The sequence below is a fragment of the Paraflavitalea sp. genome, from assembly GCF_059502485.1.
The window spans coordinates 2,018,504-2,133,846 of sequence record NZ_JCACET010000010.1 but is presented as its reverse complement, the minus strand read 5'-3'; the positions used below and the strand labels follow the sequence as shown (position 1 = coordinate 2,133,846).

The window sequence follows — 115,343 nt, the reverse complement described above, 5'->3', positions numbered from 1 at the left end:
ACGGAAGTCTAATTAAATGAAGAGAGGAAGAAAGAAAAGATGAATAGTATTTCTGCCGTACAAGCGTGCGACGCAACAGAAGGGGAGGAGTGGGGTGATGCTTGCTACCGCATGACTTCTTCCGGTAAGAGATTCGGAAATATGCAATACCTTTTAGAGATAAAAACTTTTGTGTGCATACTGAATTATTGAATAGAATAGCTTCTTATTTAGCTAAGCACCCGCAATTAAAAGGTAAGCCGGCTACGCCCGAAGAAATTGCCTATGGTGAAAAAGTGTTGAAGGTTTCTTTTCACCATGATTACAAAACATTCATTCAGCAATTTGGAGGGGTATTCGTCGGTATTTCGATCCATGCTTTTATTAATGGTAGTTCCGTAGGAAAAGAAACTGTCATTGATCTAACATTATCCGGACGAAAGATTGCGGCGCATAATAATCTATTTCCTGAGTTACTACAGTGTTATGTTATCAGCGATGATGGTTCGGGTAATCCCATAGCTATTAATACACAGGGTCATGTTTTACTTTTTGATTTTGATACACGAGAAATAACTTTCCTTGCCGAAAATTTAGAAACCTGTATTGCATTGAATTTTACTGATTAAATAGTAATAGATGATAGTAGTTGCATTGATTGTCTCAATAGATATTTGTTTAATTTTCATTTTGAAATATTCGCTACTTAAAAGACGGTATAAAGTCGACATTGTAATATTGGCATGTGTATGTCGTAATTATGCCATTGCCAATTCGTTATTTAAAATTCCTTGCGGTGGGAATAAATTTTTCTGGCAATGAAGGTGTATCGTTGGGATGGCTGGCCGGCAATAGGGTGCTTTCATCTATCTCCGGAAGTTCAGCATACAGCGTTTTGATTTCCTGGCTAAAATCCTTGCAACGGGTCACAATCACATGTATAACATCGCCTTCTTTTTGCAGTCGGCCTTCTGCCATCAGCAACGAAGATTCAAGGATTTCTCTTCGATCGCGGTCGAAAACATTGGGAAAGATGACTAGCCGTACCTGTGCCGTTTCATCTTCAAGAGAGATAAAACATACTCCTTTAGCGGTTCCCGGACGTTGCCTTATCAAAACCAGCCCTGCCACCTTCACATGTCGGCCATCGGGAATATTGGTAATATCAGCCGCCGTTACGACCCCCATCTTTTGTAGTGCAGGACGCATAAAAGAAACAGGGTGACCTTTCAGTGATAAAGCCGTTATCCCGTAATCGTGTACTACGTGTTCAGCGTCGGACATTACAGGTAAATCCACCATTTCCGCAGGCATCTCGGAAGGCTGCCCCTCAAAAATCCCCTTTAACGTGTCCGTTTTTACAACCTCCCATAATGCTTGGCGCCTGTCCAGCCCCATCGAGCGGAACACATCAGCATCCGCCAGCCTTTGCAGCGTTGCCTCTGATATACCCGTATTACGCACTTCGTCGATAGTCCTGAACGGCCTATGTCGTTTGGATAAGAGCAGTCTTATTTGATCTTCACGAATACCTTTGATCTGCAGGAAGCCCAGGCGAAGGGCGCGATACTGTCCGACTTTTTCCTCCAACGTATTTTCCCAATACGAATGGTTGATGTCAATGGGTCTACCGATTACGCCGTGCTTAAGCGCACAGATGAGAATTTGTGCCACCTGCCAGAAGCCCATCGGCATACTGTTAAGCAAGGCACATGCGAACACATCGGGGTACTTACATTTAATCCACGCGGAGACGTAGACCAATAAGGCAAAGCTGGCCGCATGCGATTCTGGAAAGCCATAAGAGCCAAACCCGCGCAATTGGTCGAATAAATGGTGTGCGTATTCAATCGAATAGCCATTTTCCAGCATCCCCTTGATGAGCTTCTCTTCAAACTGGTTCACCACGCCCAGTTTCATTTTGAAGGTGGCCATGCTTTTACGCAGTTTATCGGCATCCGACCCTGAAAAATTACCCAACTTGATCGCCAGCTCCATAGCCTGTTCCTGGAATAATGGCACACCTAATGTCCTGCCTAAAATTTCTTCAACTGCTTTGGAAGGATAATGCACAGGTTCCTGTCCGTTGCGACGCCGCAGGAACGGATGCACCATATTGCCGATAATCGGGCCGGGACGAACAATGGCAACCTGTATCACCAGGTCATAAAAGCATACAGGTCGCAACCGGGGAAGCATGGATTGTTGCGCAGAGCTTTCTACCTGGAACACCCCGATGGAATCCCCACGGCAAAGCATGGCATAGACTTCTGGATCATCAAGCGGGACATCAGCTAAGGACAGGTCGAGGCCGTAATGCAGCTTAATCAGGTCAAATGCCTTGTGGAGGCAGGTCATCATACCCAGTGCCAAACCATCCACCTTCATAAAGCCCATCGCATCAATATCGTCCTTATCCCATTCAATGCACGTCCGGTTGGCCATCGATGCATTCATGATAGGTACCAGGTTCGATAACTGGTCGTTAGTAATGACAAAACCACCTGTATGCTGGCCGAGCTGCCGCGGCGTACCGATATACTGCGTTGTGAGTTCCAGTACTTTTTGCAAATGTTTGTCTTCTGGGTTCAATCCCTGTTCCGCAATACGGTGGGGAGAAAAGCCCTCTTCGGAAAAATAGGAGACAACACCCGACAGCCGATCAATGGTATCGACAGAAAGCCCCATCACCCGTCCAACGTCACGGACGGCGCCTTTTTCCTGCATCCGTATTACTGTGGCGACAATGGCGGCTCGTTTGCGCCCATACTTGTTATAGATATACTGGAAAACCCTTTCACGGTGTTTGTTCTCCATATCCAGATCAATATCCGGTGGCTCGTTCCTGTCCTCTGATAGGAAGCGTTCAAACAGGAGTTTAAACTTAGTAGGGTCAACCGAAGTAATACCGAGGCAATAGCAAACAGCAGAGTTAGCGGCAGAACCGCGCCCCTGGCACAGAATCTTTTCCTGTTGGCAATACCTGACCATATCATACACGGTCAGGAAATATTTGGCGTAGTTCTTCTTTTCTATGAAAGCCAGTTCATATTCGACCTGTTTTCGGACTTCTTCAGGTATACTGTTTTTATATCGCCGATTGGCGCCTTCCCAGGTGAGTATAGTCAGGTCTTCCTGTCCTGTTCTACCTGGTGTCACGACTTCATCAGGATATTGATATTTTAATTCTTCCAGCGAAAAAGTACAGGCATCAACGATTTCCTGCGTGCGGTCAACAACACCGGGATACCTGGCAAACAACCGTCTTATCTCCCGTTCCGGCTTCAAATAACGTTCAGTGTTTTTCTGCAGCCTGTATCCTGCATTAGCAATCGTACATTTTTCCCGGATGCAGGTAACGATATCTTGTAATTCGCTGCGGGATGGATGATGATATAATACATCATTGACGGCCACCAGTGGTGTTTCGTATGCTGCCGCCATCCGCGAAAGGCGATACAGAATTTTACCATCATGACCATTATAAGAAAACTGCGCCGCCAGGTACAGGTGATTACCTAAATGGTGCTTGTATTCTTTAAGAGATTCTTTAAAGCTGCGGTCAAAATCAAAGGACCGGTTTAGTACGGCTGGAGGAATAGCAACAAACTTTAGGTCGCTGGCATGTTGGTAAACGTCAGCCTTTTTCAATGCACAGGAACCCTTTTCAGCGCGCAGGTTCCCAGTGGTGAGTAAGTTGGTAAGATTGGCGTAGCCTTTGGCATTTATGGGATAGGCTAAAAGGCTGGGGCCATCTGTTATATCCAATCGGCACCCCACAATTAACCTTATGCCTTTTTCCTTTGCAGCCACATGCGCCCGGACAATCCCGGCAACAGAATTACGATCCGTAACCGCTATGGCCGTATAGCCGAGTTTGGCGGCATATTCTACGAGTTCGTGCGGGTGTGATGCACCACGCAGGAAACTGAAGTTGGTCGTCACCTGTAATTCCGTGTAACTCATACCTGGTCCCTCCGTTACGCATACAGGCCGTGTAAGAACCATTCAGGACTTCGCTCTGCAGAGTAATGTCCGGCCCTGAAAATCCAACAACGAAATCCGGCCTCAGTCAACTGATCGTTTGATAGTGTACTGGTAGCAGTTGCCTCTACATAAAAGTAATCCCGGTGTAACCCTTGTTGTATCCACCATTCCTGTTTAATGCGCTCCGGTCCATCAGCATGCTTTACTTCATACAGTTTTCCTTTATACCGGAAATTCATAGGCGGGTAATCAGGAATGGGCGCAGTGACTTTTATTTTTTCTGGTGGCACCAAGAAATACAGCGGACGGGGAATAGCCATGTTCCATTCAAACGCCGGTTCATCTTCCAATGAGGAGGCTTTTCGAAAGGCTCTTTCCGGCCAATAAAATTCAGCAGGCAGGTAACGGTTAATGGCCGTTACCCCCAACTCACTCGAAAAGGTATCGATTAATTCCGCGACCCGTTGTGACGTTAACCCTAATGGTGCTTCCCACATCTTGATTTGAAAAGGAGTAACGTCCTCGACACCGCCAGCTTCCAGTACGAAAAGTTCAATGCCGAGTGCTGGTTCAATCGTTGACACCTTCAGGTTGAACAGCTTTGTCAAATGCCCCGGGCTGTTGGAAGGGCGAGATGTAGCAATACTTATTTCCTCAATTTTACCATCAACGCGGAAAGCCTTCAGGATAGCAGAACGTAATCCTTTTTCCCCGGCGGTTAATCGTATGCATAATGCGTCGAGCAAACGCTGTAGGGCTATTTCAATACCAACGGCGTTCACTATGGGTTCAAGGCACGGCAAACGTTCATGGTAAGGCTCACTCATTTTGATGGGTTCAATGATTTCCTCAATTGTCCCTAAAGCCTGGTGCAGACGTATCAATAACTGCTTACCAAAGCGTCTTTGCAAGGAAGAGGGCGGCATATGCATAAAAAGTCCTGCCTGGTGCAGGCCCAGTTTATGCAATCGTGTCACCGTTTTTTCTTCAAGCCGTAGCGCTTCCGGTGGCAAAGTCATGATGGCTTTTTGGTGCCCGTTTCTTTCAACGATAGGATAACCCTTGCCAAAATGCGTGATGGCCCATGCCGCACCTATGGTATCGGCAATACCCGCTTTCACTGTATATCCAAATCCCAATAAACGTCGATGAATTTCTTTAAGATAAGGTTCCTCACCTCCCCAAAGATGCGCACACCCGGAAATATCGAGGATAAGACCATCATCGCCATCGATGGCTACCGTGGGGGTAAAGCGGATCATCCATTTGCCTAAATGCTCCAGCGCCCCCTCTGCCAGTCCCATAAATACTTCGACTACTTCCAATCCCGGGTAAATAGCCCTGGCATCGGCAACTACTGTACCGACTTCAATTTCCTGGGCATCGGCAAGATGGTTCACGGCGGTAATGACCATTCGACCGTGCTGGGGTGCTGCAATAACAAAGGGAACGGTTTTAAGTGACGGCTTCCTGCGACATAGCCAGTCCGCATGGAGGTGTTTGAACCATATCGTTAAAAATCGTTTGGCCGTCATCACCCAACATTTTTATGCATGAATTCCTCAGCAGCAATACCAGCAGTAATGACCTGCAACCGCTCACCTGTCCATTCCATCTGCCAGGAAACATTTTCCTTGCCATTGGTCGCCCTCTTTAATTCAACGTGCCAGCGCGGATAACCAATGCCCGGCATTTCGTCGGGCAAGACGCTCAATATGGGATTGATCTGCCAACGTGAGGCACAAGCGGTCTTCACTATCCTAACAGGATTGGGGCGTAGGATAAAACCGCTTACACGGCTTTGTTTAGCTGCCAATTGCAAACGGCGCGATAGTATAAAATCCAAATCTGGTATTTCTGACACTACAGCCGCCAAACCATTGCATTTTAACGCTTCCTCTGTAGCCCAAAGGAGCTGTTTTGGCCGTTTTGGGCTAACAAACAACACGTGCTCAGGCACGATATTAAACTGCTTTAATGCTGGTGGATAGATTCTTTCGGGTCGGCTGTTGATCCATACGATGGCACCGCCCTGTTTCATCAATGCCGACACCAGCGTAGCTATAAATCCGGCTGTTGCTGCAAGGCTATCAGGACCATGACTGATAAATTCATGGAGGGCGGCAGGTGGAAACGATTCATTAGGAAATGCCTGTTCGATCGGCAGGCATTGAATGTCTATTTTTTCACCGGGCAAAGGGTTGTATCCTTCCAGGGAAAGAATATCCCGGCGCAATTGCGCAATAGTGTCTATTTGTTTGGTTGGCATGGTTCACGAATTCAAAGTCCTCAAAAAAAAGCAGGATAAGGTTTAGATAACCAAACAAGGGGAGTTGTTTGCGAGGACAAACGTACTAAAAAATTTAGTAATTGAAATTTTATGTTTATATCTTTGTATTGAAATAGTATAAACACTCCCCTTTTTCGTTCACTATCGCAGTTAACTGCGCTAATAAACAAGCAAATATCAATAGCGGACAATTTATCCGCAAAACGGACTGTTGATCCGTAAAAAGGATGATTGATCCTTTTAAGGAACTAATTACTAATTATTTTGCCTGCGGAAGATGATTAAAGACGAGCGATACCTTACTGTGAAAAAATTTCTGCTTTCAGGCGACATTACGGAGTTTGAAGATATATTCCGGCATTGTCCGAAATCGGTATTTCGCGATGATTTGAAGACCAACAGTAAAACGATGGATAAACTCATCGAAAAACCGTACAAATTCAAATTGTACCAATTACATTTTCTCAGTGAATTAATAGGTGTTGACCGGAAGATCATTGTTGACCTGGCTTGGAAAAATTATGACAAAGAGTTAAAAGATAATCACGTCAATGATTTGCGAGAATATATTTATGAAAATTTGCGCCGTTGAACCTTTCCTTTGCGTAATTCGTCCATGAAAAACCAATGAGTTAAAAGAGTGAAAGAGCCATCCTACAACAGGATGGTTTTTTCATTACGGGCTGTAACTAAAATAGTACGATCTGTAACGAAGAAAGGATAAAGCCTCATTGTAAAACCAACGATCTATAACGGCCTTTCTGTTTCCCCGCTTAGTGCAAAAAAGCCAGCTTGCAAAAGCTGGCTTTACCTTATTTATTTCTTCTTCGCTGTTTTCTTTTTGGCAGCCTTTCGTTTTTGATAGGCCTGCTCGTGCGGTTGCTGGCTAACACGTTTGGCATCCGCCTTCTTTTTATTGGGATTATCTGCCATAAAAAAGTGTTTTGGTTAGCTCCATAAATTTGATGCCAGGGCAGCCTAATAGGAGGCATACCAATTGAGGATGAATGGAATAATACTAACTAGCGGATGGCCAAACAATCGCTTATCCAATTAATGAAGCAGTGTACAAAAGCGCCCATGCCTGGCAGGGTACAACCCATGCTTTGTACCGCGGTGCGAGAAATTCCCGCAAATGACGATTACTTGTACGAAATAAAATGGGACGGTTACAGATTAACGGCTTTTATCGATAATAAAAAAGTGCGATTGGATACCCGCAAACATAAAGATTATACAAAACGCTATCCATTAATTGAAGAATCACTTAAAAAATTAAAACATAAGATGGTACTGGATGGTGAAGCTGTTGTATTTGATGAAAATGGAAGACCGCATTTTAACGCCGTTCAATTGTATAATGGTAAACGCACACCTATCACTTATTACGTCTTTGATATTGTTTGGCTGGACGGCTACGATTTGTCCGGGTTGCCGCTTACACAACGAAAAAAAATACTGCGCGCCATTATCACAGATACTGAGTCTGTCAAATATTCGCAATCTTTCGAAGATGGAAAGGCACTCTATGCCGCGATGCAGGAGCACCACTGGGAAGGCATTGTAGCCAAACGAAAAGAGAGTGAATACCTGCAAAATGACCGCAGCTTTCAGTGGCTAAAGATCCAGGTGAAAAGAGTAGATGAATTTGTCATCGTTGGCTGGGCAGAATCCGACAAAAACCGTTCTTTCCGTTCTCTTTTAATTGGCGCCCATAATGAGGAAGATGAGCTCGTATGGCTGGGTCGAAGCGGCGGCGGATATAAGGACGAGGAAATGCCGGGCATTCTAAAAAAGTTGTCCGCTATTGAAATCAAAAAGTCTCCATGTATTAACGAAGTGTTGGATACCGATGGGGCCGTTATTCACTGGGTGAAGCCAATCTATGTGGGACGTTTTGAATATGCCGAAATGACCGAAAGCGGTAGAATCCGTAAACCGGCGATCTGGAAAGGATGGGACGAGCACAAAGCCGCCAAAGATGTACAAATACCCCTTATTAAAAAACTGCCAGCACCGCCAAAAAAGAAAAAGAAGGTCTGAGATTCTTTACCAATGGAAGAATTTATTTACAGGAATGCTTTGCAAGAAAATTACTTCATCCAATAATAAAATCCTGGGGACTATATTTGCGACATGAATATTAAGCCTGAGGATATTGCAGCGTTAGAAAAATTCTTTAGTAATATTACACTCCCGGACGAATTACAATTAAATCCAGCCATTCGGTATACTCGTCTTCCCCATTTTGTTTACACAAATCTGGATTTACTGCGAGCTGGTAAAATAACCGGAAGCACAGCTAAATTAAGATTTGATGACCTGGTGGATATAAAGAATTTACTGGAAACCAATCTGAAAAATAAATTGACGTTTTTTTCCTAAATTTTGATGATCACTAATGATTTTGTTGCTTATATGCCTTTTAGCTATTCTTGCATAAGCATATTTATAATCCTGGGCACTTAAGGTTGCCAGTAAGCTCCTGACTGAATAGTCGGGAGTTTTTTTGTGGTCTTAACCAGCATCGGGAGGTAGGTCAACATTGATCATCAATTTTGATCATCATAAACGATTTTGTTACATTCCAAGAGCTTCATTATTGTTGTACAATTATTTCAAACAAAATTTGAGTATGACTATTTCTGCCAAATTTGCTAAAGAATTAAAAAGCAATAACAGACTAAAAGCTCTAATTGCGATTGAACATGATTGCACAGTCTATACTATCGATAGATGGTTTAGGACAAATGATATAAAAAAACTAACGGCGATTGCAACGCTTTATATGGATCTTATTAAAAAAGAGACAGGCTTAAGTGCAGAAGATATTCTCCAGGAGTCAACTGTTAAAGCTGCTAAAAAAAGTAAAAGGACCGTATAATCAAATTATCAGACGCTAGCGGCAGTTCAATGATTAAGAGGGTTTATAATGTCTTTGGCTTTAATACAGGCTACAGCATAAGCCAGGCAGGCTAATATATCCTCTTTTTGCAGATCGGGGAATTCTTTTAAAATATCTTCGGGAGTGTCACCACCGGCCATATACTCCAGGATGAAGGCAACGGCATAACGGGTATTTCGAATAGTTGGTTTCCCGAAATTGATTTCCGGGTTTGTCGTGATCCTGTCAATTAAATTTTCGTTTTTCGACATAACACTTTGCATTCTTAGTAAAAACTTTCAAACAGACTGCACATTTTTGCCATTTAATAATTCTTTTCCATCGAAATGTAAATTTCATACTGGTTAATTTGTTTTTCTTCACCTTTTTTTGGAAGAGAACTCACCAGTTCAACTGATAGATAGAACTTCGCAGCAGTTTTTCTGAAGCAACTATACAAGTTACCTTCGTACACGAAGGTGCTTAGTTTTTTATAGCCGTGAATAGAGAGCTCCTTAAAATATTTCAAATACTCGCTATGTAAGATATTCATGGACACCCTCCAAATTGTATCTGAATTCAAATCTTTATAGCAATAAAGCCAAGCCTTAGCCTTCTCAGTATTTGCATCTAGTTTGTAAGACCATCTAACTTGTGTTTCAACAGAGTCAGTGAATTGACCTCTGAATTCCCAGCCAAATTCAATAATCTTTTCTGCAACGTTTGCGAAAATGTCTCCAGAAAAGGATAGCAATTTGTTTAGTGGGATATTCTGTGAATAACCGCTACCATAAAGAAGAAGACAAAGGAAAACTATCATTAAACGCTTCATAAAATAGGCTACTTATCAAACAATATAGTAATTATAAAATATATCTCAACAGTAATAACACTTTGATCATTAATTAAATGCTATTTTATCTAAAACTTCTATTACCTTGGTAAAATAATCTTCTAAGTTTTTTGGTATTTTGGCATGATCATTGGGTACGTTGATAAATTTTAGATCTTTTTTACAAAACTTATCTTTGCCAATCAAGTGCATTTCCATCTATTGGCAACCTGGTTTTTAATTTCACGATTAACTCTTTGCAGATTTCGGTCATTTCACCAGGAGTGAATTTCTATTTACATACAAGTAAGGTAAGATGCGCATATAAACGCCTTTCAAAGTATTAATAAGGTAATCATGGTCGTCCTTGCAAAATTGTTTATTATGTATCAAACTGACAGTTTCAAGCATTCTATCCAATAAGCTTTCAATTTGCATTAAATGCCCTTTCAGATTCGACTTTTCAAATTCATTTATATTTTTATGATGATGTTCTAGTATATATCCAATAGCTTCAACTCCTTGAAATGTGGAGATTTCATACCTTCCGATTTCTCGCATTATCTCGTACTTACCAACAACCGTCCATTGATTAATATCTCCCCTTATAAATTTAATTTGTTCCATAGCATTAGCCAGTGCCTTTTCGTAATTGGCATCCTGTTGTTGTTTACGAAACTGCTTCTGAATTATCTTATTCGCTTTAATCTGTGCGTTTAATGCTAAATATACCAGGAATGCGCCCAGTAAAGAAGATATCGGAGATGTAATGCCCCCAATAGTATCTCCAATGCTTCCAGTTTTATCATCAAAAATAATCCATCCCAAGTTGCGAGTTAGAAGGAAAGGAGAAATAATTATTAATATTACTCCAATAATAAGCGCAAAAATAGCCAATTTCCCTTTTTTCATACTTATTCAAATCTGCTTAGGCGTGCGATAAAAAATTGTTTTACAAAATTGTATACCCTGTTCCAATCTATTCCTTGAAGCGATAAACTCAGCTCTTCTTTTTTTTCATCATCCAACCCAATGCTTAAGTAAACACTATCTTTTGAAAATTCTGCTTTAAAAGCCGGCATTATTACCTTCGATTGGTTTAGCAATGAAGCAACCCCATATCTACAGGAATAAATAGCATGATCATAGTCTCGTGTAAAACCGGAGTTAATATCTCCAAAATGGATTCCTAAAGTTTCGATAACATCTTTTACAGCTTGCATATTGGCTTTTTCGGCATTATCAAAATAATCGACCAAGCTATAATAATTTCCTGCTTCAATTTTATTTTTAATGACTTCAGCTTGCTTTCTAAGTTTTACTTCTCCTGCTGGCTCTCCTTCATAAACTACACTTTCGTTTTTTTTCGGAATATTATCAGGTAAAAGTTTACGATTAAATTGTTCAAGTTGTTGGTTAATCTCTTGTAGTCTCCTGGTAGCTTCTTTCGTTTTGTTACCAGACTTAATTATGACTTCTTTTTCTTGCTTAAGATTGACCATACTATCACGTTCTTTCTTTAAATGCTTATGATAATCTTCCCATCGTTCTCTTAATCGATCTGTAGGAGTAACTATAGAATAAAATTCAGATAAGCGCCATCTTTCCTCCCAATTGTCGATATGAAATACTGGCTCAACATATTTATCGAACGCTTGCATCTCTTGGATTCCGGTATATCGTTCCTTAAAGCCCTGTTCGATAAATAAACCAGCGGAAGAAATAGCGACGCTAACAACAAACCATTTAACAATTCCCCATGTATGCTTACGTCGTTCGAAGTTAAATTTTTCTCTTTCGGATGGGGCGGCGTTAAAAATTGACATATATAATTACGTAGGGATTACTCAATGAGTTTATCGCAATATAGAAAATACAACAGACTGGTATTGCGTAGAACTACCTTTAAGTAGTAGGTGTTTAAGGGGTCTTGGATTGATTAAAATCAATAAATGCAGGATTTACAGCGGTTTTAAGCACTAGCCTCGAAAAGTCTATTTTATTTAAAGGGGGTAAGCAATTCAACGATTAATCCCTCAGAAACATTTAGATTACATTTCTTAAAATCAGAAGCAAGTAATTTATCTACTCTGGGCTGAACATCCCTTAAGCGTTTTATCGCAGTTAAATCAATTTGTAGAAGTCGATCCATTAATAAGTAAGCATTATAATAATTAGGGGAGTGATGACGAAGACTGTAGAGTGCTAAATCCTTTCCTTCTGTAAAATACTTTTGCGAGGATAAAATTGAAAAAAATGTAGATATCCCCTCATTTATTACCAATGTCTTGTTACAAACAAGGCTGGGGTATTCTATACTTGGATGTAATACATGGCAGATTTCATGGGATAATTGTAAAATCAATTGAAAATTATCACCGTATACTTTTTCTGAAAGACAAATGGAGATTTCTCCAGCATGAGGATAGTATTTTGTATACGGACCTTGCTCTTTAAATTCGATCCTGGTTAATTTCCAATCATTGATAGGTTCGCCGAACCATAAAATTGCATCATCGATAAGATCATCTGTCAGTTTTTCAATATGCACAACTAGTTTTTTTATTACTTAAAAGGTATAGTTGGTATGATTGTCTATAAGAGACAGCTTATTTACCATATTTACTATTACCTAAACAATGCTTCATCACACATGCAAATAGCTTTTCTAAAGAACGTTTTCGGCATCGTGTCCATGTGACGAACTTCTTTATAAAAAAGGCCAAGGATTTTTAAGTAATATTCTGGGTTAGCACGAAAGTCCTGGTAGGCTAAATGAGTGAATGCCTCAAGAACTTCCTTGATATGTTTTTTAAACAAATTCCTTGGGATAGGCGAATGATTCTTTAAAAATAGATAAGATGCACTTCTGGCAACAGACACCACCCTGGCAGTAAGCCTGTTAATTATCTTGTTTTTAGTAGTACTTTTTATATCGTGCTCGACTTGAGTATTAATATATTCAATAGCCTTGTCGATGGTCAGGTTAGCACTCTTAATAAAGTAGAACAAAGGATAATAGGGACTATCCTTGTATAGTAGCTCTTTAATATACTCTAAAGGTTCTTCGCATTTTTGTGAAAAAAAAGAGGTGAAAATATCACTGGAATGAAGAATTACCTTTTTTTCAACGATTTTTTCATTGGCGACTTCAACTATTCCTTTTATTACATAAGCTGGTGCTCCTTCAGTCTGAACGATCCTGCCTTCGTCGATGAAATTTATTTCATTTAAAATTTCCTTGCTTAAGATGAATCTTGCCGATTCTGCCTCTGTATTAAGTTCCCCGGTTTGGGTGTTCAACAATGCAATGTTTTCAGTTCCCTGCGCCGCTATATATTCTACCCTATTAAGTATTTTATTAATTTTAATTCTCACTTCGTTTGAGATCAGAGTTCTCAGGTCGGCAAAGGATATTCTTGAAGTTCTGCCTGGATATCGAAAGTAAATATCGCCAGCCGTACCTTTCTCGCCTGAATTGTCAAAGTTAGACTTTAAGATAACCGGTTTGGATTTCGCTTCCTTAATAACAAGAAAACCAATTAATAAACCTTCAATTCTGGAAGTAAAAAAGCTATGGTCGAAAGAACCATCCACATTGTCCGCCAAAGTCGAGCTAAAAAACCTGTTGTCAAGGTTCTCATATTTATCCTGAATACCTACTAATTCTAACTTTTCAGGTGCTACTCCAAAAACCATTACTCCTCCTCGATTATTTGCAAAGCCGCAAATCGTTTTTAAATAGGATTTATTTACGGATTCACCTACAACTTGCAGGCTTTGCTTATATTCAATTTTCTCAGATTCGCCTAACTCAAAATACACTTTACCAGTTTTGGCGACCAAGCTATTTACGAAATGACTTAAAATGCTATCCATCCTGATTATTATTAACTACTATCATGCTCTTTCCTTTCTTCGTTGAGTGCCGGCTGTATCCAGGTGATCTCCGCAATGACCAATAATTAATAGGTTTTTGGTTCGATCTACGAAATAATGTACCCTTAAATGTTTTTGACTTTTATCTAATTTAACGTGGGGAAGTATTGAAATTGAATTGCCTTCATAAAGTCGAGTTCTTAAAGCCATCAGTTTAGCATCATTTTTAGTTTGGCCACCTTCTTTTAAACTTACTTCGTAGCCTGTTTCATTTTTAAAATCCAACTCGATGTTCTTTGAATCTTTTTCAAAATATAAAGCGTAAAGGGTAGTAGCAGTTTTAACTAATACTTCCCAGGCTTCAGAAAGAATATTGAATGAGGCATCTTCCGCTGACTGCCGGGCTTCATCCAAAAAATGAACTTTATCAGGATATAATGTTTCCAACAAATTGACTAGCTCGAGAATTGAAGAGGGAAAAGTTTGAAAACAACTCCTCAACGAATTAACATTCTCCATGTGCTCCTGTAGGTGTTTCTGCGTTTGGGTAACTTGCCCGAATTGCTCTCGCGTTACTTTAAGCTGGTCTGTCAGTTCTTCAATTTGAATTTCCAGAGTTATGTTTCTTTCTCTTTCACTGTTAAGAGCATTTTCATTTGTCTTTAATGCAGAGGTAGTTCTTACATTTTCATCCTCTAACGCCGTAAGGTATTCTTCTTCCTCCTTACTCCGCTGACTATTGGCCGCAGCCGCGCGAAGTTGTTGAACTCTTTGTCGTTGTTGAAGAATGTATAATGTTTCAAAGTTGGTGATATGATCAAAAGGAACGTTACGAAAACTCACCCTAAAAACACTTTGACTTATGACTCTCAATAAATCTTCAGGATTATTCAAATAATCGTTTAGCGAAAAATAGCGATGGCGTTTCCAATCATTATAGCTCGCAACATTTAACTCCGGAAGATATACTCGTATGCTATCGGGACGACATTGATAATGATCCACAGCCTGTCCCCAGTCGTAGGCCAACTCCTGGTGGACATATTGATCATCGTAATAGTAAACAATTCCGCTTCCCAATACCAATTTCTGCAGACCATCAGGGACCACTATATTTTTTGCGTGTTGGATATTAATAACTATTACAGGAACGATCCTACCAGGATGCGTAATAAACTGGTAAAGCGGCCGACCTTCGCCGGCTTTTAAAACCTGAGCATTAGATTCGATTTTCTTAGCCCCAACACTACATTTTAAAAAATCGTCATTCAGGATTTTACTTACAAATCGAGGTACAGAGGAAGGTGGCACTGGTGGTTCTTCCCCCATATAATCATCGCGCAAGAAACGCGTAACTGTAACGGAGAGCTCGCAGTACTCTGGCCTAATATTACTCATGGCTACATCAATTCGCCATTTTCTTTGCCGGTAGTTATTATCAAAATGCTCCATCCGCATAACCCATGCAGATGGTATCCGTAGTTCTTCGTTATAATTGTTTGTTTTTACTTCAAAACAGGCATTCTTATTCCCAAAGACCTTTTTACCTCCTACGTATAATTCACGTTTAAAAATATGTGCGCCTAATTCTCGGAAGAATTCATGTGTTTTCAGCCATCCTCCCATATGGCTTACTAAACGCTTAAAAATATCGTGCTCGTCTAATTGATTTTTCTTTTCTACAGAGAATAAGGCGCGATAGTGCGTCTGGGGATTGTACATACAGGCTTGCTAGTTTTGATGGTTGTGTAGTAGTGTAAAAATGGAAGATTAGATTAAAGACAGCGAATCAATCGTGTACCTGCGAGGATAAGGTGGGAAAAGGAACGGGTCAAAAGTAAATAAAATTTCTATGTATTTCCAAATGTTAGTGACTGTTATCAGCGAGAGCACGCAATAAATCTTGTGAGCAAATTTAAGAGATGGTTAAATAATAAAGCATAGGTTCGCTATACTAGATAATGTACAACGTTGAATTTCATCGACTAATAACTTTCTCAAAAAAAAAATTGCAAATTGAGTAAATGATTGAATTGCTAATTACGTTCTATTATGCTTTTTTACACTAAGGGTTATTAAAATCAAAGGGATACTTCTTTCCTGGCGGAACACTTGCTAATCCTAAAAATCTATCAAACTCTAGTTGGGCACTTCCAAGATCAGGAGAATTAAAAAAGATTTTAGTTACTCCAACTTTCGAATAGATCGCGCCGTCCCATAACCCCTCTGCATTTTGGTAAATGCATCCGAATTTTCCTATGGCAATCAGATTCTTAAAAGCGCCCAATGGACGCCAAACATGTTCATGATACCATTCTAGTTCCTCTGAATCCTGTATATTGGTGTTAAATCCCTTGGGTAGGTTTTCAATAATAAATCTAGCCGTTTCAAAGCTATCTTTGGCTATCGCCAATAGGTTTCCTTGTAAAAGTGGATTGTCTCGATCAAAGTTTACTCCTATTTTATATAGCTCTAATGCGGTCGAGATATCCTTTTTTTTAAAATGACTATTACCCATAATTAGATAGCAAGCTGCAATAAATTTGGGGTTATTTATCTGTCGATTCTCCACAATAGGCTTCAGTAAGCTGATAGTTAAATCAAAACTATTTTGTTGATAATTGATTAAAGCAAGCACCACTTTGGAAACTACTTCATATTGTTTGTCAAATTTTATATCAAAGTAAGGGGGATCTTGAATCGTAATGATCCGGTTTGATGGCCCAATCGTATCCGTAATTTCATCCCTAATATTTTTAATACAGATTTTGCAATAAAAACTGCCCTCTTCTTTTGTGCGATTACCAAATACTATCAATCCTTTTCCAAAACAACCAAGCAGTGGAATAGCGTCAGAAGGTTGTCGGATCTTATTCAGATTAATGAATTGGTTGACAGTATCAATTACCAAGGAATGACTAGTTGTGTTATCCTGTAAATAATTGTATACACTTGCAGAAAAAGGATCTTTTTCAGTATCGGTAAATTTGTATAATTTGACCCCTGTGATCATTTGTTGTTTTTCACATTTTCCTTTTTCTGTCCAAAAAATTGAGACAAGCCAAATCATAAGGAGTACAGGTAACCAATAAAGTATTTGCTGGCATATTTTGGCGCGATTTCTCATTTTGCTGGAGAAAATAAATCTCGGTTGGGACTGACCAGGCTGATGAAGCCCGGCCGGAATAGGTGCCGTCCCCTCCCGAATAGTTTTGCACACCATTAATATTAGTGCAGCTACACAAGCATAAATCAGTGCAATTTTAGTGGCTGTTATATAGATAGGTGGAATTATAGTATTTAGCCATCCCATAAACAAGCTTACGATACTACACAACGTTCCTATGAAAATGGTGATATGCCCGATTCGGTTTTTCCAGGCCTCAAAACTTAGTTTAATAGCGTTCGTTATTGCCATAGTGCTTTGACAATTTGGGATTATTATATTAATGATAATTATTAGCCAACAGTGAAAACACTGTATTCGTGGTCAGTTTATTTCTAATTCTAACTCCCATTTGCTTCCTTTTTGACAGAAGTCAAAATCCCGATAACTTTTATTTGTGTGATTGGTTCTATTGGCATTTTTCCAATCATCATATGTACCTTTGTTATCAAATCCCGCAATGATAGTCGCCGGCTGGAATTAACAGCCATCCTACCTTTTATTACGCCCACTGGCGTGCATTAATTGCTATTATTATTCACCATTAAACCCACAATTATGAGACAAAATCTCAAAGCTATCGTTGCAGTCGGTCTTGTATTAATGACTATTGGAAATGCATTTCCTGCAAAACAGAGTGTTAAATCTGTGAGTAAACAATGCAATTTTGCCAATTACACCTGGTACCGCGATGAAGAAATGTCAGACCCAGTTGGAACCGTGTCTGACATAAATGTTGAAATTTACCGGCTTTCGGTTCTGTATCCGGGTTATACCTTTTCATCGTCTTTTAGTATGGGTCTTTACCCCTTTCACTATGGCCAGCATTACTTTTATCCTACAGTCATTATCTATTCAGATAGAGATGCGGAATAAGGTAGCTGAACTAGTATCCGACGTTTTGCGTCAAGGAATCAGACCTTAAAAGTTCATCAGCCGGTATGGGCAGGTTAATTTTATAACCTGCCCAATATTGTTTTTTGCTTTGTCCTAAGATATCGTCTGCCCTGGTTTGCCAATTTGATTGTACAGATTCCCATCTGCGAAGATCAAACCATCTGTGACCAAACTCTGCAAAGAATTCCCGTTGGTTTTCGAGCTCAAGAGCAATCCTGATTTTTTGTGGATCTGTTGACGATAGGATGGTTGCATTCGCTCTCTTTCTTATTGCATTAATGTCATCTACTGCTTGCTGGAGATTGCCTAATTTCAGATTGGCCTCTGCTCTTATCAGGTACATTTCAGCCAATCGGAGTATTGTATTATATTCAGTAACTTTTCCATCGGTAGCTTGGGAAACCTTGTATTTACAGGGCACTTTAAATGTAGAAGTTCCACCCGCATAACTGTTCATCCACTGCGCCACTCGATAATCAGTAGGTTCAAATGCAGCGAGTAACCCAGGAGAAATTTCGAAAGATGCTTTATTTGTTGTCGGGTTAATACTGAAAATTCGGCCTTCTACTGTATTGTACTCGTCCATCGTGGGATACAGTGCGAAAATGGTTTCTTTACTTCCAGATAAAAAAGCAGCCGCAAGATTATTTTCCAGGGTATACTTTCCCCACCTAATAACTTTCGAACTTAATTCATCAGCACTGTTGTATTTTTTAGTATAAAGGAAGACTTTGGCTAATAGGGCCGTTGCCGCTGCCTTAGTCGCTCGGATATTCTGTGAAATACTGTTTACTGGATAACTCTCTGGAAGCAACTGTTGTGCTTCGGCGAGGTCAGTAATAATTTGCTGGTAAATAAGTGAGGGCGCGGTTCTTTTTAGCTTGATGGTAGTTTCAGTATCAATATCGAGAACCAGAGGAATACTGTCAAACAGATTGACGAGGTAAAAGTAAACAAATGCTCTGAGAAACTTTGCTTCACCCTCCAATTGATCTCTGAGATTGGCCGATAATGATTTACTTTTTTGCAGGTTAATAATGGCCGAATTGCAATGATAAATGTAGCTATAGCTTTTATTCCAAAAATTAGCGATGATCACATCGGTTGATTTCCATGAAAGATTAAGAAACCTGGTATCATCGGCAATTGAGTTGAATCTTATTACCTCATCAGTGGACAGCATGAATCCACGAGTAAGCTGGCCATTATATGGCCCAATTTCAGTCATCATACTTTTATATATTCCGGTTATAGCCGATGTAGCAAGGTGGTCATTAGCATATATTGAACGGACATCCAGCTCATTTTCGGGTTTGACATCGATAAGTTTATTGCAAGCTGACAACAATACGATACCCAATATCCCAAATAATATTTTTACTTTTTTCATATTGCTTATTTTACATTAAACTGAAAGCCTATTGTGAATCGTTTCAACGGTGCGAGTCCTCGGAAGTTTTGTGAACCGGGATCTGCACCTTTATATTTGGTGATGACTAATGCATTTTCCGCTGAGGCAATTATTTTCGTTTCAAATTTTGGTCTTCGGTGCTTAAGTTTTTCCAGTGTATATGAAAGTGCGATATTTTTTAATCGTATGAAGTTGGCATTCACCAGTAAGGCATCACTGTTTTTCTGAAGGTTCCAGGTCGATGCGGCTTTTGATCCTGAATTAGCTGTTGGCCTTTGATAAGGACCACTATCTCCTGGTTTCTGCCAGTAATTTTTAAACTGAACTGGGACGTTTGAGTATCCTTCTGAATACAACATGGGAGAATATAACAGCTCCTGGTTGATTCCTTTTTGCACTACAAATTCCAACGAAAAGTCTACGGTAAATTTGCCCAGTCCGATGATGTTTTGAAAACCACCGTAGCATTTCGGATCAAGATTGCCAAGAATGGAGTAGTCTTTTGAATTTAATACCGAATCGTCGTTGCGGTGTACAAAATCGTAATACCCGGTTTGCGTATTAAGACCTAACGAGCTATAGCCTAATTGCATGCTCAATGATTCATTTAATCTTATGAGGTTGGCGTAATTAGAGCTTTGCAGGTCGGGAAATTTGACCACTTTTGTTTTGGGTATAGTTAAAGAAAAGGCGAATTGCCAATTTAGTGGATTCGACTCTTTGCCTCTTTTATGAATCGAAAATTCGATTCCGGAATTACGGACTCTAGCGGCTGAGTTACCAAGCATCGTTCCAAAACCTGTAAAGCTCGGTAGGCTGCGGGAAGTAAGTAAATTTGTAGAATTATTGTTGTAATAAGCCAGCGAGAAATTGAGCAGGTTTGCCAACGTAAAATCTGTCGCTATCTCGAGCTGGCGCTTCTCTTCCCAGCCGAAGTTTTCATTGAGGTGATGATAGGGTTGCACGGTAGAATAACCTGCGTAAGCATTACCACCCATTACTCGGTAGAGGTTTCTATAGCCGTAGTCCCCTATTTGGTCGTTGCCGGAGATTCCATAGCTTGCTCTCACTTTAGCGAAGCTGATAATTTCAGGAAGTTTTATAGCTTTTGTTAGCACTACACCGGCACCGACAGCTCCAAATAACCCATACCTTTTTTTCTCCCCAAAGCGGGATGATCCATCGCGACGAAGTGTGAGGTTTAGTAGGTATTTTTTGTCATATTCCAACTGCGAGTTGATAAATGTACCCGCGTATCCATATTTACTTTCGTCATTACTTGCATCTGTAAGAGCTGCGGCATCTACATCATATAATTGCAAATCGCTCGTATAACCAGTAGCCAATAAACGTTCATCCTCTCTTGATTGTCGATCCAAGGTGATACCAGCTAAAGAATTGGTCTTTAATTTTCCAAATTGTCTTTTATACTCGACTAAAAATTCGGCCCTGGTGTTCTTATAAAAGGTTTTCCCAAATTCGGTACTGCCGGTTGGATTTTTACTTGGGTCCTGTGCTTTTATCGGAATGATTACACTTTCGCTGTTCTGTAGCATTATGATACCTAACCGTGACTTTAGTGAAAAATTTGAATCTACCTGGTATCCTGCTTCAAAATTACACAGCACATTATCAATATAAGACTTGTATGTATTTAGTCCCAAAGCCAAAGGATTGTTGGCACCCCATCCCCAAGTGAGGCTTCCCGTAGAATCAAATAAGCGCGGAGCTGTCGGACTGAAAAGTCGAATTTTAGTAAAGTCGTTACCAACGGAATTGATTTTGCCAGAATAATATAACCCATTAAGTCCAATGCTTACCTTTCCATTTCTAGACACATTCTGCAAACTTCCCTGTATATGTATGTCCCGGTCATAGAAATCTTGTCCTAGCAGTTTATATTCTGATGGACTCGTTTCTTTATAAAAGTCGGCCGAGACATAATAATTCATCTGGTTGGATACACCTCCGGTCGAGACAAATCCCTTAACTATCGAAGCCCTGCCTCCAGTCGCAATTTTATTAAAGTTATTAGTGGAATCGGTTTGCCAGTATAAATCCGGCGCATTTTGCTTATTGAAATTTATATTATCATATTCGTATCCTTTTTGTCGCAAAGCCCGGTATTCTGGAGCGGTCAAATAGTTGAAGTATCTCCTGCTAATACCATAGCCAGTACTTCCATTTACTGTTAATTGAGGCGTGTTAATATTTCCCTTTTTCGTATTGATAATAATAACCCCGTTACCACCTCTTGCTCCATAAATACTTGTTGAAGCCGCATCCTTTAATACTTCTATAGATTCAATAACATCTGGACTAATTATTCTGAAAATCGTATTTCCTGCGCGCTGCTTTCCAACATTGTTTGGATTTCCACCCTGGTATTCATATTGATTGATCAGAATATTAGGTATTGGCATTTTATCCAGGATAAACAGTGGTCCGTTTAACTCGAAATCACTACCTAAAATGCCATCATAAATTCTGCTTTCTCCTCTTATGACAACGCTTCCAGATGTATGTAAACTTCCATTTGAAAGTTTAATAAACAATCCTGTAGTAGACCCCGATAAATTGGTTAGAAAATTTTGCGATTTGGCTTGGGACAATGTCGATAACGGAATATGGCCTATAGATAAGGGCGCATTTTTGTTGACCGAGATATAGTTAGCAACTAAAGGTGTGTAGTCAAGAATTAATGTAATCTTTTGGGTTGGCTCACAGGGAAGCGGTATTGTTTTGTCTTCGAAGCCACGGCTGGAAACAATTATATTTTTCGATTGTAGGCTTGTAACTACTCGATACTCTCCTGAATCATTAGTTTTGCCCTGCGCACCATTGTCCACGGAGACTGTTGCATTCGGTACGGGTCTGTTCTCTTCATCTCGAACAATTAAGCGTACGTCTTGCGTTTTCACAGTATCAGGGGCCTTGGGTGGCGCACCGATATTTCGTAACTTTAGATAATAGAAGTTGTTTTTGAAGTAGGGAATAACTGGCTGTCCTTCAAAAATGCAATCGAGCATTCCTTGAAAGGTTGAAGATTTGCAATTAACTGTTACGTGTTTGGCATGTTTAAGATCTTTTTCTTGGTAATTAAAGAATACTCCGAATGTATCTTCTAATTCGTATATAACATCTTTGAGTGGCTTATCGTGAGCGACATAGGAATATTCTTTTTTGGTTGTTTCCCAATGTGAGTACACTGGATTCAAGATCAACAATACACCTAAGCAGAGTAAAACCGAGAGTTGCTTCATAATTGTGTTTTTAGAAACAGAAATGGGGGATCGTATGACCCAAAAATCATTTTTCAAAAAAAGAATAAGTGTTCAATGGTATGCTCCACGGTTTGGGCTTAAATATAATACAGCAATCAATAAATGCTATTGCAAGGTGACAATCCACAGGAAGGTTCATTTGAAGGTAAAATGGTTAGATATGGCCAGGCATTTTTCATATCCGCAACATTGGCCGAAGCGCTGCAGACGAGAAGATATTAGATTGATTGTAAAAGCCCTTGCATTGAAGGTCTACATATTATAGACCTTCATGTCAAGGACCAGGAAAAAATAGCGGAGATGACTAATTATTAATCTCCCCAGATACATCTCTGGCAAATTATTTAGCTCTTCAATAGATAGGATTTTTACAGGAATAGGCAATGGTATATTACTTTCTAATAATTAACTTTTGTTTATCGGCTGTAATTGTATATGAAAATCGGTCTCCTTCTTTAATTACATCCAAAATTTCAGACAGTTCGAGGTTCATGGGAACGCGCCTGATCGTTACAGGACTTGCATTCGGCTCCTCTTCAAACACAACATCAATATCATACCATCGATCAATCTGATACATAATATCTTTTAATGTAACTTTCTCAAAACTGAAATTGCCTTTTACCCAGGAAATGGCATTCTCAGGTCGCGTCAAAGTCCGGGTGGTAATATTCCCATTAGCTACAATAACTTGTTCGGACGGTTTAAGGATGATGGTTTTATTGTTCGTAATTAATTCAATCGATCCTTCCAGTAATGTAGCTGTTAATCGATTTTCTTTTTCATAGGTATTTACATTGAATTTTGTACCTAATACTTTTATTTCTTTTCCATGATGGTGTACTATAAAAGGTTTTTTGCCGGGGCTTACTTCGAAATAGGCTTCTCCACTAAGAGTCACTTCTCGAGTATTACCAATAAATTCTACTGGGTATTCCAGGGAAGATTGAGCGTTTAGAAATACTTTCGTGCCGTCAGACAATTGCACGGTGTAAGTACCACCTCTTGGTGTTACCAATTTGTTTCTCGCCTCTGCATTTATCTTATCGCTGTTCCTGGTGTAATACAAACTACCTGAGTCCTTTTTTTCAATTGTTGATACACCGTCATCCAATGTTTGACCACTGGCCATTTCTGCAAGCAGGATTGGTTTATTGTTCGAGAGGAACAGGGTGCCTTTAAATCCACCAGGGCCAACACCTTTATCTGCTCCTAATATTGCTTCTGTTTCTTCAGGCGACTGTGGATTATTGTATTGCATCACCACCACGGTTCCCAGTATTACAATGCAGGCTGCAATGGCCACTTTGAGAAATTTCATTCTCAATACTCTTTTGTCTTTTACCACTGTCATATCTGTAGAGGAATCAAAAGCAAGGAGAGCTTGCTGGAATTTAGGCAACATTTCATCGGCCATCCTGGTCGTGACATCAATTTCAATAAATTTCTCCCAGCGAAACTCAAATTCATCAATCGGGCTTACAGCATCCAGATCAGCATACGCCTGTTCTTCTTCCGCATTTAACTGGCGATCATCCGCTTTATTGCAGATCGCCGATGTTACTAGTTCATTCTGATTAAGGTAGCTTGCCATGGTTCTCGTTTTAGAAAGGTTTATGGTTATGGTTTGGGATATTTGATTAGTGGCTGGGTTATAAACTCAGGAGTTGGAAAAACATCGATGAAATGGCTTTGTTAGCGATCACACCAGACTTATATTTTATCAGGATTTCCCGTAATTTCTTCAACACCTTATAGTGTTGATTACGCACGTTACCCTGGCTGGTCTCCAGCTTATCACTGATTTCCTTAATGGTATGATTTCCCTTGTACAATAAGTCAATGATCTCTTTTGCCTGCCCACCGAGCGAATTAAGGTGCTGATGAATTTCAAAATGAATCTCGTTGTCGCGAATTAGTTTACCATCAGCAACTGGGTCTTCGCTCAAATTGGTCAACCCGATGTATTCCTGCATGAAGGAATGGGATTTCATTTTTTCCCGGATATAACTATTCACCTTGTTACGCACAATACCGTACAGTATTTTTTTTACATCGGTGAGGTTACTTAATTGCGGAAAACTATTAGCCTTTACACACAAGGTGGTCAAAGATTCCTGTGCTATGTCTTTTGCATCGTCAATATTTGAAACTTTGGGCGTGATATAGCCCATGATCACAGGGAAGAACGTAACAAATAAGTGACTGCAAATCATGCTATCTTTCCCCTTCAGGCCGGCAATCAGGTCTTTTTCGGGTATTTCTTTCATTATAAATGGTTATCGTTGTACCAGTATAGTATTACAGGACACGTTCTAATACTATATAGCAACAAGTTGAGTTTTGTCACCAGAAAATTCCAGGAATTTTAGAAATTGAAAGCTAATAACATACCCGACAATATAATAAGTACGCATGAGCAATAGTAGGGTTTAGTGCAATTGGGGTTATTCTTGCGTGATAGAGTAAGGTAATGGAGTGGCAATCGTTACAGAAATATAAACGGAAAAGGGTACTTAAACATTTACTGCACAAATACATTAATTTTGACTTTGACTTTTGATAAGCAACTTTGCCAAATTCTCATTTTTGTTTTATTATTGTAGCCTAACCTTCCAGGTTTCTCACCATCAATATCCCACCTGGCTTTACGATCCTATACGAAGTTGATTGCCCTTTAAACGCTCTGATAATCAGGAGTAATGGCAAGTATTTTTATTTTGTATTCTTAATCTTTTTAGATTTGGCGCAGGGAGCCGTAGGAGTCCTTACCATTTATGACCACCCAAAACGAATATTATTATGATGACCTGTTTGAACAAGTGAAGGCAGGGAATGAGCAAGCTTTTGCACAGTTGCATCAGGAGTATCAGTTTCGTTTGTTTTATTTCGTTAACCGCCTGATTGATAATCCACAGGTAAGTGAAGAGATTGTGTCAGACACACTACTTAAATTGTGGGCACTACGGACTAATTTCCCTTCCTTTAATAGCGCAAAGACCTTCTTATATGTAACTTCCCGAAATTCAAGTTATGACCATCTTCGTCACGTAAACACTACGAAATATAAAGCTGAAATTCGGGTCGACTCCTTTTCAAACTTGGAGAATGAAGATATTGATGAAGATGCCTTACATAAAATGATAAGGAATGAGGTACTGATGACAATCTTTAAATCAATTGAAAACCTTCCTCCCCAGCGTAAGGCAATTATAAAGTTGTTGTACATAGATGGTATGACTACAGATGAGGTCGCTAAAAGTCTCGGGATAAGTCAGGATACTGTTCGAGTAGCTAAATTCAAAGCTCTGAAGGAACTTCGAAATAATACGTTATTACGAAAAATTGTCTCTTTACTGCTTGCGATTTTCTCGGGATTAAATGGAGCTGGAAATTAAATTTAGTTTGCTAGTATATTGGTTTCCAATCAATTCGTGACTGTGTAAAATAATTATTAAATCTTGGTAAATGAAATGCCATCGCACCTCGTTTTTAATTAGTGCGATTGGTATCATCCATTCGTAATCTGTTATATCACTACTGATGAAGGAAAAGGCTAATGAAATAACCTTGCTCATTACAAGGCATATGGGAGGTGCGTTAACACCCGAAGAAGAAGCGCGTATTAACGCGTGGATCGCTTCTTCACCAAAGAATGCGGAATTATTTAACGAGTTGACAGAGCCAGATCAACTCCAAACATATTTGCGTGAAATTTACGCTGCTAAGGAATTATTTGACTCCCGCCATGCTACTATTCCAGTAGTCAATATTAATCGTTCGAGTCGAAAATATGCTTATCGGTACGCCGCCGCGGCCGTCATCACCTTGATAGCGACATGTGCTTACTTCTACTTTTTTTATCCCCGTCATCACAATGCTGTAACAGCTACTAAAGAAACAAAAATTCAAGATGTCCAACCCGGTGGGCAAAAAGCCATTCTTATACTTGCTGACCAATCAAAAGTTGACCTTAAAATGGTTGCCAACGGACCCATTGCGACCCAGGGACAAACCTCTATTACAAAATCGGCTGATGGAAATATCCAATACGCCGGAAACGAAGCGGAAGGCCTAAATACACTGATGACACCAAGGGGAGGTTTTTTTCAAATTACGCTGTCAGATGGCAGTAAAATATGGCTTAATGCAGAAACGGCTATCCGGTACCCGGTGGCATTCCATGGAACTGAAAGAAGGGTGGAATTATTAGCCGGGGAGGCGTATTTCGAAGTGCAGAGAAATGAAAAAATGCCCTTCATTGTCGAGAAAGATGGTTATAGCATCCGTGTACTGGGAACAAAGTTTAACGTACGGGCATATGCCAATGAAGGAAATTCGGTCACAACGCTGTTAGAGGGATCGGTGAAAGTGGCGACTGGAGAGAGTAATTCCCAATCAAAAATGTTATCACCCGGCCAGATGGCAATTGTTCGTGATCAAAGTTCGGAAATAAGTGTAGGGCAGGCAGATGCTGAAGGATCAATTGCATGGATAAATGGAAAATTTCATTTCACTCAAAAAGGAACACTGCGTGAAGTGGCCAAAGAAATCGAACGATGGTATGATGTAAAAATAATTCTGGAAGGAAATGTTGCCACCGAAGCGGGTACTTTTCAAGGCGAAGTGGCGCGTAATATTACCTTGAAATCCATGCTAAATAGTTTGTCCCGTATGGGTCAATTCCAATATAGTTTTATCAATGACAAAACAATAAAAATATATCCGGTAGAGCCATGATTTTTCGTTGATCTGATACTCTTTTTTGCTACCATTAAGCTGCGCTTCGCAACATTATTAAAGTGATGTTTTATCCTGTGTACGTCTATGAGCCTTGCCAATTGAAAAAATTTTAGCCAGGTATCTATTTATTTAGCTATGGGTATGGAAGGTCTCCCCGTTTCCTGGAGGAGAGGGAGGAATAACTTTTTTCCAGGAGAGACCTTTCTCCCGTGCTTGCATAGGACAAACAACTTTAATCATTATTCAAAACTGACGACGTGACCCCAGCAACCAACACCACAGTTCTTCATGCATCGCTAGCCATTCCTCTTACCTACAGCCCTTACCCCCATGGGGGCTTTCAATATGACTGGAAACCTTTAGCAGTCCAATGTCTTTTGCCTTTCCAAGTAATGTTTGGCCCTGAAAGCCTTGTCGTCGGGTAGGGCGTATTTGATGAATACGCCCCAGCTCGATGATTTTTGCATCAAATCTATCCTTTGATCGCACTAATCGACCATTGCTTGTCCTAATGCCAACCAGGCATTCGTTCGCATGCAAAGCCATAAAAAAACCGGTAGTGGTTGCAACACTCCCGGTTATACTGGGCTTTACAACGATCGCGGCAAACGACTGTTTTTCACCCAAATCAACTACCAAATGTACAACATTAAGGGGTATGGGAATGCTGTAGACTGCTTTCCACGCCAAAACACTGCGACCAAACTGCGAAGAATTATGAAATTAATGGTCCTCCTATTAACTGTTTGTGGCCTGCAGGTAACTGCACGGACGAACGCCCAAATTACCTACTCGGCGACTAATCAATCATTAGACGTCATCTTCAAGCAGGTAGGGAAACAATATGGGTATAATTTTTTATCGAGGGCGGAAGATCTAGCTCAGATTAAAAGAATTTCCATTACAGTATCCGACGTATCTATTCAAACGTTTATGGAGAAATGCTTGGATGGACAGCCACTTGAATTTTGGATCGAGGGGCAGAATGTTTTTGTTTCTAAAAAAAAACCACGATCTGATGATTATAATAAAAGAAGTATTACCGAGGAGGAGTTCTTCGACGTAGAAGGCAACGTCTTGGACAGTTCTGGCATCCCCATAGAGGGAGCCACAATTTTGGTTAAGGGTACTTCCAAAGCTGCTGTGACCGATTCGAGAGGTCATTTTAAAATATCAAAGGTTAGTAATGATGCCATCTTGATAATTACGTCCGTGGGTTATGAAATGAAGACTTTTAAGCTTAATAGTAAAGAGAAACTAAGAATCAATTTAGCTTTAGCAGACAACATATTAGATAAGGCTGTTGTCATTGCTTATGGAAAAACCTCTCAGCGATTTAATACCGGCAATATTAGTTCAGTGTCCGCGTCAGAAATCGAGAAACAGCCCATATCAAATCCTTTACTCGCCCTACAGGGACGTGTTCCTGGTCTAGTAGTTACTCAAATTTCTGGCATACCTGGGGGAGGAATAAGGCTCCAGATACAGGGCCAGAATAGCATAGCATCGGGGAATGATCCACTAATTGTCGTAGATGGTGTGCCTTTTTTTTCTCAAATTCCGACAATTGGTTTTGAAGGACAGATATTGAGTCCCACGTCAAGTGGATCACCGAATCCAAGCCCATTGAATTTTATTAATCCATCTGACATAGAAACAATGGAAGTGCTAAAAGATGCGGATGCGACTGCCATTTATGGTTCGCGTGCTGCCAACGGAGCAATATTAATAACGACTAAAAAAGGAAGTCCTGGAAAGACGTCAGTCAATGCCAGTTTACAATACGGCTTTGGGAAAGTGCCACAAAAATTGGAAGTATTAAATAGCAGTGAATACCTCCAAATGAGAAGGGAAGCCTATAAAAATGATGGCATTGCTATTCCAAGTAGCGCAGTTGATTTAAAATTATGGGATACAACAAGGTCTACAGACTGGCAGGATTTACTAATCGGCGGAACGGCAAATTTCAGTCAAGGAACTTTGTCGTTTAGTGGAGGGGGAGAATATCTTCAGTATTTAATCTCTGGGACCTATCAGAAGCAAACTACAGTATTTCCAGGCGATTTTTCTGATAAGCGCAATACTGTTCACCTCAATGTAAGTAATACATCTGTCAATAAACGTTTTAGGCTCCAATTATCAGCAAGCTACCAAGCCAATAAAGCCAAACTACCAGCAGCAGATCCTACCTTATCGGCGTATTTCTTGGAGCCGGTTGCTCCTAGGGTATACCTAGATGACAGAAATTTAAATTGGGAACCCAATGCGGCAGGAAATTCGACTTGGACCAATCCAATGGCGATATTAAATTTTTCATACTTAAGAAGCAATACAAACAATTTGATGGGCAACTTTACGGCCTCATATCAAGTGATTGCTGGCCTTGACATAAGAACGAGTTTAGGTTATACACAATTAAATACAGACGATTATCTCCCTACTCCGCTAGAAGTGTTAAGACCTGAGCAACGAATTACTAATAATCCTAATGGAACAAATCGAATAGCATTGTACGGAGATAGAAAGATTTCCTCATGGATAATAGAACCACAAATTAATTACAAGCGCGCAATCGGCCAGGGTTCATTAGAAGCGCTTCTTGGCACTACCTTCCAACAAAACTTAGCCAAAGCAACTTGGCTACAAGGACTCGGGTATGCCAGTGATCAACTAATGGAAAATATATCCTCTGCTTCAATTGTTACTACAAATCCAATTTCATACTCAAAATATACCTATAATGCAGTATTTGCTCGGCTTACTTATAATTTAAGCAATACTTACTTAGTTAACTTAACAGCTAGAAGAGATGGTAGCAGCCGCTTCGGAAGTAATAATAGATTCCACAATTTCGGAAGCGTCGGTTTCGCATGGGTAATGTCAAATGAGCTTTTCGCACAGCGTCTCAAACGTGTTGTCAGCTATGCCAAACTTAGAGTCAGTTATGGATCTGTTGGTAATGACCAAGTAGGCGATTATTCCTATTTAAACTTATATTCTGCACCTATAGGAATAACTCGACCGTACCAAGGTACATCAGCTCTAGCAACTACCGAATTGTATAACCCCTATTTACAATGGGAACTTACCAGAAAACTTCAAGTTGGAGTAGATATTGGATTTTTAAACGATCGAATATATGTGAGCAGTACTTACGTGCGTAATCGCTCGTCGAATCAACTTATTACAACATCGTTGCCAACGACTGCAGGATTCACATTATTACGTCAGAATTTGCCGGCATTAGTTCAGAATAAAAGTTTGGAACTTTCAATAAAGATTAATAGCATTAGCAATAAGTATTTAAAATTAACACATTCCTTTAATTTTACATTCCCGAACAATAAGGTTGTTGAATTTCCTGGAATCGAGAAAACACTTTATACAAATCCAAATAATGGCGTTATAGTAGGACAACCTATAGGAGTAATAAAACGAAATCACTTCGTTAATGTTTCTCCTGAAACTGGCGAATATGTTTTCCTAAACGCCCAAGGTAATCTAACAGATAAGCCCAATTCTACTTCTGATAGGACAGTTTTGATAAATACAATACCCAAATTTTACGGCGGGTTTCAGAATGAACTTAGTATTAAAACTTTTACTCTTAGCTTTCTCGCCCAATTCGTCAAACAACTAGGAAGCGGTCCAATAATGTTTAACAATGCAACCACTGCTGGTCCGGGAGTATATAGCTCGGGGCGGAGCAATCAACCTAAAACCGTCCTGAATCGCTGGACACAAAAAGGTGATAATGCTTCTATACGAAAATATAGCACAAATCTCATTACGTCTTTGACAAAAGATGGATATATAAAGAATAGCGATGCAAATTATTCAGATGCTTCGTTTGTTCGATTAAAAAATGTATCTGTCAGTTGGCAATTTCCTAAAACAATTACAAAGGTTCTAAAGTTAACAAACGGTAGTTTTTATATTAACGGCCAAAATTTAATAACGCTAACCAGCTTCGAGGGTGTTGATCCAGAAAGTCAGACTGTATACGCACTCCCCCCATTAAGAGTTATTACTTTCGGAATTAAAATAGGACTTTAAAAAACTAAATTATGAGGTATTCATTTAACCGCTCAATCATATTTTTTTTAATACTACTCAATTTGGGGTGTGAGAAGTTTGTGGACATAGATGCCCCACCAACAAGTATAAGCAGAGACAATGTATATAATTCCGACCAGACGGCTATATCTGTACTAAATGGCATTTTTACCGAAATAAGCCAAGGTTTTCATAAATCTTATGCGTTATACACCGGGTTGTCGTCCGATGAATTGACATTGTGGGTAGGTGTTACCGACCCAGTTATAAAAGCTTATTATGAAAATCATTTATCTCCCCAGGCTAATGCAGGCACCCAATTATGGACCTTCCTTAGGATTTATAAATGCAATGAAGCTATTGAAAGACTTAGGATGGCGAATAAATTAACCGATAGAGTACGGAAACAGTTATTGGGCGAAGCGCTTTTTACTCGATCGCATGAAAATTTGTTCTTATTAAACCTTTACGGCGAAATACCTCTCATTCAAACAACAGATTATACGATAAATGCATTTATTAGTAGATCACCTGAAACGAAAATTTATGAACAAATCATAACAGATCTTGTAGAGGCCAAAACTTTACTAAGCAAAGATTATCTTAATGGAAACCTCAGCCCATATAATGCAGCCTCGATCGAAAGAGTACGTCCAACCTATTGGGCTGCTACAGCACTGCTTGCGAGAGTCTACTTATATAGTAAGCAGTTCAGCAAGGCCGAAATCGAAGCTAAAGAGGTGATTGATAATACTAATCAATTTGGACTGGTTCCATTGTCTAATACCTTTCTTAAAAACAACAAGGAAGCAATCTGGCAGCTTCAGCCTGTAATGGCAGACAGAAACACGGAAGAGGCTAGAATATTCATCCTGCCCCCAACTGGTCCAAGTGATTTACAATTTGGCCAGGGGTATCCTGTTTATTTAAGTACTAACATATTGGATGCATTTGAAAGTAACGACGGAAGAAAAAAAGCATGGATTGATAGTGTTGTAGTTACGACCCCATCCCCAGTTACTAAGTATTATTATCCTGCAAAATACAAAAACGCAGCTACAGGTGGGGCGCTTACTGAGTATACGACACCTTTGCGATTGGCCGAGATATTGCTGATCCACGCCGAAGCTTTGGCAGAGCTAAACAAAATTAGTGAAGCATTGGAAGCATTAAATAAGATACGTAATAGGGCTAACTTACCTTCACTTAGTGGATTAAATAAAGAGCAGACTATTGATGCCATAGTTGCTGAGCGAAAAGTCGAATTATTTACTGAAGCACATCGGTGGTTTGATATGAAAAGACGAATGATCATTGATCAAGTTATGAGTACCGTAACACCGTCAAAAGCCAATGGTAGGCAATGGGAATCATATCAAAAATTATATCCCATTCCACTTGCGGACATAGTTGCCAATCCCAATTTAGTACAGAATAAGGGATACGAGTAACAACGTTAATGTGGTTAATTGTTTTCAGTATATTCCCTCGAATTATTTCTTTCAAATAACAAATGGGCAATTGTATTTACAAGATTGGCCCATCATTCGTTAACACTAAAAATTACCCCAAATGGTAAAAAATGTAATTTACTTTAGCTTATGTATTCTTTTCTGTTCCCATTTTTTAATGGCGCAGTCTGTGAGCGAATTAGGAGACTCTTTTAAACGAACTCAAAATTTAACTTGGAAGGAAATTCAGGAACTTGCTGATAAGGAAAATAAGGCAATCTTAATTGATTGCTTTACCACATGGTGCAAACCCTGCCACAAAATGGACAAAGAAACATTTTCAGATAGTACAGTTCAATCCTTACTTCAACAGAATTTTATTTGTACCAAAGTGCAAATGGACAAAACATCCAAAGATAAACATTACATTAAGAGCTGGTATAAGACAGCGGAGCAAATGTCTGTAGCTTTCGACATTGCCGCTTACCCAACACTCGTAATAATGAACAGTAAAGGTAAGATTGTGAATAAAATTGTCGGTTTTCATAATTCTACAAACCTTTTAGCTAAACTTAATGCGTCAATTAGTCTTAAAGAAACAGGGAAAACTCCGGATTCAACTTACTTAATGTATTTAAAGCAATTTAAGAGTGGTATATTACATAAAGATTCGTTATTTATGCTGTTTTTTTTAACGAAAAATCACAATGATTTAGAGAATAGTGTCACTTTGAAAGATTCACTACTTAAATCTTTGCGTATAAATCAATCTTTCAATTTCAGCCTTCCTGATGCGATAAGATTTGTATCAACTTATTTGAAAGATTTACCTGAATTTGAGAGCTTGTTTGTTAGAAACGAGCGATCTATCGATTCTTCAATTAAATTGAGTGGATTTGCATCTTACATTGTTGATAGCATCATACAAAGCCGATATGCGATGCCCTTTATTGAATCACTTGGAATAGATAATGGGGAGCCACAATGGCAATCCTTTGAAGACAGCATATCTAAAAATTTTGATATAAAATACACTCATAGGAATTTGCTTTGGGCAAAAATAAGATGGCATGAAGGCCAAGCGCATTTTAACAAAAATTATAAAGGACACCAAGAATATAAACAATTGTTCTTCGATTATATCGACATTTACAGCAAATCAATAATACCCGGATGTGGAACTTTGGGCGATTTAGGTGGGCATATCAATCATATGGCGTGGGAGGCAATTTTTAAAAGAAGTGATGCTACAGAAGTAGAATATACGACAACCTTACAGTTATTAAGGAATGTATTAGAAATTTATAAGCTAAAGTCGGGGAGGTATCCGTTACTGGTTATTGACACTTATGCGAATCTAATTTATAAGTATGCATACTTTTATAAGAGTTCCGAAGAGCGCAAACTAATGTTCGCCCAAGCAATGGATTGGGAATCACTTGCTGTGCAACTTGCCGACCAATCCTATAAAAACTTGCAGCTTCAATTCGCGAGAAGTTATATGAAAATGCTTGATCATGTACCTACTTGGTAACGTTTCTTTAACGAGCACTGCTTGTAGAGTAATCCTCAGCGAATTACTCCTGTCTGCATAACAATTATTTAAGAGCTTCGCACTAACTAATGTATTGCATTAGAGCAATAGTTATGGCCAATTATTCCCTCAACTTGCCTATCAATCCTATAACAATGAAATCAAGTTTATTAACTGCTATTATTTTTGTGCTCGCATTTCGTGGTTATGTTCAGGAGACAAACAATGAGTACAAAATAATAGACACAAACGATTTGAATGGTTTACTTACACTCGATCTTTCGAATCAACCAAATATTTCACAAGATGGGAAGTTTATTTCGTACCAAGTAAACTCAAACCATTACGATTACAGCAAGAGAGTTAAATTCATTAATATTCGAAGCATTGCAAAAAATTGGATTAAAAGTTTTCAAGTTGTGGGTGGAGCAAAAGGTATGTTCACAAAAGGTGGGCAAAATTACGTTTTTTCCAGCCATGATTCGTTATTTATTCTCCGAGTTGGTAGCGACAGTCTTAGAGTGATCCCCAATATTACGTACATAAAGTATTCGGAGGATACGAATGCCGCTTGGGTATGCTTTAGGCAACAGAACAAAAGTAATAGCATAACTTTATCAAATTTCCGTCCCTTTGAAGATGTCACTTTTGAGAATGTAGTAGACTTTTATTTTGTTAATAAAGGGGAGTCTCTTCTGTTAAAAATATCCGATTCTACAAATGGAACTTTGAAATCAACTTTATCCATTTACGATATTAGGAGTAAAACAATTCAGAAGGTGTGTAATGATCACAGTTACTTTACAGATATTGTTTTTAACAAAGATGGTTCAAAGGTTGCAATTATGGGTTCCAATCTACCAGCTTTCAAGAAGGAAATTGTGCAAAGTTTGTTTGTATATGACCTTAGAAGTAAGCGCTTAGACGCCTTGTATGTGCATGATGATTATGGCAATGATAGCGCTTTGACAATAGCTTCAGGCTCTCTGACGTTCTCAGGTGATGCGAAATACCTTCTATTCAGAAACGAAAGTAAGCAGGTTAAAAGAACTAAAATTGCCAATGCTGCTTCTGTTGACATTTGGGCCCACAAGGACTTACGTTTTCAAACGTCTCAAATAAGATATCCTATATCCAAATCATTTCAATATTCAATTTCACTTTCAAGCAAAAGGATAAGTCGTATAACTTATGACAATGAGCGGGTTGATCAATTAGGGCGATACGCTCTTGTACAAAAAGATAATATTCAAGATAAATACTGGTTACGGTCACGACCTGGTGCGATAGAAAACTTTCTGGTATCATTAGAAAACGGAGAGCGCCTCAGGTTGCCAGACGGGGATAATACTAAATATAATTTCTTTTTAGCTGAAAATTTAGATTGGCTTGTCTATTACGACTTAATAAATGAATCATATTTTTCAATTGACATTCTCTCCAAGAAAACTCATAAAATTTCAGGAAATCTTAACTGGGAAACTCTTGCTGAACGACCGATAAATCACAAAGACTCTCGAAGTATAAGATTCCCTTGGGGCGTCCAGGGATGGTCGTCGAATGGAAAATTTGTATTCGTGTATTCAAAAAATGACATATGGAAGTTCGATTTGACAGGCATTGAAGCACCTGATAATTGGACAAATAACTTCGGTCAAAAAAACAATATTCTTTTAAGATTCGCTGCTTTTGAGGGAGTTAAAGAATTACTGATTCCTGAGAATCCCGAACTTCTGCTGGTTGGGTTTAATCATGGCAACAAATATAATGGTTTGTTTAGTTATGCACCAAAGTTAATGAAAGAACCTAAACAGCTTTTGTATGGCCCATACTCATTTTATCTTGGGGCATATAAAATGTTACCGCAGAATAGCAGGATATTTAGTGTTGGTATGATTCCGATAAAAGCACCAAATTCTGATGTTTGGCTTTTTTGTCGCCAGTCATTTAACGAACAACCCAATCTATACATCACTAAGAATTGGAAGCATTTTGAAAGAATGACCCATTTTGAAGACATTAAGAAATTTAGGTGGCTGTCGGCGGAATTATTGAGTTTTCCGCAAAATGACGACTCAACTGGATATGGCATATTATATAAGCCAGTTGATTTTGACTCATCCAAGAAATATCCAGTGTTGATCAACTATTATATGAAGTCGAGTCAAAGATTATATAATTTTATACCTCCATCATATTTTCACGCTGAGTTTAACATCCCTTGGATGGTGAGCCGCGAGTACCTAGTTTTCACTCCGGACCTAGATCTAAACAAGGAAAATTCAGGTTTTTTTGGCCCTTTGAACTCGGTTGAAGGTGCGGTCAAGTATTTATGTAAGTTAGGATTTGTTGATTCTTCTAGAATTGCCATCAGCGGCCACAGTATGGCTGGGGCATATACCAACTATATATTATCACACTCTAATTTCCCTTTCGCAGCGGCATTAAGCGGTGCTGGCGTCAGTGATCCGTTGAGTGCTAGCTTGTGGATCGATCCTCTTTCCGGTAAAACAACGTTTACTTATCCTTCTCCCGGATCCGAAGATACGCTTTGGAATGCCCAACGGATGTTTAATAACTCAACTACTTTTAATGTTGACAAAATAAAGACACCCATCTTGCTTTTTCACAGTAAAATTGACATGGCGGTGCCGTGGGAGCAGTCATTAGGATTATTTACGTTACTTTGGCGTTTTGAAAAACCTGTGTGGATGCTTCAGTATGATGTTGGCAATCATCTTGTGTTCGGTAAAGATGCTCTCGATTTTACTATTCGATTAACCCAATTTTTTGATCATTATCTAATGTATAAACGAGCTCCCAAGTGGATGACTGAAGGTATCCCGATTTTCAATAAACAATTTGAGCTTGGCTTTGATCTAGATTCCGTCTCATTTTGCAGCAACTCTTGTAAGGTATGTTTGAGTTTTAAAAAATGATACTCGGATAAGTAAAACAAAACTAAGAGGCCGTCTTCTATATAGAAAACCAAGCGTCGATTGTTAAAATTTCGATATTGCACCAGCTTTTGGGTTGGTGCAATCCTTTTTCAGGCCCTATAAAAACAATCTTCTCTTAACAGACATCGGGCTACCGAGCTGCAATTTCCAGTATTATTTTTTACAGGTTGACCCATGCAAACTCGAAAGAGTGGTCTTGCGAACATGCCACAGACAGCCTCATGCATTTATGGCAAGCCTGAGTTTTTATAAGCCATCTTATAACTAACCCGTTAATTCTAAATACCTTAATCTTCACACAACGCCTTTTATATATTCTTTTTGGCGCCAGAGTACATATCTTATCCTGTTAAGTAGCTTCCTGGCTACTTTTATAATTACTTTATTACCGTTCATCCTCGGCAGTAATTTTTTATAATAAAGCAATAGCCGGGATCTTTTCGGATGGCCATCCATGCCCATTCAATTAAAATTATCTTTATAAAAGGATTGCCTCTACGGCTTAAGCCTGTTACTCGTTCTGTTTCCCCGCTACTAAAACAATTGGGCGTAAGCCCACAATAACTGCAAAGACGATCAAACTTTTTAAATCTTTTAATATTCCCTAATTCTGTTAACATTGTCATTCCTGCAATTAATCCAATTGATGGCACACTGGTAAGTACCTTTATATTCTGTTCATATATGCGAGTTAATGACAATACTCTAATATTAGATTGTAGCTGTTTTTCTCTTGCTATTAAAAATTCAATTTCTTCGACATAGGTCATCAATACCATTTTACCACTTGCTTCTGTAATATTTATTTTGTGTAGCCACTATATAAAACGGTTGGTCCAGTTACCTGTTCCGCTTCATAAGCCAGATGATAACGGCCATTCGGGTAGTTAGTTTCCAGGTGACTGATCAACTGATCGGCATCAGGTTGCTGGCTAAAAGTTTTTAATTCAAATTCATCGCTGTAAATACTTACAGACCAACTCTTGAAATGAGTGTGTAATCGGTAATTAGCTATACTCACGACGTCTTTTTGTGTAGAATTGTGCATAAATACCAGCCCCTAAAACTAAGTGGCCGCCTCAAATACTTTTGAGACGGCCTCTTAGTTTTGTTTTACTGCTGTCTAAGGAACTTGAGTCTTTATTTTCCTAGTTGTGTTGCATTCTTTGTTTTCGCAAATAGATGGGTCTTCAACAGGTCCGGTAGGTGGGATATAAACAGGTGTTGCATTTGGTAGTGTAATATCCTCTGTTCTTAATACAAAATCATCGCAAAGTTGGTCGGCATCACCACCTGGATCAGTTTCAAGTAAGTCAACGCAGAAACCGGTTTGAAATTTAGGCGTAAATGCCAATGATGTTCCAACAATTGCGAGAATTGCAAAAGCAGCAATAAACAATTTCATCTTTTTCATAAATTAAAAGTTGATGGTTAAGTAATTTGCCTACTCTTTTAATGGTTTTCGGCTTGCCCATTTTGTCGGTCGCAATGGTGGCCTTACCATTTACGGTTACCGACGATATTGCGCAAAATCTTGAATGTTTTTACTCAACTTAATATTTTTCAAATCAATCTAATTTAGGGGCAGTTTTCCTAATTAATGATTTGAAGTGCCAGCTTAATAGTAGCGTTACATTCTTTACCCTCACACTGCTCAGGATCAACAATAGGGCCAGTGGGATCTATATAAGCTCGATATTCAATGACCTGAGTATTATCTTGGGTTCTGAGGACAAAATCATCACAAAGGATATCCGCATCGCCGCCTTGATTTTCTGGTATGTCGATACAATACCCTGTTTGGTAGATGGATTTTAAAGCTAAGGATATTTCAGCTAGAAAAATGATTCCAATTGTGAGAGCAAGTACTTTTGTTTTTTTCATTGAATATATTTTTTAATGGTAGTACTATTAAGACTGCCAGCGAATACTTTATTTAAATTCTTTTTCCTATCAAAAATTGCTGTATAAGGAACCCCGTTGCTTTTGAAGTAATTTTTAAATGTTTGGTCAAAATCTCTGCCGATTGTGATATTTTTATAAGATTGGATGTTATAAGTCTCTTGAAACTTTCTAATTTCATCAATTGGATATGAGGAGATAATATAAATTTTCGTATTTTTCAGACTTTCGATGTGGTCAACCATATCCTTCATTTGTGCCTTACAAAATGGGCAATGCGGACTAATGTAAAAAAGTATAATTGGGTTTCCCGTAGGCACGGAATTAATGTCCGTAACGGTTTTATTATCTACCAACTGGATTAGCATACTTGGTAACTTCTGACCTTCCTTTCCGGTAATAACTTCATTTCTATTTTTGCATCCTACAATTAAAATCAAAATGCAGTAAAGCAATGGTTTAACAAAATCTCTCGTAATAAGTTTCATATAGTCGCTATTAGTACTACCTTATTTTAATTATCACAAGCCCCGGCGCCAGCGCATGAAAAGTCTCAACCTCTTACCGGGCATGGTTTATCCATGATTGAACATGCCAGGGTGCCAGTAGCCCGAATAACAGTAATGATGTGCAACCCAATCCTGCATCATTAGCAACCTATATTAATCGAATGTAGTGTTAATCAATGTTGAAAATAATGCCTGTAATAAGTATAGAAATCTGTTGGGGTTTTGTTGTTCGGGTAACGGCTTCTGGATGTAAATGTACTATGGTAAAACTATGAGATTGGTCATTTCTTATATGCGATTGGTAGTTTCTCAAGGTGTCGTCATCGAGTAATAATAACCTACTGAATCATCTTGTAGGGTTGCTACTTTACCTGCTTTAACTTTCTGCGGATAATTATTAGGTACTTGGAAATTATGTGTCTTTTGGTGAAAAGCTTTTACCCTCCAGCTTTCAAGACTTTGTTTATACACCGACTTGAAACCTAAATAAACTGCTTCTTTGCTGGTGTATCCCACAAGTGGTAAAATGGCGGCGATCGTTTTTCCTTGTAGGATTAGCTCCTTCACTCTTTCCATGCGCAGAAATTTGAGGTATTCGTATACTTCCATATCAAATTTCTTTTTAAAACCGGTCATGATCCTTTGTTTAGAAAGATTGTAATGTTTTGAGAGGATCTCGGCCGTATAATGGCGATGGAGGTATTTTTTCATCAACGCTGCAGCCTGGTCAATGATATATGGATCATATGATTCCTCTCTATAAGCATCAGGTGTTACATTAAAATTCTTTCTAAAAGTGGCTACGAAATTAGTAGCATAGGCATAACCACATTTTACTGCAATAATATTTACAGTATGTTTTGTTGTAGATAGTAATTCGAGGGCTAGTTGCATTCTTTGCTCTTCCAGGTATTTGTAGATAGAAAGATCATACCGCTTTTTGAATTCCGTTTTTAATTTGAATTCATTGAGTTTAAATAGTCTGCTTAATGTTGAAATCGTATGATGAGCACTAATGTCTTTGATTATGTATTGCCGTACAGCTTCAAGTTTCTTCAGTTCGGAGGATATATTTTCTTTTCTGCCTGGCATGCGGATAAGATGATTATACCAGCAATTTATTTTGTATCAGTAATTCGTTTGGGAAGAGCAATAAATTAACTGAAGAAACTACTGATCGCATTGTTGGGTCAAGCGCTAAGGTGCTCCATCCAATCTTCCGGAGTGTAACCCACAAGGATTGTAAAGTCTTTACGCAACGTCGTTACCTTTTGATAGCCTACATAGGCAATAATTTTTTCTAAAGGCATTTTTTCAATATACAGTAGAACCTTAGTTCTTTCGATACGAAGATGTTTTGCAAACAGGTATGGACTGACAAGATATAAATATAAGAATCCAGCCTTTAGTTTCGTAGGAGAGATGCCGGCAGTAGTAGAAAGCACTTCCAGGGTAAAATTAAGGTGAATGGCATTGTTAATCATCGATGCCGCTTGTGCTATTGATTGGATTTCCCGTTGTGTAAAGGCTGTTTTGTCCATTGACTTACTTTGTGGGAAAGTTAGTGTACTGCAATAATGCCTTCGGTATTTCACCCCCGTCTTTTTCACGCCCGTAAAAAACTCCCGGGGTTCTACGCTTGGTGAACTAGGGTAAAATGCTATAACTTGCCCCTCATCGGTTACCGGTTACATGGCAAATGTTAGTCTGCAGCGACACTAAAACAGATTCCATGACCAATCCCGAACATAACCAACCTTCTTACGTGGAGGAGGAAATCATTGAGGCTTTACACAGAGGAGAAGAACGGCCTTTTCAGGCTATTTACAATGATTTGTCATCGGCCTTACTGTATTTCAGCAGAAAAATTGTAGATGATGATCAGGTAGCACAAGATATTGTGACAGAGTGTTTTATTTCCTTATGGGAACACCGGGCAACGATCCATTCCCTCGGCAGCCTACGCGGTTTTTTGTACCAGTCGGCACGGAACAAAAGCCTAACTTTTCTCAGGGATAGAAAGCGCAGGAAAGCGCATCACCAATCTATTCTTATCCAATCTGCAACCGCGGAAGACGCTGTTTTGGTCAACATGGTACAGGCGGAACATCGCCGCCAGCTCATCAATGCCATAGCCTTACTACCGAAGCAGCGTAAGGCGATCATTGAAGGATTAATCCTTAATGGTCAAACAGTTAGGGAATTGGCCATAGCGTTAAATATCGAGGAAGTATCTGTACAAACCGCCAAAAGAAAAGCCATTGAATATCTCCGACAGGCGTTGGGCAATAGTAAGTTGCTGTTGCTTATTTCGATCTATTATATCGTGCACTTTATCAGCGATTTAATCAAAAAATGGCTTTTTTCTTAAAAAAACTTGGATTTCGAAGGTTGATTTGGTTGAGTTAGGAGTTAAGTATATATCACGCTGCTACTAATAATTTGCCATGCTGGTTGAAAAAACGGACCGAATAGTTGAATTGTTGGATGCCTGGCTAACAGGTACAATAGATCAACAGGGAACGGTTGAATTAAACGAATTCGTTGACCGGCATCCAAATGCTACTTCATTACTTGTGGAAATGGATAGACCTGCGCGGGAGTACTTAGGCGTGCTGGCAGTACATGACACGGAAAAAGGTTGGAAAACTTTAAAAAAAAGGCTGTTTGGAAGTATTTATGGGGGAATTAACCGTTGGCGTATCGCTTCCTGGAAAATTGCGGCTGGAGTGATCCTGCTCATTGGAGGAGCTATAATGGCGTATTTATTGTCGAAGAGTGATCAGCAAGTGCCCGTAATAGCCGATAGCAATCAGCATCATGTGCCCAGCGGTACAGAGTACCCTCTGCTCATTTTAACAGATGGAACAAAGATTAAGCTGGACAGCCTGCCGGAAATTGCGTCAGTTAACGACGCGGGAATGGAGATTAAGGCAGAGAAGGATAGTGGCCTAAGCTATTTAGGCGTAAAAGGGGATATGGTCGCCTCCGGCCTGAATACATTATATGTTCCTTATGGAAAGGTATATAGAATTTACCTTCCCGATAGTTCCAAAGTATGGGTTAATGGAGGTTCAACGATTCAATATCCAACAAGATTTATTGGCATCGATAGGAAAGTCTCGCTAAGCGGAGAGGCTTATTTTGATGTAGCTAAAGGAAACGGTTCTTTCAAAGTTAGCGCAAGTGGAATGGAATTAACGGTGCTGGGAACCAGATTCAATGTCAACACTTACGCCAACGAGCCCTATGCTGCTGCCTCTTTATTGGAGGGAAAATTACGCATCAAAAAGGGCACAGTTAATTTACAGTTGTTGCCCGGGAAAGAGGCAAAGATTAATCGTCAAAATGATAGTGTACAAATTGGTAACTGCGATGAAGCCGTGCTTTATTGGACAAAACGTGACGGTGCTTACCACGGAAGCTTAGATGGCTACCTGCGAAAAATTGAGAGACAATTTGGCACGCCGCTACGGTATGAAAATGTACCCCAGCGGTATAAAGACCAAATCATTTTGACAACGATGAGTAATCAATCGCCTTTGACTCTTTGGCTCAGGGTGCTGAATAATTTAGTTAGTCAACCCGGCAATGGTAAACTACGCGTTGAAATAAAAGATAGTATACTGGTCGTAAGACCTATTCAATAGCCAGCAAATGTTTCACTTAGCACAGCCCGGTCTAATGGTTGTGAGGAGTACAGGTTGGCCAGGCAATAAACCTCCTGTGCTCTTTTTTTTAAGATCAAAAACTGCGGCAATTGTTCAAAACAGCATTACCCAATTCGTGTATACTCGATTATGCGATGGTTGAAGTCTCAGTATAATCGTTATAAATGATAAGTGTTGGTTTGTTCGGAGGAAGGCCTGCTAGTTCACTCGATCGTTACTCGAGAAACTAGCATCTTCTACAAGTGAGGCCAATGCTTGTTCCTAAGCATAAATAGCCGGAGGTGAAGGAAACTTTATCCTCCGGTTTTTAAAACAATGCGTAGCCTCTTTCCAGTGTAAATTTTGAAAATCTAATCATCTTACTTAAAATAAAAGGGGTTGATACTCCGCGGGGATCTTCTGGTACCTGCGCAAGGATCAACAGATCAAACAAGGACATCTTTTCGGCAAATTGTTGAAAGGATCGTAATTCGGAATTGGCCGGTGTAGGTTTGCTGAAGCCGGCCAATTATTAAATAATAACTGTTTACTTATAGGCTGACGTAATTATTCAACAGCACTAGCTTTTAGCATTCAATAACTCATTATAAAGTAGCTTTTCTTTTATCACTAACGTGGTTCAGGGCTCCTGATTAGCTAGTCCTGCTTGCACGACTATAAGGGGTCCGTGTAGGCACACATCGACGGTACTCCCAATCGCCTGGTTAGCATTGGGAGTTTACCTTTTTAAAAATATCAGATGAACTGTATAATGAAATCATTAACGTAATTCATGTCAAACAAAATTAATGAGCAACTGCCGCAAGAGGAAAATTTTAATTTCCGTATTCAACTCGATGAAAAAGAACGTGAAAATCCTCGTCAAGTAATCGTAGATTTTTTTGAAAATTTTTCAATTGAAGATTTCAACGAAGCTAGCTGGAATTGGTTGACGACCGCTATGACAAGAAGCCCATCACTATATGACAGTGCATTGGAAAGAGGAAATTTGCTGTTTCTTTATGAGCACCTGCATAAGTTGCTCGCTGCTAATTTGCTTTTGTTAAAAATTACCCCTGCTAAGGCTGGATCACTTAAAAAGAAGCTCGACCGGGTTTACAAGCCTAAACAATCACCTGCTAAAGGTCAACAAAAGAAAAATACTACCCATAAAAGATTGCACGGAAAATGAAACTTAGTGAGGCTGCATTGAAACTAATCAATACGCCAGCCATTAGGCATGAACTAGCTGGTGTATTAAATAGAACGGAACAAACGATTATCAGGTATATCAAAGCCAACATGAACGTTGGACCATTAACAACGCTTGTGGCTTTGGAAGTTATTGAAAGAATGACCAAATTACCCCGCGAGGAAATTATCAAGCGTTTATAGAATTCTTGCGCGATCATGGTTTATCTATACAAATCAATTTCAACAGCCATGCTGTTGTTTATTTGGAAATCAGCCGGTTTCTACCGCCTGGTTTATTTTCTTCAATATAGTCTCATGAACCAAATCCTCTTTAAAGTAGATGTAAACTGGAGAGCCACCTTCAACCGTTTGATTATTACCTTCGATCTTATGCAAACTTTGGAAATTAGACTGGTTTGCATTGATCCAAACGGAAATATTATGGACGTACGAAGATTAACTTTATATCAAGGAATGCACATTGAAAACCTTAGAGTTAAGAAGGTAATGGAAGGAAAGTATAGCATACATGTTACCAATATTGAAGATGAAAGCCGACTGTTTCAGAAAAGTGTACTATTAGAGTAATTGACTTTAATATTGATAATATTGACCGTATTTTTACGGGGATGTTACCCCGAAAAATACGGTTTTTTTATTAAAAAGGTATTAAAATGAACTTTGGTTAAGGCTTTGTTATAACTTATATGGTCACTCGATCCTATAACCACCCCAGCTCGTTCCGTAGAGAGAACCTTTGCTATGGAACAACTATTACAATTACTCAACTCTTATTCTCAACTATCCGATGGGTGTTTACACTTTCTCCACCAAAACTTAAAAGAACGCATCATTCGACGAGGCGAATATTTACTCCGGGAGGGGGAGGTCAGCGAACATATCTACTTTATTTCCTACGGATTATTAAGGTGCTACCGTCAAAAAGCTGGGAGAGGGGTCTCCCGGTGGTTTATGATTGAAGGAGATGTTGTGTTCAGCATACAAAGTTTCTATCAAAGTATACCTACTAACGAGTATATACAGGCCCTAAAGAAGACGCATGTTTATTATATTTCTCGCCAACAATTGGATTTAGTGTACGATTACTTTCCGGAATTTAACCGCGTAGGTCGCCTGCTTACAGAAAAATACTACCAGTTATGGGATAAACAATTGTCCGGCATATTGATGCAAAGCGCTGCCGAACGGTATGAATGGCTAAGAAAAGAACACCCTGGCATATTACTACGAGTACCATCAAAGTATATAGCCAGTTATTTGGATATTTCCGATATAACGCTAAGTAAAATTAAAAGGGAATCTGCTTTGTCTCATCACAAAACTTTTTTGGTATGAACTTTTACTTACGCAATAGTCATCTTCTATTTCTTTTATTTTTCCTGGTGCAGTTTTGGAGCTGCAATAAAAGTAAAGATAGGTTGGCATCTGTTCAGCAAAATACGATAGAAAGCGCAAAACGTTTTTTCGAAAGTAACCTATTACCTAGTGACATCAGTAAATCATTTCGGGGCAATATAAAAGATCATTTATTGTCAGACTTGTTATGCTACCCTGATTGGGAGAGGGCGCAGCTCTTCGACATTCATAATACAACAGCGGTGGCCATACCGGTTAAATTTAACCAGTTGATTTTGTATTCCTCAAATGCTGGTGGGACTAGCAGTAATAACAAATTGCTTCTATTGAAAGCCGGTAATGGGTGGAACGTTCAATTATTGACATTCATTCCTGATAGTAACATGCCGAAAAGCAGTAGCGGTAAGTTTAATGGGATTATAGTCGTTAAATCCATGACTGGGACGCTAGAAACTTGCCAATACATTGAAAATGGAAAGAGAATAAAAACCGCAGAATTGAATGCGAGCCGCTCAACATTAGCTGAAAGCCAATTGGAAAGCCAAACGGTATGCATCTACGCGGAAGGGTTTAATTATTCTAAAGAAGATCCTGACGGGTCTTACTGGAGAGAGCTGATCGGTTGTTATACTTTCTTTCCAGACCCGCTCCAGGCAACAAAAACGCCTGACTATGGTCCAATCGGGGGAGGTGGTGGAAGTGGGGGAACCATGTATCCATCTATCCTTGATTTTATAGTTCCCTCGCCAGACAACCCTATTTCGGATATACCCGAATACATGAAATGTTTCATCAACAAACCCGGAACGGATTATGAATACCAAGTCAGTATTTGTGTTAGCCAGCCGGAACCGGGTTCTCGTACACCGTGGACGGGAACCGCGCCCTGGAATAATGACAATAACCCGTTTTTTGTTGGCCATTCCTATCTTATATTGAGCCAGAAAACGCCTACAGGTACGATCATCCGCAATATCGGGTTTTATCCCGGAGGTAATGTATCCCCTTCTTCGCCCAGAAGTCCCGGCATTTTTAACAATGACCAAAACCGGGGCTATGATATTAAATTGACCATTACCATGAATAATAGCCAGTTTTATACTATTCTTGGGTTTATAACGGATATGCAACGCAATGGCACCGAATACAACTTAAACGCTAACAATTGTTCAACCTTTGCCATAAATGCAGTAAATGCTGCAGGGTTTCAACTGGCTAAAACCTATGGATCATGGTATAGGGGAGGTGGTTGTAATCCTGGTGATTTAGGGGAAGACCTGCGATCCATGCCATTGGGCAGTAACATGACCCGAACAACTACTGAAGGAACGCATCCTAATACAGGAACTTGTCAATAAAACTATTATAATGATAAGAATTTCAACGATTTGTTTCGTTTTTATTGTTATGCTTGCCTCTCCTTGCTACTCCCAATCTTTGCCCTGGAAACAATCCAGTAAATGGTACATATATAAGGTGGTAGATAGGAAAGCCATTTTCGCTCCTGGTGACAGCCTGGCCAGTTTTGCTAAGCTCAAATTGGGTAATGATAGCCTGGCCTATTACTTGGATGATGCTTCACCTTTAAAAGCTACTGCGGCGCCAGCATGGATGGGAGCTTATCTACTAAGTTTCGAACAGATGCAAGGAAAGCCCATCAAATTATTAGTGAGCACTTACGGTGGTTTTATTTTAGATACCAAACACAAGCTTTACTACCTGGTTCAAGAGGGTAAACAACAAGCATGGCTGGCCTATGTCGGCAATCAGTACGAAAGGTTTATAAACGAACCGGAATAATTCAATGAAATCAAAAGGAAAGCGCTTCATCATTTCATGGGGTATTGTTTTAAGCTTGTTCTCCCTCTTATTGGTATTGTTATACCCTGGTAAAGGCAAGTTAGGGCATTGGTTTGCCGTGTCAGCAGTTTTTACCATCGCGCGTGATAGCGCGCTGTACGCAGGGATGGGTTTACTATTTATTCGCTTAATAAAAATAATAAGCCCCTTATATCAAATTTATATTTTTGGTTGCACTATTAATATTGCCATCGGTTTGATCGGGGTCGTTTTATATTGGTTATCTTCTTCCCAAATGACATTAGGCAATGCTTGTTTATACAACTTGTTGCTAGGTGTCATTTTCCTTGGCGATATTATGCTCTATAAGTCTTAGTCTATTTCAATTTCTTTCCTTTTTACAACTTTTCTCAAAAAAAGGTATAGTAATTTTGTGATATTGAACCATCATCATATGGAAACAGCAGTGTTCACAGCCTTATTTGATCAACTGCAGGTTGACATTCAAAAGGCCAAAAGACAGACGAAGAATCCATTGATCATGCTCGCAAATTGCATAGCGCTATGTTATGATGCATTTGAGCAGTTAACTACCTCTTTTAGGACTATACCCTGGTTGAGTGAATCGGACGAAATCAATTACTTCAAAGAAATCAAACCAAAATTCGTCAGCCTGATCCTCTATTTCGAAACAATCTTCAATTTCGAATTCGGAACACCGATGGGGGGTAAACGTTTCCTTCAATCGCAATATAATGACCAGCTACGCGAATTACAGCACTTTTTTGACAGATATGCACAATTTTATGAGTATTATAAAAGTGGCCGTACCGATCAGGACACACTCTATTTTTGCAGAAGAGCAAAGCAGCAGCAGGCAGTGCTACTTCCATTACCAGGTTATGTCATTGAAGATAACTTTACTACTCCAGGAGATCGTGCTGTCGCCCAGATTGTCGCTAATTTGTTGCTTATCGAATATATCCATTCAAAAATGGCCAATGCCCGTTCAGTTATACGTGTTTTAATACAATCTATAAAAAGAGGCTCCTGGATTATTAATTATATTTTTAAAGAATGCTGAAGGCAAACGATCCGTGTTGAATTCAAAAATATCGTCAAGCTACCATTTCTTTTCTGCTTACAAACTTTTCGAAATCTATAGTTGATAATTTTCCTTAATTAAATCCTTGTCACATGGAAACAACGATTTTTGATAATTTATACAAACAACTACAAACTGAAATCGATGAAATCCACCGGAAGACCAAGCACCCATTAATGGCTGCGACGAACTGTTTAGAAGTGTGCGATAAAACAATAAATAAACTAAGCACCCTTTTAAAATCCTTAAATCAGTTAGATGAACCAGGCGAGATTGAGTTTTTTAAGCATATTAAACCCAAGTTTGTAAGCCTGATTCTTTATTATAATGAAATAATTCGTATTGAGTATCGAAAACCGATTGCCGGCAAATGTACGATTCAATCCTATTATCATAACCAACTCCAAGAGTTGCAGCAATACTTTGTGACTTACAATAAATTTTATGACTATTATAGGAATGGGCGCACAGAAAAGGATAAATTCTATTTTAGAAGGAGAACAGCAAAGCAACAGGTTCAAGATTTATCGATAGGATGGTACGTATTTGACGAAACTTTTACCACTCCAAGAGATCCAGCGGTAGCCCAAATTCTCGCTAACTTATTACTTATTGATTATATCAATGCTAGACTATCTGCTTCCAAATCAAGAATAAGATTATTTATAGAGTCTATTAGAAGAGCTTACTTTATGTATAAAATGCTTCACAGTAAAATGCCCTAGGACAAACTAGGGCTGCTTCAATTAGGCAAGTGTTAATTTCTTTCCTTTTTACAATAATTCTAAAATTTATGACAAGTAATTTTGTAGTATAAAATCTTGTCTGCATGGAAAGCCTATTGACTACGTGGAACCAGCTTTTTGACGAACTGCTGGCTAAACTGCAAGACGTTGAGAAACATTACAAAGAGATTATTGCAGTATCTAAGAAATCTTTTAATGTTTGTAAAGAAATTTTAGATATAGTTAAAAATAAGTTCTTGCATCAAAGTTTTTCAAAAGAAGATGAAATCGATTTCTTTAAAAATGTTAAGCCTCGCTTTGCCGGTATCTTAATCTACTATCTTAAAGTATATAATATTGAATTACGCAGACCAAAAGGAGATAAAGAAATTGTCCTGAATTATTTAAAAAAGGAAATACAGAAAGTGAATTATTTCTATGACTCATACGCTGATTTATTTCAATATATACGAAGTGGTGAAACTGACAAAGATTATATATACTTTACGCGTGGACAAATGCCCAGTCTCATCTTTCTTAATTCACACTTCTTAGAATATGATCCCCAATTTTCTTCCCCATTTGACGGGCTATTGTCCGAAATGATCGCTAACGATAAACTACTTAATTACCTGCAACTAGCAATTTACCAGTTGGACAAGGAGAAAATGCCAGAAAATAAAGTAACCAGTGAAAGTGGGTCGACACCTAAGTGGACAGATAGTAAAACAGACTTAATCGAATTAGCTTATTCGATCAAAAGCAAAGGAAGCCTTGATAATGGCAAAGCCAGTACCGAGCAAATCATCAATAGCCTTGAACAGGCTTTTTCGATTGATTTAGGCAATCATTCCCGTACTTTCCAGGAGATATTGTCCAGGAAAACTGGCTATACGCTGGGGCTTGACTCGCTCAAGGAAAGCCTTATCAAGTTTATTGACAAATTGCAGGAAAGACACCGGCCCAAAAAATAAAATTAGCACTTTCTTCCCGAGTACTCGGACACCACTCTGAATGATCGCTTTCCATTCACCCCATATTTGTAGTGTCAAATCAAATGACACGAATTTATGCTTAACAATATATCCTGGGTTTCATTTTTATTATATACAGGCGGCGCCCTCCTGGTTTACTACGTTGTTCTTGTCGTGGTGAAAGGTTCGGGGTGGTTGGTGAAGAACAGTAGCACCGGAGGGTTGCCGCCCATTTCTGCAGGTTTTAAGCGTTTTTGGACACCTCAGATTTCCGCTGACCAAAAAGAAGAAATAGGAGAGGATAAAGGCGGTAGGCTATTGCAAACGACCGTGCATGATTTGGTAGATGAGTTGCAAGCCTTTTTTTCTTCCGCCGAAAAAGCTATAAGCAAAGACGAATTATTGGCCAAACTCAAATTGATTATCACTAAATATCCCTCAATTAAAAAATCACGATACGAGGAAGGTATAACTAATCTAGTTGGTATTACTGCGGCAAACGAATGCAGTATTCAATTGACAGAAGATGAGCTTACTGGGTTATGGGTGTAGGATTATTTAATTTTTACATAAAGCAAAAGTGAAGTATGAAAATGTGCAGATTGATTTGCTTAACAAGCAAAAAGGGGATGCTCTATGCATCCATAATGGTCATTGTCTTTTCCCTGTTACATATCGAAGCATTCGCACAGGATGCCAGCGGTGCCCTTAATGAGACCAATACCCAGGTTCGTAATTACTTCGAGATTGGGATCAACATTATGTACGCGGTTGGCGGTATTGTCGGGCTGATTGGCGCCGTAAAGGTCTATCAGAAGTGGACCAATGGGCATCCCGATACTGGCTCTGTTGCCAGTGCCTGGTTTGGTGGCTGTATTTTTTTGGTGTTGGTAGCGACTTTATTACGTTCATTTTTTGCGCTGTAACAGATGGAAACAAGCGTTTACCTGATTAACAAAGGGGTGAATCGTTGCGTGGAATTTAAGGGATTGAAGGCGCAATACATCTGGTATTTGGGAGGCGGACTGGCAGGCCTACTACTGCTATTTGCAGCGATGTATATCATTGGGGTCAATATGTACGTGTGCGTAGTGATTATTCTTATCGGGGGTATTGTTTTATTTAAAACCGTATACCGTTTTAGCAATAAGTATGGTGAGCATGGCTTACTAAAGAAAGCAGCCCAACGCAAGATTCCACGCGTGATCAAATGCCATTCGAGGACGGTATTTTGCCGAAACATAGTGAGTGACTGAAAATAGTGAGCAATGGAAAAATGGTTAAAGGATGTATATCCGATATTGGCTATCGAGCATGACTGCCTCCTCTCCAAATCGGGAGATATATCAGTGGTGTATGAAGTAAAACTCCCGGAAATATTTGGCTTATCAGATGAGGATTATGAACATATTCACCAAACCTGGATAAAGGCAATCAAGGCACTGCCGGAAAATACTGTTTTTCATAAGCAGGATTGGTTTCTAAAGAATAAATACCAAGGGCAATTTGAAAAGGTAGAGCAAGACGATTTTTTAAGTCGCAGTAGCGAAAGACATTTTCATGAGCGGCCTGTGCTCGAACACAGTTGTTATATCATCCTTAGCAAAATAGCTGACGAAAAAAGAATAAACAACTCGTTATGGAGCACGCTCATCCGTCCTCACATGGCTTCCAGGCAGTCCGTCAATAAAAAGGAATGGCAATCATTCCTTGACAAGGCCGGGCAATTTGAGCAAGTATTGAAAGACTCCGGGTTTATCCAATTGAAAAGACTGAAGAACGAGGATTTACTAAGTACTGCTGATCGTCCGGGATTTGTTGAACAGTATTGTTTTCTGTCAAAGGGTGAGCATTATCCAATTGTCCGCGATTTGGAATTAAGTAATGGCATTCAGGTAGGGAATAAAAAATGCCAGCTATTTACTTTGGCTGACGCCAACGATCTACCCTCGATAACGGGCAGCAGGATAACTTACGATAAATACAGTACGGATCAATCAAAATTTCCTATTGGCTTTTCGAGTGCCATTGGTCTTTTATTATCCTGTGATCATATTTACAGCCAATATATTCTTATCGGCAATACCAGGAATACACTAAGACAGTTAGAAGCAAAAAAACTAAAGTTGCAGTCTTTAGCTAACTATTCAAGAGAAAATACTATTTCAAGGGACGCCGTCAATGACTATCTGAATGAGGCTATAAGCGAACAGCGTACAGCGGTCAATGCACATTTTAATATCCTGGCGTGGTCTGACAATGAGCAGGAGTTAGTAGACATCAAAAACAGCGTGGCTAGTGCATTTGCGCAAATGGAAGCTGTTGCAAAAGAAGAAAGAACCGGTGCCGGGCAGTTATTTTGGGCAGGTATTCCGGGAAATGCCGGGGATTTACCCCGTAACGACAGCTTTCTTTCCTTTCTTGAACAAGCCACCTGTTTTTTGATCAGTGAATCCAATGCCCGTAGTTCCTCCAGTCCATTCGGCATGCGATTAGTTGAACGCGTATCTGGTGCACCTGTATGGGTAGACCTATCAGATGAGATGGTTCGCAGGGGCGTTTGTGGAAATCGCAACAAGGTTATTATAGGCTCAAGTGGAGCAGGGAAGAGCGTATTCAGTTGTGCTTTACACCGCGCCTACTATATGTCCGGTGCGCATTGTATAATAGTAGATGTGGGCCATTCTTATTATGGGCTTTGCAGATTATTGAACGGTTACTACTTCACCTTCGACTTAAAAGACCCGTTACGTTTCAACCCGTTTTATATAGATGAAGGCGATTCGCTAGATACCGAAAAAAAAGAGAGCCTGAAAACGCTGCTTGTTGCTTTATGGAAAAGGGGGGATGAAAATTATAAACGTAGCGAATATGTGGCGCTCAGTACAGCTATTCATAAGTATTATGAATACTTAGACCAACATACTGCTGTCTTTCCCTGCTTCGATTCTTTTTATGAATGGATGCGCGACACCTATTCGATTTTACTGGTAGCAGAAAATGTTCGTGAAAAAGAATTCGATCTGGCGAATTTTCTCTATGTCTTAAAACCTTATTACCGGGGAGGAGAATACGATTATTTGCTTAATGCCACCGAGCGACTGGATGTTTTTCATCAACGGTTCATTGTATTTGAACTGGATTCGATCAAAGGTCATGAAATTTTGTTTTCAACCGTAACGCTGATGATAATGGATTTATTCATTAGCAAGATGAGAAAGCTGAAGGGAATCAGGAAAGTAATTACCATTGAAGAAGCCTGGAAGTGTATCAGCAATACGGGAATGGCCAGTTTCATGCAATTCCTGGTAAAAACCGCCCGCAAATATTTTGGAGAAATCAATACAGTTTCACAGGAAATTGATGACCTCATTAGTTCCCCTATTATCCGGCAGGCACTCATTAACAACAGTGATGTAAAAATTATTCTCGATATCAGAAAATTTCAAAACAGGTTTAAACAAATCCAGGAAGTGATGGGCATGATAGATAAAGGCGTACCCATGGTGCTTTCTTTAAATAAAGCTAATCCTGCCAACCGGAAGTTGCGCGAACTCTATGTTGATTTTGCTGGCCAGTTAATGGGCGTTTACGCGTATGAACCGTCCAGGGAGGAATATTGGGCTTTTACTACTGAAGAAAAGGAAAAGCATAGGGTTACGGAATATACTGAAAAATATGGTTCCGTACGAAAGGCTATTGAAGCTGTCGTTCGCGAAGAATTGGATCAACAAAAACATTAAAACAACCATTATGAAATTGTATTTATTATCCAGCCTGGTAATCGTAGTATTAGGTTTAGGCTGTTCTACTTCAGCAGAAGAAAAGGTAAAGCGATTTATTCCCGGTGCTTACGTGCATTTCTTTGAAAAAGAAAAATTATGGGACACACTGATATTCGGCTCTTTTAAAGAGCATAATCGAACCTTTCGCATTGTGCGCAATATGGGTTTTCACAGGGTAATCCACAATAAGCTCCTACCCAAAGAGTATAAAACCAATACAGCAATAGGCGTTTTCAATCCTGTCACCTACCAGGTGCAGCACCAGGTGGCAGGTACAGTGTATACCTTCTATCCTGATCGACACCATCTCTCCACTGCCAGTTTTATTTATGAAAAAATAGATTGATTATGAAAGCCATTATTCTTTTCGCCGTTATTGGTACCTGCACGATGGCTCCCATCACCAGCGTTGCGCAGGATCCTTTTTTGGAAATGGTCAAGGAAGCTACTAAAAAGGTGATCCGGGCGGTTGATTTAATGGTGCAGCGATTGCAAAACAAAACCATCTGGTTGCAAAATGCACAAAAGGTAATGGAGAATACCTTAAGTGAATTAAAGCTTAAGGAAATTGGCGAATGGGTAGAAAAACACCGGCAGCAATATGAAAATTATTACGGAGAACTACAGCAGGTCAAACAACTGATAGCCGATTACAAGGAGGTAAAGGCCATCGTCAACAACCAGGTATTAATAGTACAAGAGTACCGGCAGGCGATTAAATTATTTAAAGGGGATAATCATTTTTCTCCCGAAGAATTGCAGTACATGGAGAAAGTGTATGGTGGCATGCTCGACAGGAGTATGGAGAACATTGAAACAGTGACTACGATCATCACCTCGAATGTGCTACAAATGAAGGACAGCGAAAGACGCGCAGCCATACGTAAAGCGGCTGAAAAATTCACCACTGTTTTACAGGATTTACAGGCATTTACTACGAGTAACCAAAAGTTAAGTCTTCAACGGGCTGTTGACCTGGAAGAGATAGCGCATATCAAAAGTTATTACGGTATAAAATAGTGACCATGAAATTATCGCTTGTTATTTTTGTTTTTATGGCTTCTGCTTACACAGCTGAAGCGCAATTCTGGAATGAACTATTTCGGCAAAAGAAAACCCAGAAAAAGTACCTATTGCAACAAATTGCCGCGCTGAAGCAATATGCTATGCTATTAAAAAATGGGTACCGGGTGGTTAATGAAGGACTGACGTTTATCAACGATGTAAAGCATGGACATTTTACGCTCGACAACCGGTATTTTCAGTCGTTGAAAATAGTGAACCCATCGGTCAAAGGGGGCATAGGTCTGCAGACTATTGACGATCAGCTACAAAGTCTTTCACAAATACGTAGTTCCTGTATCACTTATTGTAAAAAGTATTCAGCCTACAATGCGGTCGATATTGGGCTAGTCGACCATTCATATAATGTGCTTATCACAAAAGCAGCGGAATATAAAGTAGCCTTCAAGCAACTGAATACTGACTTATTATTCAATATGTCAGATAATGATCGAGCCGAAAGAATGATCGACTTGCTTCAGCAAGTAGAAAATCTTGTCGCCTTTGCTTGCAAATTTGATAGAACGACAAGGCAGTATGCGGAGGCTACCGCAAGAGAAAAAGTAGCCATACAATCACTGGCTGATTGGTACGGACTGAATTAATAAGTGATATAATAAAAGGAGGGATCGATTATGAGGGGTTTGATTATTACAGGCATTTTTTGCCTGGTCACTACACTTAATGCTGCTGCACAATCCCAGGAAATGCAGCAATTGATTCTGAATATTGAAAAGCTCGCGCAGTTTAAATCCATTTTGGAAGACATGAAAAAAGGATATGAAATACTATCCAAAGGGTACAATGCTGTTAAGGATATTTCCCAGGGTAATTTTTCACTGCATAAAGTTTTCCTGGATGGTTTGCTGGAAGTAAGCCCCACTGTGCAAAAGTACAAGCGTATTGTTGAGACAGTAAATTACCAGCTCATTTTAATAAAGGAGTATAAGCAAGCGCTACAAAAATTCAAATCATCCGCGTTATTTGACAATTGGGAACTGCAATACATCGAAAAAGTATACAACAAACTATTTACTGAATCCCTGGCCAGCCTCGATGATTTACTGATGGTTATTACTTCCGGAAGGTTACGCATGAGTGATGCAGAACGACTGGATGAGATTGACGCACTTTATTATGACATGGAAGATAAGTTGGTTTTTCTACGGTTGTTTAATCAATCTACCGAGATGCTGTCCCTACAGCGAAAGGCAGCCAGGAAAGATGTTGAGGCGATCCGACAGTATTATGGTAAATAAATACATGAAATAGTTTAAAAACGGAGGAATTATGAGGCGTTGGGTATGTGCTTTGGGAATAATGTTGCTGCCGGTTATTGGTTTTGGTCAGGACGGTGGATGGGCTGATTATATTAATGGTTTACAGGGTGTACTTGATGATTTACTGAAGGAATTACTGCCGAAGTGCCAGGGTTTGGTGAATGTTGCCAGAGGTATAGCGGGTTTTGGCGCTATTTGGTACATAGGCGTGAGAGTTTGGCGCCAGTTAGCGAATGCCGAAAGCATTGACTTATATCCTTTATTCCGTCCTTTTGTTTTGGGTTTCGCCATTTTGATATTTCCACAGGTGCTCGCGCTTATTAATGGCATTATGCAACCTGTTTCCAATACGACGGGAAGCCTGGTGAAAGCTTCTAATGCAACGGTTGCCTTGTTGCTAAAACAAAAAGAAGAAGCGATAAAATCAACTGCCACTTATCAAATGTACCTGGGCAATGATGGCGCTGGTGACTATGCCGAATGGTATAAATACACGCATCCCAAAGATCCCAATGGCGATAACGAAGGGTGGCTGGACGGCATGTGGAACCCGATTCGTTTCGAAATGGCTAAAATTGGTTATAGTTTCAAAAACCAGGTCAAGGAAGTGATTGCAGAGGTATTACAACTCATTTATGCCGCCGCCTCTTTATGCATTAATACAATGAGGACTTTTAACCTGGTGATTCTCGGCATGCTTGGCCCCCTGGTTTTTGGCCTGGCCTGTTTCGATGGATTTCAACACACCCTAAAACACTGGTTGGCCAGGTATGTAAATGTATTCCTATGGCTACCGGTATGTAACATTTTCGCTTTTGTCCTGGGAACCATACAAGAGAAGATGCTGAAAATTGATCTCACCCAAATTGCACAGCAAGGCGATACGCATTTCAGCCGCACGGATGCCGGGTATATGATATTTATGATTATTGGCATTATTGGCTATACAACTGTTCCGAGTGTAGCGAACTACATTATGTTCGTTGGTGGTGGGGATGCATTAACCAGTAAAGTTTCCGGTGTAGGAGGTGCTGCTGCAGGAATGGCCGCTTCTGCTGGAATGGCGGCTGGTGGTTTTGCTGCGAAAGTTGGCGGGCAAGGTATGGAACAAATGAGAAGAGGCGCAGGGAATTTCGCCTATTTCGGTGAAGATATAGGTACAGGAATGATGAGCGAAAATACGAATCCAAACTCAATGGCCAGTAAAGCAGGTGGCCTGTATGGAAGGCTCAGCAGTTATTTAGGTAATAAACTAAAAGGTAAATAATACAGCATGTTCACAAAAGCAAAAAATATTGATACAGCGTTTAAGTATGTGAGGCTTTTTTCTATTGCCTTTATGATGGTGTGTTTGGCAGTAACCTGTTTTGTTATTTATTCCAGTAATGCAACGATCAAACAATTTGGTGGTAAAGTATACGTGCTGGTCAATGGTAAACTTGTTGAGGCACTGGCTATCGAACGTAATATTCCGGTTGAATTAAAGGATCACGTGTCTACTTTTCATTGGTTATTTTTTACCTTATCCGGAGATGAAAAGGCTATACAACAAAATATAGAAAGGTCATTACACCTGGTTGACGCGTCGGCTAAAAGGATATATGAAAATTTGAGTGAGCAGGGCTATTACAGCAACCTGATTGCCGCCAATATTTCGCAGACAGTGCAAATTGATAGCATTACGCTGGACATGAAAAATATGCCTTACTACTTTAAATGTTTTGCCAAGCAAACCATTAAAAGACAAACATCGGAAGTTACGCGAAGGCTGATTACAGAAGGCTATATACGAACGGGCATTCTTCAATCAGAATATAACAATCACGGTTTTAGAATAGAGAACTGGAGAATTGTTGAAAATATTGACCTCACTGTTCAACTCAAATAGCAATGTTGAAGTTATTTAAGCATAGCGGGAAAAAAGGCAGGTTTTTATTACTATCGGTAATAGCCCATAAATTACGCAGCCTACAAATCAGTATATGCCGTTACCTGCAACCAAAAATTGACCGCATCGACAGGCGTCTGTTATATCTGGTTGTAATTGGCGTCCTGTTTTTTTATGCATTGGCTAGTTTCCATATAATATGGGACGCATTTAATAGCACTGTATCTACAAATGAAAGGAAGGATATGCTGCCGGATCAAATCATGAAGCCACTGCCACTGGTAAATGATTCACTGGCATCATCTGGTGAACCTATTATTAATGTACAATCCATAAGTGCATTTAAAGCGGTGATGGATAGCCTCGCTGCGGCAAATCCCCGACTACTCGACAGCTTAAAGGAAGTGCGGCCTGGATTATTAGACAGCCTTTATACAATTCAAATAATTATCAATAATTAAAAAATACATCAGCCAATGGAACAAGATAAAAACAAAGAATTGAAAAAGCGGAAAATGCAGTTTTTTATCATCGCTCCTTTAGTAGTCATTGCTTTTTTAGGACTTATCTTTTGGGGCCTGGGGGGAGGAAACAATGCTTCGCAAGGGACAAAACAAGCTGCTAATCGTTTCAATATTACCCTTCCGCAAGCCAAATTGAAGGATAAGGAATGGAATCAATTGAAATTTTACGAGCAAGCTAAAAACGATTCGCTGAAACGGGCAGCATTAGTCAAAGATGATCCTTATTACCAACAATGGTTGACTGTCGATGAACATATAAAAGATAGTTTGTCTTTTTCATCCCGAAATTCCTCGCGGCAGTCTAACCGGTTACTCATAGCAAGAGATACTAATGAAGAAAAAATCGACAACAAAATAGCCCAGATTAATGCTCAATTAAGCAGACATGAACCCGTTGATTTAACTCCGAAAAGTGAACCACGTGACCGAACCTTAGCCATTTCGACGCCCGCTGTTGATCGCCTGGAAAAAATGATGGAGACCATGAAAAGCAGTGAACCAGATCCTGAAATGGAACAACTCAGTGAAGTAATAGATAAACTGGGCGCTTTACAGCAACCAACGGCATTTGCCAAGTGGCAGCAAGCATCTGAAAGTCAACCTGAAAAAATATTTGCTATCAGCTACCCCAAAGCTATACCTGTTACTACGCTGGGCGCAACCAATAAAAATGATGATAGTGGTGTGGCCAATAACGGGTTTTATTCAATAGATGAACCGGAAACTACAGCCAATATAAAAGGAGCTGTTAGGGCCATGGTATATGGCACACAAATTATTGGTGATAAGTCATACATTATTTTAAGACTACTTGCAGAGGTATTCGTTGGCGGGGTATTAATTCCTGAAGGTTATGAGGTTGTTGGCCAGGTTGCCCTTTCAGCCCACTCAATAGATATTATAGTCAAACAAATTGTGTTCAATCAACAAGTTTTTCCTGTTACGCTGGTAGCCTATTCACTGAATGGTGTTAAAGGTTTGCCTGCAGCAGCAAATATGGCAGGTGAGTTTGCCAGACAAACGACTGACCGTGCAGTTCAGGGAATTACTTTCAATCCTTCCCTTTCTTCTATTGGTGGCGAAGCTATCAATGCCGGTTTACAGGCTGCGAAGTCCATCATTAGCAAAATGACAAAACCCCTTTTAATTACGGTGCCTACCGGCACCCAAATTTTACTGGCAGACGAAAGAAAAGAATAATTATTTAAAAAAATCCCAATTATGTGTAAAGATTTTGTGCTGTTGTTATCGGGGTTATTGTTCCTGGTACTACAGGGTACTGCGCAACAAACGCCTAAAGTCATCAAACCCTTTTGTCTCACCATCTCCAATAAGCAGACGACCAACCTGATATTTCCATTTGCGATTAAAAGCGTGGACAGAGGAAGTGAAGTGATTTTAGCACAGAAAGCGCTAGGAGTAAATAATGTATTACAGCTCAAAGCTGACTCGGCCAATTTTGAGCCGACCAATCTTACAGTGATTACCAGTGATGCCCGTTTTTATTCCTTCCTGTTGCAATATAGTGATGCACCGATTTTGCTCAATCTGCAATTTGATCATCGAGGCGAGGAAAAGAATACCATTCCTTCACTGGGTGATGGCGCAGTTAATGAAGCTCACTATAATACTATTCTTGCTAGCGTCCTTACTGAAAAAGCATTTATTCGGAAGCGAAGCAGGCAAAGCCAGATTAAGTTATCACTTGGCCATATTAACATTGCAGACGGTGTGTTAGTTTTTGGCCTCCAACTGAAAAACAATTCGGCATTTCTCTTCAAGCCATCAAAGATCAGGTTTTATGTCAAAACCGGCGGTAAACGCAAACGCACGATTGAACAGGAAAGAGAAATATTTCCCCTCTACCCGGTTCAGGTGCCCGGTTCAATTACTGCTCATCCCCAAAAGGTAGCTATTGGTTTCAAACCTTTCACTTTCTATAATACCCAACAATTAATTATCCAGGTCGAAGAGGCTGACGGTAGAATGATAAGACTGCCCGTCAATTTGAAAACTTTACTAAGGGCCAGGGCTATTCATTTATAAGAAGGATTACTGCTTATTATTTCATTTCAAATTTAGCATTTATGACAGACAAAGAACAAACCCATATATACCAGCAGTTTAAAAATATAGGTGCTGGTAACGCCTTTACTCCCGCATTAATATTCGATTTGAAGGCAGGAGTAGCGGAGAAGCAGCATCCTTATAGCTTCGATAATAATGGCGACAAAGTGGACGTGCTCTTTCATATCAAAAAATCGGAGAACAGCAACCTTTATTTTTTGAATAAATATGAAATGGCCATTACTCCGGAGAATAAACCGGCTGAAATACGAGATACTTTTTATACAGCAGAGCCCAGGAATGTTAAGTTACAACCTGGAGAAGAAAGATTAAATAATCTCAATCGTTTCACCTTGAAGAAGGCTGCCAATTATTTAGCGGGAAGACCTGTATTTAATGCCTTTACAGATAAAGAAGGTAACCAATACGAAGCGTGGGCCAAAAGAAAATTTGATACAGGAAAAGGAAAGCATATTATGGCAAAATATCGAAAGGAGTATCCCTTCGCCATGGAAACGGCTGTAAAGAAATATTCGATAAAAGAACTTACTGTGCCTTTATTCCAGGAGCGCATGTACGATTCTTTTAAACGTGGCAACTTGCAATTAGTCAATTTTGTTGGCAACGGTGGACATGAAGAGAAATTGTACGCTTCCCTTAATATTGGTCTGATAGCCGGTGGCTCATTAGATGTGTATAACCTCAACAAAGAAAAGTTATCCACGCAGGAGCTATTTGATAGAGGGTTTATCGGTAACGATCTCGCCGAGAAATTAAAAGAAAGGATGACTAAAAAGATCGAACCCATTACGCAAAATCTTAAACCTGCTAAGGAAGGAGGTGAGGTAAAGCCAGAAGTAAAACTTGTAAAAGAAAAGAAAATAACCAAGAAACAAAAAATGTCCTGATCAATCCCAAAAGTAAAAGCGATACATCATGAAACAGCAGGAATGGAGAATAATCGCACCGCAGCCGCCGGCAGTCAATCGTGAACAGTATGCGCCGCGAGACATATCGCTCTGGGTATTGGTCAAGGAGATCATTAAACAGCTGTTCTTTGATTTTAAGGATATGCGAATACCTCCCGTCATGCATAGCCAACAGCAGGAGAAAGGACGGGAGCGCGCATATCCTGAGCAAGAAAAGCGCATGCGTCGGGAGCGAATTAACAGGATTAGATAGGTAAAAGCATGAACGCTGCAGCCGCGATACATCTTCGCCATTTCTTACAGGCCATTGGTGATAATCACCGAATGGGTCCAGCGCATATAAGTGTATATGTTTGTCTCGTGGCCAGGTGGCACGGTGATGAAGATACACCTGTTTCAGTTTTCGCAAAAGAAATTATGCGGGATGCCAAAGTGCTTGGACAGGCTACCTATTTCAAAGTGCTCCGGGAGCTACAGGAATGTAGGCTGATCAAATATGAGCCATCTTTTAATCCCGCCATAGGGAGCACTATTTACATCTTAAAATGTGAAGTATGAAAATGTTTATTGTGAGGGATGAAAAAGAGTATAAAATATTCCGTGTTCAAGCTGACGACGAAATCGCTTTTAAAAAGGAGTATGGAAAGAAAGTAGTTGCTGAAGGTGCTAATTTAGGCGAGGTAGTCAACAAGTTCCAGGAGCTGGATTTACCAAGAATGCCTATTAATGCGGAGATAGAGACGAAGAAGGAATTGCCGGACGATGATATTGAAGCTCATCATTTGAAACATAGGCGTCGGCAGCAGCAATGACAAGTTCTGCAGATTAATGTTTGATCTAAATTTTTGTATTTAAATTGTTGGTGCTGGATAAATAATCAAACGTGTGTATGGATAGTGTGCAAAAAGGAAGTGTTTTAGTCATGATTCCAGAAGCTGAGTGGATGCAGCTGAAAGAGACGCAGCAGATGATACTTAACATTGTTAGGGCTTACTGCGAACCAAAGCGGGAAATTAAAACGCACCTCTCGGGATTTCTTACTGCGCTGGAATTTATGAACGCCGTCAAGATCAAGCGATGGAAATTCGATCAGCTAATTGGTGGAAACAAAATTAAAGCCATTAAAAAGAAAAGGAGGATTTATGTGCCGGTAAGCGAGGTAGAAAGGTATTTCACCGATCCAAAAATTCAATAACAGCTATTGGTAACTGAGTGGTTGGTCTTACGACCAACCATTGCATTATAACCTCATATATCAAACCTGTTCAAATCGACTTTCTTCACCCCCTCAATCACATCAGCGAGATTGATATCAAAATATTCTGCAGCGGATTTTTCGTCTTCATGTCCCATCATTTTGGGAACCATTGCTCTTTGCGCGCCGTACCGGATGAGCAATTGAGAATAGGTTGTTCTTCCCATTTTATTAAACACTGCCGTATTCCATTTCAATAGCGTGCATATTTTTTTGAGATTACGGTTAAAGGCCTGGTCGGTCTGCATAATGTCCCTACGGAATAAATGGGGGCTTTGCGGATCTTCGCAAAGATATTTTTTCATTAGTGGCATGGCATTCTTAAAGAGCCATAAAGGAATAATAGCCTGGTGATCATTTTTATATCTTCCTTTGTCAATATAGTATCCTAAATCGGGGTCTTTACGTAAATCGGTTTTTAAAGCCTCTTTAAAATCGTTATAATACCAGCCAGTGTAGATGAGGATCAAAAATATATCTCTATCCCTTTCCTGCACTCTTTGTTTCTCGTCGAATTGGAAATTTTTCCAACAGGTGATCTGTTCCACTTCCAATTGTTTTTTCTTGGTTTTGCCGGCACTGACAACAATGTCTTCGAAAATTTCTTCCTGGTGGTCCCTGGTAATTTGATTATCCTTGCGTGCCCATTCTACGACTTTTACGCAGGCATTAAAATAGCCTTTAATAGTAGAAGCTGCCAGGTTTTCTTTTTCTAAAAACTTTTTAAAATCTTCAAACAGGCTTTCCGAAAGATCATTAAAGGTAATGTCTGGATTGAATTTATCCAGCTTCTTCAATGCTGCATCGTAGCGCTTCATGGTTTCTGGATCCAATGATTCGGGAGGATCTACTATGACATGACGGAAAAATTCATTGAAACTATCCAGGTTATAATCCTTGTTAAGTTCTTTAAGGATTAAAAACATGGTCAGTCGCTTATTCATCGTGTAGTAGCGCTTATTTAAGTCCCTGAGCAGGGTTAAAGTATCACTGATCTTGTTGTTGATTTCAAAAGCGTAGGGATGATTGAGCTTGACCCAACTCTCGGGTTTGTCGGCCCATTCATGCTTGGCTACTTTTTGTGGGACAGGTATTTCGTAGTACCGCCGGTTAGTCCGGGATATGTATATTTCGATATGAATGGGATAGAGGCCGCACTGATTTACTTTACCCCGGTAGTTCCATATAGGAGTATACACAGGCATTCCCCTTCCTGGTTTTAGGCGTTTGTTGCACGACAATTGGCCGTTTTTTTCGATATTCATTCTGCTCATGTTTCTGCATTATTTTTATCACAAAAAAGATGCAACACAAAGCGCAACACAAAGTGCAACACATTTGAGCGGAATGAACAGGAATTACCAAAACTTACCGAAATGAAAAAACCGCTCAAATTTTTGAAATTGAGCGGTTTAATGACTTTTGGAAGTTGACAATTATTGTCGGTTTCTTACCTGTGTTGCCCGACCTGGATTCGAACCAAGACAAACTGAACCAAAATCAGTTGTACTACCATTATACTATCGGGCAGCCTTGCCAATTTCTCAATTGGGAGTGCAAAAATAGGGGTTCAGGTGATTTGTGCCAAATGCTTTTTGAAAAAATTTAGCTATTCTCCTCATATTCTTTCTTTTACCAGCAATCATAAACCGCTGGACACATTAGATTTATTGATTAATTTTCCATCCAACCCAACTGCACAACATGAGAAATCCTTCTACCCGGCGCTCTTTCCTGCATAAAGCAGGGCTGTTCTCCGCTACCAGCCTGCTGGCGGCGCTCGCCCAGCCGGCCTGGAGCCGCGGACTCGACCGCGCCCTGCAACACGCCGCCGACACGCCGCCCGACCAACTGGCCAGCGACGAAGACTTCTGGTACTATGTCCAGCAATCTTATACAGTTTCCCCCACCATCATCAACCTCAACAATGGTGGCGTAGCCCCCTCGCCCAAAACGGTGCAGGAAACCATGAAGCACCTGCACGACCTCAGCAATCAGGCGCCCAGCTTTTATATGTGGCGCATCATAGACCAGGGCAGGGAACCGCTTCGTAATAAACTGGCGCTCCTGGCAGGTTGCTCTGCGGAAGAAGTGGCCATCCACCGCAACGCGTCAGAAGCTTTGGAAACAATCATATTTGGCATACCCCTGAAAGCAGGTGATGAAGTCGTGTTGGCTAAACAGGACTATCCCAATATGATGAACGCCTGGAAGCAACGCGAACTACGGGATGGTATCAAACTGGTTTGGGTAAACCTGGACCTGCCCAGTGAAGACAATGATTACATGACCAGTATATACACCAAAGCGTTCACGGCTAAAACCAAAGTGGTGCACCTGACACATGTCATCAACTGGAACGGGCAAATCCTTCCCGTACGTAAAATAGCCGATGCGGCGCATCAAAAAGGGATAGAAGTTGTAGTGGACGGTGCACACAGCTTTGCCCAGTTTCCCTATACTATACCAGAGCTCGGCGCCGATTATTTTGGCACCAGTCTCCACAAATGGCTGAGCGCCTGTATCGGGAGCGGATTGCTCTACATCAAAAAAGAAAAGATCAAAAACATCTACCCGCTTTTCGCGGCGCCCGATCCCAAAAGTGAAGACATCCGCAAGTTCGAGAACATGGGCACCCGTCCGTTCTTTATCGAGCAGGCGATTGGAAAAGCGATCGATTTCTATGATATGATCGGCGCCCAGCGCAAAGAGCAACGCCTGTTCTACCTGAAGAATTATTGGATGGAGCGCGTGAAAAATATACCCAAAGTACAATTGGGCACTTCCATGAAGCAAGGGTTTGGCTGCGCTATCGGACTGGTGAATATAGAAGGTAAGAAACCTTTAGAGTTTGATAACTTCTTGTTCAATAAATGGAAAATACATACCACTTCATTGGAATGGGAAAACTTAAAAGGTGTGCGCATAACGCCCAATGTATATACCTCCACTAAAGACCTTGATGTGTTGGTAAAAGGTATAGAAGCTTTTGCAAAAGGCGGGTTTTAGTGGCAGGTCACTTGCTGATGATCTTGATCTCTACGCGCCGGTTTTTAGTCTCCTCCCAGGAAGAACGTTCCTGGGGATACAACTTTTTACTACTGCCAAAGCCTTTGTATTCCATCCGCTTGGCGGCAATGCCGGCGCTAACGAGATAGGTATAAATGGCTTTGGCGCGCTGCACCGACAGGTCAGGAGCACCTGTATCTACGTCAGGTCCATCAGCGCCTCCTGAAATACAACAGATATGTCCCTGGATCTCGATCCGCAGGGTTGGGTTATCCTTCATCACCCTGTACAGTTCCCGCAGAATACCATAGGACCCTGACAAGAGATAATGGCGGCCTGGTTCAAAATTCAGGTCGGGCAACACCAGCGTGCTGCCCACTTTGGTAGCAGTGTCATTAATGATGGATGATAAGTTGATTTTGTTGGTATCCCTGACTGGTCTTGTTTTAGGCGGTTCCTCTTTGGGGACTGTTGCGGTTACTGCTACTGGTAATTCCTTTACAAAAACAAGGACAACCCGCCGGTTGATAGCTCTTGCTTCATCGGTGGCGGCAGTCAGCAACGGAGCACGTTTCCCCATGCTTTCTTCCTGGCCGAATAGGGTGGAGGAAAGACCTTTATTGACCAGGTATGTTTTGGCCGACAGTACTCTTTGTTGTGACAAGGAATCATTATAGGCATGAGAGCCGATAAAATCACAATGACCGGAGAGGCTTACTTGTTTGATTACTGCTTTGGTGTTCGATTGCAGAAAACTGTCCAGCACAGTGACCGATCGGGGTGTGATCAATGACTGGTTGTAGTCGAAATGGATCAACAGGGTGTCCTGCGATTGCTGTGCACTGGCTGCAATACACGATGCCAAGAGGAGCAAGCTATAATAAAAGGATTTCATACCGGTTCGTTTCACGCTTATACTTCGTAAGACGAAAGAATGCTAACGAGGGTTGGGGTACGCAAAAACAAAAGGGACGGCCTGCGGGCCATCCCTTTTTATGAATCAGTTTACCGGATGTATTAATTGGCTTTTACCAGGTAATAATTGCTTTTGCCTCTTTGCACCAATAAATATTGCCCATGGAGCAGGAGGCTGCTTTCGATAGTAAGCTGGATACTATCCACTTTCTTCCGGTTAATGCTTACACCACCGCCCTGTACTGTTTTACGGGCTTCGCCTTTGCTGGGGAAAATGCCTGCTTCTGCGAGGAAGGTAACTACGTCTACCCCCTCCTTGATCTTATCGGCAGAGTAATCGAATTTCTGCAGGCCTTTCAGGTTTTCCAGGTCTTCGAGGCTCAACGATTCAGCCGGCGCGTTTTGATTGGCAAACATCTTTTCGGTAGTTGCCATTGCTTCGGCCAGCTCTTTTTCTCCGTGTACGAAAAGTGTTACTTCCCGGGCCAGTGTTTTTTGCAGGTGCCTGGCTGCGCCTTCTTCCCGGTGTTTGCTCATTAATTCATCCACCACTTCGGGCGTCAGGAACGTAAAGATCTTGATCCATTTCTCGGCATCAGCATCTGTTGCTTTTAGCCAGAACTGGTAAAAATCATACGGCGTGGTTTTAGCCGGGTCCAGCCAGACATTTCCTTTTTCTGTTTTGCCAAACTTGGTACCGTCGGCCTTGGTGATCAACGGGCAGGTGAATGCGAATGCTTCACCGCCAGCTTTCCGGCGCACCAGCTCAGTGCCGGTGGTAATATTGCCCCACTGGTCGCTACCGCCCATCTGGAGCTTGCAGTTCTTGTGGGTATAGAGCCAGTAAAAATCGTAGCCCTGCATCAACTGGTAAGCGAATTCCGTGTAGCTGATACCCGTGTCGCCCTCGATGCGTTTCTTCACACTGTCTTTGGCCATCATATAATTCACGGTGAGGTGCTTACCTACATCGCGCAGGAAATGGATAAAAGATATATCCTTAAACCAATCATAGTTGTTGGTCATTTCTGCCGCATTGGGCAGGGAAGGATCAAAGTTGAGGAACTTGGCCAACTGATTGTGGATGCCATTCACATTTATCTGTAACTGCTCTTCACTCAACAGGTTACGCTCTTCGCTTTTCATGGAGGGATCGCCGATCATGCCCGTAGCGCCACCTACGAGGGCAATGGGTTTATGCCCCGCCTTTTGCAGATGTACCAGCAGCAGAATAGGTACCAGGCTGCCAATATGAAGGCTATCGGCCGTGGGGTCGAAACCAATATAAGCGGTGGTCATCTCTTTTTTGAGCTGATCTTCTGTTCCCGGCATAATATCCTGGAGCATGCCTCTCCAACGTAATTCTTCTATTAGGTTCATAATATATATATCTTTGACATTGAACGGCTAAGGGTATTGCTTTATTAATAAGACATCATGGGCAAACCAATCAGGCTCCGATCCCGTATTTAGCAGCGGGTCCTTACCCTCATTAACCCGTAAATCAATGAATTGTGCAAATGTAAGGATTACGGGAGGTTTACCCGGACGGAAGCAATATTTTCGTTATAAAATCGTTAGCCAAAGTTGGGTTTCAGAGCGGCCGGAAATGAAGTATTTTTCAGCTATTCTACTGGACCTCAGGTTACGTACAGCCAATATCTTAATGAAATAACCTTTGTAAATGAAATTGCTTATCCCGAAAATTGGAATAATGAAGCGCGTTTTATGTGTTGTCGTAACCCTTGTGATGTTGTCATCACAAACGAGATCTTTTGCGCAATTCCGGAAATACTCGAATGAGTTTCTGAATATTGGAGCAGGTGCGCGTGGATTGGCGATGGGTAGTGCCCAGGTGGCCAGTGTGCACGATGGTACAGCTGGTTACTGGAACCCTGCCGGCCTGGTGCATGTGAAAGATCAGCCGCAGCTCAACCTAATGCATGCGGAATACTTTGCAGGCATTGGCAAGTACGACTACGGCAGCCTGGCCATCCCCCTGAAAGATAACAAACGTGTGCTGGCCCTGTCATTACTCCGCTTTGCGGTCGACGACATCCCCAATACCATCTTCCTCGTAGAGGCAGACGGCACTATCAACTACAATAACATTACCAGCTTTTCTTCGGCAGATTATGCATTCCTACTGTCGTTTGCTCAGCCTATAAAACTGAATGATCCTAATAAAAGCTTAAGTGTTGGCGCCAATGCCAAAGTGATCCACCGGAAAGCAGGTGATTTTGCTACCGGCTGGGGTTTTGGATTTGACCTGGGGGTTCAATATAAAAACAAAAACCTTCAGTTGGGTGCTACCGTGCGGGATGTAACAACTACGTTCAACGCATGGACGTTCAACCTCAATGAACGTGAAAGAGAAGTATTCTTTGCTACCAAGAACGAAATACCTGTTAAATCGACAGAATTGACCGCCCCCAGGCTGATACTGGCGGGTGCTTATAATTTTAAGATCAGCAAAACGCTCAACCTGCTGGCAGAAGCAAATCTTGACCTCACTTTTGATGGCAAACGCAACACTGTTTGGGGTTCTGATGTCATGAGCATTGATCCTAAGTTAGGGCTTGAACTGGCCTGGAAAGATGTGTTCTTTGTACGTGGAGGTGTGAACAATTTTCAGCAGGGACTGGATGATGGCGACATTACCAACCAGAAAAAAGTATGGATCTACCAGCCCAGCATAGGTGCCGGGTTTAAAATATCCGATGTTCAGATTGATTATGCTTTTACTAACCTGGCCAATCAATCCAATCCGTTGTATACCCATGTTTTCTCACTTAGGCTTGACCTGAAGAAAAAACAGAAAAAATAATTGCCTGATCCTATCGAAAACCTGAAACATCAAACTATGAAGAGAATTTTTACACTGTTGTTAATGCTGGCTGCTTTTTCCGTGGCTGCTCAGTCATACAACAACGAATGGATAAGGTTTAATCAGACTTATTATAAATTCAAAGTAGCGAAGGAAGGAGTGATGCGTATTCCAAAAGCTGTTTTGGATGCAGCCAATCTTGGTACTACCCAGGTGCAGAATTTTGAACTGTGGCGCAATGGAGTAAAAGTTCCCTTCTATTCTTCCGTGGCTTCCGGCACATTGCCCACCAATGGATACCTTGAGTTTTGGGGCCAACCCAATGATGGTAAGCCCGACAAGGCCATGTATCGCGATCCGGCTTATCAACACAATGACAAATCCAGTCTTCTTACAGATACAGCCGTTTATTTCTTAAGTGTCAACAGCGATCAGTCGGGAAGCAGGTATGTAGATGTGGTAAATAATGTTGGGGGCCCTGTGCCACCGGTGGAGCCTTATTTTATGTATACAGCTGCCACCTATTTCAAAAATAGGATCAATCTGGGCTTTGCAGTGGATCTTAAAGAATACCTCTATTCGTCTTCTTACGATCGTGGTGAGTACTGGTCAAGTGGAGATGTATATCCTGCTACTACATTCATTACTACGCTTAGCGGTCTTTCAGTCTATACTGCCGGACCGGATGCTACCTTTAAATTTGGTGCATCGGGCAATGCGCTGAACCCGCGCACAGTGAAAGCTACCATCAACAGCGTTGTTGTAAAGGATGCGGTGATGGATTACTTTAATGACCTCGTTACAACTGCTACCGTTCCTGTAAGTCAGATTGCAGGTAGTACTGCTGCCATACAATTTATCAATGGATCTCCGGTTTCTACAGACCGTATGGTGATATCGGAGTTCGAGCTCACTTATCCAAGAGAGTTCAAATTTGGTTCTGCCAGTAATTTCGCGTTTACACTGCCTGCAAAGCCGGCAGGTTATTTCCTGGCCATTAAAGAGTTTACCTACGGAAGCACACAGCCAGTGTTGTATGATATGGCATTGGGTGAGCGCTACGTAGGAGATATCACTACTACACCCGGTTCTATCCTGTTCGCATTGCCTGGCTCAGCAGTAGCCCGCGATCTCGTATTGGTAAGTGAAGATGCCAGTAATATAGCCACTGTCGCTTCACTGACAGCTAAAACATTCATCAATTATGCACTGACTGCCAATCAGGGTGATTACATGGTGGTCAGCCACTCTTCTCTATATGTTGGCACAAGTGGCAATAATCCTGTCAACGATTATAAAGCATATCGTGAGTCACAGGTGGGAGGTGCTCATAAAGTGGTGATAGCTGATATCGACGAGCTGGTGGACCAGTTTGCATTTGGGATTAAAAAGCACCCGCTTTCCATAAGAAACTTTATACGTTATGCGCGGGCAAACTGGAGCGCTACTCCCCTCGAAGATATATTCCTCATCGGACGTGGGATGACTTACGTGGATTACCGCTTTCATCAGTTCGAAGAAGTGGCAGACAAACTGAACATTATACCTACGTTTGGTGTACCTGCTTCAGACAACCTGCTTAGTTCGGCTACTGTTAGCAGCCCCGTTCCTGTTACTCCTATCGGACGGTTATCGGTAGTTCATGGAAAAGAAATCGAAGACTATCTGGAGAAAGTAAAAGAATATGAAAGTGCGCAGAAAAACTCCCCCAATACACTCGCGGGACGCGCATGGATGAAAAACATAGTGCACGTTACCGGTGCCAGTGAAGCATATCTTGGAACGGTATTGTGTAACTATATGGGGGTGTACAAACAGGTTATTGAAGACACCCTGTTTGGAGGTAAAGCCTATAATTTCTGTAAAGTAAGCGCTGGTACTGCAGAACAATCTATCTCAGATCAGATCGCCAGCTTGTTTAAAGAAGGTATCAGTATCCTGAACTATTTTGGTCACTCATCTGCTACTACGCTTGAATTCAACCTCGATAATCCGCAGAGTTATGAAAACCAGGGTAAATACCCGGTGTTCTATGTAAATGGTTGTAATGCCGGTAACTTCTTTACCTACTATCCACAGCGGTTAATAGCGAATGAAACCCTGTCGGAAAAATTCGTATTGGCCAAGCAGAGAGGTAGTATCGCATTTGTGGCAAGTACGCACTTCGGTATTGTAAATTACCTCAACCTTTTCCTTACCAACCTGTATGGATCGATATCCAAGATCGATTACAATAAGACACTTGGTGAAACTTCAAGAGACGCCTTCCAGCTGATGCAGAATGCTACTGGTGCCGGAGACTTCTATACACGTTTGCATATGGAACAGATCACCCTGCATGGTGACCCTGTTTTGCGTATCAATGCAAGCCAGAAGCCCGACTATGTAGTGGAGGAATCTTTGATAAAGGTTAATCCTGCATTCGTTTCAATTGCAGAGAGCCATTTTGAATTGAAAGCAAGGTTTGTGAACCTCGGAAGATCTACCGGTGATTCTGTAGTAGTATTGATCAAACAGCAATACCCCAACGGTAGCTCGGCTGTATTGTTCCGGCAGAAAATAAAACCTATTCGCTATACCGACTCAGTGACAATCAATGTTCCCATTGTTGCTACGCGCGATAAGGGAACACATATTCTTACGGTGACTGTCGATGATGAGTCGGCAATAGATGAGGCGGCGGAAGATAATAATACAGCCACTAAGTCGATCAACATCTACCAGGATGAGGCCAGGCCGGCATTCCCCTATAATTTCTCAGTGGTGAAAGACCCTGCACAAAAATTGTATGCCTCCACGGCTAACCCATTCAGTACACCGAAAGATTATGTTATTGAGATAGATACCACCGAAAATTTCAACTCGGCTGATAAGAAGACCAGAACAATATCTGCACCAGGCGGTGTCATTGAGTTCGATCCGCAGCTTAACTACAAAGATAGTTCTGTTTATTATTGGCGTATTGCACCGGTGCCTGTTGGTGGCGGAACTTATCAATGGGCCAATCAATCTTTCATGTTCAGAAATAATATGGAAGGATTCAACCAGTCGCATGTTTTCCAGCAGGAAAAAAGCGAGATAGAACGGATGTATATAGATGAGAATACACGCAAGTGGATATACGGTCTCAGAAAGAACCAGCTCTTTGTTCGCAACTGTATTTACCAGACCGGTGCAGGTAACTGTAACCTGGAGCCTGAATTCTCAGTGGCTATTAATGATGATAACAGCCACGTCCGCAGTGCCTGTGTAGGTAATTCTCTCGTATTTAACGTAATTGATAGTGTAACCTTCAAGCCCTGGAGCAATGTGGATGAGAATAATAATAATCTCCATCGATTCGGTAGCCGCGATGCCAATTGTTATGCTACCAGAAGATTTAACTTCGAGTTCCAGTATTTAACAGCTGCCGAGCGTAAGCTGATGATGGACTTTATGGATAGTATCCCGAAAGGATCGTATGTGATCGTACGGAGCTTTGATGCTAATATTCCCAATTCACTCTCTGCTACATGGCGTGCAGATACTGCGCTATATGGTTCTGACAATTCATTATACCATAAATTATTGGAAGCAGGCTTTGTAGATATTGATTCTCTCAATAGAGCCAGGGCATGGATGCTTGTATATAAGAAAGGTGAGAACGAGAAATTTATACCACGCTATAAATACACCGATAAGCTTACGGAAAAAATAACGATGTCGGTGGATTGTTATACGCCGGATACTGTAGGATATGTTACCTCACCCATGTTTGGTCCTGCCGCTTCCTGGAAAGAAGTACGTTGGAGCGGAAAGTCACTCGAAAGCCCTTCCACTGATCAGATGGATATCCAGGTGATCGGTATCACGCCTACTTTTTCGGAATTTACTTTGTTTACATTGGATGAGAGCACCAAGCAGCTTGACCTGTCGTCAGTGGATGCAGCCAACTACCCTTATATGAAGTTGAAGATGCGTAATGCTGACTCGGTCAAACTAACACCTTACCAGCTCGATTATTGGCGTGTGGATTATAAGCCGGTGCCAGAAGGGGCCATGGCTGCCAATATATACCTGGATGTTAAGGATACGGTAGAAGTGGGTGAACCATTCAAGTTTGCTATTGCGTTTAAAAACTTCAGTAAATATGACTTTGACAGCTTAAACGTAAAGGTTGTTGTAACCGACAATAACAATGTGCCTCATAACATTACCATACCCAAGCAGAAGAAGCTTGTTTCAGGCGATACGCTTACAGTAAAACTGGACCTTCCTTCAAAGGAATATGCAGGACACAACACACTGTATGTAGAGGTTAACCCTGATAATACACAACCAGAACAATATCATTTTAATAACTTCCTGTATCGTGACTTCTATGTCCGGGCCGATAATACCAATCCGTTCCTGGATGTGACATTTGATGGTGTACATATCCTTAACGATGATATCGTTTCGGCAAAACCGCATATCCAGATAAGACTGAAGGATGAGGCTAAGCACCTGTTGCTGAATGATACGAGTCAGACTTCAGTTGAAGTGAGGTATCCCAATAACACAACACGTTTATATAAGGTTGATGGAGATACGCTCAAGTTTACACCGGCTACCAACGGGACAGACAACTCGGCCATTCTTGACTTTACGCCAGCCTTCATCAACCAGACAAATGCTGAAGGCGATCTGTATGAACTGATCGTGAAAGGACGCGACAGGAGTGGAAACAAAGCAGGTACTGAATACAGGGTATCATTTAAGGTGATCAATAAGCCTATGATATCTAACCTGCTGAACTATCCGAATCCGTTCAGTACCTCTACCGCCTTTGTATTTACCATCACCGGCAGCGAAATACCGCAGAATATTAAAATACAGGTATTGACAGTGACAGGTAAGATCGTGCGCGAAATAACCATCAATGAGTTGGGACCATTGCGCATAGGTAGAAATATCACAGAGTTCAAGTGGGATGGTACCGACCAATACGGGCAAAAGCTGGCTAATGGTGTATACCTGTACAGGGTAGTGACCAGCCTGAATGGAAGGACCATGGAGAAGTTCAGGGACAAGGACGACAAGACTGACAAGTTCTTTACCAACGGGTATGGAAAAATGTACCTGATGCGGTAATTATAACCAGTTATGATATATTTGAAGCTGCCTGAAAAGGCAGCTTTTTTTTAATATGACAATTTTAGGCATTTCCGCATACTACCACGATGCTGCAGCAGCAATTATCCAGGATGGAGAAGTTATTGCTGCAGCCCAGGAAGAACGGTTTACCCGTAAAAAGCATGACGCCTCCTTTCCTGTCCATGCTATACGGTTTTGCCTCGAATATGCAGGCTGTTCGATCAATGACCTGGATGCAGTGGTGTTTTACGAAAAGCCATTGCTGAAATTCGAACGATTGCTTGAAACGTATTACGCATATGCACCCCGGGGAATAAAGTCATTCATGCTATCGATGCCCGTGTGGCTGAAAGAGAAGCTATTCCTGAAAAAGCAACTATGGGACGGATTGAACAGCATTGAAAAAGTAGACAAAAAGAAAGTAAAGCTTTTATTTCCCGAACATCACCTTTCGCATGCAGCCAGCGCCTTTTTTGCTTCGGCTTATGAACGTGCCGCTATACTAACCACCGATGGAGTAGGAGAATGGGCTACATTGTCCATTTGCCTGGGTGAAGGAAATAAGATCAGGGTGCTTAAAGAACTGGACTTTCCTCATTCACTGGGCTTATTCTATTCAGCATTCACTTATTACTGCGGATTTAAAGTCAATTCCGGTGAATACAAGCTGATGGGGCTTGCCCCATATGGAGACGAGAAAAGCGACAGCGTAAAACGATATAAGGAAATTATAAAAAGCAAGCTGATCGATCTGAAGGACGATGGCTCGCTTTTCCTCCACCAGACATATTTCAATTATGCAGTGGGCCTGCGCATGGTTAAAGATGCTAAATGGGAAGCCTTGTTTGGATTTCCAAAGCGGGTAGCCGAAGCGCCCATAGAGCAGCACCACTGTGATCTGGCGCTGGCAGCACAGCAGGTGTTGGAAGAAGCTGTGATGAACCTGGCAAGAGAAGCAAAAAGACTCACCAATGCCGATTATCTGTGCATGGCAGGTGGCGTTGCATTGAATTGCGTGGCCAATGGCAAGCTCGATACAACGGGCCTGTTTAAACAGCTGTTCATACAGCCTGCTGCCGGAGATGCGGGTGGTGCTTTGGGAGCTGCCTATGCTGCCTATCATATCTATTATGGCAAAGAGCGTTCCATCAAACCACTGGATGCTGATAACCTGAAAGGAGCTTTTCTGGGAACAGCTTTTACCGATACACAGATAGTAACGACACTCAAAAAGTATCAAGCCACCTTCACCCATGTTGAAAAAGAAGAAGACTTGCTGCAGCAGGTGGCAGCCTTGATAGCAGCAGGCAATGTAACAGGATGGCACCAGGGGCGCATGGAATTCGGCCCAAGAGCACTTGGGGCAAGAAGCATCCTGGCCGACGCGCGCAACCCGGAAATGCAAAAGAAGATCAACCTCAAAATAAAACACCGGGAAGGCTTCAGGCCATTTGCCCCCATCGTATTGGCCGAAGAGGTAAGCAACTATTTTGAACATCAGGGAATATCACCCTATATGTTGTTGGTGAAGCCGGTAAAAGCCACACGCCAGCTACCCCTGCCACCCGGATTTGAAAGCAAAACATTACTTGATAAACTGTATTTCCAACGGAGCGATATGCCGGCTATTACACATGTTGATTACTCGGCACGCATACAAACAGTTCACCAGCAAACCAACCCGCGCCTTTGGAAGTTGCTGCAGCAGATGAAGCAGCAAACAGGATATGCAGTAATGGTAAATACCAGTTTCAATGTGCGCGGTGAACCGATAGTAAATACACCGGAAGATGCTTACCGGTGCTTTATGCGAACAGATATGGACTATCTTGTGATGGGAAATTTTATTATACCCAAAAAAGACCAGCCTGCGTGGACAGAAAAAGCAGACTGGAAGAATGAATTTGAACTGGATTAAAGCACGGCAGATACAAGCCTTGTTTTAAACTGAAACTGGAAACCATGGACTTTTTAAAAGACATCTGGGGATTTTTGAAAGTAAGGAAAAAGTGGTGGCTGGCGCCCATCATTATCATACTGCTGTTGTTGGGCATCCTGTTAGTATTAGGTGGAGGGTCGGCAATAGCCCCGTTCATATATACCTTATTTTAAAAATGGATAAAAAGAAAAGTACAGAAACTATCCTGGTATTGGTCCTTGCCGGTATCGTTTTGTACTGGCTGTTTGGGAAAAAATACCTATTGACCATCGCCTTTGTGTTGGGCGTAATTGGCGTGTTCATACCCTTTCTCGCGATCCAGATACATTGGGCCTGGCACAAGATTGGGCATTTAATGGGATACATTACCGGAAAAATACTCCTGAGCATTGTGTTTTTCATTATCCTGTATCCTCTCTCAGCTGTCTCGAAATTATTCCGTAAAAATGCATTTCAGGCAAAGCCGGGTAGTTCAAGCTACTTTAAGGACCGGAATATGGAGTACACCAAAGAAACAATGGAAAATATATGGTAAGACCTGGAACAGCCAGCAAAAACATACTGGTCTTTACCGGATCATTATTATTTTCTATGCTGCTGTATTACCCGGTCCTGAACAATACCTTCCTGTCGGATGATTATGATTCTTTATATAGGATCACTATTAGAAAAGATATCCTGTTCAAAGATTTCCTGCGTCCATTGATCGACTTGTCTTTCTATTTAAATTATTCCCTTTCCGGCCTGAACGCCATCAGTTTTTATATATTCAATGTACTGGTACATGCAGTCAATGTATGGCTATTGTACCGCGTAGCACTTCGTTTTGAAGTATTCGAAAAAAGAACCCAGGCAACATTTGCAGGCATTGCTGCATTATTGTTCCTGGTATATCCTTTTCATTCGGAAAGCATCGTGTGGTTATCGGCCCGCTTGTCATCGCTGGCCTGCTTGTGTGCACTCATTGCATTACATGTTATGCTGGGCCATTGGCAGCCCTGGAAAAAAAAGCTGGTAGCTTTTATCGTATACTTTATAGGATTACATGCATATGAATCGATATTACTGTTGCCGCTGATCATTATTGCCTGGCAATGGAGAAAGGGGCAGCCATGGAAAAAGCTGCTGGCTGAAGCAGCATTCTGGGGAGGCGCTATATTGTTTTACCTCGTATGGAGGTTTCTTATTTCAGGCGTTGTATACAACAATTATTCCGAGCATGTAGTCAATAACCAGCTGATCAAATACCTGAGCCTTGGGTTAAAAACATTGGGAAGATCAGTATTGCCGCCGGAGGAGAATTCACAACGCATGGTGGTATTGTTCTCCGTGGTAACAGTTGCAATCGGCTTAGTACATTATTTGTTATTCAGAAAAATGCGGAAAGCCACAACGGAAGGGTACAGGTATCTTCAACTGGCCATAGCATTTTTCATTGCTATCCTGATACCTGTTCTTTTTGGAGTAAGCACCAGGACCACAGAAGGTGACCGGCTGCTGTATTTCCCTTCCTGTTTTTTGTGTATGATGCTTGGTTTTCTATTGATAGTGTTGATCAGGAAGAACAGTTACAGATGGGGTATAATAACATTGTTGAGTGCAGGTGCTATTTACCTGACGATAGCAAATAATAAACGATGGGAGCAGGCCTCCGATCTCGTAAAAGAGGTACACGAGAAAATACAGCAGGCAAATGGGAAGAAAATGCTGCTGATCAATCTCCCGGAAGAATTGGAAGGAGCGTTTGTTTTCAGGAATGGGTTTTACAACTCACTGCTTGTATATGGTGTCGATACAGCCAACGTTACCGTGAGTCATTATTTGAAGAGAACCGAATACCTGACTATAAAAGATACCATACCTGTAAACAAAGAGAGCGGCCGGCTGTTTATCTATCCGGCTACTTATCTGATTGATAATCATGTTGATAGCTTTGAGGTGAGGGGCGGCCAAAATGAGTATCTTGCAACAGTAAAGAAAGACGACAATATCATATACTATTGGAATAACAGGAAACTGGTCAGGTTATTCCGATAAAAGACAAAACCAGGCATGTTTAATAAGAGCGACTATATAACGCGGGGGTACAACTTCATCAATAATCACCTGTTCTCACAGCGTAAGCGCTTGTCGTCTCTTATGATCTATGCTACCGACCTGTGCGATTCGGCCTGTAAACATTGTCTCATTTGGGCAAAACGTCCACCCGCCTACCTCTCCTTCGAGAAGATCGTGGAAATTATGCAGAGCCGCTGCGTTACGCCATCAACCATGGTGGGGCTGGAAGGCGGAGAATTTTTATTGCATCCTGAAGCGGATAAGATCTTAGGCTGGTTTGCTGAGAACCATCCTCATTTCGACCTGTTTTCCAATTGCCTGAAACCGGATAAACTTATTGAGGCTGTAGAGAAATACAAACCGCATCGCCTGTATATTTCATTAGACGGTGATAAGGATACTTATCTCTACATGCGGGGAAAAGACGGGTATGAGAATGTGTTGAAGGTAATAAGCCGGTTAAAGAATAAGTTACCGGTATTTGTCATGTTTACGTTGTCGCCCTACAACGACTTTAAAGACCTCGAACATGTGGCGGAGCTTTGCCGGGAGCATGGCGTTTTCCTGCGTGTGGGCATTTACAACAACATACCCTTCTTCGATACGATCGACGATGCTAAGGACTCCGGTTTTGGACAGTATAAGAATAAAGAATTGCTGACATACCGTAAAGCCAAAGAGCTGCAGGAACACAAAGGGGAGCGGACGACAAGTGATACAACTATTGATGCAAAAGAAGTTGCTGGAGAAGCAGGTGTGCCGCCCTTGCTCATAAAAGAGTTTGGAGAGAATTACGATTACATCAACCTGTATCAAAACTGGACCAAAGGGCAATTGAGGTTGCGTTGCCATAGCATATTGGATAGCGTAGTGATATTACCGAATGGTGATGTGCCTATTTGCCAGAATCTGGATGTGAAACTGGGCAATATATTCACGTCCAATCTCGATGAAATATTCAATGGCCCGGAGAATGCCAAAAAACAACAATTCTATTCCCACAACTGCAATCAATGCTGGGTGAGCTATCACCGTAAATACGATATCATACTGTATCGCACCTTCGAGAAGTATTTTGGGAAGTGGGCTACCGGTAAAATGCTTGGCTATTACAAGTGGGATGATGACGATAAGCTAACCTATAAGCAGGTCGTAAAGTAAATCTATCCGCGCCTGATCTCCTCTATTGCTTTATACACCGATTCAAGACCCGGCAGGTCGTTCTTTACCACCTTGCCTGCTCCAGGCATACCTTCAGTCAGTTGAATGAAGGCTTCGAGTTCGTGATAAAATCCTTGTAACTGCAGTGTATTCATATCGATGGCCGGCACCAGCAAATTGCCGGTAGAGAAATAGGTCTTCCTGATTACAGGTTGCTGCAGGAGCCGTTCTGTGGGTATGTTCAGGAGCCGCTTGGGTTTTTGAATACCTTCTACCAGGATAGGATACTGCACTGTCAAAGACTCATTGGCGCCATTGATCTGTATAATGTCTTCCGGCATGTTCCAGGAATGGTGAGTAGACAAATCAATAAGCCCTGAAACATTATGTTCATGTGTTACGTGGAGCTGGATGGAGACACCAGCATTGTCTTTGTGGCTGGAGAATGATTTGAGGGTATAAGGGCCAAACAGGAAACTGCAATAATCCAGTGGATGGATAAACAGCTCGGTAAAAGGATCTCCCTGTACGAGCGGCCCCAAATGAAATTTATACAAATAACTTCTGGCACCTTTCGCTTTCCTGGCTACATGCTTATTGGCAGGCCAGAACCTTCTTTGCAAACCTACTTTGCATATGGCCTGTGGACTAAGCTGAATCAATTGATGGAGCTGCGCGAGGCTGTCGCAAGGTGGCTTCTCTACAAAAACGGCTTTGCCGGCTTTTAGCAGTTGAGATAAAAGCCCAAAATGAGCAGTTGCGTTCGTGCACAGGAATACACCTGCAAGATTATTATCGTTCAGGATGATATCGATGTCATGAATGAAACGGCAACCGGGAAACTGGGCGGCCATTTGCTGAGGCGGTGCTGAATTTTTGGTGCAGATGTATTTCAGCGTCACGCCAAAATGTTGGAGAAGGGGATAGAGCGTGCTGAGGCTGTGCATGCCCACGCCAATAAAAGCATATTCCTGCTGCGATCTGTATAGCGGCGCGTTAAAGAGCTTTTCCTTTCTGAGAGCATTAAACTTGTTTAACAGCCCGGATATCATTTACTGGTTTTTGAATGAAGACATTTTCATCTACAATCTCTGAAAACTTCCTTTTTCCACTGAAAAAATACGGCTTTATAATTGTACCGTTAAATATTCCATAGCAATTTTTAAAGCCCTGAGGACGGTAAGTGCGTTTCTTGCTATGAAAAATAAGCCAGTAGAAGTAAGCAAAGATGGCTTTGAACATGGCTTTAGCGATGCCTGCATCGCCCTTTATGAGAAAATAAAAGCAACCACCCACATCCATTACCAGCCGAAGAAGGATAGTAGGCAACAGACTCCGGAAAGGCAGGTTGCGGGTGAGCAAAATATAGTTGTTCCTGAAAGTGAGAAAGGTTTTAAGGTGGTTCTGCCACGACAAGCTGCCTCCACCAATGTGGAATACTACCGATTCGGGGCAGGCGTAGATCTTATAACCCGCATGCTGCGCCCGCCAGCAGAGATCGATATCCTCCTGGTGCATGTAGTAATAGTCATAAAAGCCGCCGATCTTTTCATATACCGATTTCTTAAAGAACATGCAGGCGCCAGTGGCCCAGAATATCCGGGCAGTGGTATCATATTGCCCGTTATCCTTCTCTACAGTGAGCAATACCCGGCCGCGTGCAAAAGGAAAACCCAGCTTATCGATCCAGCCACCGCAGGCGCCGGCATATTCAAACATATGCTTCTCATCCAGCGAGCGCAATTTGGGTTGGCAAATGGCAATATCCTCCTGTGTTTCCATCAGCTTGATAACTGGTTCAATAAAACCAGGCGTCACTTCCAGATCGGAGTTGACCAACAGGAAATAATCAGATTCAATTTGAGACAGGGCTAAGTTGTAGCCGCTTGCATACCCTTTATTGGCATGCATGCGGATAATATGCACGGAGGGGAAATGCTTTTCCAGCACTTCAATAGAATCATCGCTGGAGAAATTATCGATGACATAGATCGTTTTGTTAGGGTAGGTAGTATCGAGAACAGACGGCAGGAATCTTGTCAAATAAGCACTGGTATTCCAATTAAGAATGAGTATGGCCACTGAAGGTGTTGAATTCATATTGGATATCGCAATTGGGCTTTAAACTGGTTTTTCAACGTTGGAACCGGGCAATCCGTTGCACATATTTGCCGATCATATCAAACTCCAGGTTCACCTGACTGTCTAAAGATATATGTTTAATATTGGTATACTCGAAAGTATAGGGAATAATAGCTACGGAAAACTCATTTTCAGTAACATCGAAAATAGTGAGGCTGATACCATTGAGGCTGATAGAGCCTTTTTCAATGACCAGCGTAGCAAACTGATCCGGAAAACGGAACCTGAATTCCCAACTACCATTGCGGTCAGTTTTGCCAACACACACAGCCGTGGCGTCTACATGCCCCTGCACAATATGGCCGTCCAGCCTGCCCTGGAAGGATAAACACCTTTCGAGATTCACCAGGTTGCCGGTTTCCCAGGTTCCCAGGTTGGTCTTTTCCAGGGTTTCTGCTATGGCGGTAACGCGGTAGCGATCACCTTTTATTTCTTCTACGGTAAGACAAACCCCGCTATGCGACACGCTTTGATCGATCTTCAGTTCCCCGGAAATAGGGGAGGAAAGCCAAAAAGTGCGGTTAGTTCCTGTCTGTAAAACTTCTTCAATCCGGCCTGTGGCCTCAATAATGCCTGTAAACATGTAACAAAAATCGGTTTTTAATGGTAAATCTTGTTCTGTTTAGGAAAAACGACTATCTTTGCTGCCCCAAAAGCATTTTAAAGGAGGTATATAATTATGCTGATTATCGATTCAAAAGATTGCGAAAATATTGACAAAGCGCTCAAGAAGTACAAGAAGAAATTTGAAAAAGCGAAGATCCTCTTGCAACTGAGAGAACGTCAATCTTACACCAAGCCGTCTGTAAGACGTCGTAACCAGGTGTTGAAAGCTGTTTACAAACAGAAGATTGCCAGCGGTCAGATCGAAGGATAATTCATTCATTCTGAATAGCATATTGAAATAGCTCCAAAGTTCTTAACTTTGGAGCTATTCTTATTTCTATACCTATCCGGGCGTATTATGGTCGCACCCACCCACAATGCTGTTCAGCCTTTCATTGACTACCTGAAATTCGAAAAAAGGTACCCGGATAATACAGTTATAGCCTACCAGTCTGATTTAGAGGAATTTACGGAGTTTTTGATCAATAGCATGGATATGAAGACACCTGTGCTCACCGACGTGTCGGCCCCCATTATCAGGAGCTGGCTGGTGTACCTGAAAGAAGAGAAGAAGAACTCCGCCCGCAGCATCAACCGCAAAATATCGACCCTCAAATCCTTCTTTAAATACCACTTACGCAGGGGCAACCTGGCCAAAACGCCCATGAGCAGCGTTACTGCCCCTAAAGTCAGTAAAAGATTGCCCCAATATGTAGAACAGCAGGATATGGGCACCCTGTTGGGCGAAGTGGAATTTCCCGATACCTGGAAGGGGCACACCGACAAGCTCTTATTGACCATCTTTTACAATACCGGCATGCGTCTCTCCGAGCTGGTTAACCTCAAAGAAAGCCAGGTCAATGCAAGCGGAAATATGCTTAAAATACTGGGAAAAGGCAACAAAGAGCGCCTGGTGCCCGTAAGCCCCGATCTCATCAAGGCTATTCAGCAGTATATGAGCCGCAAAAGGAAAGAATTTGAAGAGCCTGATACCACCTACCTCCTGGTAAGTGGGAAAGGCAAGAAGCTGGACCCGCGATCGGTGTACCAATCGGTAAACACCTGGCTAAAGACAGTTACTACTATCGATAAAAAGAGCCCACACGTATTAAGGCACAGCTTTGCTACCCATCTCATGAATAATGGGGCTGATATCAATGCTGTTAAAGAATTACTGGGCCATTCGAGCCTTGCCGCTACACAAATCTATACGCATAACACGATTGAGAAGCTGAAAGACATCTACAAAAAGGCGCATCCCAAGGCCTGAGTGGCAACGATTTTGCTTCGGAAACAGCCCACTTTTGGGTACACACTATAAGTTGATTAGAAACAATTATTAACCCTTTCTTTTGTTAACATAATCTATGTAATAAAACCCCGGAAAAGCATAACAATTTAATGGTGAAACACGTTATAATTTTAGTGCTGCAAACGGGAAATTTTATTTGGAAAAAAATAGATGCTGTATTAACTTCATAGGAGTACAAAGCAACCCGCCTATGTAACACTATTTACTCCTCAACAAGATCTTTATTTATTGTTCACAGTTAAAATGCGATTTGTATGAACGTCAACATTCAGACCGTGCGTTTTACTCCCGATGTAAAACTGGTAGATTACGTCAACAAAAAACTTCAAAAACTTAACACCTTTCATGACCGCATTATCAAGGTAGACGTGTTCCTAAAGCTGGATAATGTAGTGCACAACATCAAAGATAAAATCGCAGAAATACGAGTACAGATACCCCGATACCAGTTCTTCGTAAAAGCATCTTCCAAATCATTCGAAGAATCTTTTGACAATGCGCTGGAATCCCTGGTAAACCAGGTTAAAAGAAAAAAAGAAAAGCAAGCAGCCTAAAAACATTGAAGCTGTCTCTACATAGAGACAGCTTTTTTTATGTCCTGCCATATAAGCATTCTTTCCTCAATCGTCCCTCAACAGTCCTCCTGAAAAAGCACCCTTATCGAGACCTTTTCGAGACGTTACCGAGACGTTACCGAGACCTTATCGAGACTTTGTCGAGACCCAGTTCCTGGTCAATCCCTGGTCAATCCCTGATCAATCCCTGGTTAATCCTCTACCAAACCCATATTTTACCTATTGATTATTAGTTGCAGCCAGCCCGTTTATCATAGCTGGCGCCCTCTTTTAGAGCCCGTGAATAATTTCTTCGGGTATAATTTCATTCTGTTTGCTTCCGGAATCATAAAAACAATATCTTGCGGCCCGAATTAGAAGGAAGACCGCATCTGTTGGCGATGCTAATGCCAGCAAAAGCAGAAAAAGGTCGCAAAGGGTTGAAAACAAGCAAAAAAAATTGGAACAAAGTTTTTGTATTTAACAAATTCAGTTACCTTTGCCTTCCCAAAAAATAAACAGGGTCTTTGTGAGTGAGTGGGAAGTTCTTTATGATGTTGAATGTCAGGTTATTTTAAAGGCTTCAACAACCGTTTACAGGCCACTTTAGCTCAGTTGGTAGAGCATCCTGATTTGCATCGGGAAGGTCGAAGGTTCGGTTCAAGTGTGTCAAAGGCAAAACGCCACTTTAGCTCAGTTGGTAGAGCAACTGATTTGTAATCAGTAGGTCGTTGGTTCGATTCCGACAAGTGGCTCAAAATTAAAGATGGATTAAGGTAAGAAGCTGAAACAATCGTAGCTTCGCACCCCATCCAGGGTTTTCAAGGGCAGATTCCAGAGCGGCCAAATGGGGCGGACTGTAAATCCGCTGTCTTTCGACTTCAGAGGTTCGAATCCTCTTCTGCCCACTTCTAATACCTTGATACGCCTGCCGTAGCATTATGCAAAGGCGGGTATTTTGGTTAGATAGATCTTACATAGATTATTTTAAGCGGGAGTAGCTCATTTGGTAGAGCGATAGCCTTCCAAGCTATAGGTGGCGAGTTCGAGCCTCGTCTCCCGCTCTTTTTCAGTACGAAGTCCGGAGAACGTAGTCTGAAGTACAGCAATCGACTCCTGACCCTGTACTTGGAACTCCCGACTGGCTATAGGCCGTTGTAGCTCAGTGGTAGAGCACTTCCTTGGTAGGGAAGAGGTCGTGAGTTCGATTCTCACTAACGGCTCAGTTCTTTTAAAATTGTAAAAACAGGATGATCGCTTTTGTAAAGGAAAAGCCATCCGGTTGAGGCGAACGATCCCGCAAAACGGGAAAGAAGTTTAAATGTGAGACGCAACAGGTGCTGTAAGCATCGATCGTGCCGACTACATGATAAAAAACAAACATTGTAAAACCACACAACTAAAAACAGATAACGATGTCAAAAGAGACCTTTAAGAGGGATAAACCTCACGTTAACGTTGGTACCATCGGTCACATTGACCACGGTAAAACCACCCTTACTGCTGCTATCACTACTATCTTGTCTTCAAGAGGTATGGCACAGGCGAAAAAGTATGATGAAATTGATGCTGCTCCTGAAGAAAAAGAGCGTGGTATCACCATCAATACCGCACACGTGGAGTACCAAACGGCTAATCGTCACTATGCACACGTTGACTGTCCTGGTCACGCTGACTATGTGAAGAATATGATCACTGGTGCTGCTCAAATGGACGGCGCTATCCTGGTTGTGGCGGCTACAGACGGTCCTATGCCCCAAACAAAAGAGCACATCCTGCTGGCTCGTCAGGTAGGTGTTCCCCGTATGGTGGTTTTCATGAATAAAGTTGACCTGGTTGATGACCCAGAGTTACTGGAACTGGTGGAAATGGAAATCCGTGAGCTGTTGACTTTCTACGGCTTCGACGGTGACAATACACCTATCATCAAGGGTTCTGCTACCGGCGCACTCGCTGGCGAAGAAAAATGGGTTAAGCAAATCGACGAGCTGATGGATGCTGTTGATACTTACATCCCTCTGCCTCCCCGTCCTGTTGACCAACCGTTCCTGATGAGTGTGGAAGACGTATTCTCTATCACTGGTCGTGGTACTGTTGCTACTGGTCGTATCGAGCGTGGTCGTATCAAGGTTGGTGAAGCCATCGAGATCGTAGGTCTGATGGAAACTCCCCTGAACTCCACTGTAACAGGTGTGGAAATGTTCCGCAAACTGTTGGATCAGGGTGAAGCTGGTGACAACGCTGGTCTGTTGCTCCGCGGTATTGAAAAAACACAGGTTCGTCGTGGTATGGTACTGGTTAAGCCCGGTTCTATCACTCCGCACACTGAATTCAAAGGCGAAGTTTACGTACTGAGCAAAGAAGAAGGTGGTCGTCACACTCCATTCTTCAACAAATACCGTCCTCAGTTCTATTTCCGTACTACAGACGTAACTGGTGAGTGCGAACTGCCAGCTGGTACTGAAATGGTTATGCCTGGTGATAACACATCACTGACTGTAAAACTGATCCAACCCATCGCGATGGAGAAAGGTCTGAAGTTCGCTATCCGTGAGGGTGGTCGTACAGTAGGTGCTGGTCAGGTTACCGATATCATAAAATAAGCCCTCATTTCCCCTTTTATAGGGTTGAAAATGAAAGCTTAGATGTATATTTGCAAAGTACCTGAACCTTATGGTTCAGGTACTTTGTTCTAAAAAAGAAGTTCTTTGCATAGCCCGTATAAGCTTGATAATCAATTGGTCAGGCGTCGGGTGAATACAAAATACACGGGCATGGTGCAACGGTAGCATACGGGTCTCCAAAACCTTTGATCTGGGTTCGAATCCTAGTGCCCGTGCAAATAACTTTAGCATGAATAAAGTAACAACCTACTTCCAGGAGTCCTACAAGGAGTTGGTGGAAAAAGTAACCTGGCCTACATGGGCGCAACTGCAGCAATCTACTATGATTGTGCTGGTGGCTACCCTGATCATTACAGGCGTTGTATGGGTTATGGACGTCGCTGCCCAATCAGGCCTTAAATTCATCTATTCATTGTTTAGCAAATAATGGAAAATCAAACTATTCAACAACAGGAAACTAAGTGGTATGTGCTCCGCGTGGTGAGTGGAAAAGAGCGCAAGGTAAAGGAGTACCTGGACAAGGAGATTTCCCGTGGCGGATGGGGAGAGGTAGTAAAGCAGGTTTTCCTTCCGGTAGAGAAAGTATATAAAGTACAGAATGGAAAGAAAGTAATGCGGGAAAGGAACTACTATCCCGGTTACGTAATGATTGAGGTGATTGAAGGAAAACTGTCTGACGATTTACGCGAAGCCATCAAAAATACTACCAGCGTTATCCATTTCCTCGGTAAAGAAAATCCTATCGCTCTCCGCAAAGCGGAAGTGAATAAGATGCTGGGTAAAATGGATGAAATGGCAGAAGCGGGTGGCGTAAGCATGATCGAGCCATTCATCGTTGGCGAAACCATCAAGATCATCGAAGGTCCTTTCAACGACTTCAACGGTATCATTGAAGAAGTGAACGACGAGAAGAAGAAACTGAAAGTAACCGTGAAAATATTCGGCCGTTCTACACCTGTTGAGCTCAACTACATGCAGGTAGAGAAATTAGCTTAATACCGGCACAACTTATTAAAAAGCCACAATCATTGATTGTGGCTTTTTTTATTGTATTAAACAACTCGTTCAGCATATATCAACTTACACCATCGCTCAATAAAAAAGCCTTCCCTGCTAAAAGGAAGGCTTACTATTTAATGCGATAGTATATTATTAATTATCGTCATCGTCATTGTTGTCGTCAGCAGCAGGCTCATCATCGATGGCTGGCTCGTCGATGTCAGCAGCTGGCTCATCATTGTAAGTAGGCTCTTCGATGACAACTGTTTCTTCGATTACCTCTTCAACAGGAGCTGGTGCTACTACTGGTTTTGGAGCTGGCTTTTTCTTCGCCGCTTTTTTCTTGGCTGGTGCTTTCTTCGCAGGAGCCTTTTTAGCGGGCGCTTTTTTAGCAGGCGCTTTCTTGGCAGCCTTTTTAGCCGCTTTCTTAGTTGCCTTTTTTGCTGCTTTTTTAGGAGCTGCTTTCTTGGCCGCTTTTTTAGCTGCTTTTTTCTTAGGGGCTGCTTTCTTTTTAGGAGCCGCCTTTTTCTTGGTTACTTTTTTCAGAGCCTTTTTAGCTACTTTTTTAGCAGCCTTTTTCTTGGGGGCCGCCTTTTTTTTAGGAGCAGCTTTTTTAGCTGTTTTTTTCTTTGCTTTGGCCATAGTGTGATATATTTTTTTAGTTGTTCGTGAAATACATTGCAGCAAGTTGCAATTCAATGCAAAAGCTACGGAGAAAAATTCAAAAAATAAAAATTCATAAGAAGTTTGATAGCGGAGAACAACCTGAACTGCATTATTTTAACCAGGCTAACGGTAAAATAAGCACGCCCGGAACCCCTTCAGTGCCTAACTTTGCTGCTACCCACATATTCAGAAAAAGCTTGGTTTTTACTGTAATTTTCATACCTTTGCGACCCCAATTATAAGTTCTTTAAAGTCCCATGCTGAAATGGGATAGAGGAATTTGGGAGATCGAGTAGCGGCAAATCAGCCACGAAAGGTCGTTTGAACCAATAAATCATTTAAAAATGGCTAAAGAAATTACCGGCTTCGTAAAGCTACAGGCAAAAGGCGGTCAGGCCAATCCGGCGCCTCCTATCGGTCCTGCTCTCGGTTCCAAAGGTATCAATATCATGGAATTCTGTAAGCAGTTCAATGCCCGTACTCAAGACAAAATCGGCAAAGTACTCCCGGTTTTGATCACTGTTTACTCCGACAAGTCCTTCGAGTTTGTTATTAAAACTCCCCCCGCTGCTGTTCAGTTATTGGAAGCTGCCAAGTTGCAAAGTGGTTCTAAAGAGCCCAACCGTAACAAGGTAGGCAAAGTGAACTGGAACCAGGTTGAGGCTATTGCTAAAGACAAAATGCCCGATCTGAACTGTTTTACCCTGGAAAGTGCTATGAAAATGGTGGCTGGTACAGCCCGTAGTATGGGACTTACAGTGGATGGTAAAGCTCCCTGGGAAAACTAATCTCTTCACTGTCTCTGCAATCCTTGCGGAGGCGTCCTAAAAACTGAATGACAATGGCAATTCCTAAAAAAAGAAAAGCGGTAGACGCTAAGATCGATAAAAACAAAGTGTATTCACTCAAAGAAGCATCTACAATCGTAAAGGATGTGAATACTACCAAATTTGATGCTTCTGTAGACCTGCACATCCGTCTGGGTGTTGATCCCAAGAAGGCCGACCAGGCTATCCGTGGTACCGTTACCCTGCCTCATGGCACTGGTAAAACTAAACGTGTACTGGTTCTTTGCAACCCCGACAAAGAAGCTGATGCGAAAGCAGCCGGCGCTGACTTTGTAGGTCTGGACGAATTCATCCAAAAGATCGAAGGTGGTTGGGTAGATGTAGACGTTATCGTTGCTACTCCTTCCGTAATGCCTAAGATTGGTAAACTGGGTAAGATCCTCGGTCCCCGTAACCTGATGCCTAACCCTAAGACTGGTACAGTTACCAACGACGTAGCTGCAGCAGTAAATGAAGTAAAAGGTGGTAAAATTGCCTTCAAGGTAGACAAAGCTGGTATCATCCACGCTTCTATCGGACGGGTAAGCTTCAGCCCCGAAAAGATCGCTGCGAACAGCACTGAGCTGATCAACGCTATCATCAAGGCTAAGCCATCTTCTGCAAAAGGTACTTACCTGAGAAGCGTATTCATGGCAAGCACCATGAGCCCCGCTATCCCGGTTGACACCAAATCTTTAATGAACTAAATTTTATAACGCGTTCATGGGCTACGAACCCGGAAGGGTAGAGGAGCTGACAGCGAAAACATCTAAAAATTTGCGTTATGACAAAGCAAGAAAAAAATGAAGTGATTGATGCATTGAAGGAGAAATTCTCTCAATACAACAACTTCTACATCACTAATACAGAATCTCTCACCGTTGCACAAGTTGGTAAACTGCGCCGTGTTTGTTTCAGCAAGAATGTTGAAATGAAAGTGGCAAAGAACACCCTCATCAAAAAAGCGCTCGAAAGCCTGGACGAAAAACGTTACTCTGGCGTATTCGATTCTTTGAATGGTGTAACTGCCATCATGTTTAGCGAAAACGCTAAAGAACCAGCCCTCATCATCAGCGACTTCCGCAAAGCCGGAAAGAAAGATGAAACAAGGCCCGTATTGAAAGCAGCCTTCATCGATGGCGACGTATTCGCAGGAGATGATCAACTGAAGACCCTCGTTGCGCTGAAAAGCAAGAACGACCTTATCGGCGAGATCATCGGCTTACTGCAATCACCTGCCAAGAATGTTATCAGCGGCCTGAACGCTGGCAACAAACTCGCTGGCCTGGTGAAAGCACTGGAAGACAGAGCTCAATAAGTATCAAAATACTACCCAAGCCTTCGGGTATAAGTGAAGGCAAATTAAATTACCTCCGCCGGAGGGATGGCTTTAAAACTGTAAAAGCCTGAACCATGAAGGCGGTTTTTAAAACGAAGTAAAATGGCAGACTTGAAAGCATTTGCTGAGCAGTTGGTTAACCTGACTGTTAAAGAAGTAAACGAATTAGCTAAGATCCTGAAAGAAGAGTATGGTATCGAGCCTGCTGCTGCTGCTGTAGCTGTAGCTGCTGGTGGTGGTGCTGCTGCTCCTGCTGCTGAAGAAAAGACTTCTTTCAACGTTATCCTGAAAAATGGTGGCGCTAACAAACTGAACGTAGTTAAGATCGTTAAGGATCTGACTGGTCTCGGTCTGAAAGAAGCTAAAGATCTGGTAGACGGCGCTCCTAAGCCCGTTAAAGAAGGCGTAAGCAAAGCTGACGCTGAAGCTCTGGCTGCTAAGCTGAAAGAAGCTGGCGCTGAAGTTGAAATCGCTTAATCAGGATTTCCGCTCAAATAATTACCCCGGCCACAAGCCGGGGTTTTTTATTTTCCTTCCCGTTAGTGCCCTTTTTCGATTTGTCTTACCTGTTTGTTCAACCGGTGTTCCTGTACAAGCGGTGACACCTTTCGTCTTCGTCGTAAGCGAAAGGTGTCACCGCTTCTGCACAGCGTTGCTGGTACTTTTTCCAGTCGTCCACTGAACTACTGCATAGCTTTAACTTCTTTTCAGTTTACCAACCCACACGTATATCTGTTTATCAACCATCCCTTTTCAACCTATCAACTTATTAACCTGTCAACTTCCCTCCACCGGTTTCGTAAACTTATTTTGCAAAATCGGTTTAGTTACTTAATATTGGATACCCTCTCCCGAAATCTTTATTACCGTGTAGAACTGTTTGAATACGTTGATGATCAACGATTCAAATCCCTTTTCCCTATAGCCATCCCTGACTCAATTGTAGATGGTTTAGTCTATTGATTTTTATAGCACTGGATTTTCAGCAACTCCCCTGGCTCTGTTAACGATTGAACAGAATGGACACCCCTGACCCTTACAACAGCATAAGGCCTGTTCTGTAAGCATGTTCACCAATTTAACACTGCATATGAAAAAGCTACATTCCAACTTCATGCAGGCGGGATTGCTATTCCTGTTACTGCTCCTAACTTCCTCTTTAGCTATCGCACAAACAAGAATGATCACGGGTAAGGTCACTGATCCCAAAGACAACACTGGATTACCTGGTGTATCCGTTCAGGCAAAAGGGGCCGCTGCTGCCACACAAACGGGTAGTGATGGCAGCTTTCGTATTGAAATACCACAAACCGTTAAAGCATTGGTCTTTTCATTTGTCGGATATGACGACCTGGAAGTATCCATTGGGGAATCCGATGTAGTCAATGCTTCGCTTATTGCCAGCAGTAAGACGATGCAGGACGTGGTAGTGATCGGCTATGGTACACAACGTAAATCAGATCTTACCGGGGCGGTGGGATCTGTGAAAGCATCTCAATTGGCAGAGCGGCCAGCGGTGTCCCTCAACCAGGCGCTGGCGGGCAGGATACCGGGTGTGCAGGTAAACACCAACTCAGGCAGGCCGGGCGGGCAAAGCAATGTACGTATACGTGGATTTAGTTCCATCAACTCTTCCAATAATCCGCTGTATGTAATAGATGGCGTGATCATCCCTGTTGGTACACAAACGCAGAACAGTAATGCCATCGACTACATCAACTCCAGCGACATAGCCTCGGTGGAAGTACTCAAAGATGCTTCTGCTACTGCCATCTATGGCGCGCGCGGCGCCAATGGTGTGATACTGGTAAGTACTAAAAGGGGCAGCACATCGGGTGGTAGAATTACGTATGATGTAGAACTGGGTATACCTACCATTGGGCCAAACCGGGTAAAGATGCTCAATGCAAAAGAGTATGTGGCAGTGGAAGATCTTGCTTATGACAACATCAAAGTGTATGACCCTGCCGGCTGGGCTGCCGGTAACTATGCTTCCACGCAGGATCCACGGGTGAAACGCAAGAACATACCTTCTCTTTTTGATGCCAATGGTGATCCATTATACAATACCGATTGGCTAAAAGAGTCCACACAACAGAAGCTATCCCAAAACCACCAGGTATCATTCTCCAATGGTAATGGTGATCATAACTATGGTGTATTCCTGGGTTACCGTAATGACAATGGATTGCTGTTGAACTCTTATCTCAAACGTTATTCCGGCCGCTTTGTATTTGATAGTAAAATAAAGAGCTGGCTTAAAATAGGTGGTACACTTGGGTACAACAATCAACAGGAAAATATAGTAGATCAGGGAACGGGTGGATTGAACTCTGTGCGTATGATTACGGAGTCGTTCCCATTCCTGCCGGTTAAATATCCGAACGGCAAATGGGCTGACAATGCAGACTATCCCGATGCTGAGGGTGGCTCCAACCCTGTGCATATTCTCAGCGAGCGTAAGTTTGGTATGGTTACGCAAACTACACTTGGTAACGTATACGCTGATATTTACCTCGCTAAGGGACTCGAGTTGAGGACAATACTGGGCGCTTATATTGCTGCCCGTAATGTTACTGAATACAATGGCAGAAGCTTATCGAACATTTCACTGGATCAGCGCGGTACTGCGAACGTGGCTAATGGACGGGAGTCTTACTGGTCATCTGAAAGCTACCTGACTTATAATAAAAAGGTGCGTGAGAATGATGAGTTTACTGGTATGCTCGGTATATCCTGGCAGGAGACCAATATTTATAACAATGGTGTAGGCGCGGAGAACTTCTCTACCGATTATTTTCTATCCAATAATTTGGGTGCGTCCAGCAAACCAATACCCGGTACATCCAACAGGGCGCGCTTTGCTTTCAACTCCTACTTTGGCCGGTTCAATTATGTGTTGAATGATAAATACCTGCTCACGGTGACAGGACGGGTGGATGGTTCTTCCAAGTTCGGGGCCAATCATAAATATGCTTTCTTTCCATCGGCAGCATTGGCATGGCGCATGTCGGAAGAAGAATTCCTGAAGAACAGTAATGTTATATCGAATATGAAAATGCGCGCCAGTGTGGGGGTGACGGGTAACTCTGAAATACCTACTTATTCCGCATTATCCCTGCTGGGTTCCGATTATGCAGGCATTATTGCCAATAACCGCGTAAGTGGTGTGGGGCTTGGACGCCTGGGCAACCCCGATCTGCGTTGGGAAAAGACCACTCAAACAGATGTTGGGTTTGAGGTAGGATTGTTCAACAACAAGGTATTATTGGAAGCAGATGTTTATTACCGTAAAACAACTGATATGTTGTTGAATGCACCGGCGCCGCGTACCAGCGGTTATGCTTCTATCTATAAGAATATCGGCAGTATGGAGAACAAGGGGTTGGAATTGTCCATCGGTACCGTGAATATCAATACGCCCGACTTTACCTGGAGCACTGCTTTCAACATCTCCATGAACAGAAATAAGGTGCTGGCGCTGGCTTCACCAGCTGACATCTTTGGCGTGGGTAATCCCAACTTCACCAACCAAACCGGCATTATCAGGATAGGGGAGCCCGTGGGTTCTTTCTGGGGACTTACCCGTTTAGGTACATGGGCTACGAAGGATGCAGCTGAAGCGGCTAAGTTCTCCAGCTACCGTGGTGGTAAACCGATCCTGCCGGGCGATATCAGGTACCTCGATGTGAATGGCGACTCTGCGATCAATGATGCCGACCGGAGTGTTATAGGTAATGGTAATCCTGACGGATGGGGTAGTCTCTTCAACACTTTTAAATACAAGAATTTTGAGCTCACCGTAGAGCTGCAGTTTGTGTATGGCAATGACGTGCTGAATATGACCAAGCACTCGGGCGAAGACCGCCAGGCATTGGCCAATAGTTTTGCAACAGTATTGAATGCCTGGACGCCTACTAACCAGAACACGCCTATTGCAGCCATCAGGAACAGTAAAGCAGGCTATGTGACCAACGTGGATACGCACTGGATGGAAGATGGTTCATTCCTCCGGGGTAGAAACATTCTGTTGGGATATACGTTTGCGCCTTCGCTAATCAAACGGTTACAGCTTCAAAAGTTACGGGCGTATGTTTCTGTACAGAACTTCTTCCTGGCTACTAAGTTCAGTGGTAATGATCCGGAAGTAACGACGTATGGACAGCCATTTGCGCAAGGACAAACCTTTTTCGATTATCCCAAGCCCACTACGTATACACTGGGCGTAAACGTAAGCCTGTAACTCCCCCTTTCTTCATTTAAAAGTTAGTTCATATGAAATACTCAATTATAAAATATAACACCATCTTGTTTTATTGTTTGTTGTTATTGGCGGCAACGGGTTGTAATAAGTTTCTTGAAGAGGATAATGATCCATCCAATCTTAGTCCCGATAACTATTATACTTTGCCTGAGCATGCTGACGCTGCTATTGCTGCTGGCTATGCACGCACGCGTTTTATAGGAGAAGGCGCCGGTATCTTTGTACAGAACTTTTCTATGTTGGAAGTGGTGACCGGAACATCACGTACAGAGACTGCTCAAAATTCAGATCTCAATAACCTGGTAGGATTGGTACATAATGGCGATAATCTACTGATCAATAACTGGTGGAATGGCTTGTATAACGTAATTGCCCAGGCCAACCTGGTGTTGGAGAAAGTGCCTCCTATCGATATGGACGCCGCGCGGAAAAACAGGGTGTTGGGCGAGGCTCGTTTCCTGCGGGCATGGGCTTATTTCTATGCCGTGAGGTTGTGGGGTGATATACCTTTGCTGACAAAGCCCATCTTCAGTTCTGCTGACAGCAGCTTTTCTCCTTCCAAGTCAACTGTGCAGGTAGTATATGATCAAATCGTTGCTGATCTTACTACGGCAGAGAACTCTGGTTTGCCATGGCGGGACTCTACTGGTAAAGCATCTCTGGGGAGTATCAAATCGTTACTGGCAGAAGTGTACCTTACGATGGCGGGCCAGCCCTTGAATAAGGGTGTTTCTCATTATACGCTGGCTGCGGCCAAAGCCAATGAAGTAATCACCAATGGCACTTTTTCGCTTTTTAGTAATTATGGGGATCTCCACAACCTGACGATGGAGAACAGGGGTGAGTATATTTTTGAGATCCAGTATCTCGCTTCTGTGGCTGGTAATCCTATTCAACCTATTCTGTTGCCCAACTTCAAAGGTGTTTCTGCTTATGGTACTGAAGTAGGTAGTACCGTGCCTACGCCGGCGTTTTATGCATCGTATGAAGCGGGTGATAAGCGTACCATAGACAGGCAGGGGTTCTTTTATACTTCTTATTATTCCGAAGGTAACGGGGCTTTGAAAAACCTCGGCGCTCCTTATATATTTAAGCATTTTGATGTGGTGGCTAACGGAACATCAGGTGTGGCAGGCACCACACAAAGTGATCTCAACTGGCCGCAGCTACGCTTTGCTCAGGTATTGCTGACCTATGCCGAAGCGCAGAACGAGGCCGGCGGCGGCCCCAATGCGGCAGCCTGGAATGCGTTGAAGGCTATCAGGGATAGGGCAGGGCTGGTGACGCCTGCTTTGGGTACGTTTAACCAGGCCAGTTTCCGGGACCTCGTGTGGAAGGAGCGGTGGCATGAGCTGTGTTATGAAGGGATCACCTGGTTTGATATGGTGCGGCTCAGAAAGGCGTACAAGGAAAGTTCCAATTCCTTTGTCGATTTCGTGGGGCATGTCTTTGCCGACAACAATGCCAAGCTGGAGCAGAAACACCTGCTTTTCCCCATCCCGACCAGTGAAATCAGGAATAATCCAAACGTGAAGCCACAGAATCCGGGCTATCCAGAATAATAGTGTGGTAAGTACACTTTTAAAAGAAATAAACCGGTCAGGAAATCCGGGTTTCCTGGCCGGTTTATTATTGAGAAGAATGGTTTAGATTAGCACTTTTTTACAACCATCGTTCATCCCATCATGAAAAGAGTATCACTGAAAGACATCGCTAAAATGGTAGGGGCTTCTCCTTCGACAGTGTCTTTTATTCTGAATGGCAAAGCCAGCCAGATGCGTATCAGTGAAGAATTGAAGAATAAAGTAATGGCTACCGCCAAGAAAATGGGCTATCAGCCTAACCAGGTAGCCGTTAGTCTTCGCACGGGGCAAACCAAGATATTGGGATTGCTGGTAGAGGATATTGCGAATAATTTCTTTGCCTCGCTTGCTAAAACGATTGAAGTAGAGGCTGAGGAATTTGGTTATAAAGTACTTTATTCCAGTACTGAAAACAATAGTAAAAAGGGTGTAGAGCTGTTGCGCCTGTTGACGCAACGCCAGGTGGATGGTTACCTGGTAACTCCTACACTGGGTATGGAAGAGGATCTTGAGATGCTCGTAAAGCACAAAAAGCCGCTGGTGTTGATGGACCGCTATTTCCCTGATATTGAAGCTGCTTACGTGCAGGTAGATAATGCGGGGGCTGTGTTGACAGGTATGGAGCATTTTATCAAGAAGGGATATAAAAAGATAGCCTTCATCACCATCGAGTCTGGTCTGATCCAGATGCGTCAGCGGGAGGATGCTTATGTTGACGCGATTGGTAAAAGCGAGCAGAAGAAAAAACTCATTCTTAAGGTCAATTATAATGGCGATCGGGAAATTATCATAAATCAAATAACTGAGTTCCTTAAAAAGAATAAGCCCGATGCGGTTTTATTCGCTACCAACTATCTGGGTATCCTTGGCCTGGAGAGTATACGGGGTATAGGATTGACTATTCCGAGCGATCTGGCTGTTATTTGTTTTGATGACAATGACATTTTCCGCCTGCACCTACCCGGAATTACGGTACTTCAGCAGCCTGTGGAAGCAATAGCCCGCACTGCTATTCATATCCTGATGCACCAACTTGGTAACAATAAGGTAATTATCAAAAAAAATCAGGTGCAGCTTGCAGCGAATTTTATAGTCAGGGAGTCTACTTAAAAAATGATTAATTAACAGTCCTTTGTATTTCTTTTTGCAAAATCGGTTTAGTTGCGTAATATTGACCCGCACTTTGCGTTAAGAAATCACATCCAATCTCCTGATCCTATACTATTATACCTTATTCGTGTTTTAGAAACGTGCCTTCTTTGCAAGCTTGTTGCTATAAGTATATTTTTTTTGTAGCATGGCTAAAACGTTTTAGTGTTAGCCTTTATTCATGATAATATTTGTTGCTGATTATACCGGGTTTTATAGTCAGTGATGTCAGATAAGATAGTCAACGAAAAGTTTTTTAATACAAACAAATAAACCCAAACAAAACACTTGCGTATGGAAAAGCGACGTTCCAACCTCGTGCGGGGGAGTGTGCTTTGCCTAATGGCATTGCTATTTTTCTCCGTCACCGCTTTCTCTCAAACGAGAACCGTTACCGGTAAGGTAACCGGAAAGGACAATCAGCCAGTTCAGTCTGTTTCCGTAACTATCAGAGGTACCACTACAGCTACTACTACAGATGCAGATGGCGCCTTCAGTATCAGTGTCCCTAACAATTCTACTGTTCTTGTTTTCTCTGCTATTGGTTTTGCCGAGCAGCAAGTTCCTGTTGGGAGCTCTTCTACTTTAGATATTGTACTGCAATCCGGCACCAAATCACTTGATGAAGTGGTGGTAATCGGTTATGGTACACAGAAGAGAAAAGAGACTACTTCTGCGGTAGCTTCTGTTAAGGCAGAAGACTTTAACCAGGGTGGTGCAAGGAATGCGCTTGACCTCGTTCAGGGTAAAATTGCTGGTCTGAACATTACCAGAACTGGTAGCAGTAACCCTAACTCAGGTGTTGCCATTCAATTGCGTGGTGTGAGCTCTTTGACAGGCTCTCTTTCTCCTTTGGTGGTAATTGATGGTATCCCCGGTGGTAACCTCGATCTTTTGCAACAGGATGATATTGAGTCTATCGACGTGTTGAAGGATGGATCTGCTGCTGCTATCTATGGTACTCGTGCCAACGGTGGTGTAATCCTGGTAACTACCAAGAAAGGTAAGGCCGGTCCTGCCCGTTATGATTACTCTACTTACTGGAGAAAAGAGTATATCACCAGAAGACCTGATTTCATGACTGCAGCTGACTATCGCGCGAAGATCGCTGAAGGGCTTATTCCTGCTCAGTATGGTACAGGTGTTTATGGTTATAATACGGACTTCTTTGATGCTATCGTAAATCACGATAACCTCACTCAATATCATAACCTGGCAATCTCTGGTGGTTCCAACACTACCAGCTACCGTGCAAGTATTTATTACAATGACTTTCAGGGTATCGCATTGAAGAACAATCGTTCTCAATACGGCGCCAGGTTGAATATCAACCAGCGCGGTATGAATGGACGTCTGACTACTCAGGTCAACGTGGTAACTAACTTCAACAGGGCTAACCTGTTAGGTGGCGGTGGCTGGGAAGACCAGTTGGCCAAGATCCCTACGCTTTCTAATTACAAGGCTGATGGTACCTGGTATTTTGAGCCAACCAGCACCAACCAGCTGGCAAGGTTGTATCAAGAGAAGAACATGCGCGATCAGCAGACTACTGCTGCCGATGGCAAGATCTCTCTTGAGTTGCTGAAAGGATTAAAAGCGTCTTTCTTTGGTTCAGTACAAAGGAATAGCTTCATAGATAACTATTATGCAGAGCTCAACTCTGAAGTATCTGTTGAAAACCCTGTGATCCCACAAGGTGGTGGAGTAGGTGCTCCCGGTGGCCGCGCTTCCAAGAGTACTTCACTTAGCATTGATTATGCTATGGAACCTACTATCGAGTATAATACCAAGATAAAAGAAGATCATTCGATCTTTGCATTGGCTGGTTATAGCTATCAGTATGGTTTCTCTGAGAACTTCAGTGCTTCCAACTCAGGATTTGTGAATGACCTTTTCCATGAAGATAACCTCGGAACCGGTAATCAGCTGATTGCTGGTAAAGCAGGTATCTCCAGCGGAAAATCTGACAACACGCTGATCGCGTTCTTCGGAAGGTTGAACTACGCTTATAAAGAGAAGTACATGGCGACGTTCATTTTACGTCGTGAAGGTTCTTCCCGTTTCGGTGCAAACAACAAGTGGGGTAATTTCCCTGCCGTGTCTGCAGGCTGGAATATCGATCGTGAAGATTTCATGAAGAATATCGAGTTTGTAAACAACCTGAAACTGCGTGTTGGTTATGGTGTAACTGGTAACTCTGGTATTCCTAACTATAGCTCGCTGGTTACCCTGGGTACTGGTGGTTTCTACCTCAATCCTGATGGCGCCTGGAGACAAACTTATGGTCCCAGCAGAAACCCTAACCCTGACTTAAGGTGGGAGAAGAAAAAAGAGTTGAACATCGGTATCGACTTCAGTGTGCTGAGGAATCGTTTGAGTGGTTCTATCGAACTGTATCAACGTAGAACAGAGGACCTGCTTGAAAACTATAACACGCAGTTACCTCCATTTATCCAGCCTACTATCTATACTAACGTAGGTACTGTTGAGAGCAAGGGTATCGAGCTTACTTTGAATGCCGTAGCTATCAAGAATAAGGACTTCTCCTGGGATATGGACTTCACTGCCAGCACCAACAAGAACAGGCTGGTGACTTTCTCCAACGACGTGTTCAAGATCACTTATAAAGAATATGGTGGCATTGGCGGTTTCGGCGCCCTGGGTAACGCTATCCGCACTTATGAAGGTGGCGACCTGGGTAACTTCTACGGCAAGCGTTTTGCCGGCTTCGATGCCAATGGCAAATGGTTGTTCTACAAGGCTGATGGTAAAACCAAAGTACCTTTTGGTGATATCAAAGAAGGTGACCTTGGTGTGATCGGCAATGGTATTCCTAAATACTACATGTCCTGGACGAGCAATGTCTCTTACAAGAATTTCGACCTGCGTGTATTCTTCCGCGGAAGGTTTGGTAACGACATCCTGAATACCATGGATCTTTCTTATGGTAACAAGACTGCTCTGCCCAACAATCTGTTGAGAAGCGCATTTGGCAAGTACAACGAGCTGAAGGATACTTATCAGTATTCTGATTATTATCTGCAGCCTGGTGGCTTCCTGAAACTGGATAACGTAACGTTGGCTTACAGGTTCAAGCTCAAGTCTGAGTATGTACGCAGCCTGCGTGTATACGTAAGTGGCCAAAACCTGGTTACGTTTACAAAGTATGATGGTAATGATCCTGATTTCGTGAATGACACTGGTTTGGGTGCTGGCGTAGACAGCCGTGGTCCTTATCCATCAACAAGACAGTACACTGTTGGTCTTAATCTTGGTTTCTAAAAAATTGAAAACTATGCAACACATTCATAAGAAGTTTAAATATGCTTTCTTAGCTGCGTCTTTGCTTGCCGCAGGCAGCTGTACCAAGCTGGAGGAAAATGTATATAGTGAGTTTATCACTGAGAACTATTATAATAATAAGAACGAAGTTATATCGGCTGTATTAAGGCCTTATACGCACACCAACGCCTGGATCATGTCTTCTGGTCAGGTAGGTTACTGGCGTGTGAGTGAGCTTTCTGCCGACCAACTGGCCTGGCCAGTTAAAGGCCGTCACGGTCAGGACAATGGTAACTGGATCCGCCTTCACAACCACAGCTGGATTGCTGATGATCCCAATATCGTTTGGGACCCCTGGAGGTTGATGTATACTGGCGTAGGTTTCTGTAATGACCCCATTGCGAACCTGGAAGGTCGTACTATTGCCAGCATGGGTATCACACAGGAGGAGAAGGATGGTTATATCGCTGAGCTGAAAATGCTGCGCGCTTTCTATTACCTCAAGTTGATGGATCTATATGGCAATATTCCTGTTGTAACGCAGGTTGGTGAGCCTTTGAGCCCTGCCACTACCAAGCGTGCAGATGTATTTACTTTCATCGAAAAGGAGATCAAGGATAATATCGACAAGATCCCTAACCTGTCTCCTCAATTGGTTGGCCGTTTCTCCAAAGCTGGTGCTTATGCCATGTTGGTTGAGCTTTACCTGAATGCGGAAAAATGGACTGGTACTCAAAGATGGGATGATTGTGTACAAGCGGCTGATAAGCTGATCAGTGCACAAGTTGGTTGCCAGGTTGCTGGTGGTACTATGCAACTGGACGGTAACCTCATCGATACTTACAAAAACACCAATCACTTGTCATCAAGAGAGACTATCTGGTCTATCGCTTATGATAACCTGGCTGGTTTCAGGGCTAACTTCAACTCTGATTTCTACCATTTCGATCAGCGTTTTGTTTACGATGGTACTGTTAATGGTAACGATGGTGTGGTAGTTATTCCTGGTGTTTATACCAAGTTTAAAGATTCAGATCTGCGTAAGAAAGAGTGGTTCCTGATCGGGCCACAGTTCTACCTGACTGATCCTACGAAGCCTGTTATTTGTAGCGGTGGTAACGAATACAATGGTCAGCAACTCGTGTTTGTTGATAACATCCGCAAGAATAAGAGCCTGCAACCTGGTCAAGATCCTAACACACTGCCTTCTGATATGACGCAAGGTGAAGAGAACAGTGGTGTAAGGTTCAATAAGTACAAACCTGGTCGTCAGACTGAAGCTACTTATTTCAACAATGACTGGGCTGTTTACCGCCTCACATGGGTATATTTTGCGAAAGCAGAGGCCCTGATGCGTAAAAATGGTGGTAATGCTACTACGGAAGCTGTAAACCTGATCAACGCCTGCAAACAACGTTCTTTTGCTGCAGCTGATTGGGCTACAGAGGCCTATACTACGGCTACTTTGACTTTGAATGAATTGCTTGAAGAAAGAGGTCGTGAGTTCATTTTCGAAGGATGGCGCCGTCAGGACCTGATCCGCTTCAACAAGTTCGTTACTACTGATTGGTGGGATCACAAGGCGAGCAATGATAAGAACAAGGAATTGTTCCCAATCCCTCATCGCCAGCGTGTTGCAAACACCAATCTTATCCAGAACGACGGATATAATTAATTAGTTCAATCCGTACACCGGTAGGTTAATAGACCGCAATTTTTGATACCCGGACCCCTAAAAAGGTCCGGGTATTGTTTTTTAATGCCGCCGGGCATATAATATATTTTGCAAAATCGGTTTAGCCAAGTAATTTAGGCGGTGTTTTGTGCGTATCTATTCCTTAAACTTGTTCTCTTATATTCTGCATTATGAAAAAAATCATTCCAATAGTTATTGCACTGGCTTGCTTCAATACGCTGCAGGCTCAGCTCGTAACTAATGTTTCCGATCCTGTTGAATGGATCAATCCTCTTATGGGTACTGATTCCAAAGGGAGTCTTTCCAATGGTAATACTTATCCTGCGATTGCTGTTCCCTGGGGCATGAACTTCTGGATGCCTCAAACTGGTAACATGGGTAACGGATGGGCGTACACTTACAGCTCTGACAAGATCCGTGGTTTCAAGCAAACGCACCAGCCTTCTCCGTGGATGAATGACTATGGTCAATTTGCTATTATGCCTGTAAGTGGCGGCGTTAAGTTCAAACAGGATGACCGCGCCAGCTGGTTCTCTCACAAGGCTGAGGTGGCCAAGCCTTACTATTACAGTGTGTATCTCGCTGATTGGGATATCACTACTGAGATTGCGCCTACCGAGCGTGCTGCTCAGTTCCGCTTCACTTTCCCCAAGAGTGATAGTTCTTTCATCACCATCGATGCGCTCGACAGGGGTTCTTATGTAAAGGTGATCCCAGAAGAAAAGAAGATCATTGGTTACACTACGCGTAACAGTGGTGGTGTGCCTGCCAACTTCAAGAACTATTTCGTTATTTATGTAGATAAGCCTTTCACCGTTACTTATACCTGGAAGGATAGCACACTGGTAAAAAGCGGCCTGGAAGTGGAAGCCAAACATGCCGGTGCTGTAATTGGTTTTGCTACTGCGAGAGGGGAGAAGGTTAACCTGCGTGTTGCTTCTTCTTTCATTAGCTATGAGCAGGCTGATATTTCCCTGAAACGTGAGGTTGGTACTGATGCTTTTGAGGTTACCAAGAGTAAAGCGAAGGCTGCCTGGAACAAGCAACTGAACCGCATTTTGGTTGAGGGTGGCAGCATCGATCAGACAAGAACTTTCTACTCCTGCTTATATCGCATGTTGCAGTTCCCGCAAAAGCATTATGAGCTGGATGCTTCTAATAAAATTGTTCATTACAGTCCCTACAATGGATCGGTTGTACCGGGTTATATGTTTGCCGGTACCGGTTTCTGGGATACTTTCCGTGCCCTATATCCTTTTCTCAACTTCATGTTCCCTGATATCAACAAGGAAATGCAGGAGGGTTTGCTGAATGATTATAAAGAGGGTGGTTTTCTGCCCGAGTGGAGCAGCCCTGGTTTCAGGAGTGTAATGGTGGGTAATAACTCTGCTTCTGTAGTTGCTGATGCCTACATTAAGGGTATGCGTGGTTATGACATCAACAAGCTGTATGAAGCGCTGTTGCATGGCGCCAACAATGAAGGTCCAATGACTGCTGTTGGCCGTGCCGGTGTGAAGTATTACAATGAGCTGGGTTATGTTCCTTACGATGTAAAGATCAATGAAAACGCTGCCCGCACGCTGGAGTATGCATACGATGATTTTACCATCTGGCAGTTGGGTAAGGCTTTGGGTCGCCCGAAAGAAGAAACCGACCTGTATCTCAAGCGCAGCCAGAATTATCGCAACTTGTTTGATCCTGAGACGAAGCTGATGCGTGGTAAGAACCAGGATGGTAAGTTCCAGGCTCCTTTTAATCCTTTCAAATGGGGTGATGCTTTTACCGAGGGTAACAGCTGGCACTATAGCTGGAGCGTGTTTCATGATATCGAGGGTTTGAAGAACCTGATGGGTGGCAATAAGATGTTTGTGTCTATGCTGGATTCTGTATTCAACATGCCTCCTGTTTTTGATGAGAGTTATTACCGTGGTGTGATCCATGAGATTCGCGAAATGCAGATCATGAATATGGGTCAATATGCGCACGGTAACCAACCTATTCAGCACATGATCTACCTGTATAACTATGGTGGTGAGCCCTGGAAAACGCAATACTGGGTGCGTCGTGTGATGGAGCAACTGTACAAGGCTACGCCTGATGGCTATTGTGGTGATGAGGATAATGGCCAGACTTCTGCCTGGTATGTTTTCTCTGCTATGGGCTTTTATCCTGTTTGTCCTGGTACTACGCAATACGTGTTGGGCACTCCTTTGTTCAGGAAGATGACGCTTACACTGGAGAATGGTAAGAAGCTGGTGATCAACGCACCGACTAACAGTGATGCCAACAAGTATGTGCAGCAGGTAAAGCGTAATGGCGTGGTGTATACCAAGAACTGGGTTGATCACTTCGATCTTTTCAAAGGTGGTACGCTTGATTTCAACATGGGCAGCACTCCTAATAAAACAAGGGGTACTACGCCTGATGCATTCCCTTATTCATATTCAACTCAGAAATAAACGTTCATGAAAACTCCCCTGCTCCTTGCGCTCTGTTTTTCTACTGTGTCGTCTTTTGCTCAACGCGACTGGAATCGCGTAACTACTGAAGGTGTTGTTTCGAAAGACTCGATCACCAAGAAGGGTTACACTATTCTTTTTATCAATAAGGATTCCGGTTTTAGCGCCGTTACCAAGCAACGGATGATCGACACTTATTTCAAGGTATACCCTAAAGAGGCTAAACGCTTCAATAAGAAAACCAGGAAGATGGTGACGTTCATCATCGATCCTGAGTATAAGGGTGTAGCTGCTGCCGGTGGCGGTATTGTACGGGTTAACCCCAAGTGGATGGCTGATCACCCGGAAGATCTCGATGTTGTAACGCATGAGGCGATGCACATTGTTCAGGCCTATCCTGGTGGTGCTGGTCCTGGTTGGCTGACTGAAGGTATCGCTGACTATGTGCGCCACGTGTATGGTGTAAATAATGAGGCTGGCAAATGGTCTTTGCCGAAGTATGATACTTCTCATCATTATACCAAGGCTTACCGGATTACTGCCCGTTTCCTGGTTTGGGTGGAGAAGAATTATAATAAGAAGCTGGTCAATAAGCTGGATAATGCGATGAGGACGAAGACTTACAAACCAGAGGTATGGAAGGAGCTGACTGGTAAATCGGTGGATGAGTTGTGGGGTGAATATGCGAAGAACCCTGTGATCTAATCTGTGTAAATGAAATAAAAATTCCGGCGGGTGGAGACATCCGCCGGAGTCGTAGATAAATGTGTTGTGTTTCGTGAGGACACGAACCACAGCAGTTGGTTGGAATGTTTTTAAAATCAATGAAAGAATGAGAAATCTATTGTTGTGTGGTTTGTTAAGTGTGCCTGTGTGGTGTGCAGCGCAAACTGCTCCTGAGAATCTGGCATCTTACGTTAAACCAATTATCGGCACGCAGCGTATGGGTCATACTTATCCGGGTGCTACTGTGCCTTTTGGTATGGTGCAGCTTAGCCCGGATACGGATACGCTGCCCTATGAGATGAATGGTAAGTATAATGGTGATGTATACAAATATTGCGCCGGCTATCAGTATGAGGATAAAACTATTGTAGGGTTTAGTCATACACACTTTAGTGGTACCGGTCACTCGGACCTGGGTGATTTCCTCATCATGCCTACCGTGGGTGAGTTACAATTGAACCCCGGTACTGCTGATAACCCTAAGAGTGGTTTCCGTTCTGCTTTTTCTCATGCTAATGAATCTGCGGAGGCTGGTTATTATAAAGTGAAGCTGGATGATGATAATATCCTCGCTGAGCTGACTGCTACCAACCGGGTAGGTTTTCATCAGTATACTTTTCCCAAGTCTGATCAGTCGCACATCATCCTCGATCTGATGTATGGTATTTACAATTATGAGGATAAGAATGTGTGGACTTTCGTACGTGTGGAAAATGATACGTTGATCACCGGATACCGTCAAACGAATGGTTGGGGCCGGACAAGGACTGTTTATTTTGCCATGGCTTTTTCGAAGCCTTTTTATCAATATGGTAATAAGAATTTCTCCAAGCGCCAGGTGTACCAGGGTTTCTGGAGGAAGTTTGATCAATCGAAGAACTTCCCTGAGATGGCCGGCAAGCAGATCAGGGCTTATTTCGATTTCAAGACTACGGAAGGAGAGAAGATCAAAATCAAGTTTGCCTTGTCTTCTGTTAGTACGGAGGGTGCTTTGTTGAATCTTCGTACAGAAGCGCCGGGCTGGAACTTTGAGCAGGTGAAGCAGCAGGCGCAGGACTCCTGGAATAAGGAGCTTGCGAAGATCACTATCCAGGCGAAGAATAAGGATGATAAGGAGAACTTTTATACTTCCATGTATCATGCTTTCTTGTCTCCGATTACATATATGGATGTGGACGGTTCTTACCGGGGGCTTGACCAGAATATTCACAAGGCCAAGGATTTTACCAACTATACTATTTTCTCTCTGTGGGATACATATCGTGCGTTGCATCCTTTCTTCAACCTGGTGCAGCCAAAACGGAATGCAGATATGATCAAATCGATGCTTGCGCATTATGATCAGAGTGCGCAGCACATGTTGCCCGTGTGGAGCCATTATGCGAATGAGAACTGGTGTATGATCGGTTATCACAGTGTGTCGCTGATTGCTGATGCGGTGATCAAGGGGAATGCTCCTTTCGATGCCAATAAGGCGCTCGATGCGTGTGTGGCTACTGCACGTCATGGTTCTTACGATGGCCTCAGTTATTATATGAGCATGGGTTATGTGCCGGAGGATAAGAATGGTTCTTCTGTATCTAAAACTCTGGAGTATGCTTATGACGACTGGGCGATCGCGCAGATGGCGAAGAAACTTGGCAGAACAGATATTTATGATGAGTTCAGCAAGCGTGCGCAGTATTTCAAGAATGTGTACGATGCTTCTATTGGTTATATGCGCCCCAGGATGAGTGATGGTTCTTTCCGTAAGGAGTTTGATGTATTGAGTACACATAATCAGGGTTTCATCGAGGGTAATGCCTGGAACTACAGTTTGTATGTTCCGCATGAGCCGGTGCAACTGATCGATATGATGGGTGGCAAGAAGCGTTTTGTGGAGCACCTCGATTCTTTGTTTACTATGCACCTGCCTGATAAGTATTTTGCGGAAACAGAGGATATTACGCGTGATGGTATTATCGGTAACTATGTGCATGGCAATGAGCCTTCTCACCACGTTCCGTATTTGTATAACTGGACGGACCAGCCCTGGAAGACGCAGGAGCGGGTACGTATGATCCTGAAGAAGCAGTTTAAGCCTACGCCTGACGGGCTGGGTGGTAATGATGATTGTGGCCAGATGAGTGCGTGGTATATTTTTACCGCACTTGGGTTTTACCCTGTAGCGCCTGGTTCTGATCAATATTCTATTGGCAGCCCGGCAGTGGATGGGGCTACTATTCAGCTGGAAAACGGCAAGTCTTTTGTGATAGAGGCCCAGAATCAAAGCGATAAGAATGTGTATGTGCAGAAGATGATCCTGAATGGCCAGCCGCTGAACCGCTTTTACCTGACGCACGCGGATATTACCAATGGTGGTAAGCTGGTGTTTGTGATGGGGGAGAAGGCGAAGAAGAAGTAGTCGGAAAGTCAGGAAGCCGGAAAGACGGAAAGTCTGTACGACGAACCGGCTGAAAGATTGATAGTTAATTGAATGCCATGTAATTTGAGTAAAATCAACTTACGTGGCATTTTTGTTTTGGGACGTTGATAAGGGAGAACAGGGGGAGGTATGACTTTGTAATGGCTTCACTATGAAGGATGTGCGGAGCATAGTCGCTATAAGGTCGCTATAACGTCGCTGAAAGGTCGCTGTAACGCCGCTAAAAGGTCACTGTAACGTCGGTGTAAGGTCGTTGAAAGGCCGCTGAAGCGACGTTGGAAGGAGGTTAAAAAACGGGCAAAAATGCCTTGCAGAGTGATGGGACACGATAAGAATGGCGTGCGAGAGGCCGGATGCGGGTATGTTCATTTTTGATGACAACCGGGTAATATTTGTTTATTGTAATATACGACAAATCAGGCTAATCAGGCGTGAATTTGGGGGGTGATTATGCGACTTTTTCAAAAAGTTTCCTTGCTTGGGCTGGATGCCCTAAATTTGGATAGCTACGGATTCTTGCCATTACATTTTACAAGTTTGTCCTTGAATGCCTGTGTGCCTGCAAAAGCGGGCATGCACCCCTAAAACTTCTGCCAACATTATGAAACGTGTATCGCTCAAAGACATCGCTAAAATGACGGGGGCTTCGCCGTCGACTGTATCCTTTGTTTTGAATGGTAAGGCCAGGGAAATGAGGATCAGCGATGACCTGGCCAAGAAGATCGTCATGATCGCAAAAAGGGAGGGGTATCACCCCAACCAGGTGGCGGTGAGGCTGCGGACGGGCAAGTCGCAAATGCTGGGGCTGGTGGTGGAGAGTATTTCGGGTAATTTCTTTGCGGCGCTGGCCAAGGTGATCGAGGAGGAGGCGGAGCAATATGGTTATAAGGTGGTGTATTGCGCTACTGAAAATGATGGCAAGAAGGGGCAGGAACTGATCAAAATGTTGTCGCAGCAGCAAGTCGATGGTTATATTATTACGCCGGCTATTGGCATGGAGCAGGATGTGGAGGAACTGATCGAGCATAAGAAGCCGGTGGTGTTGCTGGATAGTTATTTTCCGCAAATGGACGTACCTCACGTGCTGGTGGACAATTATGGCGGGGTGGCCAAGGGGATGAAGCATCTGATCAGCCGGGGGTACAAGAAGATCGGGTTCATTACTGTAGACTTGCAACTTATCCAGATAAAGGACCGTCTGCAGGCTTATACGGAGAGCCTGAAGGCTGCCAATATTCCCGTCAACAAAAAGCATATTCTTTCACTCGGTTATAAGATCACGCGGGCCGATGCCATCGAGCAGATCTCGGCTTTTATTAAGAATAATCCTCAGCTCGATGCGCTTTTCTTTGCTACCAACTACCTCGGTTTGCTCGGTATCGAAAGTTTGCAGAAGCTGGCTATGAATATTCCCAAGGATGTGGCGATGATGAGTTTTGACGATCACGATGTGTTCAGGCTATTCCCTCCGGGTATTACTATTATTGAGCAGCCGGTGGAGGAGATCGCCAAAACGGCCATTAACCTGCTCATGTCGCAACTGGGTAAGAATAAGCCGGCAAGGAAGAATAAGGTGCAGTTGCCGGCGAAGCTGGTGGTGCGCGGGACGACGTAAGGAACGGTTTTTGAACTAAATGCTTAATAATGTGTTCTTATAGGGTATTCCAATTTGCCAAAATGGTGAAGTAGCCTTAAATTCGGGATTCTAAATCCAAAAAGTGCTTCCGCCCGCTTTTGGAACAAATTTTGTGAAATGTATAGGTTTTCATTACCTTTGCCGTCCATTTTTCACAATGCTAATTAGCTGGGGTACGTTATTTCATGGCCAAATTTACATAACTACTTCAAAATCATGACACAGAGAACTTAACTGTTCTCCTGTGATTTTTTTGTTTATAGACGATTTGTGGGAATTTTTGAACGTTCGAACAACTAAAAAACCGGTTTTAATCAATATGTCTTCAACAAAATTGCAAAGCAGGATCAACTTCGGTAAGATCAAAAATTTATCCGAAGCTCCTGACCTACTCGAAGTACAGATTCAGTCTTTCAAAGAATTCTTCCAGTTAGAGACCACTCCGGACAAGCGTAACATCGAAGGGTTATTCAAGGTGTTCAAGGAGAATTTTCCTATCACCGACACGCGTAACATCTTCGTGCTGGAGTTCCTGGATTATTTCATTGACCCGCCCCGCTACACTATTGAAGAGTGTATGGAGCGTGGCTTAACGTATGCCGTTCCGCTGAAAGCGAAGCTGCGTTTGAGCTGTAACGACGAGGAACACGTTGATTTTCAAACTATTGTGCAGGATGTATTCTTAGGAAACATTCCTTACATGACTCCCCGTGGTACTTTCGTGATCAACGGTGCTGAGCGTGTGGTGGTATCGCAGTTGCACCGTTCACCCGGTGTATTCTTCGGTCAGTCCATCCACCCGAACGGTACGAAGATCTACTCTGCCCGTGTGATCCCTTTCAAGGGCGCATGGATGGAGTTTGCTACGGATATTAATAATGTGATGTATGCTTACATCGACCGTAAGAAGAAATTCCCGGTAACAACTCTGTTGCGTTCTATCGGTTACGAAACTGATAAGGACATCCTGGAATTGTTCGGTATGGCCGATGAGGTGAATGGTGATCTGAAGTCACTGAAGGCTTACCTGGGCAAACGCCTTGCTGCCCGCGTATTGAGAACATGGGTAGAAGACTTCGTGGATGAAGATACCGGTGAGGTAGTGTCTATCGAGCGTAATGAGGTGGTTCTTGAGCGCGATACTGTGCTCGACGAAGAGGCCATCGAAATGATCGCCGATATGGACGTGAAGAGTGTATTCGTACAAAAAGAAGATGTTGGTGGTGATTTCGCGATCATCTACAACACTTTAAATAAAGATACTTCCAACAGTGAGCTGGAAGCGGTGCAACATATCTATCGTCAGTTGCGCGGCGCCGATGCTCCTGATGATGAGACCGCTCGCGGTATCATCGACAAGTTGTTCTTCAGTGACAAGCGTTATGACCTCGGCGAAGTTGGTCGTTACAAGATCAACCGCAAGCTGAATCTTAATCAGCCGCTGGAGCAAAAGACTTTGACTAAGGAAGATATCATCGAGATCATCAAGTATCTCGTTCGTCTTACCAACGGTAAAGCGGAAATCGATGATATCGATCACCTGAGCAACCGTCGTGTTCGTACTGTGGGTGAGCAGTTGTATGCTCAGTTCGGTGTTGGTCTGGCCCGTATGGCGCGTACCATCCGTGAGCGTATGAACGTACGTGACAATGAGGTGTTCACGCCTGTTGACCTGATCAACGCGCGTACGCTTTCTTCTGTAATCAACTCGTTCTTCGGTACTTCTCAGCTGTCTCAGTTCCTCGACCAAACCAACCCGCTGAGTGAGATCACGCACAAGCGTCGTATCTCCGCTCTCGGACCAGGTGGTTTGAGCCGTGAGCGTGCGGGCTTTGAGGTTCGTGACGTACACTATAGCCACTATGGCCGTCTGTGTACTATCGAAACTCCTGAAGGTCCAAACATCGGTCTGATCTCTACGCTTTGCGTTCACGCGAAGATCAATGAGATGGGCTTTATCGAGACTCCTTATCACGTTGTTCAAAATGGTAAGGTTGATCTGAAGAAGCTGACTTTCCTGAGTGCTGAAGAAGAAGATATTGCCAAGATCGCCCAGGCGAGTGCGCCTTTGGATGAGAAGGGCAACTTCATAGAAGAGAAGATCTCTTCCCGTCAAACCGGTGACTTCCCGATCCTTGAGAAGGGTGAAGTGGAATTCATGGACGTTGCGCCTAACCAAATCGTTGGTTTGAGTGCTTCGCTGATTCCGTTCCTCGAGCATGATGACGCCAACCGTGCGTTGATGGGATCAAACATGCAACGTCAGGCTGTGCCGCTGATCCGTCCTGAAAACCCGATTGTGGGTACTGGTCTGGAAGGTAAAGCTGCGCGTGATGCAAGGGTTCAGATCCTGTCTGAAGGTGAAGGTGTGGTTGAGTATGTTGACGGTAGTGAAATTCACGTTCGTTATGATCGTACTGAAGGTGACCGTTTGGTGAGCTTCGAAGACGATCTGAGAATTTATAAATTGACCAAGTTCATTAAGACGAACCAGGAAACCTGTATCAACCATAAGCCGGCCGTTAAAAAGGGTCAGCGTATGAAGAAAGGCGACTTCTTAACTGAAGGTTATGCTGTACAGGCTGGTGAGTTGGCACTGGGTCGTAACCTGCGTGTGGCGTTCATGCCATGGAAGGGTTACAACTTCGAGGATGCCATCGTAATTAATGAAAAGGTAGCCCGCGAAGACTTGTTCACTTCTATCCATATTTCCGAATATGAGTTGGAAGTGCGCGATACCAAGCTGGGTGAAGAAGAACTGACACCAGATATCCCTAACGTTTCTGAAGAGGCTACCAAAGACCTCGACGAGAATGGTATCATCCGTTTGGGTGCTGCTATCAAGGAGGGTGATATCCTGATCGGTAAGATCACTCCTAAAGGTGAAAGCGATCCTACTCCTGAAGAGAAGCTGTTAAGGGCCATCTTTGGTGACAAGGCTGGTGATGCGAAGGATGCTTCTCTGAAAGCACCGAATGGTGTAGAGGGTGTGGTGATCGGTAAGAAATTGTTCCAACGCGCCAAGAAGGATAAGAACGCCAAGATCCGTGAAAAAGCGGCTCTGGAGAAACTGGAAAAGGTTCACGAGAAGAATGTTGAAGACCTGAAGGAATTGTTGCTGAACAAGCTGCAAACCTTGCTGAAGGACAAACCTTCTGCCGGTGTTAACAACAACTTCGGTGAAGTGCAGATCGGTAAGGGCGCGAAGTTCAATGTAAAGAACCTGTCTTCTATCGATTACCAGAACGTAAACCCATTGGGTTGGACTGGTGATGGATCTATCGATGACAACATCAATATTCTGCTGCACAACTATAACATCAAGTTCAACGAAGAGCTTGGCCGTTACAAGAGGGAGAAGTTCAACATCTCTATCGGTGACGAGTTGCCTGCAGGTGTATTGAAGCTGGCTAAGGTATACCTCGCCGTTAAGCGTAAGCTGAAGGTGGGTGATAAGATGGCCGGCCGCCACGGTAACAAAGGTATCGTTGCGAAGATCGTTCGTGCTGAAGACATGCCGTTCCTGCATGATGGTGAGCCTGTAGATATCGTACTGAACCCGCTTGGTGTACCTTCCCGTATGAACCTTGGACAGATCTATGAGACTGTTCTTGGATGGGCTGGTCAGAAACTGGGTGTGAAGTTCGCTACGCCAATCTTCGATGGTGCTACTGTAGAAGAGATCGCTCAACATATCGATAAAGCAAACCTGCCAAGCTTCGGTCACAGTTATCTGTTCGATGGCGAAACGGGTGAGCGCTTCCACCAGAAGGCTACGGTGGGTGTGATCTACATGATCAAACTGCACCACATGGTGGATGATAAGATGCACGCACGTTCTATCGGACCATACAGCTTGATCACGCAACAGCCGCTGGGTGGTAAAGCTCAGTTTGGTGGTCAGCGTTTTGGTGAGATGGAGGTGTGGGCTCTGGAAGCTTACGGTGCATCTAATATCCTGCAAGAGTTGCTCACTATTAAATCTGATGACATCATCGGTCGTGCGAAGACTTATGAGGCCATCGTTAAGGGTGACAATATTCCAAGGGCAGGTATTCCAGAGTCTTTCAACGTATTGGTTCATGAGTTGAGAGGTTTGGGTCTCGATCTGAAGTTTGAATAATTACAGGCATTGGCTATTAGCGGTTAGCTATTAGCCAATCCCCTATGTAGTGATAATTAAAATTACTGCCTGCAGCTAACCGCTAAGGGCTAACAGCTAAAAGCTAAATTCTAATATGGCTATTAAAAAAGATAATCGTCCCAGGGCCACCTTTTCGAAGATCACGATCGGTCTGGCTTCACCGGATTCTATTTTGGAGCGTAGCTATGGTGAGGTATTGAAGCCTGAGACTATTAACTATCGTACGTACAAGCCTGAGCGTGATGGTTTGTTCTGCGAGCGTATTTTCGGACCTGTAAAGGATTATGAGTGTGCCTGCGGTAAGTACAAACGTATTCGTTATAAGGGTATTGTGTGCGACCGTTGTGGTGTAGAAGTTACTGAAAAGAAGGTGCGTCGTGAGCGCATGGGCCACATCAAACTGGTGGTGCCTGTTGTTCACATCTGGTACTTCAAGAGCTTACCTAACAAGATTGGTTATTTGTTGGGTGTAAGTTCCAAGAAGCTGGAGACTATCGTTTATTATGA

General features: G+C 42.1%; 99 protein-coding genes and 6 tRNA genes (1 of these 105 cut by a window edge). 75 read left to right on the top strand and 30 right to left on the bottom strand.

Annotated features, from left to right (window positions below):
• Window positions 1-173 precede the first annotated feature (173 nt).
• A complete protein-coding gene (locus tag AC5JBY_RS25725; protein ID WP_495907536.1) occupies window positions 174-608 on the top strand; it encodes an SMI1/KNR4 family protein in 435 nt (144 codons plus the stop codon).
• Window positions 609-756: 148 nt separating this feature from the next.
• On the opposite strand, the gene AC5JBY_RS25720 is transcribed toward AC5JBY_RS25725, so the two are convergent.
• The 3 genes from AC5JBY_RS25720 to AC5JBY_RS25710 are packed head-to-tail and all read right to left on the bottom strand — an operon-like array spanning window position 757 to window position 6,235.
• Entirely contained in the window at window positions 757-3,945 is a 3,189-nt protein-coding gene (locus tag AC5JBY_RS25720) for an error-prone DNA polymerase (protein WP_495907535.1), read from the bottom strand.
• Window positions 3,946-3,959: 14 nt separating this feature from the next.
• Complete coding sequence (locus tag AC5JBY_RS25715; RefSeq protein WP_495907534.1) at window positions 3,960-5,501, bottom strand: Y-family DNA polymerase; 1,542 nt, start codon at window positions 5,499-5,501, stop codon at window positions 3,960-3,962.
• Window positions 5,501-6,235: an ImuA family protein gene (locus AC5JBY_RS25710; protein ID WP_495907533.1), complete on the bottom strand. Its 735-nt coding sequence runs from the start codon at window positions 6,233-6,235 to the stop codon at window positions 5,501-5,503. The genes AC5JBY_RS25715 and AC5JBY_RS25710 overlap by 1 nt, the downstream gene beginning before the upstream one ends.
• 298 nt (window positions 6,236-6,533) lie before the next feature.
• On the opposite strand from AC5JBY_RS25710, the gene AC5JBY_RS25705 reads away from it, so the two are divergent.
• From AC5JBY_RS25705 to AC5JBY_RS25690, 4 genes are all read left to right on the top strand, one after another.
• Window positions 6,534-6,848 (top strand): hypothetical protein, encoded by a 315-nt coding sequence (locus tag AC5JBY_RS25705; protein WP_495907532.1) that lies wholly within the window; start codon window positions 6,534-6,536, stop codon window positions 6,846-6,848.
• Between the two features lie 437 nt (window positions 6,849-7,285).
• Window positions 7,286-8,299: a non-homologous end-joining DNA ligase gene (gene ligD / locus AC5JBY_RS25700; protein ID WP_495907531.1), complete on the top strand. Its 1,014-nt coding sequence runs from the start codon at window positions 7,286-7,288 to the stop codon at window positions 8,297-8,299.
• 93 nt (window positions 8,300-8,392) lie between these two features.
• Complete coding sequence (locus AC5JBY_RS25695) at window positions 8,393-8,641, top strand: DUF6965 family protein (RefSeq protein ID WP_495907530.1); 249 nt, start codon at window positions 8,393-8,395, stop codon at window positions 8,639-8,641.
• Between the two features lie 250 nt (window positions 8,642-8,891).
• Window positions 8,892-9,140, top strand: a complete 249-nt coding sequence (locus tag AC5JBY_RS25690; protein ID WP_495907529.1) for a hypothetical protein — start codon at window positions 8,892-8,894, stop codon at window positions 9,138-9,140.
• 26 nt (window positions 9,141-9,166) lie between these two features.
• Here AC5JBY_RS25690 and AC5JBY_RS25685 read toward each other — a convergent pair whose 3' ends face one another.
• The 8 genes from AC5JBY_RS25685 to AC5JBY_RS25650 form a co-directional block, all read right to left on the bottom strand.
• Entirely contained in the window at window positions 9,167-9,412 is a 246-nt protein-coding gene (locus AC5JBY_RS25685) for a DUF433 domain-containing protein (protein WP_495907528.1), read from the bottom strand.
• A 53-nt stretch (window positions 9,413-9,465) separates the two neighbouring features.
• Window positions 9,466-9,972, bottom strand: a complete 507-nt coding sequence (locus AC5JBY_RS25680) for a hypothetical protein (RefSeq protein ID WP_495907527.1) — start codon at window positions 9,970-9,972, stop codon at window positions 9,466-9,468.
• A gap of 270 nt (window positions 9,973-10,242) precedes the next feature.
• Window positions 10,243-10,884, bottom strand: a complete 642-nt coding sequence (locus tag AC5JBY_RS25675) for a hypothetical protein (RefSeq protein ID WP_495907526.1) — start codon at window positions 10,882-10,884, stop codon at window positions 10,243-10,245.
• A gap of 2 nt (window positions 10,885-10,886) precedes the next feature.
• Window positions 10,887-11,798 (bottom strand): hypothetical protein, encoded by a 912-nt coding sequence (locus AC5JBY_RS25670; protein WP_495907525.1) that lies wholly within the window; start codon window positions 11,796-11,798, stop codon window positions 10,887-10,889.
• A 173-nt stretch (window positions 11,799-11,971) separates the two neighbouring features.
• On the bottom strand, window positions 11,972-12,523 hold the full coding sequence (locus AC5JBY_RS25665) for a hypothetical protein (RefSeq protein WP_495907524.1): 552 nt from the start codon (window positions 12,521-12,523) through the stop codon (window positions 11,972-11,974).
• A 77-nt stretch (window positions 12,524-12,600) separates the two neighbouring features.
• On the bottom strand, window positions 12,601-13,851 hold the full coding sequence (locus AC5JBY_RS25660) for an AlbA family DNA-binding domain-containing protein (RefSeq protein ID WP_495907523.1): 1,251 nt from the start codon (window positions 13,849-13,851) through the stop codon (window positions 12,601-12,603).
• Between the two features lie 21 nt (window positions 13,852-13,872).
• A complete protein-coding gene (locus AC5JBY_RS25655) occupies window positions 13,873-15,573 on the bottom strand; it encodes a hypothetical protein (protein ID WP_495907522.1) in 1,701 nt (566 codons plus the stop codon).
• A 343-nt stretch (window positions 15,574-15,916) separates the two neighbouring features.
• The gene (locus tag AC5JBY_RS25650) at window positions 15,917-17,269 is read right to left on the bottom strand and encodes a hypothetical protein (protein ID WP_495907521.1); all 1,353 of its coding nucleotides are present in this window, start codon (window positions 17,267-17,269) and stop codon (window positions 15,917-15,919) included.
• 306 nt (window positions 17,270-17,575) lie between these two features.
• Between AC5JBY_RS25650 and AC5JBY_RS25645 the strand changes: the two genes are divergently transcribed.
• The gene (locus AC5JBY_RS25645) at window positions 17,576-17,893 is read left to right on the top strand and encodes a hypothetical protein (protein ID WP_495907520.1); all 318 of its coding nucleotides are present in this window, start codon (window positions 17,576-17,578) and stop codon (window positions 17,891-17,893) included.
• 10 nt (window positions 17,894-17,903) lie between these two features.
• Here AC5JBY_RS25645 and AC5JBY_RS25640 read toward each other — a convergent pair whose 3' ends face one another.
• The 4 genes from AC5JBY_RS25640 to AC5JBY_RS25625 all read right to left on the bottom strand — a co-directional run bounded on the left by AC5JBY_RS25640 (window position 17,904) and on the right by AC5JBY_RS25625 (window position 24,879).
• A complete protein-coding gene (locus AC5JBY_RS25640) occupies window positions 17,904-19,304 on the bottom strand; it encodes a RagB/SusD family nutrient uptake outer membrane protein (RefSeq protein ID WP_495907519.1) in 1,401 nt (466 codons plus the stop codon).
• Between the two features lie 5 nt (window positions 19,305-19,309).
• Window positions 19,310-22,588, bottom strand: a complete 3,279-nt coding sequence (locus AC5JBY_RS25635; RefSeq protein WP_495907518.1) for a SusC/RagA family TonB-linked outer membrane protein — start codon at window positions 22,586-22,588, stop codon at window positions 19,310-19,312.
• A 412-nt stretch (window positions 22,589-23,000) separates the two neighbouring features.
• Window positions 23,001-24,203, bottom strand: a complete 1,203-nt coding sequence (locus AC5JBY_RS25630) for a FecR family protein (RefSeq protein ID WP_495907517.1) — start codon at window positions 24,201-24,203, stop codon at window positions 23,001-23,003.
• A 58-nt stretch (window positions 24,204-24,261) separates the two neighbouring features.
• Window positions 24,262-24,879: an RNA polymerase sigma factor gene (locus AC5JBY_RS25625; protein ID WP_495907516.1), complete on the bottom strand. Its 618-nt coding sequence runs from the start codon at window positions 24,877-24,879 to the stop codon at window positions 24,262-24,264.
• A gap of 507 nt (window positions 24,880-25,386) precedes the next feature.
• Between AC5JBY_RS25625 and AC5JBY_RS25620 the strand changes: the two genes are divergently transcribed.
• The 6 genes from AC5JBY_RS25620 to AC5JBY_RS25595 all read left to right on the top strand — a co-directional run bounded on the left by AC5JBY_RS25620 (window position 25,387) and on the right by AC5JBY_RS25595 (window position 37,332).
• The gene (locus AC5JBY_RS25620) at window positions 25,387-26,007 is read left to right on the top strand and encodes an RNA polymerase sigma factor (protein WP_495907515.1); all 621 of its coding nucleotides are present in this window, start codon (window positions 25,387-25,389) and stop codon (window positions 26,005-26,007) included.
• A gap of 145 nt (window positions 26,008-26,152) precedes the next feature.
• Window positions 26,153-27,349, top strand: a complete 1,197-nt coding sequence (locus AC5JBY_RS25615) for a FecR family protein (RefSeq protein ID WP_495907514.1) — start codon at window positions 26,153-26,155, stop codon at window positions 27,347-27,349.
• Between the two features lie 537 nt (window positions 27,350-27,886).
• Window positions 27,887-31,408: a SusC/RagA family TonB-linked outer membrane protein gene (locus AC5JBY_RS25610; RefSeq protein ID WP_495907513.1), complete on the top strand. Its 3,522-nt coding sequence runs from the start codon at window positions 27,887-27,889 to the stop codon at window positions 31,406-31,408.
• An 11-nt stretch (window positions 31,409-31,419) separates the two neighbouring features.
• On the top strand, window positions 31,420-32,859 hold the full coding sequence (locus AC5JBY_RS25605) for a RagB/SusD family nutrient uptake outer membrane protein (protein ID WP_495907512.1): 1,440 nt from the start codon (window positions 31,420-31,422) through the stop codon (window positions 32,857-32,859).
• A gap of 121 nt (window positions 32,860-32,980) precedes the next feature.
• The gene (locus AC5JBY_RS25600) at window positions 32,981-34,393 is read left to right on the top strand and encodes a thioredoxin family protein (RefSeq protein ID WP_495907511.1); all 1,413 of its coding nucleotides are present in this window, start codon (window positions 32,981-32,983) and stop codon (window positions 34,391-34,393) included.
• Window positions 34,394-34,548: 155 nt separating this feature from the next.
• The gene (locus tag AC5JBY_RS25595; protein ID WP_495907510.1) at window positions 34,549-37,332 is read left to right on the top strand and encodes an alpha/beta hydrolase family protein; all 2,784 of its coding nucleotides are present in this window, start codon (window positions 34,549-34,551) and stop codon (window positions 37,330-37,332) included.
• A 413-nt stretch (window positions 37,333-37,745) separates the two neighbouring features.
• Here the strand turns inward: AC5JBY_RS25595 and AC5JBY_RS25590 are convergent, their stop codons facing one another.
• The 7 genes from AC5JBY_RS25590 to AC5JBY_RS25560 all read right to left on the bottom strand — a co-directional run bounded on the left by AC5JBY_RS25590 (window position 37,746) and on the right by AC5JBY_RS25560 (window position 41,305).
• Window positions 37,746-38,123, bottom strand: a complete 378-nt coding sequence (locus AC5JBY_RS25590) for a transposase (protein WP_495907509.1) — start codon at window positions 38,121-38,123, stop codon at window positions 37,746-37,748.
• 32 nt (window positions 38,124-38,155) lie between these two features.
• Entirely contained in the window at window positions 38,156-38,374 is a 219-nt protein-coding gene (locus tag AC5JBY_RS25585; RefSeq protein WP_495907508.1) for a hypothetical protein, read from the bottom strand.
• A gap of 102 nt (window positions 38,375-38,476) precedes the next feature.
• Complete coding sequence (locus tag AC5JBY_RS25580; protein WP_495907507.1) at window positions 38,477-38,767, bottom strand: hypothetical protein; 291 nt, start codon at window positions 38,765-38,767, stop codon at window positions 38,477-38,479.
• Window positions 38,768-38,946: 179 nt separating this feature from the next.
• Window positions 38,947-39,237 (bottom strand): hypothetical protein, encoded by a 291-nt coding sequence (locus AC5JBY_RS25575; RefSeq protein WP_495907506.1) that lies wholly within the window; start codon window positions 39,235-39,237, stop codon window positions 38,947-38,949.
• Window positions 39,234-39,743, bottom strand: a complete 510-nt coding sequence (locus tag AC5JBY_RS25570; RefSeq protein ID WP_495907505.1) for a peroxiredoxin family protein — start codon at window positions 39,741-39,743, stop codon at window positions 39,234-39,236. The genes AC5JBY_RS25575 and AC5JBY_RS25570 overlap by 4 nt, the downstream gene beginning before the upstream one ends.
• 330 nt (window positions 39,744-40,073) lie before the next feature.
• Window positions 40,074-40,856, bottom strand: coding sequence for a helix-turn-helix domain-containing protein (locus AC5JBY_RS25565; protein WP_495907504.1), 783 nt, complete (start codon window positions 40,854-40,856; stop codon window positions 40,074-40,076).
• A 98-nt stretch (window positions 40,857-40,954) separates the two neighbouring features.
• Complete coding sequence (locus tag AC5JBY_RS25560) at window positions 40,955-41,305, bottom strand: helix-turn-helix domain-containing protein (protein ID WP_495907503.1); 351 nt, start codon at window positions 41,303-41,305, stop codon at window positions 40,955-40,957.
• A gap of 191 nt (window positions 41,306-41,496) precedes the next feature.
• Here AC5JBY_RS25560 and AC5JBY_RS25555 point away from each other — a divergent pair, with 191 nt between their 5' ends.
• From AC5JBY_RS25555 to AC5JBY_RS25415, 29 genes are all read left to right on the top strand, one after another.
• Window positions 41,497-42,135, top strand: coding sequence for an RNA polymerase sigma factor (locus tag AC5JBY_RS25555; protein WP_495907502.1), 639 nt, complete (start codon window positions 41,497-41,499; stop codon window positions 42,133-42,135).
• 76 nt (window positions 42,136-42,211) lie between these two features.
• Window positions 42,212-43,414: a FecR family protein gene (locus AC5JBY_RS25550; RefSeq protein ID WP_495907501.1), complete on the top strand. Its 1,203-nt coding sequence runs from the start codon at window positions 42,212-42,214 to the stop codon at window positions 43,412-43,414.
• Between the two features lie 793 nt (window positions 43,415-44,207).
• Window positions 44,208-44,606: a hypothetical protein gene (locus AC5JBY_RS25545; protein WP_495907500.1), complete on the top strand. Its 399-nt coding sequence runs from the start codon at window positions 44,208-44,210 to the stop codon at window positions 44,604-44,606.
• On the top strand, window positions 44,603-44,809 hold the full coding sequence (locus AC5JBY_RS25540) for a hypothetical protein (RefSeq protein ID WP_495907499.1): 207 nt from the start codon (window positions 44,603-44,605) through the stop codon (window positions 44,807-44,809). Before AC5JBY_RS25545 ends, AC5JBY_RS25540 begins: the two co-directional genes overlap by 4 nt.
• Before the next feature lie 114 nt (window positions 44,810-44,923).
• Window positions 44,924-45,196 carry a hypothetical protein gene (locus tag AC5JBY_RS25535; protein ID WP_495907498.1) on the top strand — a complete coding sequence of 91 codons (273 nt, stop codon included), beginning with the start codon at window positions 44,924-44,926 and terminating at the stop codon, window positions 45,194-45,196.
• A gap of 174 nt (window positions 45,197-45,370) precedes the next feature.
• Window positions 45,371-45,964, top strand: a complete 594-nt coding sequence (locus tag AC5JBY_RS25530) for a Crp/Fnr family transcriptional regulator (RefSeq protein WP_495907497.1) — start codon at window positions 45,371-45,373, stop codon at window positions 45,962-45,964.
• Complete coding sequence (locus AC5JBY_RS25525; RefSeq protein ID WP_495907496.1) at window positions 45,961-47,343, top strand: hypothetical protein; 1,383 nt, start codon at window positions 45,961-45,963, stop codon at window positions 47,341-47,343. The genes AC5JBY_RS25530 and AC5JBY_RS25525 overlap by 4 nt, the downstream gene beginning before the upstream one ends.
• A 10-nt stretch (window positions 47,344-47,353) precedes the next feature.
• Window positions 47,354-47,785 carry a hypothetical protein gene (locus tag AC5JBY_RS25520; RefSeq protein WP_495907495.1) on the top strand — a complete coding sequence of 144 codons (432 nt, stop codon included), beginning with the start codon at window positions 47,354-47,356 and terminating at the stop codon, window positions 47,783-47,785.
• A 4-nt stretch (window positions 47,786-47,789) separates the two neighbouring features.
• A complete protein-coding gene (locus AC5JBY_RS25515) occupies window positions 47,790-48,161 on the top strand; it encodes a hypothetical protein (RefSeq protein ID WP_495907494.1) in 372 nt (123 codons plus the stop codon).
• Between the two features lie 78 nt (window positions 48,162-48,239).
• Window positions 48,240-48,869: an RteC domain-containing protein gene (locus AC5JBY_RS25510; protein WP_495907493.1), complete on the top strand. Its 630-nt coding sequence runs from the start codon at window positions 48,240-48,242 to the stop codon at window positions 48,867-48,869.
• A 113-nt stretch (window positions 48,870-48,982) separates the two neighbouring features.
• On the top strand, window positions 48,983-49,615 hold the full coding sequence (locus tag AC5JBY_RS25505) for an RteC domain-containing protein (protein ID WP_495907492.1): 633 nt from the start codon (window positions 48,983-48,985) through the stop codon (window positions 49,613-49,615).
• 104 nt (window positions 49,616-49,719) lie between these two features.
• A complete protein-coding gene (locus AC5JBY_RS25500) occupies window positions 49,720-50,589 on the top strand; it encodes an RteC domain-containing protein (RefSeq protein ID WP_495907491.1) in 870 nt (289 codons plus the stop codon).
• Between the two features lie 96 nt (window positions 50,590-50,685).
• On the top strand, window positions 50,686-51,141 hold the full coding sequence (locus tag AC5JBY_RS25495) for a hypothetical protein (protein WP_495907490.1): 456 nt from the start codon (window positions 50,686-50,688) through the stop codon (window positions 51,139-51,141).
• A gap of 35 nt (window positions 51,142-51,176) precedes the next feature.
• Window positions 51,177-51,515 (top strand): DUF4134 domain-containing protein, encoded by a 339-nt coding sequence (locus AC5JBY_RS25490; RefSeq protein ID WP_495907489.1) that lies wholly within the window; start codon window positions 51,177-51,179, stop codon window positions 51,513-51,515.
• Between the two features lie 3 nt (window positions 51,516-51,518).
• Entirely contained in the window at window positions 51,519-51,845 is a 327-nt protein-coding gene (locus tag AC5JBY_RS25485; RefSeq protein WP_495907488.1) for a DUF4133 domain-containing protein, read from the top strand.
• Window positions 51,846-51,857: 12 nt separating this feature from the next.
• The gene (locus AC5JBY_RS25480; protein ID WP_495907487.1) at window positions 51,858-54,332 is read left to right on the top strand and encodes a TraG family conjugative transposon ATPase; all 2,475 of its coding nucleotides are present in this window, start codon (window positions 51,858-51,860) and stop codon (window positions 54,330-54,332) included.
• Between the two features lie 10 nt (window positions 54,333-54,342).
• Entirely contained in the window at window positions 54,343-54,720 is a 378-nt protein-coding gene (locus AC5JBY_RS25475; protein ID WP_495907486.1) for a hypothetical protein, read from the top strand.
• A 2-nt stretch (window positions 54,721-54,722) separates the two neighbouring features.
• Window positions 54,723-55,394 carry a conjugal transfer protein TraI gene (locus tag AC5JBY_RS25470; RefSeq protein ID WP_495907485.1) on the top strand — a complete coding sequence of 224 codons (672 nt, stop codon included), beginning with the start codon at window positions 54,723-54,725 and terminating at the stop codon, window positions 55,392-55,394.
• A gap of 5 nt (window positions 55,395-55,399) precedes the next feature.
• Entirely contained in the window at window positions 55,400-56,041 is a 642-nt protein-coding gene (locus tag AC5JBY_RS25465) for a hypothetical protein (RefSeq protein WP_495907484.1), read from the top strand.
• Between the two features lie 30 nt (window positions 56,042-56,071).
• Complete coding sequence (locus tag AC5JBY_RS25460) at window positions 56,072-56,695, top strand: TerB family tellurite resistance protein (RefSeq protein WP_495907483.1); 624 nt, start codon at window positions 56,072-56,074, stop codon at window positions 56,693-56,695.
• 31 nt (window positions 56,696-56,726) lie between these two features.
• Window positions 56,727-57,983 (top strand): conjugative transposon protein TraJ, encoded by a 1,257-nt coding sequence (gene traJ, locus AC5JBY_RS25455; RefSeq protein ID WP_495907482.1) that lies wholly within the window; start codon window positions 56,727-56,729, stop codon window positions 57,981-57,983.
• A gap of 6 nt (window positions 57,984-57,989) precedes the next feature.
• On the top strand, window positions 57,990-58,604 hold the full coding sequence (traK, locus tag AC5JBY_RS25450) for a conjugative transposon protein TraK (RefSeq protein WP_495907481.1): 615 nt from the start codon (window positions 57,990-57,992) through the stop codon (window positions 58,602-58,604).
• 2 nt (window positions 58,605-58,606) lie between these two features.
• Window positions 58,607-59,065, top strand: a complete 459-nt coding sequence (locus AC5JBY_RS25445; RefSeq protein ID WP_495907480.1) for a hypothetical protein — start codon at window positions 58,607-58,609, stop codon at window positions 59,063-59,065.
• A gap of 15 nt (window positions 59,066-59,080) precedes the next feature.
• A complete protein-coding gene (gene traM / locus AC5JBY_RS25440; protein ID WP_495907479.1) occupies window positions 59,081-60,328 on the top strand; it encodes a conjugative transposon protein TraM in 1,248 nt (415 codons plus the stop codon).
• 21 nt (window positions 60,329-60,349) lie between these two features.
• Window positions 60,350-61,174, top strand: a complete 825-nt coding sequence (locus AC5JBY_RS25435) for a DUF8473 domain-containing protein (RefSeq protein ID WP_495907478.1) — start codon at window positions 60,350-60,352, stop codon at window positions 61,172-61,174.
• 41 nt (window positions 61,175-61,215) lie between these two features.
• Window positions 61,216-62,103 (top strand): hypothetical protein, encoded by an 888-nt coding sequence (locus AC5JBY_RS25430; protein ID WP_495907477.1) that lies wholly within the window; start codon window positions 61,216-61,218, stop codon window positions 62,101-62,103.
• 28 nt (window positions 62,104-62,131) lie between these two features.
• Window positions 62,132-62,377, top strand: coding sequence for a hypothetical protein (locus AC5JBY_RS25425; protein ID WP_495907476.1), 246 nt, complete (start codon window positions 62,132-62,134; stop codon window positions 62,375-62,377).
• A 301-nt stretch (window positions 62,378-62,678) separates the two neighbouring features.
• On the top strand, window positions 62,679-62,936 hold the full coding sequence (locus AC5JBY_RS25420; protein ID WP_495907475.1) for a hypothetical protein: 258 nt from the start codon (window positions 62,679-62,681) through the stop codon (window positions 62,934-62,936).
• A gap of 77 nt (window positions 62,937-63,013) precedes the next feature.
• The gene (locus tag AC5JBY_RS25415) at window positions 63,014-63,319 is read left to right on the top strand and encodes a hypothetical protein (protein WP_495907474.1); all 306 of its coding nucleotides are present in this window, start codon (window positions 63,014-63,016) and stop codon (window positions 63,317-63,319) included.
• A gap of 53 nt (window positions 63,320-63,372) precedes the next feature.
• Here AC5JBY_RS25415 and AC5JBY_RS25410 read toward each other — a convergent pair whose 3' ends face one another.
• Together AC5JBY_RS25410 and AC5JBY_RS25405 are read right to left on the bottom strand one after the other, a co-directional pair.
• Window positions 63,373-64,653: a tyrosine-type recombinase/integrase gene (locus AC5JBY_RS25410; RefSeq protein ID WP_495907473.1), complete on the bottom strand. Its 1,281-nt coding sequence runs from the start codon at window positions 64,651-64,653 to the stop codon at window positions 63,373-63,375.
• 185 nt (window positions 64,654-64,838) lie between these two features.
• Window positions 64,839-64,909: transfer RNA gene (locus tag AC5JBY_RS25405), tRNA-Gln, on the bottom strand.
• Between the two features lie 174 nt (window positions 64,910-65,083).
• Between AC5JBY_RS25405 and AC5JBY_RS25400 the strand changes: the two genes are divergently transcribed.
• The gene (locus AC5JBY_RS25400) at window positions 65,084-66,388 is read left to right on the top strand and encodes an aminotransferase class V-fold PLP-dependent enzyme (RefSeq protein ID WP_495907472.1); all 1,305 of its coding nucleotides are present in this window, start codon (window positions 65,084-65,086) and stop codon (window positions 66,386-66,388) included.
• 7 nt (window positions 66,389-66,395) lie between these two features.
• Here AC5JBY_RS25400 and AC5JBY_RS25395 read toward each other — a convergent pair whose 3' ends face one another.
• Both AC5JBY_RS25395 and tyrS read right to left on the bottom strand, forming a co-directional pair.
• Window positions 66,396-67,283 (bottom strand): OmpA family protein, encoded by an 888-nt coding sequence (locus AC5JBY_RS25395; protein WP_495907471.1) that lies wholly within the window; start codon window positions 67,281-67,283, stop codon window positions 66,396-66,398.
• Between the two features lie 122 nt (window positions 67,284-67,405).
• Window positions 67,406-68,683: a tyrosine--tRNA ligase gene (gene tyrS / locus AC5JBY_RS25390; RefSeq protein WP_495907470.1), complete on the bottom strand. Its 1,278-nt coding sequence runs from the start codon at window positions 68,681-68,683 to the stop codon at window positions 67,406-67,408.
• 334 nt (window positions 68,684-69,017) lie between these two features.
• Between tyrS and AC5JBY_RS25385 the strand changes: the two genes are divergently transcribed.
• Genes AC5JBY_RS25385 through AC5JBY_RS25355 form a run of 7 tightly spaced genes read left to right on the top strand, consistent with a single transcriptional unit; the run spans window position 69,018 to window position 80,403 of the window.
• Window positions 69,018-70,130 carry a putative type IX sorting system protein PorV2 gene (locus tag AC5JBY_RS25385; RefSeq protein WP_495907469.1) on the top strand — a complete coding sequence of 371 codons (1,113 nt, stop codon included), beginning with the start codon at window positions 69,018-69,020 and terminating at the stop codon, window positions 70,128-70,130.
• A 36-nt stretch (window positions 70,131-70,166) separates the two neighbouring features.
• The gene (gene porU2 / locus AC5JBY_RS25380; protein ID WP_495907468.1) at window positions 70,167-75,242 is read left to right on the top strand and encodes a putative type IX secretion system sortase PorU2; all 5,076 of its coding nucleotides are present in this window, start codon (window positions 70,167-70,169) and stop codon (window positions 75,240-75,242) included.
• A gap of 55 nt (window positions 75,243-75,297) precedes the next feature.
• Window positions 75,298-77,163 carry a carbamoyltransferase family protein gene (locus AC5JBY_RS25375; protein WP_495907467.1) on the top strand — a complete coding sequence of 622 codons (1,866 nt, stop codon included), beginning with the start codon at window positions 75,298-75,300 and terminating at the stop codon, window positions 77,161-77,163.
• A gap of 44 nt (window positions 77,164-77,207) precedes the next feature.
• Complete coding sequence (locus AC5JBY_RS25370; RefSeq protein ID WP_495907466.1) at window positions 77,208-77,357, top strand: DUF5989 family protein; 150 nt, start codon at window positions 77,208-77,210, stop codon at window positions 77,355-77,357.
• A 2-nt stretch (window positions 77,358-77,359) separates the two neighbouring features.
• On the top strand, window positions 77,360-77,719 hold the full coding sequence (locus AC5JBY_RS25365) for a hypothetical protein (protein WP_495907465.1): 360 nt from the start codon (window positions 77,360-77,362) through the stop codon (window positions 77,717-77,719).
• Window positions 77,713-79,221 carry a hypothetical protein gene (locus AC5JBY_RS25360; protein ID WP_495907464.1) on the top strand — a complete coding sequence of 503 codons (1,509 nt, stop codon included), beginning with the start codon at window positions 77,713-77,715 and terminating at the stop codon, window positions 79,219-79,221. Before AC5JBY_RS25365 ends, AC5JBY_RS25360 begins: the two co-directional genes overlap by 7 nt.
• A 15-nt stretch (window positions 79,222-79,236) precedes the next feature.
• Complete coding sequence (locus AC5JBY_RS25355) at window positions 79,237-80,403, top strand: radical SAM protein (RefSeq protein ID WP_495907463.1); 1,167 nt, start codon at window positions 79,237-79,239, stop codon at window positions 80,401-80,403.
• Between the two features lie 2 nt (window positions 80,404-80,405).
• Here the strand turns inward: AC5JBY_RS25355 and AC5JBY_RS25350 are convergent, their stop codons facing one another.
• Genes AC5JBY_RS25350 through AC5JBY_RS25340 form a run of 3 tightly spaced genes read right to left on the bottom strand, consistent with a single transcriptional unit; the run spans window position 80,406 to window position 83,128 of the window.
• Window positions 80,406-81,455: a Gfo/Idh/MocA family protein gene (locus AC5JBY_RS25350; protein ID WP_495907462.1), complete on the bottom strand. Its 1,050-nt coding sequence runs from the start codon at window positions 81,453-81,455 to the stop codon at window positions 80,406-80,408.
• Window positions 81,427-82,503 carry a glycosyltransferase family 2 protein gene (locus AC5JBY_RS25345; protein WP_495907461.1) on the bottom strand — a complete coding sequence of 359 codons (1,077 nt, stop codon included), beginning with the start codon at window positions 82,501-82,503 and terminating at the stop codon, window positions 81,427-81,429. Before AC5JBY_RS25345 ends, AC5JBY_RS25350 begins: the two co-directional genes overlap by 29 nt.
• A gap of 34 nt (window positions 82,504-82,537) precedes the next feature.
• The gene (locus AC5JBY_RS25340) at window positions 82,538-83,128 is read right to left on the bottom strand and encodes a riboflavin synthase (protein WP_495907460.1); all 591 of its coding nucleotides are present in this window, start codon (window positions 83,126-83,128) and stop codon (window positions 82,538-82,540) included.
• 96 nt (window positions 83,129-83,224) lie between these two features.
• On the opposite strand from AC5JBY_RS25340, the gene rpsU reads away from it, so the two are divergent.
• The 11 genes from rpsU to nusG all read left to right on the top strand — a co-directional run bounded on the left by rpsU (window position 83,225) and on the right by nusG (window position 88,637).
• Window positions 83,225-83,422, top strand: coding sequence for a 30S ribosomal protein S21 (gene rpsU / locus AC5JBY_RS25335; RefSeq protein WP_167290227.1), 198 nt, complete (start codon window positions 83,225-83,227; stop codon window positions 83,420-83,422).
• Between the two features lie 87 nt (window positions 83,423-83,509).
• Complete coding sequence (locus AC5JBY_RS25330; RefSeq protein WP_495907459.1) at window positions 83,510-84,421, top strand: phage lytic cycle repressor MrpR family protein; 912 nt, start codon at window positions 83,510-83,512, stop codon at window positions 84,419-84,421.
• 296 nt (window positions 84,422-84,717) lie between these two features.
• Window positions 84,718-85,017 carry an HPF/RaiA family ribosome-associated protein gene (locus tag AC5JBY_RS25325; protein ID WP_275828234.1) on the top strand — a complete coding sequence of 100 codons (300 nt, stop codon included), beginning with the start codon at window positions 84,718-84,720 and terminating at the stop codon, window positions 85,015-85,017.
• A gap of 682 nt (window positions 85,018-85,699) precedes the next feature.
• Window positions 85,700-85,772, top strand: a tRNA-Thr gene (locus AC5JBY_RS25320).
• A gap of 70 nt (window positions 85,773-85,842) precedes the next feature.
• A tRNA-Tyr gene (locus AC5JBY_RS25315) sits at window positions 85,843-85,925 on the top strand.
• Window positions 85,926-86,008: 83 nt separating this feature from the next.
• Window positions 86,009-86,081, top strand: a tRNA-Gly gene (locus AC5JBY_RS25310).
• A gap of 87 nt (window positions 86,082-86,168) precedes the next feature.
• A tRNA-Thr gene (locus AC5JBY_RS25305) sits at window positions 86,169-86,240 on the top strand.
• A 192-nt stretch (window positions 86,241-86,432) separates the two neighbouring features.
• Window positions 86,433-87,620: an elongation factor Tu gene (gene tuf / locus AC5JBY_RS25300; protein ID WP_495907458.1), complete on the top strand. Its 1,188-nt coding sequence runs from the start codon at window positions 86,433-86,435 to the stop codon at window positions 87,618-87,620.
• Between the two features lie 165 nt (window positions 87,621-87,785).
• A tRNA-Trp gene (locus AC5JBY_RS25295) sits at window positions 87,786-87,856 on the top strand.
• A 14-nt stretch (window positions 87,857-87,870) separates the two neighbouring features.
• Window positions 87,871-88,068: a preprotein translocase subunit SecE gene (gene secE, locus AC5JBY_RS25290; RefSeq protein ID WP_495907457.1), complete on the top strand. Its 198-nt coding sequence runs from the start codon at window positions 87,871-87,873 to the stop codon at window positions 88,066-88,068.
• Window positions 88,068-88,637, top strand: a complete 570-nt coding sequence (gene nusG / locus AC5JBY_RS25285) for a transcription termination/antitermination protein NusG (protein WP_315816825.1) — start codon at window positions 88,068-88,070, stop codon at window positions 88,635-88,637. Before secE ends, nusG begins: the two co-directional genes overlap by 1 nt.
• A 156-nt stretch (window positions 88,638-88,793) precedes the next feature.
• On the opposite strand, the gene AC5JBY_RS25280 is transcribed toward nusG, so the two are convergent.
• The gene (locus tag AC5JBY_RS25280; RefSeq protein ID WP_495907456.1) at window positions 88,794-89,282 is read right to left on the bottom strand and encodes a hypothetical protein; all 489 of its coding nucleotides are present in this window, start codon (window positions 89,280-89,282) and stop codon (window positions 88,794-88,796) included.
• A gap of 368 nt (window positions 89,283-89,650) precedes the next feature.
• Between AC5JBY_RS25280 and rplK the strand changes: the two genes are divergently transcribed.
• The 15 genes from rplK to rpoC all read left to right on the top strand — a co-directional run.
• Complete coding sequence (gene rplK / locus AC5JBY_RS25275) at window positions 89,651-90,094, top strand: 50S ribosomal protein L11 (RefSeq protein WP_495907455.1); 444 nt, start codon at window positions 89,651-89,653, stop codon at window positions 90,092-90,094.
• Between the two features lie 53 nt (window positions 90,095-90,147).
• Complete coding sequence (gene rplA, locus AC5JBY_RS25270) at window positions 90,148-90,840, top strand: 50S ribosomal protein L1 (protein ID WP_495907454.1); 693 nt, start codon at window positions 90,148-90,150, stop codon at window positions 90,838-90,840.
• 77 nt (window positions 90,841-90,917) lie between these two features.
• Entirely contained in the window at window positions 90,918-91,451 is a 534-nt protein-coding gene (gene rplJ / locus AC5JBY_RS25265) for a 50S ribosomal protein L10 (RefSeq protein ID WP_495907453.1), read from the top strand.
• Between the two features lie 123 nt (window positions 91,452-91,574).
• Window positions 91,575-91,949, top strand: coding sequence for a 50S ribosomal protein L7/L12 (gene rplL, locus AC5JBY_RS25260; protein WP_495907452.1), 375 nt, complete (start codon window positions 91,575-91,577; stop codon window positions 91,947-91,949).
• Between the two features lie 613 nt (window positions 91,950-92,562).
• Window positions 92,563-95,715: a SusC/RagA family TonB-linked outer membrane protein gene (locus AC5JBY_RS25255; protein ID WP_495907451.1), complete on the top strand. Its 3,153-nt coding sequence runs from the start codon at window positions 92,563-92,565 to the stop codon at window positions 95,713-95,715.
• Between the two features lie 32 nt (window positions 95,716-95,747).
• Window positions 95,748-97,298, top strand: a complete 1,551-nt coding sequence (locus AC5JBY_RS25250) for a RagB/SusD family nutrient uptake outer membrane protein (protein WP_495907450.1) — start codon at window positions 95,748-95,750, stop codon at window positions 97,296-97,298.
• A gap of 123 nt (window positions 97,299-97,421) precedes the next feature.
• Entirely contained in the window at window positions 97,422-98,429 is a 1,008-nt protein-coding gene (locus tag AC5JBY_RS25245; protein WP_495907449.1) for a LacI family DNA-binding transcriptional regulator, read from the top strand.
• A 333-nt stretch (window positions 98,430-98,762) separates the two neighbouring features.
• A complete protein-coding gene (locus AC5JBY_RS25240; RefSeq protein ID WP_495907448.1) occupies window positions 98,763-101,750 on the top strand; it encodes a SusC/RagA family TonB-linked outer membrane protein in 2,988 nt (995 codons plus the stop codon).
• A gap of 13 nt (window positions 101,751-101,763) precedes the next feature.
• Window positions 101,764-103,425: a RagB/SusD family nutrient uptake outer membrane protein gene (locus tag AC5JBY_RS25235; protein WP_495907447.1), complete on the top strand. Its 1,662-nt coding sequence runs from the start codon at window positions 101,764-101,766 to the stop codon at window positions 103,423-103,425.
• Between the two features lie 191 nt (window positions 103,426-103,616).
• Window positions 103,617-105,905, top strand: coding sequence for a GH92 family glycosyl hydrolase (locus AC5JBY_RS25230; protein ID WP_495907446.1), 2,289 nt, complete (start codon window positions 103,617-103,619; stop codon window positions 105,903-105,905).
• A gap of 6 nt (window positions 105,906-105,911) precedes the next feature.
• Window positions 105,912-106,610 (top strand): basic secretory protein-like protein, encoded by a 699-nt coding sequence (locus AC5JBY_RS25225; RefSeq protein ID WP_495907445.1) that lies wholly within the window; start codon window positions 105,912-105,914, stop codon window positions 106,608-106,610.
• 127 nt (window positions 106,611-106,737) lie between these two features.
• On the top strand, window positions 106,738-109,035 hold the full coding sequence (locus AC5JBY_RS25220) for a GH92 family glycosyl hydrolase (RefSeq protein WP_495907444.1): 2,298 nt from the start codon (window positions 106,738-106,740) through the stop codon (window positions 109,033-109,035).
• Window positions 109,036-109,657: 622 nt separating this feature from the next.
• Window positions 109,658-110,671 carry a LacI family DNA-binding transcriptional regulator gene (locus AC5JBY_RS25215; RefSeq protein ID WP_495907443.1) on the top strand — a complete coding sequence of 338 codons (1,014 nt, stop codon included), beginning with the start codon at window positions 109,658-109,660 and terminating at the stop codon, window positions 110,669-110,671.
• Between the two features lie 340 nt (window positions 110,672-111,011).
• The gene (gene rpoB / locus AC5JBY_RS25210) at window positions 111,012-114,815 is read left to right on the top strand and encodes a DNA-directed RNA polymerase subunit beta (RefSeq protein ID WP_495907442.1); all 3,804 of its coding nucleotides are present in this window, start codon (window positions 111,012-111,014) and stop codon (window positions 114,813-114,815) included.
• Between the two features lie 115 nt (window positions 114,816-114,930).
• On the top strand, window positions 114,931-115,343 hold the 5' end (the start) of the coding sequence (gene rpoC / locus AC5JBY_RS25205) for a DNA-directed RNA polymerase subunit beta' (RefSeq protein ID WP_495907441.1). The gene runs 3,880 nt beyond the window's last position; 413 of the gene's 4,293 nt are visible here — the first part of the coding sequence; its start codon is at window positions 114,931-114,933; its stop codon lies beyond the right edge, outside the window.

Coding starts and splice junctions, on each gene's coding strand:
- AC5JBY_RS25420 (WP_495907475.1), top strand. CDS start 62,679: ATGAAAATGTTTATTGTGAGGGATGAAAAAGAGTATAAAATATTCCGT.
- AC5JBY_RS25340 (WP_495907460.1), bottom strand. CDS start 83,128: ATGTTTACAGGCATTATTGAGGCCACAGGCCGGATTGAAGAAGTTTTA.
- AC5JBY_RS25280 (WP_495907456.1), bottom strand. CDS start 89,282: ATGGCCAAAGCAAAGAAAAAAACAGCTAAAAAAGCTGCTCCTAAAAAA.
- AC5JBY_RS25325 (WP_275828234.1), top strand. CDS start 84,718: ATGAACGTCAACATTCAGACCGTGCGTTTTACTCCCGATGTAAAACTG.
- AC5JBY_RS25580 (WP_495907507.1), bottom strand. CDS start 38,767: ATGAAAAAGATGAAATTGTTTATTGCTGCTTTTGCAATTCTCGCAATT.
- AC5JBY_RS25560 (WP_495907503.1), bottom strand. CDS start 41,305: ATGGACAAAACAGCCTTTACACAACGGGAAATCCAATCAATAGCACAA.
- AC5JBY_RS25620 (WP_495907515.1), top strand. CDS start 25,387: ATGACCACCCAAAACGAATATTATTATGATGACCTGTTTGAACAAGTG.
- AC5JBY_RS25675 (WP_495907526.1), bottom strand. CDS start 10,884: ATGAAAAAAGGGAAATTGGCTATTTTTGCGCTTATTATTGGAGTAATA.
- AC5JBY_RS25375 (WP_495907467.1), top strand. CDS start 75,298: ATGACAATTTTAGGCATTTCCGCATACTACCACGATGCTGCAGCAGCA.
- AC5JBY_RS25470 (WP_495907485.1), top strand. CDS start 54,723: ATGAAAGCCATTATTCTTTTCGCCGTTATTGGTACCTGCACGATGGCT.
- AC5JBY_RS25255 (WP_495907451.1), top strand. CDS start 92,563: ATGAAAAAGCTACATTCCAACTTCATGCAGGCGGGATTGCTATTCCTG.
- AC5JBY_RS25520 (WP_495907495.1), top strand. CDS start 47,354: ATGATAAGAATTTCAACGATTTGTTTCGTTTTTATTGTTATGCTTGCC.
- traM (WP_495907479.1), top strand. CDS start 59,081: ATGGAACAAGATAAAAACAAAGAATTGAAAAAGCGGAAAATGCAGTTT.
- AC5JBY_RS25610 (WP_495907513.1), top strand. CDS start 27,887: ATGCAAAGCCATAAAAAAACCGGTAGTGGTTGCAACACTCCCGGTTAT.
- AC5JBY_RS25635 (WP_495907518.1), bottom strand. CDS start 22,588: ATGAAGCAACTCTCGGTTTTACTCTGCTTAGGTGTATTGTTGATCTTG.
- AC5JBY_RS25240 (WP_495907448.1), top strand. CDS start 98,763: ATGGAAAAGCGACGTTCCAACCTCGTGCGGGGGAGTGTGCTTTGCCTA.
- AC5JBY_RS25345 (WP_495907461.1), bottom strand. CDS start 82,503: ATGAATTCAACACCTTCAGTGGCCATACTCATTCTTAATTGGAATACC.
- AC5JBY_RS25360 (WP_495907464.1), top strand. CDS start 77,713: ATGGTAAGACCTGGAACAGCCAGCAAAAACATACTGGTCTTTACCGGA.
- AC5JBY_RS25330 (WP_495907459.1), top strand. CDS start 83,510: ATGGTCGCACCCACCCACAATGCTGTTCAGCCTTTCATTGACTACCTG.
- AC5JBY_RS25395 (WP_495907471.1), bottom strand. CDS start 67,283: ATGAAATCCTTTTATTATAGCTTGCTCCTCTTGGCATCGTGTATTGCA.
- rplJ (WP_495907453.1), top strand. CDS start 90,918: ATGACAAAGCAAGAAAAAAATGAAGTGATTGATGCATTGAAGGAGAAA.
- AC5JBY_RS25465 (WP_495907484.1), top strand. CDS start 55,400: ATGAAATTATCGCTTGTTATTTTTGTTTTTATGGCTTCTGCTTACACA.
- tyrS (WP_495907470.1), bottom strand. CDS start 68,683: ATGAACCTAATAGAAGAATTACGTTGGAGAGGCATGCTCCAGGATATT.
- AC5JBY_RS25680 (WP_495907527.1), bottom strand. CDS start 9,972: ATGAAGCGTTTAATGATAGTTTTCCTTTGTCTTCTTCTTTATGGTAGC.
- AC5JBY_RS25595 (WP_495907510.1), top strand. CDS start 34,549: ATGAAATCAAGTTTATTAACTGCTATTATTTTTGTGCTCGCATTTCGT.
- porU2 (WP_495907468.1), top strand. CDS start 70,167: ATGAAGAGAATTTTTACACTGTTGTTAATGCTGGCTGCTTTTTCCGTG.
- AC5JBY_RS25445 (WP_495907480.1), top strand. CDS start 58,607: ATGTTGAAGTTATTTAAGCATAGCGGGAAAAAAGGCAGGTTTTTATTA.
- AC5JBY_RS25670 (WP_495907525.1), bottom strand. CDS start 11,798: ATGTCAATTTTTAACGCCGCCCCATCCGAAAGAGAAAAATTTAACTTC.
- AC5JBY_RS25215 (WP_495907443.1), top strand. CDS start 109,658: ATGAAACGTGTATCGCTCAAAGACATCGCTAAAATGACGGGGGCTTCG.
- AC5JBY_RS25250 (WP_495907450.1), top strand. CDS start 95,748: ATGAAATACTCAATTATAAAATATAACACCATCTTGTTTTATTGTTTG.
- nusG (WP_315816825.1), top strand. CDS start 88,068: ATGGAAAATCAAACTATTCAACAACAGGAAACTAAGTGGTATGTGCTC.
- AC5JBY_RS25475 (WP_495907486.1), top strand. CDS start 54,343: ATGAAATTGTATTTATTATCCAGCCTGGTAATCGTAGTATTAGGTTTA.
- AC5JBY_RS25600 (WP_495907511.1), top strand. CDS start 32,981: ATGGTAAAAAATGTAATTTACTTTAGCTTATGTATTCTTTTCTGTTCC.
- AC5JBY_RS25460 (WP_495907483.1), top strand. CDS start 56,072: ATGAGGGGTTTGATTATTACAGGCATTTTTTGCCTGGTCACTACACTT.
- AC5JBY_RS25370 (WP_495907466.1), top strand. CDS start 77,208: ATGGACTTTTTAAAAGACATCTGGGGATTTTTGAAAGTAAGGAAAAAG.
- AC5JBY_RS25565 (WP_495907504.1), bottom strand. CDS start 40,856: ATGCCAGGCAGAAAAGAAAATATATCCTCCGAACTGAAGAAACTTGAA.
- AC5JBY_RS25245 (WP_495907449.1), top strand. CDS start 97,422: ATGAAAAGAGTATCACTGAAAGACATCGCTAAAATGGTAGGGGCTTCT.
- AC5JBY_RS25415 (WP_495907474.1), top strand. CDS start 63,014: ATGGATAGTGTGCAAAAAGGAAGTGTTTTAGTCATGATTCCAGAAGCT.
- AC5JBY_RS25235 (WP_495907447.1), top strand. CDS start 101,764: ATGCAACACATTCATAAGAAGTTTAAATATGCTTTCTTAGCTGCGTCT.
- AC5JBY_RS25505 (WP_495907492.1), top strand. CDS start 48,983: ATGGAAACAACGATTTTTGATAATTTATACAAACAACTACAAACTGAA.
- AC5JBY_RS25705 (WP_495907532.1), top strand. CDS start 6,534: ATGATTAAAGACGAGCGATACCTTACTGTGAAAAAATTTCTGCTTTCA.
- traJ (WP_495907482.1), top strand. CDS start 56,727: ATGAGGCGTTGGGTATGTGCTTTGGGAATAATGTTGCTGCCGGTTATT.
- AC5JBY_RS25400 (WP_495907472.1), top strand. CDS start 65,084: ATGAGAAATCCTTCTACCCGGCGCTCTTTCCTGCATAAAGCAGGGCTG.
- AC5JBY_RS25695 (WP_495907530.1), top strand. CDS start 8,393: ATGAATATTAAGCCTGAGGATATTGCAGCGTTAGAAAAATTCTTTAGT.
- AC5JBY_RS25655 (WP_495907522.1), bottom strand. CDS start 15,573: ATGTACAATCCCCAGACGCACTATCGCGCCTTATTCTCTGTAGAAAAG.
- tuf (WP_495907458.1), top strand. CDS start 86,433: ATGTCAAAAGAGACCTTTAAGAGGGATAAACCTCACGTTAACGTTGGT.
- AC5JBY_RS25625 (WP_495907516.1), bottom strand. CDS start 24,879: ATGAAAGAAATACCCGAAAAAGACCTGATTGCCGGCCTGAAGGGGAAA.
- AC5JBY_RS25715 (WP_495907534.1), bottom strand. CDS start 5,501: ATGACGGCCAAACGATTTTTAACGATATGGTTCAAACACCTCCATGCG.
- rplA (WP_495907454.1), top strand. CDS start 90,148: ATGGCAATTCCTAAAAAAAGAAAAGCGGTAGACGCTAAGATCGATAAA.
- AC5JBY_RS25535 (WP_495907498.1), top strand. CDS start 44,924: ATGAACCAAATCCTCTTTAAAGTAGATGTAAACTGGAGAGCCACCTTC.
- AC5JBY_RS25485 (WP_495907488.1), top strand. CDS start 51,519: ATGGAAACAAGCGTTTACCTGATTAACAAAGGGGTGAATCGTTGCGTG.
- AC5JBY_RS25500 (WP_495907491.1), top strand. CDS start 49,720: ATGGAAAGCCTATTGACTACGTGGAACCAGCTTTTTGACGAACTGCTG.
- AC5JBY_RS25690 (WP_495907529.1), top strand. CDS start 8,892: ATGACTATTTCTGCCAAATTTGCTAAAGAATTAAAAAGCAATAACAGA.
- secE (WP_495907457.1), top strand. CDS start 87,871: ATGAATAAAGTAACAACCTACTTCCAGGAGTCCTACAAGGAGTTGGTG.
- AC5JBY_RS25540 (WP_495907499.1), top strand. CDS start 44,603: ATGAAACTTAGTGAGGCTGCATTGAAACTAATCAATACGCCAGCCATT.
- AC5JBY_RS25515 (WP_495907494.1), top strand. CDS start 47,790: ATGAAATCAAAAGGAAAGCGCTTCATCATTTCATGGGGTATTGTTTTA.
- AC5JBY_RS25350 (WP_495907462.1), bottom strand. CDS start 81,455: ATGATATCCGGGCTGTTAAACAAGTTTAATGCTCTCAGAAAGGAAAAG.
- AC5JBY_RS25230 (WP_495907446.1), top strand. CDS start 103,617: ATGAAAAAAATCATTCCAATAGTTATTGCACTGGCTTGCTTCAATACG.
- AC5JBY_RS25615 (WP_495907514.1), top strand. CDS start 26,153: ATGAAGGAAAAGGCTAATGAAATAACCTTGCTCATTACAAGGCATATG.
- AC5JBY_RS25490 (WP_495907489.1), top strand. CDS start 51,177: ATGAAAATGTGCAGATTGATTTGCTTAACAAGCAAAAAGGGGATGCTC.
- rpsU (WP_167290227.1), top strand. CDS start 83,225: ATGCTGATTATCGATTCAAAAGATTGCGAAAATATTGACAAAGCGCTC.
- AC5JBY_RS25605 (WP_495907512.1), top strand. CDS start 31,420: ATGAGGTATTCATTTAACCGCTCAATCATATTTTTTTTAATACTACTC.
- AC5JBY_RS25645 (WP_495907520.1), top strand. CDS start 17,576: ATGAGACAAAATCTCAAAGCTATCGTTGCAGTCGGTCTTGTATTAATG.
- AC5JBY_RS25385 (WP_495907469.1), top strand. CDS start 69,018: ATGAAGCGCGTTTTATGTGTTGTCGTAACCCTTGTGATGTTGTCATCA.
- AC5JBY_RS25495 (WP_495907490.1), top strand. CDS start 50,686: ATGCTTAACAATATATCCTGGGTTTCATTTTTATTATATACAGGCGGC.
- AC5JBY_RS25365 (WP_495907465.1), top strand. CDS start 77,360: ATGGATAAAAAGAAAAGTACAGAAACTATCCTGGTATTGGTCCTTGCC.
- AC5JBY_RS25525 (WP_495907496.1), top strand. CDS start 45,961: ATGAACTTTTACTTACGCAATAGTCATCTTCTATTTCTTTTATTTTTC.
- AC5JBY_RS25550 (WP_495907501.1), top strand. CDS start 42,212: ATGCTGGTTGAAAAAACGGACCGAATAGTTGAATTGTTGGATGCCTGG.
- AC5JBY_RS25430 (WP_495907477.1), top strand. CDS start 61,216: ATGACAGACAAAGAACAAACCCATATATACCAGCAGTTTAAAAATATA.
- AC5JBY_RS25410 (WP_495907473.1), bottom strand. CDS start 64,653: ATGAGCAGAATGAATATCGAAAAAAACGGCCAATTGTCGTGCAACAAA.
- AC5JBY_RS25570 (WP_495907505.1), bottom strand. CDS start 39,743: ATGAAACTTATTACGAGAGATTTTGTTAAACCATTGCTTTACTGCATT.
- AC5JBY_RS25590 (WP_495907509.1), bottom strand. CDS start 38,123: ATGACCTATGTCGAAGAAATTGAATTTTTAATAGCAAGAGAAAAACAG.
- rplK (WP_495907455.1), top strand. CDS start 89,651: ATGGCTAAAGAAATTACCGGCTTCGTAAAGCTACAGGCAAAAGGCGGT.
- traK (WP_495907481.1), top strand. CDS start 57,990: ATGTTCACAAAAGCAAAAAATATTGATACAGCGTTTAAGTATGTGAGG.
- AC5JBY_RS25685 (WP_495907528.1), bottom strand. CDS start 9,412: ATGTCGAAAAACGAAAATTTAATTGACAGGATCACGACAAACCCGGAA.
- AC5JBY_RS25710 (WP_495907533.1), bottom strand. CDS start 6,235: ATGCCAACCAAACAAATAGACACTATTGCGCAATTGCGCCGGGATATT.
- AC5JBY_RS25650 (WP_495907521.1), bottom strand. CDS start 17,269: ATGGCAATAACGAACGCTATTAAACTAAGTTTTGAGGCCTGGAAAAAC.
- AC5JBY_RS25510 (WP_495907493.1), top strand. CDS start 48,240: ATGGAAACAGCAGTGTTCACAGCCTTATTTGATCAACTGCAGGTTGAC.
- AC5JBY_RS25480 (WP_495907487.1), top strand. CDS start 51,858: ATGGAAAAATGGTTAAAGGATGTATATCCGATATTGGCTATCGAGCAT.
- AC5JBY_RS25355 (WP_495907463.1), top strand. CDS start 79,237: ATGTTTAATAAGAGCGACTATATAACGCGGGGGTACAACTTCATCAAT.
- AC5JBY_RS25720 (WP_495907535.1), bottom strand. CDS start 3,945: ATGAGTTACACGGAATTACAGGTGACGACCAACTTCAGTTTCCTGCGT.
- AC5JBY_RS25545 (WP_495907500.1), top strand. CDS start 44,208: ATGTCAAACAAAATTAATGAGCAACTGCCGCAAGAGGAAAATTTTAAT.
- AC5JBY_RS25555 (WP_495907502.1), top strand. CDS start 41,497: ATGACCAATCCCGAACATAACCAACCTTCTTACGTGGAGGAGGAAATC.
- ligD (WP_495907531.1), top strand. CDS start 7,286: ATGGCCAAACAATCGCTTATCCAATTAATGAAGCAGTGTACAAAAGCG.
- AC5JBY_RS25575 (WP_495907506.1), bottom strand. CDS start 39,237: ATGAAAAAAACAAAAGTACTTGCTCTCACAATTGGAATCATTTTTCTA.
- AC5JBY_RS25530 (WP_495907497.1), top strand. CDS start 45,371: ATGGAACAACTATTACAATTACTCAACTCTTATTCTCAACTATCCGAT.
- AC5JBY_RS25660 (WP_495907523.1), bottom strand. CDS start 13,851: ATGGATAGCATTTTAAGTCATTTCGTAAATAGCTTGGTCGCCAAAACT.
- rpoB (WP_495907442.1), top strand. CDS start 111,012: ATGTCTTCAACAAAATTGCAAAGCAGGATCAACTTCGGTAAGATCAAA.
- AC5JBY_RS25435 (WP_495907478.1), top strand. CDS start 60,350: ATGTGTAAAGATTTTGTGCTGTTGTTATCGGGGTTATTGTTCCTGGTA.
- AC5JBY_RS25220 (WP_495907444.1), top strand. CDS start 106,738: ATGAGAAATCTATTGTTGTGTGGTTTGTTAAGTGTGCCTGTGTGGTGT.
- AC5JBY_RS25425 (WP_495907476.1), top strand. CDS start 62,132: ATGAAACAGCAGGAATGGAGAATAATCGCACCGCAGCCGCCGGCAGTC.
- AC5JBY_RS25640 (WP_495907519.1), bottom strand. CDS start 19,304: ATGAAAAAAGTAAAAATATTATTTGGGATATTGGGTATCGTATTGTTG.
- rplL (WP_495907452.1), top strand. CDS start 91,575: ATGGCAGACTTGAAAGCATTTGCTGAGCAGTTGGTTAACCTGACTGTT.
- AC5JBY_RS25225 (WP_495907445.1), top strand. CDS start 105,912: ATGAAAACTCCCCTGCTCCTTGCGCTCTGTTTTTCTACTGTGTCGTCT.
- AC5JBY_RS25630 (WP_495907517.1), bottom strand. CDS start 24,203: ATGGCAAGCTACCTTAATCAGAATGAACTAGTAACATCGGCGATCTGC.